This window comes from Nesterenkonia halotolerans, from assembly GCF_014874065.1.
Classification (GTDB): Bacteria; Actinomycetota; Actinomycetes; order Actinomycetales; family Micrococcaceae; genus Nesterenkonia; species Nesterenkonia halotolerans.
This window is the reverse complement of record NZ_JADBEE010000001.1, coordinates 1,660,843-1,776,185: the sequence shown is the minus strand read 5'-3', so window position 1 is coordinate 1,776,185 and position 115,343 is coordinate 1,660,843. Positions and strand designations below refer to the sequence as shown.

At 65.9% G+C, this 115,343-nt stretch carries 102 protein-coding genes and 4 tRNA genes (3 of these 106 cut by a window edge); 76 read left to right on the top strand and 30 right to left on the bottom strand.

Annotated features, from left to right (window positions below; all coding sequences use genetic code 11):
- Positions 1–3, top strand: partial view of a thiol reductant ABC exporter subunit CydD gene (gene cydD, locus H4W26_RS08090; protein ID WP_192591561.1) — the final stretch only. The gene continues 1,719 nt to the left of window position 1, outside the view; only the last 3 of its 1,722 coding nucleotides appear in the window; its start codon lies beyond the left edge, outside the window; its stop codon occupies positions 1–3.
- A protein-coding gene (gene cydC, locus H4W26_RS08085; RefSeq protein WP_192591560.1) for a thiol reductant ABC exporter subunit CydC crosses the window boundary here: on the top strand, positions 1–1,778 show its 3' portion. It extends 1 nt beyond the left edge of the window; the window shows 1,778 of its 1,779 coding nt (coding positions 2–1,779); its start codon straddles the left edge of the window (only 2 of its three bases are visible, at positions 1–2); its stop codon occupies positions 1,776–1,778. The genes cydD and cydC overlap by 4 nt, the downstream gene beginning before the upstream one ends.
- Positions 1,779–2,142: 364 nt before the next feature.
- Here cydC and H4W26_RS08080 read toward each other — a convergent pair whose 3' ends face one another.
- The 4 genes from H4W26_RS08080 to ectA form a co-directional block, all read right to left on the bottom strand.
- A complete protein-coding gene (locus H4W26_RS08080; protein ID WP_192591559.1) occupies positions 2,143–3,291 on the bottom strand; it encodes an ABC transporter ATP-binding protein in 1,149 nt (382 codons plus the stop codon).
- Positions 3,292–3,560: 269 nt separating this feature from the next.
- On the bottom strand, positions 3,561–3,959 hold the full coding sequence (locus H4W26_RS08075; protein WP_192591558.1) for an ectoine synthase: 399 nt from the start codon (positions 3,957–3,959) through the stop codon (positions 3,561–3,563).
- A 56-nt stretch (positions 3,960–4,015) separates the two neighbouring features.
- Positions 4,016–5,302 (bottom strand): diaminobutyrate--2-oxoglutarate transaminase, encoded by a 1,287-nt coding sequence (ectB, locus tag H4W26_RS08070; protein ID WP_192591557.1) that lies wholly within the window; start codon positions 5,300–5,302, stop codon positions 4,016–4,018.
- A gap of 60 nt (positions 5,303–5,362) precedes the next feature.
- Positions 5,363–5,920: a diaminobutyrate acetyltransferase gene (gene ectA, locus H4W26_RS08065; RefSeq protein ID WP_192591556.1), complete on the bottom strand. Its 558-nt coding sequence runs from the start codon at positions 5,918–5,920 to the stop codon at positions 5,363–5,365.
- A 287-nt stretch (positions 5,921–6,207) separates the two neighbouring features.
- Here ectA and H4W26_RS08060 point away from each other — a divergent pair, with 287 nt between their 5' ends.
- Complete coding sequence (locus tag H4W26_RS08060; protein ID WP_192591555.1) at positions 6,208–7,581, top strand: uracil-xanthine permease family protein; 1,374 nt, start codon at positions 6,208–6,210, stop codon at positions 7,579–7,581.
- 113 nt (positions 7,582–7,694) lie between these two features.
- The gene (locus H4W26_RS08055) at positions 7,695–7,889 is read left to right on the top strand and encodes a CsbD family protein (RefSeq protein WP_192591554.1); all 195 of its coding nucleotides are present in this window, start codon (positions 7,695–7,697) and stop codon (positions 7,887–7,889) included.
- A gap of 171 nt (positions 7,890–8,060) precedes the next feature.
- Here the strand turns inward: H4W26_RS08055 and H4W26_RS08050 are convergent, their stop codons facing one another.
- Complete coding sequence (locus tag H4W26_RS08050; RefSeq protein WP_192591553.1) at positions 8,061–9,530, bottom strand: amidase; 1,470 nt, start codon at positions 9,528–9,530, stop codon at positions 8,061–8,063.
- 86 nt (positions 9,531–9,616) lie between these two features.
- Between H4W26_RS08050 and H4W26_RS08045 the strand changes: the two genes are divergently transcribed.
- Both H4W26_RS08045 and pheA read left to right on the top strand, forming a co-directional pair.
- Positions 9,617–9,946: a rhodanese-like domain-containing protein gene (locus H4W26_RS08045; protein WP_192591552.1), complete on the top strand. Its 330-nt coding sequence runs from the start codon at positions 9,617–9,619 to the stop codon at positions 9,944–9,946.
- The gene (gene pheA / locus H4W26_RS08040; RefSeq protein WP_192591551.1) at positions 9,943–10,893 is read left to right on the top strand and encodes a prephenate dehydratase; all 951 of its coding nucleotides are present in this window, start codon (positions 9,943–9,945) and stop codon (positions 10,891–10,893) included. The genes H4W26_RS08045 and pheA overlap by 4 nt, the downstream gene beginning before the upstream one ends.
- Before the next feature lie 19 nt (positions 10,894–10,912).
- Here the strand turns inward: pheA and H4W26_RS08035 are convergent, their stop codons facing one another.
- On the bottom strand, positions 10,913–12,133 hold the full coding sequence (locus H4W26_RS08035) for a diacylglycerol/lipid kinase family protein (RefSeq protein ID WP_192591550.1): 1,221 nt from the start codon (positions 12,131–12,133) through the stop codon (positions 10,913–10,915).
- 53 nt (positions 12,134–12,186) lie between these two features.
- Here H4W26_RS08035 and serS point away from each other — a divergent pair, with 53 nt between their 5' ends.
- From serS to H4W26_RS08020, 3 genes are all read left to right on the top strand, one after another.
- Positions 12,187–13,476, top strand: a complete 1,290-nt coding sequence (gene serS, locus H4W26_RS08030) for a serine--tRNA ligase (protein ID WP_192591549.1) — start codon at positions 12,187–12,189, stop codon at positions 13,474–13,476.
- Between the two features lie 112 nt (positions 13,477–13,588).
- Positions 13,589–14,092, top strand: coding sequence for a Dps family protein (locus H4W26_RS08025; RefSeq protein WP_192591548.1), 504 nt, complete (start codon positions 13,589–13,591; stop codon positions 14,090–14,092).
- A gap of 179 nt (positions 14,093–14,271) precedes the next feature.
- Entirely contained in the window at positions 14,272–14,748 is a 477-nt protein-coding gene (locus H4W26_RS08020; protein ID WP_192591547.1) for a ribose-5-phosphate isomerase, read from the top strand.
- On the opposite strand, the gene H4W26_RS08015 is transcribed toward H4W26_RS08020, so the two are convergent.
- Positions 14,745–15,704 (bottom strand): sugar-binding transcriptional regulator, encoded by a 960-nt coding sequence (locus tag H4W26_RS08015; RefSeq protein ID WP_192591546.1) that lies wholly within the window; start codon positions 15,702–15,704, stop codon positions 14,745–14,747. The genes H4W26_RS08020 and H4W26_RS08015 overlap by 4 nt on opposite strands.
- Before the next feature lie 144 nt (positions 15,705–15,848).
- Between H4W26_RS08015 and H4W26_RS08010 the strand changes: the two genes are divergently transcribed.
- The 10 genes from H4W26_RS08010 to H4W26_RS07965 all read left to right on the top strand — a co-directional run bounded on the left by H4W26_RS08010 (position 15,849) and on the right by H4W26_RS07965 (position 29,321).
- Positions 15,849–17,579 (top strand): dihydroxyacetone kinase family protein, encoded by a 1,731-nt coding sequence (locus tag H4W26_RS08010; RefSeq protein ID WP_192591545.1) that lies wholly within the window; start codon positions 15,849–15,851, stop codon positions 17,577–17,579.
- Entirely contained in the window at positions 17,576–18,361 is a 786-nt protein-coding gene (locus H4W26_RS08005; protein ID WP_192591544.1) for a triose-phosphate isomerase, read from the top strand. The genes H4W26_RS08010 and H4W26_RS08005 overlap by 4 nt, the downstream gene beginning before the upstream one ends.
- A gap of 107 nt (positions 18,362–18,468) precedes the next feature.
- On the top strand, positions 18,469–19,425 hold the full coding sequence (locus H4W26_RS08000) for a sugar phosphate isomerase/epimerase family protein (protein ID WP_192591543.1): 957 nt from the start codon (positions 18,469–18,471) through the stop codon (positions 19,423–19,425).
- 65 nt (positions 19,426–19,490) lie between these two features.
- Positions 19,491–20,459 (top strand): 3-hydroxyacyl-CoA dehydrogenase family protein, encoded by a 969-nt coding sequence (locus H4W26_RS07995; protein WP_192591542.1) that lies wholly within the window; start codon positions 19,491–19,493, stop codon positions 20,457–20,459.
- Positions 20,456–21,859, top strand: a complete 1,404-nt coding sequence (locus tag H4W26_RS07990) for a GntP family permease (RefSeq protein WP_192591541.1) — start codon at positions 20,456–20,458, stop codon at positions 21,857–21,859. Before H4W26_RS07995 ends, H4W26_RS07990 begins: the two co-directional genes overlap by 4 nt.
- A 59-nt stretch (positions 21,860–21,918) precedes the next feature.
- Complete coding sequence (locus tag H4W26_RS07985; protein WP_225939639.1) at positions 21,919–23,229, top strand: extracellular solute-binding protein; 1,311 nt, start codon at positions 21,919–21,921, stop codon at positions 23,227–23,229.
- Positions 23,230–23,598: 369 nt separating this feature from the next.
- Positions 23,599–24,891: an extracellular solute-binding protein gene (locus H4W26_RS07980; protein ID WP_192591540.1), complete on the top strand. Its 1,293-nt coding sequence runs from the start codon at positions 23,599–23,601 to the stop codon at positions 24,889–24,891.
- 87 nt (positions 24,892–24,978) lie between these two features.
- Positions 24,979–25,890 carry a carbohydrate ABC transporter permease gene (locus tag H4W26_RS07975; RefSeq protein ID WP_192591539.1) on the top strand — a complete coding sequence of 304 codons (912 nt, stop codon included), beginning with the start codon at positions 24,979–24,981 and terminating at the stop codon, positions 25,888–25,890.
- Positions 25,890–26,834, top strand: a complete 945-nt coding sequence (locus H4W26_RS07970) for a carbohydrate ABC transporter permease (protein WP_192591538.1) — start codon at positions 25,890–25,892, stop codon at positions 26,832–26,834. Before H4W26_RS07975 ends, H4W26_RS07970 begins: the two co-directional genes overlap by 1 nt.
- Positions 26,835–26,954: 120 nt before the next feature.
- Positions 26,955–29,321, top strand: a complete 2,367-nt coding sequence (locus H4W26_RS07965) for a glycoside hydrolase family 3 N-terminal domain-containing protein (RefSeq protein ID WP_318779809.1) — start codon at positions 26,955–26,957, stop codon at positions 29,319–29,321.
- 250 nt (positions 29,322–29,571) lie between these two features.
- Here the strand turns inward: H4W26_RS07965 and xylB are convergent, their stop codons facing one another.
- Both xylB and xylA read right to left on the bottom strand, forming a co-directional pair.
- Entirely contained in the window at positions 29,572–31,017 is a 1,446-nt protein-coding gene (gene xylB, locus H4W26_RS07960; protein WP_192591537.1) for a xylulokinase, read from the bottom strand.
- A 136-nt stretch (positions 31,018–31,153) separates the two neighbouring features.
- The gene (xylA, locus tag H4W26_RS07955) at positions 31,154–32,335 is read right to left on the bottom strand and encodes a xylose isomerase (protein ID WP_192591536.1); all 1,182 of its coding nucleotides are present in this window, start codon (positions 32,333–32,335) and stop codon (positions 31,154–31,156) included.
- A 108-nt stretch (positions 32,336–32,443) separates the two neighbouring features.
- Between xylA and H4W26_RS07950 the strand changes: the two genes are divergently transcribed.
- Positions 32,444–33,823 carry an ROK family transcriptional regulator gene (locus H4W26_RS07950; protein WP_192591535.1) on the top strand — a complete coding sequence of 460 codons (1,380 nt, stop codon included), beginning with the start codon at positions 32,444–32,446 and terminating at the stop codon, positions 33,821–33,823.
- 32 nt (positions 33,824–33,855) lie between these two features.
- On the opposite strand, the gene H4W26_RS07945 is transcribed toward H4W26_RS07950, so the two are convergent.
- Positions 33,856–34,983, bottom strand: coding sequence for an aldose epimerase family protein (locus tag H4W26_RS07945; protein WP_192591534.1), 1,128 nt, complete (start codon positions 34,981–34,983; stop codon positions 33,856–33,858).
- Positions 34,984–35,228: 245 nt separating this feature from the next.
- On the opposite strand from H4W26_RS07945, the gene H4W26_RS07940 reads away from it, so the two are divergent.
- Entirely contained in the window at positions 35,229–36,089 is an 861-nt protein-coding gene (locus H4W26_RS07940; RefSeq protein WP_225939638.1) for an HAD family hydrolase, read from the top strand.
- A 29-nt stretch (positions 36,090–36,118) separates the two neighbouring features.
- Here the strand turns inward: H4W26_RS07940 and H4W26_RS07935 are convergent, their stop codons facing one another.
- Positions 36,119–36,496, bottom strand: coding sequence for a DUF427 domain-containing protein (locus H4W26_RS07935; RefSeq protein WP_192591533.1), 378 nt, complete (start codon positions 36,494–36,496; stop codon positions 36,119–36,121).
- Positions 36,497–36,558: 62 nt separating this feature from the next.
- Positions 36,559–38,265, bottom strand: coding sequence for a carbon starvation CstA family protein (locus tag H4W26_RS07930; protein ID WP_192592081.1), 1,707 nt, complete (start codon positions 38,263–38,265; stop codon positions 36,559–36,561).
- A 186-nt stretch (positions 38,266–38,451) separates the two neighbouring features.
- On the opposite strand from H4W26_RS07930, the gene H4W26_RS07925 reads away from it, so the two are divergent.
- The 20 genes from H4W26_RS07925 (at position 38,452) to H4W26_RS07830 (ending at position 60,797) form a co-directional block, all read left to right on the top strand.
- On the top strand, positions 38,452–39,642 hold the full coding sequence (locus H4W26_RS07925; protein WP_192591532.1) for a DNA glycosylase AlkZ-like family protein: 1,191 nt from the start codon (positions 38,452–38,454) through the stop codon (positions 39,640–39,642).
- Positions 39,643–39,800: 158 nt separating this feature from the next.
- On the top strand, positions 39,801–40,280 hold the full coding sequence (locus tag H4W26_RS07920) for an inorganic diphosphatase (protein ID WP_192592080.1): 480 nt from the start codon (positions 39,801–39,803) through the stop codon (positions 40,278–40,280).
- A 159-nt stretch (positions 40,281–40,439) separates the two neighbouring features.
- Positions 40,440–41,270, top strand: coding sequence for an oxidoreductase (locus H4W26_RS07915; protein ID WP_192591531.1), 831 nt, complete (start codon positions 40,440–40,442; stop codon positions 41,268–41,270).
- Positions 41,271–41,327: 57 nt separating this feature from the next.
- Entirely contained in the window at positions 41,328–42,398 is a 1,071-nt protein-coding gene (locus H4W26_RS07910; RefSeq protein WP_192591530.1) for a zinc-dependent metalloprotease, read from the top strand.
- Positions 42,395–43,417, top strand: a complete 1,023-nt coding sequence (gene tilS / locus H4W26_RS07905) for a tRNA lysidine(34) synthetase TilS (protein WP_318779808.1) — start codon at positions 42,395–42,397, stop codon at positions 43,415–43,417. The genes H4W26_RS07910 and tilS overlap by 4 nt, the downstream gene beginning before the upstream one ends.
- Before the next feature lie 39 nt (positions 43,418–43,456).
- Positions 43,457–44,008: a hypoxanthine phosphoribosyltransferase gene (gene hpt / locus H4W26_RS07900; protein WP_192591529.1), complete on the top strand. Its 552-nt coding sequence runs from the start codon at positions 43,457–43,459 to the stop codon at positions 44,006–44,008.
- Positions 44,009–44,119: 111 nt separating this feature from the next.
- Positions 44,120–46,081: an ATP-dependent zinc metalloprotease FtsH gene (gene ftsH, locus H4W26_RS07895; protein ID WP_192591528.1), complete on the top strand. Its 1,962-nt coding sequence runs from the start codon at positions 44,120–44,122 to the stop codon at positions 46,079–46,081.
- Positions 46,074–46,661, top strand: a complete 588-nt coding sequence (gene folE / locus H4W26_RS07890) for a GTP cyclohydrolase I FolE (RefSeq protein WP_225939636.1) — start codon at positions 46,074–46,076, stop codon at positions 46,659–46,661. The genes ftsH and folE overlap by 8 nt, the downstream gene beginning before the upstream one ends.
- A 108-nt stretch (positions 46,662–46,769) precedes the next feature.
- Positions 46,770–47,693: a dihydropteroate synthase gene (gene folP, locus H4W26_RS07885; RefSeq protein WP_192591526.1), complete on the top strand. Its 924-nt coding sequence runs from the start codon at positions 46,770–46,772 to the stop codon at positions 47,691–47,693.
- 4 nt (positions 47,694–47,697) lie between these two features.
- Entirely contained in the window at positions 47,698–48,705 is a 1,008-nt protein-coding gene (gene folK, locus H4W26_RS07880) for a 2-amino-4-hydroxy-6-hydroxymethyldihydropteridine diphosphokinase (RefSeq protein WP_192591525.1), read from the top strand.
- The gene (locus H4W26_RS07875; protein WP_192591524.1) at positions 48,702–49,265 is read left to right on the top strand and encodes a DUF3180 domain-containing protein; all 564 of its coding nucleotides are present in this window, start codon (positions 48,702–48,704) and stop codon (positions 49,263–49,265) included. Before folK ends, H4W26_RS07875 begins: the two co-directional genes overlap by 4 nt.
- Positions 49,246–49,758, top strand: a complete 513-nt coding sequence (locus H4W26_RS07870) for a PH domain-containing protein (protein ID WP_192591523.1) — start codon at positions 49,246–49,248, stop codon at positions 49,756–49,758. The genes H4W26_RS07875 and H4W26_RS07870 overlap by 20 nt, the downstream gene beginning before the upstream one ends.
- A gap of 8 nt (positions 49,759–49,766) precedes the next feature.
- Positions 49,767–51,602 carry a PH domain-containing protein gene (locus H4W26_RS07865; protein ID WP_192591522.1) on the top strand — a complete coding sequence of 612 codons (1,836 nt, stop codon included), beginning with the start codon at positions 49,767–49,769 and terminating at the stop codon, positions 51,600–51,602.
- Positions 51,592–52,518: a Rossmann-like and DUF2520 domain-containing protein gene (locus tag H4W26_RS07860; RefSeq protein ID WP_318779807.1), complete on the top strand. Its 927-nt coding sequence runs from the start codon at positions 51,592–51,594 to the stop codon at positions 52,516–52,518. Before H4W26_RS07865 ends, H4W26_RS07860 begins: the two co-directional genes overlap by 11 nt.
- Before the next feature lie 157 nt (positions 52,519–52,675).
- Complete coding sequence (gene panC, locus H4W26_RS07855) at positions 52,676–53,635, top strand: pantoate--beta-alanine ligase (protein ID WP_192591520.1); 960 nt, start codon at positions 52,676–52,678, stop codon at positions 53,633–53,635.
- Positions 53,636–53,665: 30 nt separating this feature from the next.
- Positions 53,666–55,705, top strand: a complete 2,040-nt coding sequence (locus H4W26_RS07850) for a M13 family metallopeptidase (RefSeq protein ID WP_192591519.1) — start codon at positions 53,666–53,668, stop codon at positions 55,703–55,705.
- Between the two features lie 63 nt (positions 55,706–55,768).
- Positions 55,769–57,298 carry a lysine--tRNA ligase gene (gene lysS, locus H4W26_RS07845; protein WP_192591518.1) on the top strand — a complete coding sequence of 510 codons (1,530 nt, stop codon included), beginning with the start codon at positions 55,769–55,771 and terminating at the stop codon, positions 57,296–57,298.
- Positions 57,299–57,376: 78 nt separating this feature from the next.
- The gene (locus H4W26_RS07840; protein WP_192591517.1) at positions 57,377–57,586 is read left to right on the top strand and encodes a hypothetical protein; all 210 of its coding nucleotides are present in this window, start codon (positions 57,377–57,379) and stop codon (positions 57,584–57,586) included.
- A gap of 224 nt (positions 57,587–57,810) precedes the next feature.
- Positions 57,811–58,113: a histone-like nucleoid-structuring protein Lsr2 gene (locus tag H4W26_RS07835; protein ID WP_192591516.1), complete on the top strand. Its 303-nt coding sequence runs from the start codon at positions 57,811–57,813 to the stop codon at positions 58,111–58,113.
- Positions 58,114–58,280: 167 nt separating this feature from the next.
- A complete protein-coding gene (locus H4W26_RS07830; protein ID WP_192591515.1) occupies positions 58,281–60,797 on the top strand; it encodes an ATP-dependent Clp protease ATP-binding subunit in 2,517 nt (838 codons plus the stop codon).
- 106 nt (positions 60,798–60,903) lie between these two features.
- Here the strand turns inward: H4W26_RS07830 and H4W26_RS07825 are convergent, their stop codons facing one another.
- Positions 60,904–61,362: a DUF3817 domain-containing protein gene (locus H4W26_RS07825; protein ID WP_192591514.1), complete on the bottom strand. Its 459-nt coding sequence runs from the start codon at positions 61,360–61,362 to the stop codon at positions 60,904–60,906.
- A gap of 111 nt (positions 61,363–61,473) precedes the next feature.
- Here H4W26_RS07825 and radA point away from each other — a divergent pair, with 111 nt between their 5' ends.
- On the top strand, positions 61,474–62,892 hold the full coding sequence (radA, locus tag H4W26_RS07820) for a DNA repair protein RadA (RefSeq protein WP_192591513.1): 1,419 nt from the start codon (positions 61,474–61,476) through the stop codon (positions 62,890–62,892).
- A gap of 42 nt (positions 62,893–62,934) precedes the next feature.
- Here the strand turns inward: radA and H4W26_RS07815 are convergent, their stop codons facing one another.
- The 3 genes from H4W26_RS07815 to arsB all read right to left on the bottom strand — a co-directional run bounded on the left by H4W26_RS07815 (position 62,935) and on the right by arsB (position 65,628).
- A complete protein-coding gene (locus tag H4W26_RS07815) occupies positions 62,935–63,957 on the bottom strand; it encodes an A/G-specific adenine glycosylase (protein WP_192591512.1) in 1,023 nt (340 codons plus the stop codon).
- A gap of 49 nt (positions 63,958–64,006) precedes the next feature.
- Positions 64,007–64,417, bottom strand: a complete 411-nt coding sequence (locus tag H4W26_RS07810; RefSeq protein ID WP_192591511.1) for an arsenate reductase ArsC — start codon at positions 64,415–64,417, stop codon at positions 64,007–64,009.
- 83 nt (positions 64,418–64,500) lie between these two features.
- Positions 64,501–65,628, bottom strand: coding sequence for an ACR3 family arsenite efflux transporter (gene arsB, locus H4W26_RS07805; protein WP_318779806.1), 1,128 nt, complete (start codon positions 65,626–65,628; stop codon positions 64,501–64,503).
- Positions 65,629–65,740: 112 nt separating this feature from the next.
- On the opposite strand from arsB, the gene H4W26_RS07800 reads away from it, so the two are divergent.
- From H4W26_RS07800 to H4W26_RS07785, 4 genes are all read left to right on the top strand, one after another.
- Positions 65,741–66,079 (top strand): ArsR/SmtB family transcription factor, encoded by a 339-nt coding sequence (locus H4W26_RS07800; protein WP_192591510.1) that lies wholly within the window; start codon positions 65,741–65,743, stop codon positions 66,077–66,079.
- Between the two features lie 86 nt (positions 66,080–66,165).
- The gene (locus H4W26_RS07795; RefSeq protein ID WP_192592077.1) at positions 66,166–66,609 is read left to right on the top strand and encodes an arsenate-mycothiol transferase ArsC; all 444 of its coding nucleotides are present in this window, start codon (positions 66,166–66,168) and stop codon (positions 66,607–66,609) included.
- Positions 66,610–66,644: 35 nt separating this feature from the next.
- Positions 66,645–67,358, top strand: coding sequence for a hypothetical protein (locus tag H4W26_RS07790; RefSeq protein WP_192591509.1), 714 nt, complete (start codon positions 66,645–66,647; stop codon positions 67,356–67,358).
- Between the two features lie 25 nt (positions 67,359–67,383).
- Complete coding sequence (locus tag H4W26_RS07785) at positions 67,384–67,890, top strand: amino-acid N-acetyltransferase (RefSeq protein WP_192591508.1); 507 nt, start codon at positions 67,384–67,386, stop codon at positions 67,888–67,890.
- 24 nt (positions 67,891–67,914) lie between these two features.
- Here the strand turns inward: H4W26_RS07785 and H4W26_RS07780 are convergent, their stop codons facing one another.
- On the bottom strand, positions 67,915–69,060 hold the full coding sequence (locus H4W26_RS07780; protein ID WP_318779805.1) for an FUSC family protein: 1,146 nt from the start codon (positions 69,058–69,060) through the stop codon (positions 67,915–67,917).
- A 239-nt stretch (positions 69,061–69,299) separates the two neighbouring features.
- On the opposite strand from H4W26_RS07780, the gene pstS reads away from it, so the two are divergent.
- From pstS to pstB, 4 genes are all read left to right on the top strand, one after another.
- The gene (gene pstS, locus H4W26_RS07775) at positions 69,300–70,412 is read left to right on the top strand and encodes a phosphate ABC transporter substrate-binding protein PstS (protein WP_378625988.1); all 1,113 of its coding nucleotides are present in this window, start codon (positions 69,300–69,302) and stop codon (positions 70,410–70,412) included.
- 132 nt (positions 70,413–70,544) lie between these two features.
- Positions 70,545–71,480, top strand: a complete 936-nt coding sequence (pstC, locus tag H4W26_RS07770) for a phosphate ABC transporter permease subunit PstC (protein ID WP_192591507.1) — start codon at positions 70,545–70,547, stop codon at positions 71,478–71,480.
- Complete coding sequence (gene pstA / locus H4W26_RS07765) at positions 71,480–72,670, top strand: phosphate ABC transporter permease PstA (RefSeq protein ID WP_192591506.1); 1,191 nt, start codon at positions 71,480–71,482, stop codon at positions 72,668–72,670. Before pstC ends, pstA begins: the two co-directional genes overlap by 1 nt.
- A 55-nt stretch (positions 72,671–72,725) precedes the next feature.
- The gene (gene pstB / locus H4W26_RS07760; protein WP_192591505.1) at positions 72,726–73,505 is read left to right on the top strand and encodes a phosphate ABC transporter ATP-binding protein PstB; all 780 of its coding nucleotides are present in this window, start codon (positions 72,726–72,728) and stop codon (positions 73,503–73,505) included.
- A gap of 64 nt (positions 73,506–73,569) precedes the next feature.
- Here the strand turns inward: pstB and H4W26_RS07755 are convergent, their stop codons facing one another.
- The 3 genes from H4W26_RS07755 to H4W26_RS07745 all read right to left on the bottom strand — a co-directional run bounded on the left by H4W26_RS07755 (position 73,570) and on the right by H4W26_RS07745 (position 75,679).
- A complete protein-coding gene (locus H4W26_RS07755) occupies positions 73,570–74,577 on the bottom strand; it encodes an inorganic phosphate transporter (RefSeq protein ID WP_225939925.1) in 1,008 nt (335 codons plus the stop codon).
- A gap of 18 nt (positions 74,578–74,595) precedes the next feature.
- Complete coding sequence (locus H4W26_RS07750) at positions 74,596–75,213, bottom strand: DUF47 domain-containing protein (protein WP_192591503.1); 618 nt, start codon at positions 75,211–75,213, stop codon at positions 74,596–74,598.
- A gap of 393 nt (positions 75,214–75,606) precedes the next feature.
- Positions 75,607–75,679, bottom strand: a tRNA-Lys gene (locus H4W26_RS07745).
- Between the two features lie 127 nt (positions 75,680–75,806).
- Here H4W26_RS07745 and H4W26_RS07740 point away from each other — a divergent pair.
- From H4W26_RS07740 to H4W26_RS07705, 8 genes are all read left to right on the top strand, one after another.
- Positions 75,807–76,436 carry a hypothetical protein gene (locus H4W26_RS07740; RefSeq protein ID WP_192591502.1) on the top strand — a complete coding sequence of 210 codons (630 nt, stop codon included), beginning with the start codon at positions 75,807–75,809 and terminating at the stop codon, positions 76,434–76,436.
- A 163-nt stretch (positions 76,437–76,599) separates the two neighbouring features.
- Complete coding sequence (locus tag H4W26_RS07735; RefSeq protein ID WP_192591501.1) at positions 76,600–77,805, top strand: hypothetical protein; 1,206 nt, start codon at positions 76,600–76,602, stop codon at positions 77,803–77,805.
- A gap of 31 nt (positions 77,806–77,836) precedes the next feature.
- The gene (locus tag H4W26_RS07730) at positions 77,837–79,204 is read left to right on the top strand and encodes an MFS transporter (protein ID WP_318779804.1); all 1,368 of its coding nucleotides are present in this window, start codon (positions 77,837–77,839) and stop codon (positions 79,202–79,204) included.
- 144 nt (positions 79,205–79,348) lie between these two features.
- Positions 79,349–80,446 carry a BMP family lipoprotein gene (locus H4W26_RS07725; protein ID WP_192591499.1) on the top strand — a complete coding sequence of 366 codons (1,098 nt, stop codon included), beginning with the start codon at positions 79,349–79,351 and terminating at the stop codon, positions 80,444–80,446.
- Positions 80,447–80,478: 32 nt separating this feature from the next.
- Positions 80,479–82,068 (top strand): ABC transporter ATP-binding protein, encoded by a 1,590-nt coding sequence (locus H4W26_RS07720; protein WP_192591498.1) that lies wholly within the window; start codon positions 80,479–80,481, stop codon positions 82,066–82,068.
- The gene (locus H4W26_RS07715; RefSeq protein WP_192591497.1) at positions 82,065–83,423 is read left to right on the top strand and encodes an ABC transporter permease; all 1,359 of its coding nucleotides are present in this window, start codon (positions 82,065–82,067) and stop codon (positions 83,421–83,423) included. The genes H4W26_RS07720 and H4W26_RS07715 overlap by 4 nt, the downstream gene beginning before the upstream one ends.
- Complete coding sequence (locus H4W26_RS07710; protein ID WP_192591496.1) at positions 83,420–84,718, top strand: ABC transporter permease; 1,299 nt, start codon at positions 83,420–83,422, stop codon at positions 84,716–84,718. Before H4W26_RS07715 ends, H4W26_RS07710 begins: the two co-directional genes overlap by 4 nt.
- A gap of 9 nt (positions 84,719–84,727) precedes the next feature.
- Entirely contained in the window at positions 84,728–85,570 is an 843-nt protein-coding gene (locus H4W26_RS07705) for an NAD-dependent epimerase/dehydratase family protein (RefSeq protein ID WP_192591495.1), read from the top strand.
- A gap of 141 nt (positions 85,571–85,711) precedes the next feature.
- Here the strand turns inward: H4W26_RS07705 and H4W26_RS07700 are convergent, their stop codons facing one another.
- Both H4W26_RS07700 and H4W26_RS07695 read right to left on the bottom strand, forming a co-directional pair.
- Positions 85,712–87,385 carry a sodium:solute symporter family protein gene (locus H4W26_RS07700; protein ID WP_192591494.1) on the bottom strand — a complete coding sequence of 558 codons (1,674 nt, stop codon included), beginning with the start codon at positions 87,383–87,385 and terminating at the stop codon, positions 85,712–85,714.
- A complete protein-coding gene (locus H4W26_RS07695; RefSeq protein ID WP_192591493.1) occupies positions 87,382–87,708 on the bottom strand; it encodes a DUF4212 domain-containing protein in 327 nt (108 codons plus the stop codon). The genes H4W26_RS07700 and H4W26_RS07695 overlap by 4 nt, the downstream gene beginning before the upstream one ends.
- Positions 87,709–87,985: 277 nt before the next feature.
- Here H4W26_RS07695 and H4W26_RS07690 point away from each other — a divergent pair, with 277 nt between their 5' ends.
- Genes H4W26_RS07690 through H4W26_RS07670 form a run of 5 tightly spaced genes read left to right on the top strand, consistent with a single transcriptional unit; the run spans position 87,986 to position 92,691 of the window.
- Positions 87,986–88,468, top strand: coding sequence for a hypothetical protein (locus H4W26_RS07690; protein ID WP_192591492.1), 483 nt, complete (start codon positions 87,986–87,988; stop codon positions 88,466–88,468).
- The gene (locus H4W26_RS07685) at positions 88,453–88,839 is read left to right on the top strand and encodes a hypothetical protein (protein ID WP_318779803.1); all 387 of its coding nucleotides are present in this window, start codon (positions 88,453–88,455) and stop codon (positions 88,837–88,839) included. Before H4W26_RS07690 ends, H4W26_RS07685 begins: the two co-directional genes overlap by 16 nt.
- Complete coding sequence (locus tag H4W26_RS07680; protein ID WP_192591491.1) at positions 88,836–90,521, top strand: sodium/solute symporter; 1,686 nt, start codon at positions 88,836–88,838, stop codon at positions 90,519–90,521. Before H4W26_RS07685 ends, H4W26_RS07680 begins: the two co-directional genes overlap by 4 nt.
- The gene (locus H4W26_RS07675) at positions 90,511–91,836 is read left to right on the top strand and encodes a histidine kinase (protein ID WP_192591490.1); all 1,326 of its coding nucleotides are present in this window, start codon (positions 90,511–90,513) and stop codon (positions 91,834–91,836) included. Before H4W26_RS07680 ends, H4W26_RS07675 begins: the two co-directional genes overlap by 11 nt.
- 42 nt (positions 91,837–91,878) lie before the next feature.
- Complete coding sequence (locus tag H4W26_RS07670; protein ID WP_192591489.1) at positions 91,879–92,691, top strand: LytR/AlgR family response regulator transcription factor; 813 nt, start codon at positions 91,879–91,881, stop codon at positions 92,689–92,691.
- Positions 92,692–92,758: 67 nt separating this feature from the next.
- Here the strand turns inward: H4W26_RS07670 and H4W26_RS07665 are convergent, their stop codons facing one another.
- Positions 92,759–93,376, bottom strand: a complete 618-nt coding sequence (locus H4W26_RS07665; RefSeq protein ID WP_192591488.1) for a hypothetical protein — start codon at positions 93,374–93,376, stop codon at positions 92,759–92,761.
- Between the two features lie 223 nt (positions 93,377–93,599).
- Here H4W26_RS07665 and H4W26_RS07660 point away from each other — a divergent pair, with 223 nt between their 5' ends.
- The gene (locus H4W26_RS07660; protein ID WP_192591487.1) at positions 93,600–94,430 is read left to right on the top strand and encodes an aldo/keto reductase; all 831 of its coding nucleotides are present in this window, start codon (positions 93,600–93,602) and stop codon (positions 94,428–94,430) included.
- Positions 94,431–94,573: 143 nt separating this feature from the next.
- Here the strand turns inward: H4W26_RS07660 and H4W26_RS07655 are convergent, their stop codons facing one another.
- Positions 94,574–96,670: a BCCT family transporter gene (locus tag H4W26_RS07655; protein ID WP_192591486.1), complete on the bottom strand. Its 2,097-nt coding sequence runs from the start codon at positions 96,668–96,670 to the stop codon at positions 94,574–94,576.
- Between the two features lie 414 nt (positions 96,671–97,084).
- Here H4W26_RS07655 and H4W26_RS07650 point away from each other — a divergent pair, with 414 nt between their 5' ends.
- The 4 genes from H4W26_RS07650 to H4W26_RS07635 all read left to right on the top strand — a co-directional run bounded on the left by H4W26_RS07650 (position 97,085) and on the right by H4W26_RS07635 (position 101,684).
- On the top strand, positions 97,085–98,386 hold the full coding sequence (locus tag H4W26_RS07650) for an endonuclease/exonuclease/phosphatase family protein (RefSeq protein ID WP_192591485.1): 1,302 nt from the start codon (positions 97,085–97,087) through the stop codon (positions 98,384–98,386).
- A gap of 41 nt (positions 98,387–98,427) precedes the next feature.
- Positions 98,428–99,384, top strand: a complete 957-nt coding sequence (locus H4W26_RS07645; RefSeq protein WP_192591484.1) for a hypothetical protein — start codon at positions 98,428–98,430, stop codon at positions 99,382–99,384.
- Positions 99,385–99,492: 108 nt separating this feature from the next.
- Entirely contained in the window at positions 99,493–100,521 is a 1,029-nt protein-coding gene (locus H4W26_RS07640; RefSeq protein WP_318779802.1) for a glycerophosphodiester phosphodiesterase, read from the top strand.
- A gap of 80 nt (positions 100,522–100,601) precedes the next feature.
- Positions 100,602–101,684, top strand: a complete 1,083-nt coding sequence (locus H4W26_RS07635; RefSeq protein WP_192591482.1) for a universal stress protein — start codon at positions 100,602–100,604, stop codon at positions 101,682–101,684.
- A gap of 180 nt (positions 101,685–101,864) precedes the next feature.
- Here H4W26_RS07635 and H4W26_RS14025 read toward each other — a convergent pair whose 3' ends face one another.
- On the bottom strand, positions 101,865–104,075 hold the full coding sequence (locus H4W26_RS14025; protein WP_318779801.1) for a C40 family peptidase: 2,211 nt from the start codon (positions 104,073–104,075) through the stop codon (positions 101,865–101,867).
- 455 nt (positions 104,076–104,530) lie between these two features.
- Complete coding sequence (locus tag H4W26_RS07625) at positions 104,531–104,896, bottom strand: metallopeptidase family protein (protein ID WP_192591481.1); 366 nt, start codon at positions 104,894–104,896, stop codon at positions 104,531–104,533.
- Positions 104,897–105,004: 108 nt separating this feature from the next.
- Here H4W26_RS07625 and H4W26_RS07620 point away from each other — a divergent pair.
- From H4W26_RS07620 to H4W26_RS07610, 3 genes are all read left to right on the top strand, one after another.
- Positions 105,005–105,077: transfer RNA gene (locus H4W26_RS07620), tRNA-Glu, on the top strand.
- An 81-nt stretch (positions 105,078–105,158) separates the two neighbouring features.
- Positions 105,159–105,232: transfer RNA gene (locus tag H4W26_RS07615), tRNA-Asp, on the top strand.
- Positions 105,233–105,293: 61 nt separating this feature from the next.
- Positions 105,294–105,366: transfer RNA gene (locus tag H4W26_RS07610), tRNA-Phe, on the top strand.
- Positions 105,367–105,477: 111 nt separating this feature from the next.
- Here H4W26_RS07610 and H4W26_RS14145 read toward each other — a convergent pair.
- On the bottom strand, positions 105,478–105,813 hold the full coding sequence (locus H4W26_RS14145) for an alpha/beta hydrolase fold domain-containing protein (protein WP_225939634.1): 336 nt from the start codon (positions 105,811–105,813) through the stop codon (positions 105,478–105,480).
- A gap of 341 nt (positions 105,814–106,154) precedes the next feature.
- On the opposite strand from H4W26_RS14145, the gene H4W26_RS07600 reads away from it, so the two are divergent.
- Positions 106,155–107,126, top strand: coding sequence for a sugar-binding transcriptional regulator (locus H4W26_RS07600; RefSeq protein ID WP_225939633.1), 972 nt, complete (start codon positions 106,155–106,157; stop codon positions 107,124–107,126).
- On the opposite strand, the gene H4W26_RS07595 is transcribed toward H4W26_RS07600, so the two are convergent.
- A complete protein-coding gene (locus H4W26_RS07595; protein ID WP_192591479.1) occupies positions 107,123–107,599 on the bottom strand; it encodes a ribose-5-phosphate isomerase in 477 nt (158 codons plus the stop codon). The two genes, H4W26_RS07600 and H4W26_RS07595, sit on opposite strands and share 4 nt — an antisense overlap.
- 595 nt (positions 107,600–108,194) lie before the next feature.
- Positions 108,195–109,481, bottom strand: a complete 1,287-nt coding sequence (locus tag H4W26_RS07590; protein ID WP_192591478.1) for an ABC transporter substrate-binding protein — start codon at positions 109,479–109,481, stop codon at positions 108,195–108,197.
- Between the two features lie 670 nt (positions 109,482–110,151).
- Here H4W26_RS07590 and H4W26_RS07585 point away from each other — a divergent pair.
- From H4W26_RS07585 to H4W26_RS07575, 3 genes are all read left to right on the top strand, one after another.
- Complete coding sequence (locus H4W26_RS07585) at positions 110,152–111,300, top strand: Gfo/Idh/MocA family protein (protein ID WP_192591477.1); 1,149 nt, start codon at positions 110,152–110,154, stop codon at positions 111,298–111,300.
- Positions 111,293–112,216 carry a DUF6807 domain-containing protein gene (locus tag H4W26_RS07580; RefSeq protein WP_192591476.1) on the top strand — a complete coding sequence of 308 codons (924 nt, stop codon included), beginning with the start codon at positions 111,293–111,295 and terminating at the stop codon, positions 112,214–112,216. Before H4W26_RS07585 ends, H4W26_RS07580 begins: the two co-directional genes overlap by 8 nt.
- A gap of 489 nt (positions 112,217–112,705) precedes the next feature.
- Complete coding sequence (locus tag H4W26_RS07575; RefSeq protein WP_192591475.1) at positions 112,706–113,452, top strand: cupin domain-containing protein; 747 nt, start codon at positions 112,706–112,708, stop codon at positions 113,450–113,452.
- 365 nt (positions 113,453–113,817) lie between these two features.
- On the opposite strand, the gene fdhA is transcribed toward H4W26_RS07575, so the two are convergent.
- Entirely contained in the window at positions 113,818–115,035 is a 1,218-nt protein-coding gene (gene fdhA / locus H4W26_RS07570; protein WP_192591474.1) for a formaldehyde dehydrogenase, glutathione-independent, read from the bottom strand.
- 140 nt (positions 115,036–115,175) lie between these two features.
- Between fdhA and H4W26_RS07565 the strand changes: the two genes are divergently transcribed.
- Positions 115,176–115,343 carry the 5' end (the start) of a helix-turn-helix transcriptional regulator gene (locus H4W26_RS07565; protein WP_192591473.1) on the top strand. The gene runs 1,086 nt beyond the window's last position, so only the first 168 of its 1,254 coding nucleotides appear in the window; its start codon is at positions 115,176–115,178; the stop codon falls past the right edge of the window.

Genomic DNA, 115,343 nt, shown 5'->3' with positions numbered 1-115,343 from the left:
TGAACACCGGAACAGCCGAGCAGAATGCACAGCGCCAGGCACGCAGTCTGCTGGTGGCATCACGACCCTCCTGGCGAGCCATGGCCCCGGGACTGATCTTCGGCATTCTCTCCGGGCTCAGCGCGGTGCTGCTGCTGGGAAGCTCCGCGTACCTGATCACCCGAGCATCCGAACAGCCACCGATCCTCTACCTCGGCCTGCTCGTGGTCGGGGTGCGCGCCTTCGCCCTCTCGCGTGGCTTCTTCCGCTACCTCGAACGGCTGAGCACCCACGACGCCGCCTTTCGGGCGCTGGGCGAGGTCCGGGTGGACGCGTTCTCCCGGCTCGAGCCGCTCGCCCCGGTGAAGCTGGGTCCACGACGGCGCGGAGATCTGCTCACCCGGGTGATCCGTGATGTCGATGGCCTGGTGGATCTTCCCACCCGCGTCATCCAGCCGCTGGTGTCCTCCCTGACCGTGGTCGGACTGACGCTGCTCGCAGTGCTCTGGTTCTCGCCGATCCTCGCGCTGGCGCTCGCGGGACTGCTGCTGCTCACCCTCGTGCTGGGAACCCTGGTGACCGAGACGCTGACCGTGCGTGCCGAGCGGCGCACCGCACAGCTGCGCGGAGACCTCGCCGATGAGGTCGTGGATCTCGTCGGCGAACTCGATGTGCTGATCGCCTACGACGCCGTGGAGGCTCAGCTTCAGAAGGTCGCGGAGCTCGACACCAGGCTGCGTCGGGAGGCGCTGCTCGGTGCGCGCGGTGCCGGACTCCTCGCAGCGGTCTTCGCCGGCGGGACGGGCGCGGCGGTGATGGCCGCGCTGCTGATCGCCGCCCCCTCCCTGCAGGCTGCGGTGCCCCTGGGCCCCGATATGGCACTGGGCTTCGGTGAGGTGGACCCGGCCGTACTGGTGACGCTGGCGCTGATCCCGCTCGCGGTCTTCGAACTCGCCGCCGCGGTGCCGCTGGCCTGGAGCGCGCGCCGGCGTGTGCTCACCCACGCGCGCAGGATCGCGGAGATCGCGCCAGAGCCGGAGCGAGAGTCTCAGGCCCGGACTGCAACGGGGACGCAGCAGGCACAGCTGCTGGCGGGGTCCACGGCGGGGCTCCGAGTTCCGTCATCCTTCGCGGCCGAGTTGGTGCCCGCCCTGGAGCTGCGCGACGTCACCGTGCGGTGGCCCGAGAGTGTAGCGGCCGTGGGGACGCCCATCTCGGCGCGGCTGCTTCCCGGGCAGAACCTGCTCATCACCGGGCCCAGCGGAGTGGGCAAGACCGCGCTGGCCCTCGGGCTCACCGGATTCCTGCCCCACAAGGGCCAGTACCTGGTGGCAGGTGAGGACGTGGCGGACTGGAGTCCCGAAGAGCTCCGCCGAGAGGTCTGTCTGATCGAGCAGCAGGCGCATATCTTTGACTCAAGTCTGCGCGCGAATCTGGCGCTCGCCCATCCCGATGGTCCTCAGGCGGTGCAGGATGAGGAGCTCGAGCAGGCGCTGCGCGCCGTCGGACTCTGGGACTGGGCCCAGACCCGTGGGGGTCTGGAGACCCCGGTGGGCATGTTCGGAGCCTTGATCTCGGGAGGTCAGGCGCAGCGCATCGCAGTCGCCCGTGGACTGCTCTCGGGGGCGCGCATCCTGATCCTGGATGAGCCGACCGCCCATGTGGACCCGGAGACCGCCGTGCAGATGCTCGAGGAGCTGCTGGGCGCCACCGGCCCCGAGCGGAGCGTGGTGCTGTTCTCGCACACCCCCGTGCCGGAACGACTGATCAATGCATCGCTGCAGCTTCGCCCGGCGTGACACCACCGGGCATGGCAACAGCGGGCATAGCAAGAGGGCGTGACCCGAATGCTCGGATCACGCCCTCTTGATGCTGCTGGTGTCTCAGGATCAGGTCACCAGGATGACGATGATCACGATGAGCAGGATTGTAGTCAAGCTGATTGGCAGAACTGACTTATGCATAATTACCCGTTCCTTTCTGTCGTTGACGTCGATGTCGCAAAGGTACTGAGTCCGTCAGTCAATGACAGCCCCGTGAGCGATGTTCTTCACTCTACGGGGGTTTTGCTGGGCACTTCCTGGACGAAAGCGTGCCATTCGAGTTCCGCAGCCGCCTGACAGGCGTTGACCTGCTCCGCCGCTGTCCCCGAGAATGCGGGGTTCAGTCCTCGGAGTCGGCGAGGGCTTCCACATCGGAGAGCGAGGCATGCGGGGTGTGCTCCGGGACGTCACCGTTGAGCCGCAGGCCGTTCTCGATGTCGAACAGGTGCACGTGACTCGGGTTCGGCTTGATGAAGACCCGCTCGCCGCGCATGGGGGGACGGCGCCCGTCCACGCGCACGATGAACGGCTGGAAGGTCTTGATGCCGTCCGGGGTGCCGAAGATGTAGGCGTCAGCGCCGAGCTCCTCGACCAGGTCCACGGTCATCGGCAGCCCTGTGCCGTCGGTGGTGAGCTCCATGTCCTCGGGGCGAACGCCCAGGACGACCTCGTCGCGGGTGCTCTTGGCCAGGTGTCCGCCGTCGACGGGGACGATGTCGTTGCCGAGCACCAGGCCCTCGCCCTGGATCTTGGCGTGGAAGAGGTTCATCGCGGGGGAGCCGATGAAGCCTGCCACGAAGACGTTGGCGGGTGTGTCGTAGAGGTTGCGGGGGGAGTCGACCTGCTGCAGCACGCCGTCCTTGAGCACGCAGACGCGGTCGCCCATCGTCATGGCCTCGACCTGGTCGTGGGTGACGTAGACGGTGGTGGTCTGCAGCTCGCGGGTCAGCGCCGCGATCTGGGTGCGGGTCTGCACACGCAGCTTGGCATCGAGGTTCGAGAGCGGCTCATCCATGAGGAAGACCTTGGGGGAGCGCACGATCGCACGGCCCATGGCCACACGCTGACGCTGACCACCGGAGAGCGCCTTCGGCTTGCGCTCGAGGTAGGGCACGAGGTCAAGGATCTCTGCGGCCTTCTTCACGCGCTCGGCACGCTCCTCTTTGGAGACGCCGGCGATCTTCAGGGCGAAGCCCATGTTCTCGGCAACGGACATGTGCGGGTACAGCGCGTAGTTCTGGAAGACCATGGCGATGTCACGGTCCTTGGGGGAGACGTGGGAGACGTCCTCGCCGCCGATCAGGATGCGGCCTTCGTTGACCTCTTCCAGGCCGGCGAGCATGCGCAGCGCGGTGGACTTGCCGCAGCCGGAGGGTCCCACGAGGACGAGGAACTCGCCGTCGGCGACCTCGAGGTGGAGCTGGTTGATAGCAGGCCGCGCGCCGGGGGTATAGATGCGGCTGGCGGAGTCATACGTCACTGAAGCCATGGTGGCATGTCCCTTTCACGGGCAGGTACGTGCCCGACGATCCGTTGTGAAGGTGATGGTGTGACAGTTCCCCGCGTGCTGTGGGTCACATGTCAGCTAGATCACATCACAGCCGGTCGCAGAAGTCCAAACCGGACCCGGCTTCCAGTTGCCAGCAGAGACGACGACGGCGCCCGCTCACCTCGTCCACGGTGTCTTCCGTGGTGAAGGTGAGCGGGCGCCGTCGGACGCTGCGAATCAGTGCAGCGAGGGCTCAGCTGTTCAACAGATCAGGCGGTCTCGTCCTCGATGATCAGCGGGTACACGCCGTTCTCGTCGTGGACCTCGCGGCCGGTGACCGGGGGATTGAAGACGCAGACCACGCGGATCTCTTCTTCGACCTCGACGCGGTGCTTCTCCTGGCCGTCGAGCATGTAGAGGAAGCCGTCGGTGATGGCGTACTTCTCTCCGGTCTCGAGGTCGGTCAGGGTCCCCTTGCCGCCCACGCAGTAGACGGCCTCCACATGGTTGGCATACCAGAATTCATTGGTGGTGCCGGTGTAGAGGGTGGTCTCATGCAGGGAGAAGCCCACCTTCTCCTTGGCCAGGACCATGCGGCGCGAGCGCCAGTTCTCCTGCTGGATGTCGCGGTCCGTGCCGTTGAGGGTGTCGATGTTCATCGTGTACACGCAGATCTCCGATCAGTGGCTGTCAATAATGTGGGGCGTAGCGCCCGGGAGCAGGTTCAGCGGGGTGCGCGCAGCCGGGAGGGCTCACCGAGATTTCCGGTGGCTGCCAGGACGGACTCCTCGACGATCGCGAGGCCCTTCTGCATGTCCTCGGATTCGATGTTCAGCGCTGGCATGAGCTTGAGGACCTCGTCCTGCGGACCGGAGGTCTCCACCAGCAGGTTGCGCTTATAGGCCTCTGCCGCGGTCTTGCCGGCGGTGTCCGGGTTGGGGAAGTGGATGCCGGTGAGGAAGCCGCGTCCGCGGATCGAGGCGCCGGGGACATGTTCGGCGATCTTCGCCAGGCCGTCGTGGAGTTCGGTGATGCGCTCGGCGAGCTGGTTCTCGAAGCTGTCATCGGCCCAGAAGATCTCCAGTGCGCGGGCTGCGGTCACGAAGGCGAGGTTGTTTCCGCGGAACGTGCCGTTGTGCTCGCCGCCCTCCCAGACGTCCAGCTCGGGCTTGAAGAGGGTCAGCGCCATGGCGAGGCCGTAGCCGGAGATCGACTTGGAGACGCAGACGATGTCCGGGTAGAGCCCGGCCTCTTCGAAGGAGAAGAACTTGCCGGTGCGTCCGCAGCCTGCCTGGACGTCGTCGACGATCAGCAGGATCTTGTGCTTGCGCAGCAGGGACGCCAGGGACTTCAGCCAGTCCATGCGTGCGGCATTGAGGCCGCCCTCGCCCTGGACCGTCTCCACGATCACCGCGGCAGGCTTGTCCACGCCGGAGCCGGAGTCCTCAAGGATCTTCTCCAGCCACAGGAAGTCGGGCATATCGCCGTCGAAGTAGTCGTCATAGGGGATCTTCGAGGAGTTCGTCAGCGGAATGCCGGCACCGCGACGCTTCATCGAGTTGCCCGTGACGGACAGTGCGCCCAGGGTCATGCCGTGGAAGGCGTTGGTGAAGGACAGGATGTGCTGCCGACCGGTGACCTTGCGGGCCAGCTTCAGCGCGGCCTCCACGGTGTTGGTGCCTGTCGGCCCGGGGAACATGACCTTGTAGTCCAGCTTGCGAGGCTCCAGGATGACGCGCTCGAAGGTCTCCAGGAAGTGGCGCTTGGCCGGAGTCTTCATGTCCATTGAGTGCGTGACGCCGTCGTTGGCCACGTAGTCGACGATCAGATCGCGCAGTTCGGGGTGGTTGTGCCCGTAGTTCAGCGCGCCGGCCCCGGAGAAGAAGTCCAGGTAGCGGGTGCCGTCCTCGGTCCACTGGTAGGGACCCGATGCCTTGGCGAAGGTCGCGGGCCAGTTCTTGCAGTAGCTGCGGACCTGGGATTCGCGAGTTTCAAAGATGTCTGTAGCCATGGTGCTTATCGATTCCTTAGATTTCGGGGAAGTCGTGCTGGAAGTTCGCGGGGGTGACGCTCAGTCGGTGCGGGAGCCCAGCGGGGCCACCGTGTAGAGGTCCTCGGGGGCGTGCTCCTCCCCGGATTCCTGAGCTGAGGGGAAGTGCTTCTCGGTGAAGAAGGACGTGGTGGTGATCTCGGCATCCTGATCGCGGGCGAGGCCGGTGAACAGCGCGATCGACGCAGCATTGTCCGCGGTGATCGTGGTCTCCAGGCGCTCTGGTGCGACCGACTCCACGAGTGTGGTGAGCATCCGTGAGGCCAGGCGGCGTCCGCGGAAGCGCGAGTCCACTGCCACCTGCCAGATGAACAGCGTCTCCGGGGCACCGGGGCGGCGGTACCCGGAGATGAATCCCGCGGGCTCTCCGTCGACCTCGGCGATCACCGATGTCTCGGCGAAGTCCCGGGTCCACAGGATGTAGGCATAGGGGGTGTTCACGTCCAGGACGCCCGTGCCGGCGGCGAGTCGCCAGAGCGACGTGCCGTCTTCCACCGTGGGCGTGCGGATCTCAACTCGCTCCGAGGCCGTGGAGGACCCGGTGGAGTTCTGGGCAGGGGTATCTGCGGTATGAGGCATCGGTCTCCACAGTAGTGAGCTGGTTCGTAGATTCAACCGCGGATCGGGTGAATACCCGGTGAAACAGGGGTTCAGGACACGTTCTGGAGTTTAGCCTCAGCGATATGCGCGGCGCCAGAGCCCAGGTGTGCCGGGGGAATGCGCGGATCCTGCCGATCAACTCCGAGAATTGCATCGAATGTAATCATCATGTGATGGCGTTCAAGATAGGGAAAAAGCTGAACGACGATCCTTCGGCTGCCCAGGACCTGGCATGCCGACGCCCAGGTGCCGCTAATGTGTGTGTGATGGAGACGCAGAAGAAGAACCGGTTCCCCGGATTCGGGTGGACGCTGCATGGTGACGGCCGAACTGTCAGACCCGGCGCGGTGGTGACTCCCGGAGAGCGTCTCGGCTGGTTCCAGACCACCGGGGTGGGCATGCAGCACGTGGTCGCGATGTTCGGCGCCACGTTCCTGGTGCCGCTGATCACCGGCTTCCCGCCGTCCACCACGCTGCTGTTCTCCGGCATCGGCACCGTGCTGTTCCTGATCATCACCGCCGGCCGCATCCCCAGCTACCTGGGGTCCTCCTTCGCCTTCCTCGCCCCCGTGGGTGCGGCCACGGCGCAGTACGGCATGTCCGGCGCGCTCGGTGGGATCTTCCTGGCCGGGCTGGGACTGGTGGTGGTCGGCGTCGTCGTCCACTTTGCCGGCAGCCACTGGATCCAGCGCATCATGCCGCCCGTGGTCACCGGCGCGATCGTCGCGCTGATCGGGCTGAACCTCGCGCCTGCGGCGTGGAACAACGTCAATGAGGCGCCGATCACCGCCACCGTGACGATCGCGTCGATCCTGCTGGCCAGCGTGTTGTTCAAGGGACTGCTCGGGCGCCTCTCGATCCTGGTGGGAGTGGTCACCGGCTATGTGGTGGCTGTGCTGCGCGGAGAGGTGGACTTCTCCGCCATCGGGTCCGCGGGCTGGTTCGGCCTGCCGGAGTTCACGGCACCCAGCTTCCACATCGGGGTGCTGGGGCTGTTCATCCCGGTGGTGCTGGTGCTCGTGGCCGAGAACGTCGGACACGTGAAGTCCGTGGCGCTGATGACGAAGCAGGACCTGGACCCGCTGACCGGGCGGGCGCTGATCGCCGACGGCGCGGCGACCATGCTCGCCGGCACCGGCGGCGGCTCGGGGACGACGACCTACGCCGAGAACATCGGGGTCATGGCCTCGTCCCGGGTGTACTCCACCGCTGCCTACTGGGTGGCGGGTCTCTTCGCCATCCTGCTGGCCCTGCTGCCGAAGTTCGGAGCCTTGATCGCCACGGTGCCTGTGGGGGTACTCGGAGGTGCCGGCACGGTGCTCTACGGGATGATCGGCGTGCTGGGCGTGCGCATCTGGGTGCAGAACCGGGTGGACTTCGCCAATCCGATCAACCTGGCGGTCGCGGGCGTGCCGCTGGTGATCGCCATCGCCAACTTCACCATGGTCTTCGGGGAGGTCGTCTTCGAAGGCATCGCCCTGGGCAGCTTTGCCGCACTGGCGATCCACCACGTGCTCAGCGCGATCGCGCGGTTCCGCGGCACCGATGTTGGCTTCGGGACCGACGACGAGGCGCTGGCCACCCCGGTCAACGAGAGTGACCTCTCGCGTCGCGAGGAGGATGACCCGCGCAGGCCTTGAGCCGCCGAGGGAGTTCACTGTGAGTTCGCTGGGAAAAGACGGTTCTGAGTGACAGGCGGCGGCGCGATCTGTAGCGTGACAAGGGACTTGTCCGCCGACGAAAGGGGTCACCTATGGGACTCGATGACAAGACTAACAACAAGACCGAGCAGGCAACCGGCTCCGCCAAGGAAGGCTTCGGCAAGCTGACCGGCGACAAGGAGACCGAGGCTGAAGGCAACAGCCAGAAGACCCAGGCCAAGGCCGCAGACGCAGCGCAGGACGCGAAGGACAGCGTCAAGGGCTTCGTCCAGGGCCTGAAGAAGTAATCTGGCTCAAGCCTTCACGCTCGCCCACCGGGTGAGACATTCCGCCAGGTGAGCGGTTGCATACGACTCAGCGCCGGGTCCGAGAACATCGGGCCCGGCGCTGCTGTGTCCACCCAGGGTTCTCTGAGCTGTGACCCGCGTCGTCAGGTCTCAGGCCTGTCCCATGGTGTCTCAGGCTTCTGTCATGGTGGCGGCGAGCGCCAGCAGCGTCTCTTCCGAGCCGCGGCGGCCGATCAGCTGGAGGGACCAGCTCAACCCGTCGGAGTCGATATGGGTGGGAACGTTGATCGCCGGCAGTCCCATCACATTGATCACCGAACTGTACGGGGTGAAGCGGCACTGCTCTCGGTAGTTCTCCTCGGGCGTCAGCGAGGTGAACCATCCGATGCTCGGCGGGGCGAAGGCGAGCATCGGTGTGACCAGGATGTCCCATGGCCCCATGAAAGCCTCCGCATCGGCGGAAAAGGATTCCAGTGCGGCGATCGCCTCCTGCGTCTGGGCCTCGGGTCGCTGGGCTGCCAGGTCGATGAAGTACCGGGTCAGCGGGGCCAGCTTCGCCCGCTCTTCAGCGGAGAACTCGAGCTGACCCAGCCGGGAGGTCCAGAGTGCCTGGAAGTTGTGGTGATAACCATCCGGCCAGAACGCGTCCACCCCGGTGCAGTGGCTGCTCCCCTGGATGATGTGCCCCAGCCGTTCCAGTGCATTGAGGCCGTCTTCCAGCGCCGTCACGGCGGACTCGGCGAGCACGATGTCCAGATCCGGGGAGAACGGGGACTCTGTGGTCACGCCGATGCGCAGCGGGGGGAGGCCGTCTTGCAGCGCCTGACGGACCGTTCGCATGGCGGGGCCTTCCGCCAGCCCCGAGGCGCTCTCGGAGAAGCGATGCCCGGCCATCACGTCGAAGAGCAGCGCAGCGTCCTCGGCTGTGGTGGCGAGGGGGCCGGAGACCGCGAGGTTGCGCACGCTCGGGTCCTGCTGGTCATCGGGCAGGCGCGCCCGGCCGGGCTTCAACCCGATCAGCCCACAGGCTGCGGCTGGGATGCGGACGGAGCCTCCGCCGTCGTTGCCCGGAGCCATCGGGAGCATGCCGGATGCCACGGCGGCGGCCCCGCCACCGGTCGAGCCTCCCGCCGTGCGGTCCGGGTCCAAGGGGTTGCGCGCCGGGGAGGCGATGTCGTTCTCCGAGTAGCAGGGAAGCCCGAACTCGGGGACCTGGGTCTTGCCGAGACTGATCGCGCCGGCGGCGTGGACACGTCGGGCGAGCGGGTCATCGCGGCCCGGGATGACCGCAGGCATCGCTGCGGTGCCCATTGTGGTGGGCATCCCCGCCACCTGGACGAGATCCTTGAACGCGGCGGGCAGCCCCAGCAGGGGCGCTCGGGCGGAGAGCTCTGCCATGGCTGCCGCACGGGAATCTTCGCTGCGTGAGTCCAGCACGGCACGGCACACCTGGTCGACCTCCTCTGCGCGGCGCAGCGCGTATTCCGCGTCGAGGTGGATGAAGGCGCCCAGCTCAGCCTGAACCGCGGCGGCGGTCAGTGCGGCCGTGGCCAGCTCCACCGCGGAGACCTCGCCGTGGAAGAAGTCGCGGCGCAGCTGGACGGCGGTGGACGGTGCGGCTGGATCGGTGTTCTGCTCCATGGGCTCACTCTATGCGTGGCGTTCTCCGCACGCGCTAGTGTTGAGGGCGCACCAGGCCTGTTCGCCCTGCCCTGAAGGAGGCTGAAATGTCGGACTTCGAGACTGTTCGTGCCGCAGATGTCCCCGCCGATGCCGCGCTGCTCGATGTCCGGGAGGACTATGAGTTCGCCGAGGGCCACGCCCCGGGGGCGCTGCACATTCCTGTGGGCGAGATCCCGGCCCGGTTTGAGGCGGAGCTGGACCCCGACGAGGACTATTACGTGATCTGCCGGACCGGTGGGCGTTCGGTGCAGATCACGACCTGGCTGACCGGCAAAGGGTATGCGGCGATCTTCGTCGCAGACGGCATGGACGGCTGGCTCGTGGCCGGGCGGCCGCTGGAGTCGTCCACCGGTGAGGAGCCCAAGGTCCGATGAGCGCTGGCAGCCGCGATGAGGCAGAGTCTCTGCGCTACTCCTTTCTGGGCCCCGCAGGCACCTTCACCGAGGCGGCACTGCTGCAGGTTCCCGGAGTGGAGCAGGCGGTGCGCGTGCCAGCGGGCTCGGTGCTGACCGCCTTGAACATGGTCGAGGCCGGAGAGGTCGACGCCGCCATGGTGCCCATCGAGAATTCGGTGGAGGGCGGAGTCACCGCGACCCTGGACGCGATCTCTGTGGCGCATCGACTGCACATCGTCCGGGAGGCGCTTGTGCCGATCAGCTTCGTGCTGGCCTCTGCCGCGCCCCTCGCGACCGAGCAGATTCGAACGATCTCCACGCACACTCATGGCTGGGCGCAGGTCCGGCGCTGGGCGGAGTCCACGATTCCGGCAGCGGAGTTCGTTCCTGCCTCCTCCACCGCGGCTGCTGCTCGTGGGCTTCTGGAGGAGGAGCCGAGCGCCGATGCCGCGGTGTGCTCCCCGCTGGTGGCGGCCCAGCTGGGTCTGCACGTGGTGGCCAGCGGCATCGAGGACGTGGCCGGGGCGGTGACGAGGTTCGTGCTCGTGGCGCGGCCAGGTGAGATTCCCTCGATCACCGGGGCGGACAAGACCACGATCATGATCCCGCTTCCACAGGACCGGGCCGGCGCACTGATGGAGCTGCTCGAGCATTTCGCGACCCGAGGGGTCAACCTCTGCCGGATCGAGTCACGGCCGACCGGCAACGGGCTGGGGGAGTACTACTTCTCGATCGACCTCGAAGGTCATATCGCCGAGGCGCGGGTGGCCGATGCGCTCGCGGGAATTCATCGCATCGCACCGGGGATTCGCTTCTTGGGGTCCTATCCGCGCGCCGACGAGAAGCCGCAGCAGACGACCGCCGAAGTCTCCGACGAAGCCTTCACCGCCGCTGCCGCGTGGATCAGCTCGCTGAGACACGCGTAAGAGAGCCCGGAGAACGGGATCAGCTCGTCGGCTCCTTGGTGACCTTGGCCTCGGTGAGCCCGGAGTCGCCGGCGGCTTCCTCTGTCGTGCTGGACTCGATGGAGACTTCGTCCTCAGCCTCGGTGTTCTCGTCGTGGAGCTCCTGGACGCCCCGGACCGTCACTCCATTGACCTTCAGCGCATGGGCGTGGACGGTCCCGGAGACGCTGATCACCTCGCCGACCGCGTCGCCGTCGATCTGGAAGGGCATCGGCTCGGCCATCGTGATCCGTGCCTGCTTGGCCTGACGCACGGTCATCACCGGAATGTCAGCCGCGAAGCGAGTGACGGTCTTGGCCATGATCCGCACCCAGTCCAGCGCGTGGCGCGGAGTGAACAGCACCGCGTCCATGTGCCCGTCGTCGAACTCGGCGGAGGGGACCAGCAGCATGCCGGCCTGGAGTGAGCCGCAGTTCGCCAGCAGGACCGAGCGGACCTTGTGGGTCTGCGCCTCGCCGTCGTCGAGCTGGACGGTGACGCTGGAGCGCGCGCCCATGATGTGGCGCAGTCCGGCCTCGCCATAGGCCAGCCAGCCCGCGCGCTGCTTGAGCGCCTCGCGGGTGTCGCCCATGACTTCAGCGTCCAGCCCGCCGCCGGCGATGACCAGGGAGATCTCTTCTTCGGTGCGACCGCCCACACGCTCGAGCACCAGGTCGAGCGTGTCCACGCGGTGGCTGCGGCCGTGGATGGCCTCATCCACGCAGGCGTGGAGGTCCTGATAGGGCAGGCCGATGTTGCGCGCGAAGAGGTTTCCGGTGCCCAGCGGCACGATCCCCAGGGCGGTCTCGGTTCCGGCGAGTTCCGCTGCCACAGCGCGGACGGTGCCGTCGCCACCAGCCGCGACGACGACGGCGGCGCCCGCCTCGAGCGCCCGGCGGGTCATCACATGGCCTGGATCCTCAGCGCTGGAGGCCATGACCAGCGGTGCCGGCATGCCGGCACGGGAACAGGTGGAGTGGATCTGCCGCACGACGTCGTCGGAGGAGTCCTTGGTCGTGTTGACCACCACCGCCACCAGGCGACCCGGAGCGTGCTCGCTCGGCGAATAGTGAGTGTTGCTGCGCTCGCGCTCCCTCTCGAGCGCGGCGTTGCTCCGGCGAAGTCTGTGGTGCGAGACGCTCAGCCAGATCACCGCAATGAGCAGCAGTGCTGCCGCGGCGAGGGCGAACCAGAGAAGTGTGCTGAGCGCGTCGTTAGTCATCAGAGGCAGTCTACTGGCGGTGCCTGGCGGCAGTGTGGCGATAGGCTGGTGTCGTGATCGACATCAAGGACCTCATCGAGAATCCCGAGACCTACCGGGCCAGCCAGCGCGCACGCCAGGCGGACGAAGCCGCAGTGGATGCGCTGATCTCCGCCCAGGAGTCGCGCAACGCCGCCATCACCCGTTTCGAGACGCTGCGTGCAGAGCAGAAGGCCTTCGGCAAGAAGGTCGCCCAGGCCAGCGGCGAAGAGAAGCAGCAGCTGCTCGCCGAGGTCAAGGAGCTCTCGCACCAGGTGAAGGCCGCCGAGACCGCCTCCGGTGAGGCCGAGGAAATGCTGCGCCGGCTCCAGGGTGCCTTCCCGAACCTCATCCACGAGGGCGTCCCCTCCGGTGGCGAAGAGGACTTCGTCGTGCTGCGCGAAGAAGGCGCGGCGCGGGATTTCCAGGCCGAAGGGTTCACCCCCAAGGATCACCTGGAACTGGCCGAACACCTGGCCGCCGTGGACATGGAGCGTGGGGCCAAGGTCTCCGGCGCGCGGTTCTACTTCCTCAAGGGGATCGGGGCCCGGCTGGAGCTGGCCATGATGCAGATGGGCCTGGACCAGGCCGTGGAGGCCGGCTTCACGCCGATGATCACTCCCACTCTGGTGCGCCCCGAGACCATGGCGGGCACCGGATTCGACGTGGAGCACGACGACGAGATCTACCGCCTCGAGCGTGACGACCTCTATCTGGTCGGCACCTCAGAGGTGGCCATCGCCGGATACCACTCCGATGAGATCCTCGACCTCGACAAGGGACCGGAGCGCATCGCCGGATGGTCCACCTGCTACCGGCGCGAGGCCGGCTCCCACGGTCGTGACACCCGCGGCATCCTGCGCGTGCACCAGTTCAACAAGCTCGAGATGTTCATCTACTGCTCGGCCGAAGACTCCGCTGCGGAGCATGCGAAGCTCCTGGCCTGGGAGGAGAAGATGCTCCAGAAGATGGAGCTGCCCTACCGGGTGGTGGACATCGCCGCCGGTGATCTTGGTCTCTCCGCGGCCCGAAAGTTCGACTGCGAAGCGTGGGTCCCCTCCCAGTCCACCTACCGCGAGCTGACCTCCACCTCGGACTGCACCACCTTCCAGGCGCGCCGGCTCAACATCCGGGAACGCACGGTGAAGGAGGACGGCTCCAAGGGCCCCACACGGCCCGTGGCCACGCTGAACGGAACGCTGGCGACCACTCGCTGGCTGGTCGCGATCCTGGAGAATCACCAGCAGGCCGATGGCACCGTGCGCGTGCCCGAGGCGCTGCGGCCCTACCTCGGTGGCATGGAAGTGATGACCCCGCCGGCCTGAACCGGCGACTGAGGATAGGCTCAACTGCCTAGCGGTCCCTTTTATGAATCACTAGTATCAACAGTGTCCGCGCCGAACAGCGCTCATGCATCAACAGCACGAGGAGTGTGACATGACTGAAAAGTACTCCGACTACACCGCGCCAGGTCTGGCGCAGGAGAACGGCCACGAGATTGCCGGTCTGCTGCAGAGCCGCCTGTACGCCCTGAACGATCTTCACCTGGTCCTCAAGCACGTCCATTGGAACGTGGTGGGCCCGAACTTCATCGCCATCCACGAGATGCTCGACCCGCAGACCGAGGTCGTGCGTGGATTCGCCGATGAGGTCGCCGAGCGCATCGCCACCCTGGGTGGATCACCCTCCGGACTGAGCGGCGAGCTGGTCTCCAAGCGCCACTGGGAGGACTACCCGCTGTTCAAGGCTGACGGGACCACCCATCTGGCCGAGCTCGAAAAGGTCTACGACGGCGTCATCGGCGACCACCGCGATGTGCTGAACAAGGTCGGCGAGCTCGATCCGATCACCGAGGACCTGCTCATCGGGCAGGCCAAGGAGCTCGAGCTCTTCCAGTGGTTCATCCGCTCCCACCTGGACAAGGCTGGAGCCACTTCCTGACCTGCTGAGGCTTGGTTCTTCACAGAGGCCCGACGACGGCGCAAGATGTGCGCGCCGACGTCGGGCCTCTGTGCGGCTGGGGTGCTCGCTCCCAGGCTTCGCTCTGAACAGATGTATTTGACGTTTGTTCTGCGCGACGTAGCATGGAGGAAGACCCTGGTACGAGTGGAGGAGCCATCATGAGCAGTCAGTTTCGCATCGTCATCGGCAGCGATGAAGCCGGTTTCGCCTATAAAGAGGTCCTGAAAGCTGACTTGGAGGCCGATCCTCGGGTGGCCTCGGTCCTCGACGTCGGGGTCGGCGATGACGCCGATAAGACTCCCTATCCGAATGTCGGAGTGTCCGCCGCGGAGAAGATCGTCGCGGGCGAGGCTGACCGAGCCCTGCTGCTCTGCGGCACTGGTCTCGGCGTGGCCATCTCGGCCAACAAGGTCAAGGGCATTCGCGCAGTCACCGCCCACGATGCCTACTCCGTGGAGCGTGGCGTGCTCTCGAACAACGCGCAGGTCCTGTGCATGGGACAGCGCGTGATCGGCCGGGAGCTTGCCCGCAAGCTCGTCGATGAGTGGCTCAAGCATGAGTTCGACCCCTCAAGCGCCTCCGCAGAAAAGGTCGGGGCCATCACCCGCTACGAGGACACCGGTAGCTGCAGCTAGAGCTGGCGGTCCACCGCGCGAGCCGTTGACTCGTCGGTCACCAGGATGTTGAACCACCCTGCGTTGGCCGCGGCAATGATGCTCGGCGCCTTGTGGACCCCGACTGCCACCGCGATGCGCGTGGGAACGGCACGCAGCGTCTCGCCGGGAACCCGCACCATCCGCTCGCTGCCGGGGAACGTGACCTCATGGCCCTGCGGATCGTAGAACGCGAGGCAGACGTCGCCGATCGACTTCGCGAGATTCGGATGATGGCGAGGCACTGACTGAGCGATCGAATTGCGTGACAGCGGTGCCGCGCCTATGCCCACCAGTGCCACCTTTGCGGTGTTCCAATCGGCGACCACCTGGCGATAGCCCGGGTCGTCCTGCAGCGCCGAGAGCAGGGCCGGCGACGGCATCGACGGCGCGAAGAGATAGTGGGGGTATCCCCCGGAGGTGGCGGCGAAGGCTCGCACCACCTCATTGGTCTGGTGCCAGGGATCGGGCTCTGCCTGGCCGCCCACGGTCGGCGCGATGACCACTCCGGAGAAGTCACCCAGGCGCTGCTGGGCCAATGCGTAGGTCGTCTCCCCTGAGGCCAGCAGCAGCACGTCACCGGCGCGCAGATTCGTGCCCGCCAGGGCCTGCCGCGTCACGGGGCCCAGGCCCAGCCCGACGCGCTGAGACTGATCTCCCGGCGCCAGGTGCACTGCCTCCACGCCCAGCTTCTGGGTCAACCGCGCGCTGAGCTCGTCCATGCCGGAGGCCGCGGGGCGGTGGACTCGAATCTCCACGATTCCCTGCGCACGCGCTTCTGCGAGCATGCGGCTGACCGAGGGCCGGGAGACCTTCAGCTGCTCTGCAACCTCCGCCTGAGTCGCTCCCTGCTCGTAGTAGAGCTGGGCAGCGCGATACAGGCGTTCCAGCTCAGATGTGCCCGCGTCGGCGTCCTTCATGACCTCTGTTGCCTCCATCGGGACATCGTATCCGTCCAGCTGACTCCGCGCGGAAAGTGGTGCTGGTCACGCTATCTGCTCTAGGGTGGCCTCAGCACATATGTCAGCGCACATCTGTACCACCCGTCAAGGGTGTACCGATCCGGGACCACGAGGACAGTCATGACCTACCTGCTCAACTCTGCATCTGATTTCTCCCACGAGGCGGTGCTCGGCTTCGCCGCCGCCAACTCGCAGTACGTGACCGCCGTGCACGGGGGAGTGGTTCGCTCCACACAGACCCCTGCCGGCCAGCCTGCACTGGTGATCGGCGGCGGCTCAGGACACTATCCCGCGTTCGCCGGCTGGGTCGGCCCGGGAATGGGTCACGGTGCTCCGTGTGGAAACATCTTCTCCTCACCCTCGGCCTCCCAGGTCTACTCCGTGGCCCGCAACGCCGAGAACGGCGGCGGAGTCCTCATGGGATTCGGAAACTACGCCGGAGACGTCCTGCACTTCGGAGCGGCCGCGGAGAAGCTGCGCGCCGAGGGGATCGATGTGCGGATCATTCGAGTCAGCGACGACATCGCCTCGAACAGCCGCAAGAACCACCGTGATCGTCGCGGCATCGCCGGTGACCTTCCGGTGTTCAAGATCGCCGGGGCCGTGATCGAGGCGGGTGTCGATCTCGATGAGGCCGAGCGCATCGCCTGGAAGGCCAACGACGCAACGCGCTCCTTCGGTCTGGCCTTCGACGGGTGCACCCTGCCGGGCGCCGACGAGCCGCTGTTCCACGTCCCCGAGTCCACCATGGGGGTCGGGCTCGGCATCCACGGCGAACCCGGCATCCGTGACATCCCGATGGGCACGGCCAGCGAAGTCGCCGATCTGCTCTTCGAAGGCATCCTCGAGGAGGTGCCGCAGGAGGCGAGCGGGCGCGTCGCCGTCGTCCTCAACGGCCTGGGCCGGGTCAAGTACGAGGAGCTCTTTGTGGTCTACGGGCGGATCTCTGAGCGCCTCGCAGAGGCCGGTCTCACCGCCGTGCAGCCCGAGGTCGGGGAGTTCGTCACCAGTCTGGACATGGCAGGACTTTCGCTGACCGTGGTGTTCCTGGACGAGGAGCTCGAACGGCACTGGGTCGCCGCCGCCGACACTCCCGCCTATCGTCGAGGCGAGCTGCGCGATCTTCCGTCGATGCAGGACCGCGCTCCCCGCACCGAGTTCTACACTCCCGGTGAGGAGAAGGTTCCCGAGGCCAGCTCGGAGTCCCAAGCCACCGCGGCGTCCGTGCAGGAGGTCATCGAGCTCTTCGCACGGGTCTGCGCCGAGAACGAGGGCGAGCTCGGCCGCCTCGATGCCGTGGCCGGGGACGGCGACCACGGCCAGGGCATGGTGCTGGGCAGCCGCGGCGCGGTCGACGCGGGCCGTGCGGCGCTCGAGAGAGGCGCCGGCGCCAGGACGGTGCTGCTCCACGCGGGAACGGCCTGGGCCGAATCGGCGGGCGGCACCTCCGGAGCCCTCTGGGGTTCGGCGCTCACCGCAGCGGGCGGCGCTCTCTCGGATGAGACCAAGGCTGACCCGGATGCCGCGGTGCAGGCGCTGCTCAGTGGGGTCGAAGCCGTCCGCCGGCTCGGAGGCGCTCAGCCGGGGGACAAGACCATGGTCGACGCAGCAGCTCCCTTCGCCGCGGATCTGCAGAAGCAGTCGCAGGCCGGAGAGGATCTGGGCTCCGCGCTGTCCTCCGCAGCTGCCATTGCCACCGAGGCGGCCGCCGACACCGCAGAGCTCAAGGCGCGGCTGGGCCGCTCGAGGGTGCTCGGGGACAAATCGCTGGGCACCCCCGACCCGGGGGCCACGTCCTTCGCCCTGCTCATGGAGGCTCTGGCGGATCATCTGAAGAAGGATCGCGGATGACACGCTGGATCGGGACCAGCTGGAAGATGAACAAGACCCTGGCAGAGGCGCGCACCTACGCCCGGGGACTCCGCGAGGCGCTCAGCAGCCGACCGGAGCTCACGGAGGGGGTGCAGCCGTTCATCATTCCTCCACACACGGCGTTGGCCGCCGTGGCCGCCGAGATCGGTCCGAGTTCCTCGAGCCCCGGCTCCGCCCCCGGAGTCCTCCTCGGAGCGCAGAACGCGCACTGGGAGGACAGCGGGGCCTGGACGGGGGAGGTCTCGGTTCCGCAGGTCGCCGATGCCGGTGCGTCGCTGGTCGAGATCGGCCACTCCGAGCGCCGTGAACACTTCGGGGAGACCGTCGAGACCACACGCTTCAAGGTCGAGGCAGCGCTTCGACACGGGCTGATCCCGCTGCTGTGCATCGGCGAATCCGCCCAGGTCCGGCAGGAGGGCGGCGCGGCGGGCTTCCTGCTGGATCAGGCGCGCGGTGCACTTCAGGGGCTCACCGAGGAACAGCTGAGCCGGGTCCTCATCGCCTACGAGCCCATCTGGGCGATCGGCGCGCAGGGGCGCCCGGCCGAGGTCGATGAGCTGCTCGAACCCTTCGACGTGCTGCACCGGGAGTACGGAGACCGAGTCGAGGCGCTGCTCTATGGCGGTTCCGTCACGCCCGCCAATGCCCCTGAGCTGCTGGCCATCCCCGGAGTGGAGGGACTGTTCATCGGGCGCGCCGCCTGGTCCCTGCAGGGATATCTGGAACTTCTCCAGCTTGCCGCCCGGCCTTCCGACGCCTAGATTCCGCCGCTTTCGGCTCACCGCGGCGCGCACATGTCACGTGTGACGCTTGACACACGCACCCAAGTACTCAAAGATGAACCCGCATGCACGTTTGAAAGGAACAGATGTTCACAGCAGCCACGTGGCCCATTGCAGGAAATATGCTCGCCTTCGGAGGCAAGACCTCCGAGGGCGTCCCGGTCTGGGAGGCGTCGACGACCTATTGGTCCGACTGCCTCCGCCAGATGCGCGAACTCGGCTTCGATCACATCGATCCCACGGACGCCTGGCTTCCCCTCCAGAAGCTCTCCCCGTCCCGGCTCGAAGAGTTCAAGAAGGTCCTCGCGGATGAGGGGCTCAAGATCTCCTCGATCTCCATGACGCGGAATTCTGTGGTGGACCGCGAGCACGGCGAACGCAACCTCGCCGATGCCCATCGGCTCATCGACATCGCCCCCGAGTTCGGTGCGACCATCGTCAACACCGGATTCATGCAGGCACTGACCCCAGTCCAGCAGCAGGCGCTCTGGTTCTGGCTCGAGGAGGGCCACCATGACGATCCTGCACTGCGCCCGCTGGCGGTGGAGCGAATCCGCGAACTCGGTGACCACGCCCAGGCGAACAGCATCGAGCTGAGCCTGGAGATGTATGAGGACACGTTCCTGGGCACTGCCGATGAGGCCGTGGCGTTCCACGCCGAGGTCGACCACCCCGCCGTGGGCCTGAACCCCGATCTCGGCAACTTCATCCGACTGCACCGGCCGATGCCGGCGTATGAGGAGATGTTCGAGAAGGTGCTCCCGCACGCGAACTTCTGGCACATCAAGAACTACACACGGGATGAAGACCCGGCGACGGGCGGCTACTCCTCGGCGCCGATGCCGCTGAAGTACGGCCAGATCAACTACCGCAAGATCATCCGCCGGGCACTCGAGCTCGGTTATGAGGGGCCGTTCTGCTGCGAGCACTACGGCTCCGACTCCATCGGAGTCTGCGCCGAGAACCGCGAGTACATCGCCCAGATCCTGACCTCGGCAGAGAACAGCCCGCTGCTCGGTGCCGCACGCCCAGCCACCAGCTGAGGCGGCAGCCATCGCGGCATGACCATCCACAGACAGCGCAACATGACGAAAGAGACTTGAGAACCATGGCTAAGACCATCAACACCGTGACAGTCGTCGGCGCCGGATACATGGGCGGTGGCATCGCCCAATCCCTGGCCCTGGCGGACCTGAAAGTCGAGATCGTCGACGTCGACGTCGAGGCGGCCAAGAAGGGACTGGAGCGGCTGCTCCAGGAGGCACAGGAGTTTGAGGACCAGGGGCTCTATGCCGCTGGATCCACCGAGACCATCAAGGCAAACCTGACGGCGGGCCGCACGCTGGAAGCAGCAGTCGCCGAGTCCGATTTCATCGAGGAAGCCGTCTTCGAGTCCCCCGAGGTCAAGCGGGAGGTGCTGGGAAAGATCTCCGAGCATGCTCGCGAAGACGCCATCATCGGCACGAACACCTCCACCATCCCGGTCCACGTGCTCGTCTCGGCGGTGAAGCACCCTGAGCGGTTCCTCACCGTGCACTTCTCCAACCCGGCCCCCTTCATCCCCGGCGTCGAGCTGGTCTCCGGCGTGGCCACCACTCCGGATGTGGTGGACGCCGTCAAAGATCTGCTGGCCCGCGCTGGCCGCGAGGGTGCAGAGGTCGCTGACACTCCCGGCATGGTGCTGAACCGGCTGCAGTATGCGCTGCTCAAAGAGGCTGCCTCGGTGGTGGAGGAGGGCATCGCGACAGCAGAAGACGTCGACACGGTGGTGCGCACCACCTTCGGCTTCCGACTCGGCTTCTTCGGGCCCTTCGCCATCGCGGACCAGGCAGGCCTCGATGTCTACGCCAATGGGTTCAACACGCTCTCCGAGGCCTACGGCGAGCGTCTCGCCCCGCCGAAGCTGCTCGAGGAGAACGTCGCGGCCGGCCGGCACGGCGTCAAGAACGGCAAGGGTTGGACCGGAGACTTCGACGACGAGACCAAGGCTGAGGTCATCGCCTACCGCAACAAGGCCTATGCCCGCATGGGAGACCTGCTGCGTGAGCTCGGCCCAGCACCGAAGGGCAAGAAATGACCGATGATCTGACGCTCGCCTTCGAGCTCCCCACCCCGGCCCTGCTCGGCCTGGCACTGGCCTCCATCATTCTGCTGCTGGTGCTGATCGTGAAGGTGAAGCTCCACGCCTTCTTCTCGCTGATCATCGTCTCGCTGATCACCGCACTGGCCGCCGGCATCGCCGTCGGCGACGTCCTCTCCGTCGTGGTCGACGGGTTCTCCACCACGGTGGGCAATGTTGCGCTGCTCATCGGCTTCGGCGCCGTGCTCGGACGCCTGGTCGAGATCTCCGGCGGCGCGCAGGTGCTGGCGGACAAGATGCTCGCCACCTTCGGGGAGAAGCGAGCGCCCCTGGCCCTCGCCGTGGCCTCGCTGTTCTACGCCTTCCCGATCTTCCTCGACGCGGGCTTCATCGTCATGCTCCCGGTGATCTACACCGTGGCGCGCAGGCTCGGCGGCAGCTTCATGCTCTACGTGCTGCCCTCCATCGGCGCATTCCTGATGATGCATGCGCTCACCCCGCCCCACCCCGGGCCGACGGCGGCCGCCACGGTCATGGGCGCGGACATCGGGCTGGTGCTGATCGTCGCCATGATGGTGGGCATCCCCACCTGGTACCTGGCGGGCTACCGGCTCGGACTGGTGATGGCCAAGGGCTACCCGAACTTCCCGGTCCCGAACCTCTTCGGCGAGTCCCGGGTCACCGAGGAGTATGCGCGGCCCGCCTTCGGCACCGTCATCTTCGTGCTGCTCCTGCCGCTGGCGCTGATCTTCTACAACGCACTGTCCAACACGCTGGAGGCCGATGGCCGCATCAGCGAGGACAGCTTCGGCTACGCGCTCTCCCAGCTCATCGGCCCCACTCCCGTGGCGCTGCTGATCGCGACTCTGGCCGCGATGTACCTGCTGTTCATCAAGCCGCGCAGGGGCTCGGGCGGACTCGGCGAGGCGATGTCTGACCTGATCGACAACGCGCTGGCTCCGGTCTGCTCGATCATTCTGATCACGGGTGCGGGCGGTGCCTTCGGCGCCGTGCTCACGGCCACTGGGATCGGCGGATCCATCGCCGAGGGGCTGGATGCGCTGGGTCTGCCGGTCATCCTCGCGGGATTCCTCGTCGCCGTGGTCATCCGCGTCGCCCAGGGCTCGGCCACCGTGGCCGCGACCACTGCGGGCGGCATCATGGCCCCCGGTGTCATGGAGCTGGGACTCGACGGCTTCGCCCTGGCGTCCCTCGTGGTCGCCATCGTGGCGGGTTCGATCACCTTCTCGCACTTCAATGACTCCGGCTTCTGGCTCGTGGGTCGCTTCTGCGGCTTCGACACGATCACCACCTTGAAGACCTGGTCCGTCATGGCGACCGCCATCGGCTTCATGGCCTTCTTCCTCAGCTGGGGCGTCTACGCCATCGCCGCCTGAGGACCCCAGTACCGCACGACACTCGTACCGCAAGCACATCGCTATTGATGAGGATAGGAATGATTTCTATGTGGGGTAAGAAGACCAAGCTGAGCACCGCGGTCCTCGCGGCAGGCGCAATGTTCGGGCTCTCCGCCTGCGGCGGGGGAGGCGACTCCGAGTCTTCGGGCGAGCCGGACGCCTGGGTGCTCAACGGTGGTGTCTGGAACGTCGTGGAAGAGGACTTCGCGGCCTGGAACGAGGAGAACCCGGACCAGTCCTTCACGGTGGAGAGCTTCGCCAACGACATCTATAAGGACCGCATCCGCACCGCAGTGGGTTCCGGTGAGGCTCCGACGCTGATCGTGGGCTGGACCGGCGGCGGACTGCTGGAGTACGTGGAGGGTGATTACGTCACCGACATCACCGAGGAGACCGAGGAGCTGCGCGAGGGCCTCATCGAGTCAGTGGTGGCCAACGGTGAAGTCGACGGCTCCACCTACGCCGTGCCGATGAACAACGTGCAGCCGGTCATGATGTATTACAACCAGGAGGTCTTCGACGAGGCCGGCATCGAGGTGCCCACCACCTGGGACGAGCTGCTCGAGGCCGTCGAGGTCTTCCAGGAGCAGGGCGTCCACCCCTTCTCGCTGGCTGGCGGTTCACTCTGGCCCATGCTGATGTGGGCCTCGTACCTGACCGATCGCATCGGCGGACCCGAGGCCTTCGAGGCAGTCGTGGCAGGAGAGCCGGACGCCTGGTCGCATCCGGCGATCATCGAAGCGATGGAGCGCTGCCAGGAACTGGTGGAAGCGGGAGCCTTCGACCCCGGCTTCGCCTCGGTCGTGGCGGACAACAACGAGGATGCGCACCTCGTGGCAGATGGCCTCTCCGCCATGGTCCTGCAGGGCTCCTGGGTCTACTCCCGGCTGCTCGAAGAGAGCCCCGAGTTCATGGAGACCGGCAACCTCGGCGTCACCACCTTCCCGGAGATCGAGGGAGGGGAGGGCGACCCGAACAGCATCGTCGGCAACCCGGCGAACTTCTGGTCGGTCTCTGCGAACGCCACCGAGGAGGAGCAGCAGGCCGGCGTGGACTACCTCTCCGAATGGCTCTTCAACGATGACTACGTGGACGGCATGCTCGAGACGGGAAACATCCCGCCGCTGAAGGGCCTTGAGGACAAGATCCAGGACACGGAGGCCCCCGAGTTCCTGAGCTTCGCCTATGACATGGTCCAGGAAGCTCCGAACTTCCAGCTCTCCTGGGACCAGGCCGTCGACCCTAGCCAGGAGCGTCCGCTGCTGGAGAACCTGGGGCAGATCTTCGCAGGGGACATCACTCCCGAGGAGTTCGCGGAGAACATGAACGAGACTCAGCCCAGCGAGTAATCGCTGGCTCTTCACAGACTGTGAGGCCTGGGCACCGGCAGAGGATCGCTGGTGACCAGGCCTTACGTCTGTGGTGCGGACCGGCCCGCGAGGACCCGCGGCGAGTTAAGTTTCACCATAAGACGCAAGTGTGACGTAGGTCATGGGTTGTGTCTTGACACACACTGATCAGACTATTTAGTCTTACGGCAAGACGAAATCCAGATCACAGTCTGTTCTCAGGTCCATTCGGGCTTCAGACCCGGATCTGGTTCGGACTGCGGCTCTGTGCTGCTGAGCATCCCATCCGGCCGATCCGGAGCACTGGGGAGACCTTGGCCATGTACCGGTACAGAGCTGGAGCTCGCACTGATGAGAAAGGACGCAACGATGCGTAAAGCAACTCGCATGGCAGCAGCAGGCCTCGGAGTCACCTCCCTGATGGCGATCTCCGCCTGCGGCGGCGGCGGAGACAACGGCGGCGGCGGAGACGCAGACGCCAACGCATGGATCCTGACCGGCGGCGGCTGGCCCGCCATCGAAGAAGACTTCAACCGTTGGAACGAATCCAACGAAGACGCTCAGATCGACGTCGAGGGCATCGAGAATGACTCGTACAAGGGCCAGATCCGCACCGCGGTCGGCTCCGGCGAGGCCCCCACGCTGATCATGTCCTGGACCGGTGGCGCGCTGCTGGAATACGCCGAGCAGGATGCGGTCGTGGACCTCACCGGCGAGACCGGTGACCTCGAAGAGCGCGTCTTCGACTCGGTCTGGCAGAACGGCCAGGTCGAGGACAGCACCTACGCCGTCCCGCTGAACGATGTGCAGCCAGTGGTCATGTACTACAACCAGGAGGTCTTCGACGAGGCCGGTGTCGAGATCCCTGAGACCTGGGAAGACGTCGAGGCGGCCATCGAGACCTTCAACGAGAACGATGTTGCGCCGTTCTCACTCGCCGGCGGCTCCGTCTGGCCCGCTCTGATGTGGCTGCAGTACCTCACCGACCGCCATGGCGGCGAAGAGGTCTTCCAGGCAGTGGTCGAGGGTGAAGAGGGAGCATGGGACAACGAGTCCATCCTCTTCGCACTGGAGACCATGCAGGACCTGGGCGAGAACGGTGGCTTCATCGACTCCTACAACTCCGTGACCGCGGATCAGAACGAGGATGCCCAGCTGCTGGCTGACGGTCAGGCCGCCATGCTGCTGCAGGGCTCCTGGGTCTATGCCACCATCAACAACGACTTCCCAGAGTTCGCTGATTCGGGCAACTTCGGCTTCACCTCCTTCCCCACACTGGAAGACGGAGCGGGAGACCCCTCGAACATCGTGGGCAACCCAGCCAACTTCTGGTCGGTCTCGGCTGATGCTTCGGAAGAAGAGCAGCAGATCGCCATGGACTACATCAGCGAGAACCTCTACAACGAGGAGACCGTGGATGCGATGCTCGAGGCCGGTTCGCTGCCGCCGCTCAATGACATCGAAGAGGAGATCGCTGCCACCGAGGACGCGGACTTCCTCGAGTTCTCCAGCCAGCTGGTCGGTGACGCCAACAACTTCCAGCTCTCCTGGGACCAGGCTGTTGCTCCTGAGGTGGCTCAGCCGCTGACCGACAACCTGTCCGGAATCCTCCGCGGGGAGATGACTCCGCAGGAGTTCGTCGACGCGATGAACGCGCTCTGACGAATCCCACAATCGGTTCGGGGCGGCCCTGACGGGTCGCCCCGAACCGTTTGCCTTGCACCGACAACAAGAATCTGAATCGAGCTCATGACTGAAACCGCTTCTCGAAGCAAGACGACCGGGCTTGGTCAAAAGGGACCCTCGTTCCTGATGGCGCTGCCCGCTGTCGCGTTCTTCGGAATATTCGCCCTGATCCCGCTCATCGGAGTGGTCGTGATCTCCTTCATGGAGTGGAACGTGCTGGGTTCCCCCGAGTGGGTGGGCCTGACCAACTGGGAGGCGGTGCTCTTCGATCGCCCCTTCACCTGGACGGCCCTCGGTCTGACGGTCACGTTCGTCATCGGCTCGTACCTCTTCCAGGCCCCTGTGGCGCTGCTCCTCGGCGTCTTCATGGCGGGCCAGCAGCGCTACCGCGCCCTGCTTGCGGTCCTGTACTTCCTTCCGCTGCTCTTCTCCTCGGTGGCCGTCGGTCTGACCTTCCAGTCGCTGTTCTCCCCGAACTACGGCCTCTCGGCGGCGCTGCCCTTCGAGTGGCTGCCCAACGACTGGCTGGCGAACTCCGACCTGGTCATGTGGGTCATGATCTTCGTGGTCGGCTGGTGCTTCGTGCCGTTCCACGGTCTGCTCTACCAGGCAGGCGTGCGCCAGATCCCCGCGTCCATGTATGAAGCCGCCACCATCGACGGTGCCGGTCGCCTGCGGCAGTTCTTCTCCATCACGCTGCCCCAGCTGCGCTACACCATCATCACCTCCTCCACGCTGATGCTGGTCGGCTCCCTCACCTACTTCGACCTGATCTACGTGCTCACCGGCGGGCAGCCTGCAGACGCAGTGCGCATCCTTCCGCTGGACATGTACGTGACCGGATTCGCCTCATACAACCTCGGCTACGCCTCGGTCATCGCGGTGATCCTCGTAGCAATCGGACTGACCCTCTCTCTCTTGCTGAACGTCCTTTCGGGCTCCTCCAAGATGGACAGCGACAAGGCAGGCGCATGATGACACACACCACAAGCAGCGAACCGGCGACTCCTGACGCCAAGACGCAGAAGGCGATCACCCCCGAGACTGCCGGCGGGGACCGCGGCAACATCAAGCAGAACAAGGTCCGGCGCACCGGCGCTCCGGGTGAGAAGCTGAACATCCTCGGTGGAATCGGCGGCTGGCTCTGGCTGGCAGTGATCATCCTCCCGATCTACTACATCGTCATCACCTCGTTCCGCACGAGTGAGGACCTCCGGGCGAACAACCAGCTGCTGCCCTCCACGAACCCGACGATCGCGCCGTTCATCAAGGTGCTGGAGAACGACTTCCTGCACTACTTCACCAACTCGCTGATCGTCACGCTCTCCACCGTGGCAGTGGTCCTCTCGGCCTCGGTGATGGCGGCGTACTACATCACGCGTTCGACCACTCTGGGCGGCAAGCGCCTGTTCCAGATCATCCTGCTCGGCATCGCGATTCCGGTGCAGGCGACGATCATCCCGGTGTACTACCTGATCCAGCAGCTGGGCCTCTATGACACCCTCTGGGCGCTGATCCTGCCGCAGATCGCGTTCGCGATACCGCTGAGCGTGCTCATCATCGTGAACTTCGTGCGCGACATCCCGGCCGAGCTCTTCGAATCCATGAAGGTCGACGGCGCAGGGGAGTGGCGGATCCTCACCTCGCTGGTGCTCCCGATGGCGAAGCCGGCGCTGATGACCGTGGGCATCTACCAGGCCCTGCAGGTCTGGAACAGCTTCCTGTTCCCGCTGGTGCTCACGCAGAGCAGCGAAGTGCGCGTGCTGCCGCTCTCGCTCTGGGAGTACAGCGGTCAGTTTGGCATCGACGTGCCGGCCACGCTGGCAGCCGTCGTGCTCTCGGCTCTGCCGCTGCTGATCGCCTATATCTTTGCCCGCCGCCACATCGTGGCGGGTCTGACCGCCGGCTTCGGCAAGTGAGAATCGGCGTCAACGCCTGACCCTCGACGCCGCCGCATCGATGCTGCCCACCAGCATCGATGCGGCGGTTTTGCCATGCCGATGCCTCATCGTCGCTGAAACAAACCAAGGAGTTCATCCGTGAGCAAACAGACCCCCGAACGAATCACCGGCCCCTGGAACGACCCCTCCCTCTCCGCTGAGCAGCGCGCAGATGCGCTGCTGGCAGAGATGACGCTCGAGGAGAAGGTCTCTCAGCTCGGCTCCCACTGGGAGATGCGCGAAGACCCGGACACCCAGGGTGAGGTCGCTCCGATGGAGGACGCCATGTCTGCGGGCAAGCTGCCCTTCGAATCCGAGATCCTCGACGGCGAGGGCCACCTGACCCGCACCTACGGCACGGTGGCCCTGTCAGTGCCCGAAGGTGCCGCGGATCTGCGTCAGCGCCAGGCCGCCGTGGTCGCCGCGAACCGCTTCGGCATCCCCGCGATCGCCCACGAGGAGTGCCTCACCGGCTACACCGCCTACCAGGCCACGGTCTACCCGACCTCGCTCGCCTGGGGCGCCACATTCGATCCGGAGCTCGTCGAGGAGATGGCCGCCGCGATCGGCGCCGACATGGCCGCCACCGGCGTCCAGCAGGGACTCTCCCCGGTGCTCGACGTCGTCCGTGATGCCCGCTGGGGCCGCGTGGAGGAGACCATAGGCGAGGACCCCTACGTGATCGGCACGCTGGCCACCGCCTACGTCAAAGGCCTGCAGTCCAGCGGCATCATCGCCACGCTCAAGCACTTCGCCGGCTATGCCGCCTCCCGTGCCGCGCGGAACCACGCGCCGGTTCACATGGGCAAGCGCGAGCTGATCGACATGATCTTCTACCCCTTCGAGCTCGCAGTCCGTGAGGGCAAGGTTGGCTCGGTGATGAACTCCTACGCCGACATCGACGGCGAGGCCCCGGCCGCCTCGCACTGGCTGCTCACCGAGGTGCTGCGCGAACAGTGGGGCTTCGAGGGCACCGTGGTCGCCGACTACTGGTCCGTGGCCTTCCTGGAGAAGATGCACCACGTGGCCGCCGATCAGGCCGAGGCCGCGCGGCTCGCCATCTCCGCGGGTCTCGACGTGGAGCTGCCCCACACCGGCGGCTACCGCACCCTGGCTCAGCAGGTCCGCGACGGACTGCTCGAGGAGTCCGTGCTGGACGCCTCGGTGCGCCGTGTGCTGCGGCAGAAGGCCGAGCTCGGTCTGCTCGACCGCGGCGACGACGACGCCGACTGGGAGCCCACCATCGATGAGTCGGTGAACCTGGACTCCCCCGAGAACCGCACGCTCGCCCGCACCGTGGCCGCAAAGTCACTGGTGCTGCTGAAGAACGACGGCGTGCTGCCGCTCGCCCCGGACTCCCAGGCCGCCAAGCGCGTCGCCGTGGTGGGCCCCTCGGCCGATGAGCCGCGCACCATGATGGGCTGCTACTCCTTCCCCAACCACGTGCTCGCGAAGTACCCGGCAGGGACCTTCCCGCACAAGGGCATCGGCGTGCCGATGCCGTCGGTCCTGGAGTCGCTGCGCGAGACCTACGCCGACGCCGAGGTCACCTACAGCTATGGCTCCCCGATCGTGACCCACGACGACAGCCAGATCGCTGCCGCAGCCGAGTCTGCCGCGGCCGCCGACATTGCGGTGGTCACCGTGGGTGACCTGGCCGGCATGTTCGGCGCGGGCACCTCCGGTGAGGGCTGCGACGTCGAGGACCTGAGGCTCCCCGGAGCCCAGCATGAGCTTGTGGAGGCCGTCCTGGACACCGGCACGCCCGTGGTGCTCGTGGTCATCTCCGGGCGTCCCTATGCACTGGGAGGCCTGGCTGAGCGCTGTGCCGCCGTGGTGCAGGGCTTCTTCCCCGGCGAAGAGGGCGGGCCCGCCATCGTGGATCTGCTCAGCGGAGCCATCGAGCCCACCGGTCGGCTGCCCATCGGCGTTCCGGCCCTGCCGGGCGGCCAGCCTGTCGGCTATATCGCCGCGCCGCTCGGACAGAACAGCCAGGGCGTCTCCAACCTGGATCCCACGCCGCTGTACCCCTTCGGGCACGGTCTCAGCTACACCACCGTGGAGTACTCCGAGCTCTCGGTCTCTGCGGCGGAGCTTGCCGTGGACGGTACGGCCCACGTGAGCGTGACGGTGACCAACACCGGGGCTCGGCCCACGGAGGAGGTCGTGCAGCTCTACTTCGGTGATCGCGTCGCCTCCGTGGCCCGCCCGGTCCGGCAGCTGCTCGGCTACACCAAGGTGGAGCTGGCCCCGGGCCAGAGCCGCACCGTGACCTTCGAGGTCCACGCCGACCGGTTCTCCTTCACCGGAGTGGACTACCGCCGGATCGTGGAGCCCGGCGCGATCGATCTCTACGCCGGTCCCTCGGTGGGTGAGCTGCCGCTGCAGGCTGAGCTGCACCTCACCGGGGCGGTCCGGGAGATCCAGGGCCACCGCGTGCTGATCACTCCGGCCACCGTGAACTGACTCGCTGCTGGACTGCACCCTGGTCCACCCACGGCCACGAGACCACCAAGCGAGCGAAGCCCCCGACGCAGCAGCGTCGGGGGCTTCGTCAGTCCTGGTCAGTCGTGTTCACGTTCCTCCGAGTGTCGCATCCCTATGCCATGTCCCATCGTTATTTCTGTTCAAAGCCGTGGGACACGGCACAGGGATGCGACCGCGCCGGGAGGTGTCCGGGTGAAGGGGCTTCGCTCGCTTCAGGGCCTGGTGAAGCTCAGTGCTTCTCGGCGATCAGCGACCGTCGGGCGGCATAGGCCTCGCGCACCTCGGGAGTGGGTGTGCCGCTGATGGTCTCAGACTCCACGGTGGTCCAGGACGGCGCCTCGGCGTCGCCGGAGAGCACCCATGCTGCCTGTCGGGCGGCACCATCGGCCACATACTCGCCGGGGGCGGGCACCTGGACTTCGCGGCCGAAGATCGCGGGTGCGATCTGCTGCACGGCTGCGGAGCGGGCAGCCCCACCGATGAGCTTGATGGACTGGACCGGCACGCCCAGCGAGGTCATCGCCTCCAGTCCGTCGGCGAGTCCGCAGAGCAGACCCTCCACGGCGGCACGTGCCACATCCTGCGGGTTCATCGAGGCCAGGGTGAGCCCGATGAAGGAACCGGTGGCATAGGGCAGGTTCGGCGTGCGCTCGCCCTCGAGGTAGGGCACCAGGGTCAGCCCATGGGCGCCGGGCTCGGCCGCCAGTGCCAGCTCGGCCAGTCCGGCGTGATCCACGCCGAGCATCCGGGCGGCGCCGTCCATGACGCGGGAGCCGTTGAGTGTGACCGCCAGCGGCAGGAACTGACCAGTCGCGTCAGCGAAGCCGGTGACCATTCCGGAGGGGTCCTGGATCGGCTCGGGCGAGACCGCGGAGACCACGCCCGAGGTGCCGATGGAGATCGCGACGTCGCCGGTGCTCATGCCCAGGCCCAGCGCGGCAGCGGCGTTGTCGCCCGCCCCCGGTCCGAGGAACAGGTGGCCCCAGCCCTGCGCATCGTCTCCGGTGCCGACCTGCTCGCGCGGGCCGCAGACCCGGGGGAGGATGATCGCCTTCGCCGCTTCCTCGCTGATCCGCAGGGCGCGGGCCAGCAGGTCATAGCGATAGGTGCCGGCGGCGGTGTCGAAGTACCCGGTGCCGGAGGCGTCCGAGCGGTCGGTGGCCAGGTCCTTGAGGTCTGTCGAGCCCGAGAGCTTCCAGGTCAGCCAGTCATGGGGGAGTGCGACGGCGGCCACGCGTCCAGCGTTCTCCGGCTCGGCGTCGGCCAGCCAGCGCAGCTTCGTCACAGTCAGTGAGGCCACCGGCACGGAGCCGGTCATGGAGGTCCACGCGGCCGCGCCCTCGGACCCGCCGCCGAATTCGTTGATCAGTTCTGCCGCGGCATCGGCGGAACGGGTGTCGTTCCACAGCAGCGCGGCGCGGATGACCTCGCCGTGGGCATCCAAGGCGACCATCCCATGCTGCTGACCGCCGACGGATGCGGCAGAGACATCGGCGAGCCCGCCGGCGGACTCGATGGCGCTGAGCAGGGCGTCCCACCAGGCCGCGGGGGCGACCTCGGTGCCCTCCGGATGCTTGGCGGAGCCGGTGCGCACCAGGGCGCCGGTCTCGGCGTCGCGGATGACGACCTTGCAGGACTGGGTGGAGGAATCTATTCCTGCGACGAGTGTGGGCACCGCAGTCTCCTTTCTTGAAGCCGCCGGTCAGGGCCGCTTCGGGGTGGGTGAAGAGCTGTGATCAGGATCTCACAGCGGTGGCCGGCCGCCCCAGAACACTGGGGCGACCGGCCACATCACGAAGCTCAGCTGAGAATCAGCCGATCAGGTGCTTCATCGCCAGCTGGTTCAGGTTCACGAAGCCGTATTCACGCTCGGCCGCCTTGTCCACGTCGAACTTCTCGTAGGTGGAGGTGTCGGCGAGGAAGTCGCTGAGCGACTCGCCGGCGGCGAGGGTGGTCTCGCCCAGCTCGTAGACGCCGGAGGCCTTCAGTGCAGCCTGCACCTCTGGGTCCGCACGGAAGGCCTTGGACTTGTCGGCGAGCATGGTGACCATCTCGACGTTGGCCTTCGCGGAGTCCCAGATGCCCTGGACGTAGTCGGTGCGGGAGGGCTTGTAGTCGAAGTGCAGCCATCCGTCGTACTTCGCTCCGCCACCGGGGAAGCCATTGACCAGCAGGTCGATGGTGAAGAACGCGGAAGCCAGCTCGCCGTGACCGAAGACCAGGTCCTGGTCGTACTTGATCGAGCGCTGACCGTTGAGGTCGATGTGGAAGAGCTTGCCTGCCCACAGCGCCTGGGCGATCCCGTGGGTGAAGTTCAGGCCGGCCATCTGCTCGTGGCCGGTCTCCGGGTTCAGTCCGACGATGTCGCCGTGCTCGAGCTTCGCGATGAAGCCCAGTGCGTGACCGATGGTCGGCAGGAAGATGTCGCCGCGCGGCTCGTTGGGCTTGGGCTCCAGCGCGATGCGCAGGTCGTAGCCCTTGTCCTTGATGTAGCTGGCGATGGTGTCCACGCCTTCGGCGTAGCGCTCGTGGGCTGCGAAGAGGTCCTTGGAGCCGTCGTACTCAGCGCCTTCACGGCCGCCCCACATCACGAAGGTCTCGGCGCCGAACTCAGCGGCGCGGTCGACGTTGCGCAGCAGCTTCCGCAGGCCGAAGCGGCGCACGGAGCGATCGTTGGAGGTGAGGCCGCCGTCCTTGAAGACCGGGTGGGAGAAGGTGTTGGTGGTGACCATCTCGACCTTCAGGCCGACCTCGTCTGCGACCTCCTTGAAGCGGGTGAAGTACTTCTCGCGCTCGGAGTCATCGGTGCCGAAGGGGGCGACGTCGTCGTCGTGGAAGGTGACGCCCGATGCGCCGGCTTCCTTGATCTTGGGCAGGTACTCCCATGGCTCGAACGCGGGGCGCGAGGCCGAACCGAACTGGTCCTGGGCGGTCCAACCGACGGTCCAGAGACCGAAGGAGAGCTTGTAGTCAGATGCTGGCGTCGATGCCATGGGGGCCTCCTGCAAGGGATAGTTCCGGGGTGCACCGGGAAGCTGTGACCCGGCACTCATTTTGTTTCTAGATGAAACCTAAATCGAATTGGGGCTAAGATCAAGTCCGTGACCCAAGACACTTCCAGCAAGACGGCGGGACCGAGACCCAGCACCGGCTTCGGTGTGACCTCTCGCGGCTCTTTGGCACGCCTCGGCCGCAGTTCAGGGGCCGACCATGCGGACTACGCCCGATCTCCGCGCAGCGAGGGATCGGCCTCGGCGCACAGCCCGCGCCCCGGCGCCCGCCAGGAGACGCTGCGCGAGACGAACCTGGTGCTGCTGACCGAAGAGATCTTCTCCGCAGGGGTGGCGCTCTCCCGGGCAGACCTCGCGCTGCGCACCGGCATGACGCGCTCCACCGTCTCCCGTCTGGTCGATGACCTGTTGGCGGCCCGCATCATCCGCGAGGGATCCCCCGCGGTCGGCGGCGGCGCCCGCGGTCGTCCCGCGGTGCCGCTGCATCCTGCGCGCGCGACCCTGGCAGGTCTCGGCGTGGAGATCAGCGTGGACTTCATGGCAGCTCGAGCGCTGGACCTGACCGGGGAGATCCTTGCCGAGGAGATCCTCGATGGAGACTTCCGCGGCTCCGATCCGGAGGCGGTGCTTCCCCAGGCCGGGGCGATGGCCATCCGAGTGGCGCGCACGGCCGCGGCGCGGGGCGCCACGATCGTCGGCACGGTGCTCGCCCTGCCCGGTCTGGTCGGCGCGGACGAGCACTCGCTGGTGCTCGCGCCGAACCTGGGCTGGCGCGGAGTGGACGCGGTCTCGCTGCTGGTCGGCGAGGAGCGAGAGGTCTTCGGCGGCTTCATCCACGCCGCCAATGAGGCCAAGCTCGCCGCGCTCGCCGTGGCCCAGGAGCTGGCCGCCGCAGACCAGCAGGAACAGACCTTCCTCTACGTCTCGGCGCAGATGGGCATCGGCGCCGCGGTGGTGATCGAATCCGTGGTCGACGTCGGACAGCACGGCTGGGCCGGGGAGATCGGACACATCTCAGTGGAGCCGAACGGACCGCAGTGCGGCTGTGGCGCCCTGGGCTGCCTGGAGACCTACGCCGGCAAGCGTTCGCTGCTCGCGGCCGCCGGGATGCCCCGCACCGCCACTGCCCAGGAGCTGGTGGAGCTGAGCCAGCGCGACGACGACGACGGCCGGAAGGCCTGCGCGGCGATCGACCGTGCCGGATGGGCGCTGGGTGTGGCCCTGGCCGGGGCGATGAACCTGCTGGACGTCCACGACATCGTGCTCGGAGGGGTCTACGGACCGCTGGCAGAGATGCTGAGCCCCCGGATCGAGGAGGAGCTCAACTCGCGGGTGCTCTCCGCGCAGTGGAGCACTTTCCGGGTGCGCACCGCCTCAGGGCAGCCCGCACCGGCCGCCACCGGCGGGGCGCTGCGCGCCATGCGCTGCGTGGTCGACGCCCCGCTGCAGTGGGTGCCGCTGCCGCTCTAGAGCCGGACCGTTCGTCCGAGCTGTGACTGCGCTCAGTCGACGCGGATGGCTTCGATGCTGTAGCCCATGCGGAACCATTCGCCGGGGGCCAGATGGACCAGGTCCTCTCCGGAGTTCAGCGCGTCGGGCGGGCAGCTCATCGGCTCGATGGCCACTCCCGCGCGATCAATGCGTTCGCCGGTGTAGACCTGCACCCAGGGCGAGTCGGCGATCATGCGCACCACGAACCCGGACGGGCCGTGCACGAGCTCGGCCGTCCAGCCTTCCGGGGGGAGGTCGGTGAAGGCATGGTCGATGCGTCGCCCGGCCAGCAGCGGTCCGTTGGTCAGATCGAAGTCCCCGGAGACGGTCTCACGTCCGGTCACCGCGCCATCGGGCGAGGTCTTGAGCACCGTGCGAGCGGGCAGTCGAAGGCGGCACTCCGTCAGCGAGGCGCCGCCCGCGGTCAGGTACGGGTGGAAGCCAGCGCCGAAGGGAGCCGTCTGCGGGGCGGCAGCTGCGACGTCGTCGTCCTGTGCCAGATCTGGCTCCGCCTGATCCTGCTCGGCGGCGGGCTCCTCATCGGTCTCCACGGATGCTTCGTCAGCGTCAGCGGCGGTGCCAGCGTCAGTGCCTGAGTCAGCGTCAGGGGAGGTCTCGGGTTCCAGCGGCTCGGACAGCGGGAGGTCCTCCGCCGCAGGGGCGTCGGTGGCTTCAGCCAGCTCGTCGGCGGTGAGCTCGGGCTCCACCTGCGGGCGGTAGCGGGCCATCAGTGTGGCGGAGAGTCCGATGTCGGCGGAGACGCGGTAGATCAGCGCGATGTCGAGTCCGAAGGGATAGCCCTCCGTGGGCTCCAGGAAGCCCTGCAGCTGCACCTCGGTGTCCTTATGGGCCTGCACGTGCAGCGGGAGGTCCACCATCAGACCATGCAGCGCGGCGCCGGTGGCCTCTTCGTTGACCGGGAGCGCGTAGTCCTGACCTGCGTAGGAGTACATGCCGCCCTGCGTGCGGTTGGGCCAGGGTGCCAGGACGGCACCGGGGAAGGCGCCGTCAGTGGAATCGCCTGCCGGAACGACGAGCTCGTCCTCGTGATGCTTGAGGCGCAGCAGCTGACCGCCGAGGAGGCTGATCTGTGCCGAGTATCCGCCGCCGTTGATGGATACCGAGTTCGTCGCGTCCATATATGGTGCCTCCTACGAAGCGTCGCAAAACCGTGCGTCTCCCTGACACTGCCCCGGCCAAGCTGAAGACCAGGCGGACGGTAGCAATGAAACGCAAAGTGACATGTAGGTCAACAGTACCCAAAAGGCTATAGTCCGGCCTATTCCTGGGCATCGGCGGCGCGGTGACGGTGTGAGACTGACCGATAAGGCATAATGGTCCGTTACCCTTTCGAACGAGTGTGATGACAATGAATACATCTGCAATGACAGCCTCTGAAGAATTCTCCATCCCGGCGGCCGGCTCCGGTGGCAGCTTCTCCCACGTCCAGGGCAAGAAGATGGTCTGCCTCGACGTGGACGGCACGATCGTCCACCACGACGGCCGGATGTCCGATGCCGTGAAGGAGATCGGACGTTCCCTCGTGGCTGAGGGGCACACTGTGGTGGTCTCCACGGGCCGCTCCCTGCCTGCCACTCTGCCGGTGGTCGAGACCTTCGGCATCGAGCACGGCTACGCGGTCTGCAGCAACGGCGGTGTCACTGTGCGCGTCGATGCCTCGCTCGAGGACGGCTATGAGGTGCTGGACCGGCGGATCTTCGATCCAGCCCCGGCACTGGACGCACTCATGGAGCGCCTCCCGAACGCGCGCTACGCCATCGAGACCTCGGTGGGAGACTTCCTCTCCACCGAGCGCTTCGAGGACATGTCCTTCGGCCTGGACGCTCGCGGCGTCAGCTTCCAGGAGATGAAGAGCACCGAGGCCGTGCGTCTCGTCGTGAACTCCACCGACTCCACGGCCGAAGACTTCACCGCCGCCGTCGAAGGCATCGGCCTGCACGGCGTCACCTACTCGGTGGGCTGGTCGGCCTGGCTGGACATCGCTGCGGCCGGAGTCACCAAGGGCTCATCGCTGGAGACGCTGCGCGAACGCCTCCAGGTGCCGGTCGAAGACACGGTCGCCGTGGGCGACGGTCGCAACGACATCGAGATGCTGCGCTGGGCCACGCTCGGTGTGGCCATGGGGCAGGCGCCTCAGGAGGTCATCGACGCCGCCGACGAGCTCACCGCCCCGGTGGAAGAAGATGGACTGGTCTCCGTGCTGCGGCGGGTGCTCGAGAGCTGAGGCCAGCTCCCCGTCGACGGCGGGGCTCTTCAGGCTGCCGTCACCTCGACGTCGACCCGGTCGGGATAGAACGCCAGGTGATCCCTGATCTCGGCCACCGCGGCATGCGGGCGCTCGTAGCTCCAGACCACATCGCCGAGCTCCGCGCCCCCGGCAAGCACCGTGAAGTAGCTCGCCTCGCCCTTATAGGGGCAGTAGGTCCCATGCTCGGTGCGCTGAAGCGCCGCCATCTGCACGTCGGCACGCGGGAGATAGTAGGCGGGCGGATACCCATGCTCACGCAGCACCAGCGCGGCGCGGGTGTCTGCAAGAGTGACACCCGCGGCCGTGACGCGCACACGCTCGGCGCTCGCGGTGACGCTGATGGGATGATCCGGACCAGGCTGGAGAACCGTCTTCTCGCTCATGGCGATCAACAACCGCGCCGCGGCGCGCCCCATTCCCTCGGGGCGCGCCGCTCACCTGCGGACTAGCGCAGCGGCAGCTTCTCGTCCTCGGTCAGCGCCACGTCGTCCTCGGGCTCCTTCTCCCCGCGCCAGGCCCGGTTCATCGACATGATGCATTCGGTGAGGACCCACACGGCGGCGAAGATGATGACCACGTTCAGCGAGAACAGCAGCCACTCGCCCTCGTTGAAGAAGCTGAACACCTGGACCACGGCGGCGTAGGAGCTCACCACCAGCACGAAGGCCATCGGGATCAGCACCGGCAGGAACGGGCGGTTCTTCTTCATCAGCATCACCACGATGATGCCCATCGTCAGCGCCGCCAGGAGCTGGTTGGTCGTGCCGAAGAGCGGCCAGATCAGCATGCCGCCTGAACCGTCGGCGCCCTGCGAGAAGGTGAGACCGCCGCCGATCACGATCACGATCAGCGTCGCGGCGATGATCCGGATCCTGATCTTGGCCAGCTCGCCGATCTCCTGCACCACGAAGCGCATCAGGCGCACGCCGGTGTCCATCGTGGTGGCGGCGAAGAGCACCGCCATGGTGGCCAGGATGGTGGCTGAGAGGCCCTCCGGGATCCCCAGGCCGGCGTTGACGATCGTCGCGCCGCCCTCCACGAAGTTCCCGACCGGGTTGTCGTTGAAGGAGGCGTAGACCTCTTCCCACTGGGCCAGCGACTGGAAGCCAGCGGTTGTGGCGATGATCGCGCCCAGCGCGAGCAGCCCCTCACCCACGGCTCCGAAGTAGCCCACGAACCGCGCATCGGACTCGCGGTCCAGCTGCTTGGAGGTGGTCCCGGTGGCGACCGTGCCGTGGAAGCCGGAGATCGCCCCGCAGGCTATGGTCACGAAGAGCAGCGGCACCATCGACGGTGTTCCTTCGGGAAGGTTCGTGTTGATGGCCGGAGCCACGATCGTCGGCGTCGCGATCAGGGTGGCCCCGTAGAGGATGCCCAGACCGATGAACAGCTGCACGCCGTTGATGTAGTCGCGCGGCTGCAGCAGCACCCACACCGGGAGCAGCGAGGCGATGCCGGCGTAGAGGAACAGCACGATGATCCAGACCCCATTGGGGGCCAGGCCGAACGTGCTCTCCGGCAGTTCGATGGGATAGGAGTTGCCCACCACGATCAGCGCATAGAGGGCGACGACGCCGACGATGGTCACCGCCAACAGGTTCATCCGGAACCGGTAGATCGCCTGACCGACCAGCAGCGCCACGATCAGCGCGCCCCAGGTGGGGATGACCGAGCCCGGCTCTGAGACCAGCAGGTTCGAGATCACCACGGCAAAGGCGGCGACCACCATGAGCAGCAGCAGGAAGACCACGACCAGGAACAGGTTGCGGCCGCGGGCGCTGATATAGCGCCCGGACAGCGTGCCGATGGACTGTCCACGGTTGCGCTGAGAGGCCCAGAGAGCGCCCAGGTCATGCATGCCCGCGATGAACACGGTGCCGAAGGTGACCCAGAGGAACGCTGGGAGCCAGCCCCAGATGACGGCGACGGCGGGTCCCACGATGGGCGCGGCTCCTGCCACCGAGGTGAAGTGGTGGCCCCAGAGCACGTAACGATTCGTGGGGACGAAGTCCACGCCGTCGTTGAACTGGTGGGAGGGGGTCTTGAACTCGGCGTTGAGCTTATAGACCTTCCGTGCCAGGAAGCGTGAATACAAGAAATAGCCGGTGAGCATCATGGCCACACCGATGATCGCGATGATCAGAGAGTTGATCCCGTCCATGTTCTCCTCCTCATTGAGGCGCGCCTGCCCGAGAGCGGGCGCGGATTGGGCGCAGTGATGTGATTCCCACCATGGTACGCAGTGTGAGGTGCTCGTCACACTGTCGACATGCGAGTTCCGGTGTCGGGCCACCTCCTCGGCGTCGGGCTCTGCTGTGACCGCCGATAGGATCGCGAGATGGCCGAACTCAGTGCAAAGCCCGTGACCGTGGAGTGGGTGCGCGCCGCGGTCCTCCACGCCCAGCGGATTCCAGACCCCGGAGGCCCCAGCTCCTACGCGACGGCGGCCGAGGTGCTCCGCGGGATCGGACTCATCCAGCTGGATCCGCTCACCCGCGTCTCCACCGCGCAGCGGCTCACCTCGCTGACCAGGCTTCCGCGGAGCGCCCGGGCCGAGGACGTCGATTCCTCGCTCTGGCCAGCTGGGGCGCCGCTGCATGAGCCTCCGGTCTCCTTCGAGGCCTTCACTAAGGTCGCCTGCGTGTTCCCGCTGGAGGACTGGCCGCTGCTGCAGCTGCGTCGCGAGCGGGTGCGTGAGACCTACGGAGATCAGATCGATCCCGGGATGCGTGAGCGGATCCTCGAGGTGGTCGCGCAGCGGCCGCAGGGCGCGCAGATCGGGGTGATCGAATCGGCACTGGGGGAATCTCGGACCACCGGGTGGAACTGGTCTGAGATCAAGAAGACGGCCGAGCTCATGGTGCGCACCGGGGACCTGGTGATCACCGCACGCAATGGCATCATCCGCCTCTTCGACCTGCCGGAGCGGGCGCTGCCGGCGCCGGTCCGTGAAGCCTCACATCTGCCCCCGGAGCAGCTGCGCGCAGGGCTCGCTCGCCGCGCGGCGGGCACGCTGGCAGTCATGACGGTGGGGGACTTCGCCCACCATTACCACCTCTCGGCCGCCGACGCCGCGCTGGGCATCGAGCTCGCCGGGCTGCTCCCGCTGCAGGTCGCCGGCTGGAAGGACCCTGCGTACTGCCTTCCGGAACTCCTCGACGCCATGCCGGCAGAGGAGCCCCAAGGCCCTGGTGCCGGACCGGCAGCCGCAGCCCGGCTCATCGGCCCCTTCGACCCGCTGCTTCGCGACCGAGGCCGTGCCCGGCGGATCTTCGGCTTCGACTACACCTTCGAGGCCTACGTCCCCAGGGACAAGCGGCTCTACGGGCATTACGTCATGGGGGTGCTCTCCGGCACCGAGATGCTCGGCCGCGTCGATCTTCAACGGGTCTCCGGCGTGCTGCAGCTCAACCGGATCTTCACCGAGTCCGGCCATGCCCAGCGATCGGTGAACGCCCGCGCACGGGCCGGAGCCAAGACGCTCGCCGCCCAGCTGGGGGTGCAGCTCTCGGGCGAGGCCGCGCGGTGAACCAGCACGTCTCCGGCGCGACGGACCCCGCGCCTGCCGGCGGGTCGGAATGTGTACGCTTGGCCCAGAGAAGGACGCGCTCGAGCCTGACCCGGAGGTCAGCCAGGCGCGAGACCCAGCACTGCCCTTGACGCACAATCAGAGGAGAACCCATGGCCCTGACTCACGATGTCACCGTCGAAATCCCCGAAGGCTCGCGCGTGAAGTACGAGATCGACCACGAGACCCATCGTCTCCGCCTCGACCGCGTGCTGTTCACCCCCATGCAGTACCCGACGCACTACGGCTACTTCGACGACACCCTCGGTGAGGATGGCGACCCGCTCGACGCGATGGTCTGGATCCCCGGTGTGGACCTGGTCCCCGGCGTCGTCGTCGAGTCACGTCCGGTGGGCGTGCTGAACATGACCGATGACGGGGGAGGGGACGCCAAGCTGCTGTGCGTCCCCAAGGACAAGCGCTTCGACCACATCCAGGAGCTCGTGGACGTCGACGAGTGGACCCGCAAGGAGATCGAGCACTTCTTCACCCGCTATAAGGACCTCGAGCCCGGCAAGTGGGTCAAGATCGAAGGCTGGGCAGGCCGCGCCGAGGCTGAGGCCGAGCTGACCCGCTCCATCGAGCGCTTCAAGGGCTGATCCAGCCCCGCTGAACACCTGCACGGCCATCTGGTGGGCGATCTGCGGGAATCTCTGCGCGTTCTGCGTGAAGATCGTCCCGAACATCGCCCACCAGAGGCATCCCTGCCGGCGCCTGCATCCTGCGCCCGGTCCACGAACTGCTCAGAGGCCCACCGCATGACCTCCACACAGCCCGTCGCCCTGGTCACAGGCGCCTCCTCGGGAATCGGCGCTGCCACTGCGCGCCGGCTCGCCGCCGCGGGGTATCTGGTCTATGGCGCTGCCCGCCGAGCCGATCGCCTGGAAGAGCTCCGCGGCGATGGTGTCCTCCCCCTGGTGGTGGACCTGCTCGAAGAGGCCTCCCTCACCACGGCCGTCGAGCACATCCGCGCAGAGGCTGGTCGACTCGATGTATTGGTCAACAACGCCGGCTACGGCGAATTCGGCGCGGTGGAGGACGTCCCGATCGCGCAGGCGCGCCGCCAGTTCGAGGTCAACCTCTTCGGCCTCGCCCGGCTGGTGCAGCTGAGCCTGCCGCTGATGCGCGCCCAAGGCGGCGGCACCATCATCAACATTTCTTCGGTGGCGGGCAGAGTCGCCGGCCCGCTCGGCGCCTGGTACCACGCCAGCAAGTTCGCGCTCGAGGGGTTCAGCGATTCGCTGCGCCAGGAGCTCGCCCCGTTCGGGGTGCGCGTCGTCGTCGTCCAACCGGGGGCGATCAGGACCGAATGGGGCGCCCACGCCCTGGATTCTGCGCGCGACGCCTCGGGGGCGGGCCGCTACTCCCGCCGCGTGGACGGCCTCGCCCGCGGGATCCTGAATCCGCACGGCACGCAGCGTCGCGCCTCTTCACCGGAGGTCATCGCCGCGGTGATCGAGCGGGCGGCGAAGGCTCGCCGTCCGCGCACGCGCTACGCGCTGGGGCACATGGCCCGGGTGGGGCTCACCGCCCGGCGCCTGCTCAGCGACCGACTCATGGATCAGGCCACCAGCCGCCTCATGGGCTGAGGTTCACCGGGCGACGACTCTGCGCCGGCACCGAGGTTGTTGTGATGTGATGGGGCGATGAACAGCATCTCCGAGGCCCACGCCGGCGACCTGATGATCAACTGGGAGATTGCCAGCACGACGGCGGCCAAGCTGGCCCCCGCCGGCCCCCGGTTCACCCCAGCTCAGGTCACCGAGGAGGTCGACGCTCTTCGCCGTGCCGCCGCGCAGGCCGTGGGCCACGTCCATCGGATCACGGGTCTGGACGTCGCCGAGAATCTGGGCACCGACCCGGCGGAGACCCTGGTCGTGGACCGGGCCACCTGGTCCAAGGCGAACGCGCAGAGCTTTCGTGAGCTGCTGGGGCCCGCACTGAAGGTCGTCCTGGAGCAGAAGCCCGAGCTGGGCAGGGAGGGCTCCAACGCCCAGGTCTTCGGGTCCTCCTTCGCCGGAGCAGAGCTCGGCGCCATGCTCTCCTTCCTCTCGGCCAACGTGCTCGGCCAGTTCGACCCCTTCGGACAGAACCGGCTGATCCTGGTCGCACCGAACATCGTGGAGATCAGCACCGAGCTCAACGTGGTGCGCGAGGACTTCCGGCTCTGGGTCTGCCTGCATGAGCAGACCCACCGCGTGCAGTTCGCCGCCGCGCCCTGGCTGGCGGACCATCTCCGGTCCAAGATCACCGAACTGAGCTCGTCCACCATGGGCATGGCCACCGGTTTCGGCGAACGTCTCGGCGAGATCATCTCCGAGGTGCGCAAGGGGCGAGGGCTCATCGAGGTCATCCAGTCCCCGGCAGACCGCGAGACCATGTCTCATCTGACAGCTGTGATGAGCCTGCTGGAAGGCCATGCCAACGTGATCATGGACTCGGTGGACTCCTCGATCGTGCCCAGCGTGAAGACCATCCGCCGACGCTTCGAGGCGCGCGGCAAGACGCGCACCCCGATGGAGAAGTTCATCCGCCGGCTGCTGCAGCTGGATCTCAAGGCCGCGCAGTACCGGGACGGCCAGAAGTTCGTCGGGCACATCGTCGAGGCTGTGGGCATGGACTCCTTCAACACCATCTGGGAGTCCCCGGAGCATCTGCCCACCGAGCACGAGCTGCACCATCCGCAGGAGTGGATCGAGCGCATGGGGCTGGTGTGAGCCCGCGCTTCCCAGACTCGCTCAATCGCGCCAGACGAGCCGTCGAGGCGGTCGTCGATCCCGCGGGGCTGACCCTGGTGGCCTGTTCAGGGGGCGCCGACTCGCTGGCGCTCGCGGTGGCCGCCGCGTTCCACCATCAGCGCAGCTCGGGGCCGCTGGCGCAGGCACGGGTGGGCGCCGTCGTCGTGGACCACCAGCTGCACCCGGACAGCGAAGCCGTCACCGCGACGGCGCTGCGCCAGCTGGAGAGTCTGGGTCTGGAGCCGCTGATCTCGCTGCCGGCAGCCGTGGACCCCAGCTCCAGGACCGGGCCCGAGGCCGCCGCGCGCACGGCGCGCTACACCGCCTTCAAGCAGGCGCTGGCCCGGACCGGTGCCAGCCGGATGCTGCTCGCCCACACGCAGGACGATCAGGCAGAACAGGTGCTGCTGGGCCTGGCTCGCGGCTCCGGCACCCGAACTCTGGCCGGGATCCCTGCCGAGCGGGGCCCCTTCCGCCGTCCGCTGCTGGGGCTCAGCCGCGCCGAGACCGAGGAGATCTGCGCCCACGCCGGCCTGACCCCCTGGCAGGACCCGGCCAACGCGGATCCGCGGTATCTGCGCTCCCGGGTGCGCACCCGGATCCTTCCGTTTCTGCAGGCCGAGCTCAGCGGCTCGATCCGTGAGTCGCTGGCGCGCACCGCGCAGATCGCGGCCGAGGACGCCGCCTATCTGGAGCAGGAGGCCAAACAGGTCTTCGCCGCCCTGCTGGAGGACCCCGGCGCCGAAGGTCAGCTGCGCATGGACCTTGCGGCGCTGCACCGGGCGCCACCGGCCATCCGCCGCCGGGTGATCGCGCTCGCCGTCGTCGCCGCGGGAGGGTCTGCACCATCCTTCGAACGCCTCGGCGCGGTGGAGAAGCTGCTGGTCACCGAGGGCTCCGCGGGGCCCGTGGAGCTGGAGGGACACCTGAGCGCGCACCGTGGCACACGCGAAAGCCCGGACTATGGGAAACTTGTCATCGTTCCACGCCTGAACTGAGGAACGCGAGACTCACCTACAAGGAGCTGGACACCGCCCATGGACGCTCAGGATGTCAGTGCAGATCTCACCGAGGTGCTCTACACCAAGGACGAGATCGACGCGAAGATCAAGGAACTGGCCGCGCAGATCGATCGCGACTACGCAGACAAGGACGTGCTGCTGGTCGGCGTGCTCAAGGGCGCGGTGATGGTGATGGCCGATCTTGCCCGGGCCATGAAGTCACACGTGACCATGGACTGGATGGCGGTGTCCTCCTACGGCTCCGGCACCAAGTCCTCCGGGGTGGTGCGCATCCTCAAGGACCTCGATGCGGATCTGATGAACCGGCACGTGCTCATCGTCGAGGACATCATCGACTCCGGGCTGACGCTGTCCTGGCTCAAGACCAACCTGGAATCTCGCGGACCTGCCTCGCTGGAGATCTGCACGCTGCTGCGCAAGCCCGAGGCGGTCAAGGTCGAGATCGACGTGAAGTACGTCGGCATGGACATCCCCAACAAGTTCGTGGTCGGCTATGGCCTGGACTTCGCCGAGAAGTACCGCAACCTCGACTGCGTCGGGATCCTGGCTCCGCACGTCTACCAGTGAGCTGGCGGCGAACGTCGCCGGACCGGTTACCCGCGTGCCGCCCTGCCCGAGTACCTTTAGAGGCCCTAGCACCCTAGACAGGCTAGGCACATCTGCGTCTGACGGAGCTGCATGAACTTCAAGAAGATCTTCACCGGACCACTGTTCTGGATCCTCCTGGCAGTGGTGCTGCTGCTGCTCGTCGTGCCCATGATGTTCTCCTCCTCGGCCAATGGCCAGCGGGTGGACACCAATGTGGGCATGGAGCTGCTCGCTGACGGCGAGGTCGAAGAGGCCCAGGTCGAGGACGGGGACCAGCGGGTCACGCTGAACCTCAGCTCGCCCTATGAGCAGGACGGCGAAGAGGTCGGCGACGTCGTCCACTTCTTCTACTCCACTGCCCGCGCCGAGAACGTGGTCAACGCCATCTCCGACGCCGAGCTCGACGGCTACAGCGATGAGCCGGAGCAGTCGAACTGGCTGCTGTCCATGCTCGGCTTCATGATCCCGTTCCTGATCATCGCGCTGCTGTTCATCTGGCTGATCGGGCGGATGTCCGGCGGCAACTCCCGGGTCATGCAGTTCGGCAAGTCCAAGGCCAAGATGTTCGACAAGGACATGCCCCAGGTGGCCTTCGGCGATGTCGCGGGCGCCGAGGAGGCCGTCGAGGAGCTCCACGAGATCAAGGAGTTCCTCTCCGAGCCCGAGAAGTTCCAGCGCCTCGGTGCCAAGATCCCCAAGGGCGTGCTGCTCTACGGCGCGCCCGGCACCGGCAAGACCCTGCTCGCCAAGGCTGTGGCGGGCGAGGCCGGCGGTGCGTTCTACTCGATCTCCGGCTCGGACTTCGTGGAGATGTTCGTCGGTGTGGGCGCCTCCCGCGTCCGTGACCTGTTCAAGCAGGCCAAGGAGAACGCTCCGGCCATCATCTTCGTCGATGAGATCGACGCCGTGGGTCGCCAGCGCGGCGCCGGCGTGGGTGGTGGCAATGACGAGCGCGAGCAGACCCTGAACCAGCTGCTGGTGGAGATGGATGGCTTCGACGCCAACACCAACATCATCGTCATCGCGGCCACCAACCGTCCCGATGTCCTGGACCCGGCGCTGCTGCGTCCCGGACGCTTCGACCGGCAGATCCCCGTAGAGGCCCCCGACTTCGCCGGACGCCGCGCGATCCTCGAGGTCCACGCCAAGGGCAAGCCGATGGTCGATGACGTGGACCTCAAGGCCGTGGCCCGCAAGACCCCCGGCTACACCGGCGCCGACCTGGCGAACGTGCTCAACGAGGCCGCCCTGCTGACCGCCCGGTCCAATGCCGACCTGATCGATGACCGCGCGATCGATGAGGCCATCGACCGTGTCATGGCCGGACCGCAGAAGCGCACCCGGCTGATGAAGGATCACGAGCGTCGGGTCACCGCGTATCACGAGGGCGGGCACGCCCTGGTGGCGGCCGCGCTGAACTATTCGGCGCCGGTCACCAAGATCACGATCCTCCCGCGCGGACGCGCCCTGGGGTACACCATGGTGGTGCCCGAGGAGGACAAGTACTCCACGACCCGCAATGAGCTGCTCGACACGATCGCCTACGCCATGGGCGGGCGCGTGGCCGAGGAGATCGTCTTCCAGGATCCCTCCACCGGTGCGGCGAACGACATCGAGAAGGCCACCGACACGGCGCGCAGGATGGTCACCGAGTACGGCATGAGCGCCAAGATCGGCTCCGTGAAGCTCGGCACCGGGGACACCAGCCCGTTCCTGGGACGCGAGATGGCACAGGGCAAGGAGTACTCCGAGGAGCTCGCCGCCGTGATCGACACCGAGGTCCGCGCCATCATCGACGAGGCGCACGACGAGGCGTACCACGCGCTGCATGAGAATCGGCATGTGCTGGACCGCCTCGCCGAAGAGCTGCTCCGAGTGGAGACGCTCAACGCCCACGAGGTCGCCGCCATCTTCCACGACGTGATCAAGCGTCCGGTGCGCCAGGTCTGGGAGTCCTCTCCCGGGCGTCCGGTCACCATCACCTCCGAAGTGGTCCCCGAGGATGAGCGGGACCCCCAGTACCAGTTCGACGGTGAGCGCAGCGATGGCTGAGCATCCCGCCGTGGACCTGCCCCGCATCGAGGCCGCAGTGCGCGAGATCCTCCTCGCTGTGGGCGAGGATCCCGAGCGCGACGGCCTCAAGGGCACCCCGGCACGCGTGGCGCGGGCCTATGAGGAGGCCTTCCAGGGCCTCCGCGAGGACCCCGCGGAGCTGATGTCGACCACCTTCGACATCGGCCACGAGGAGCTCGTGCTGGTCCGCGATGTGCCCTTCTACTCCATGTGCGAGCACCACCTGGTGCCGTTCTTCGGCCACGCGCACATCGGCTACATCCCCTCCCCGGAGGGCAAGGTCACCGGCCTGAGCAAGCTCGCCCGGCTGGTGGACATCTTCGCCAAGCGCCCACAGGTCCAGGAGCAGCTCACCACCCAGGTGGTCGACGCCCTGGTGGAGCATCTGGCCCCGGGCGGGGCGATCGTCGTCGTCGAGGCGGAGCACCTGTGCATGTCGATGCGGGGAGTCTCCAAGCCCGGTGCGCGCACCATCACCTCGGCAGTGCGTGGCCAGCTGCGTGACGCGGCCACCCGCTCCGAGGCGATGAGCCTGATGCTCCACGGCCGGCCCAGCTGAGCCTCCTCGCCCTCGTACATCGGCGCACCCCAGGGGCATAATGGGAGCCCAGCCATCGAGGCTGCCCTGCCATGCCTGTTGCCCAGTCCCAGCCGAAGCGAGTCTCAGATGCGCACCTCCATCATGGGGATCCTCAACCTCACCCCCGACTCCTTCTCCGACGGCGGCCGGTTCGACGACGGCGCAGGCTCGCCCGACGTCGTGGCCGCGGTGACCGAGGCGATGCGCATGACGCAGGACGGGGCCGAGATCATCGACGTCGGCGGGGAATCCACCCGACCCGGGGCGCAGCCCACTGCGGTGGAGGAGGAGCAGCGCAGGATCCTCCCGGTGCTCAGCGAGCTCTTCGGCTGCGGCATCCGCGTGTCGGTGGACACCCGCCGCGCCGCGACGGCCCTGGCCGCGCTGAAATCCGCCGATCAGGCGGGGGTCGATCCACGCGAACTGATCATCAACGACGTCTCCGGCCTGCTCACCGACCCTGCGATGCCGGACCTGATCGCCGAGACCGGCGCGCAGATCGTGATCACCCACAACCGCGGCGATGCCCAGACCATGGGCTCGCTCACCGGCTACGACTCCCTGCTCGAAGACGTCATCCAGGAGCTCACCGGGCTGCGCGATCGCTATCTGGCGGCGGGGGCCCGTCGGGAACAGATCATCCTGGACCCGGGGATCGGCTTCTCCAAGACCCACGAGCAGAACTGGGAACTCGTCCGCGGCCTGGAGAGCTTCGTCGGGCTCGGACACCGAGTGCTCTTCGGCGCCTCCCGCAAGGGGTTCCTCGGCTCGGTCTCGGCTGCGGGCGCCAGCGCCTCCAGGACAGATGCGTCGGCATCTCGTGAGTCCGGCGCGGCAGGGACCGGTGCGCCAAGGTCCGGTGCGGCGGCGTTCGGAGCCGCCCATCCGCGAGACGCCGCCACGGCGGTGCTCTCCGCAGTCGCGGCGGAGGCCGGAGTCTGGGGCATTCGCGTCCACGACGTGCAGGGAAGCCGAGATGCTGTGCAAGTGATCTCCAAGCTGAGAAGCTAGGGGCATGCCCAGCAGGAGCGATCTCAGCGACACCATCCGGCTCACGGGTCTCACGGCCACCGGCCACCACGGTGTCTTCGACTTCGAGAAGCGCGAGGGTCAGCCCTTCCGGGTCGACGCCGAGCTGACCCTGGACTTCCGGGCAGCGGGCCGCAGCGACGAGCTGCAGGACACCGTCTCCTACGTCGAGATCGCCGAGCTCATCGAAGCAGCGATCACCGGTGAGCCCTTTGACCTGATCGAAGCCCTCGCCGATCATCTTGCGCGGGAAATCCTGCGCAGCGACGCACGCCTCCTCGCCGCCGAGATCACAGTGCACAAGCCCCAGGCGCCGCTGCCCCAGAGCTTCCAGGATGTCTCCGTGACGGCTCGCCGGACACGCGCGGACCTGTCGCCGCGTTCAGTGGGCGAGGATGCTCGGACGTCGGAGGACGCTGAGGCCTCTGCGGGGGTCGGTGCCCCCGAGGGTGCGGCGACCACCGATGCCGAGGTGCGCGCCGTCCTGGCGCTGGGCTCGAATCTCGGCGACTCGACGGCGACCCTCGCCTCGGCAGTGACCTCGCTGCGCAGCCGTGCCGGGCTCCGCGTGCTCGCCGCCTCACCGCTGGCGCGCACCCGCCCGGTCGGCGGGCCCCCGGATCAGCCAGACTTCCTCAACCAGGTGATCGAGGTCGCGACGACCAAGAGCCCGCAGGAACTTCTCGCGCTGACCCAGCAGGTCGAGGCAGAGCACCACCGGGCCCGCGGCGCCGAGAACGGAGAGATCCACTGGGGTCCGCGGACGCTGGACATCGACATCATCACCTACGGCTCCGCGCGCGTCTCCACACCTGCCCTGCAGATCCCTCATCCGCGTGCCGCCCAGCGTGGCTTCGTGCTGGTGCCCTGGACGTGGATGGACCCGCAGGCGACCCTCGGCGGCGTCTTCGTGGCCGAACTCGCCGCGCAGGCCGCAGACTCGGCCACCGTGGAGCTCGCCGAGGAACACCTGAACACTGGGGTGAGACCATGAGCCGGCTGCGTCCACTGTGGCTGCTGATCATCGCCGCCGCCGCCGCGCTCGGCGGCCTCCTCGCCACAGCGCTCATGGCCTCGGCAGGGTTCGGGTCACCGGTGCTTCCCCGCACCTCACTGATCACGCTGCTCGGCATCGCCCTGATCATCCTGACCCTGGGGCTGCTGGTCTACAGGGACCAGCGGCAGATCGCCCGCGCGGCGGAACAGGGACTCCGCGCACCGCGCACTCCGCGCAGGCTGCACCCCCTGCAGGCGGTCCGAGTGGTCGCCGCGGGCCAGGCCGGCGCCTATGCCGGAGCGCTGATCGCTGGCTGGCATGCGGGAGTCCTGATGGATCTGATGCCCTCGGTCTCGCTCACAGCACCTACAGTGATCTCATCCCTTCTGATGATCACGGGGGGAGCGATCTGGGTCATCATAGGATTCGTCGTGGAGCTGCTCTGCCGCATTCCCCCGGATGAGAATCCCCCAGAAGGGGACCGGACCGAGGGCAGGGAGCGTCGCCGCAGCACAGGATCGATACCAGAGGAGGGCTATGCCCGCGGAACCCATTGACCCCACAGGTGTCACCTGGACCCGGGTGGACGATCGGTACATCACCGTCAAGTTCATCACCGGAATCATCGGATGGGTGATCACCCTGGCAGCAGTGGCGACGCCCATAGTCCTGGATGCTCTCGGAGTGATCGGCAACATTCCCGGCTGGATCGAGATCCTCGTCGTCGGCGTGCTGCTGCTCTGGGCCGCGGCTGACCTGGCGCTCGTCCCACGGCGCATCCGCTCGATCGGATACCACGAGCGCGAGGACGATCTCCTGATCCGGCGAGGGATCCTCTTCCAGCGGGTCGTCGCGGTGCCCTACGGGCGGCTGCAGTACGTCGACATCGAGGCGGGTCCGCTCATGCGCCGCTTCGGCCTCTGCACGGTGCAGCTCAAGACCGCCGCCGCGGCCACCGATGCGGTCATCCCCGGCGCCTCGCGCCAGGAGGGCGCCCGGCTGCGTGAGGAGCTCTCCGTCCGTGGCCAGGCACGACTGGCTGGGTTGTGAGCGCACACATGAGCGAAGGAACCACGGACCAGCCCCCGGGCACGCAGTCCGCAGCCACGCAGCCCACGAGCACCGACTCTGGTCCCGAACGCTGGTTCGATCCCAGCTGGACCAAGGTCCACCCGCTGAGCCCGTTCGTGCGCGGCTGGGTCACCGTGATCGCCATTCCGGGCATCGTCTTCGGCTACAACTGGCAGATGTGGGCGGATGCCTGGCAGGCCGTCCAGAGCGGTGAGATCCAGCGCGACGTCTCGGCGAACCCGATGCCCTTCATCCTCGGCGGAGTCGGTGCGCTGCTGATCATCGTGCTGATCTTCGGCAGCTTCGTGCTCACCTGGTGGTTCACCCGATACAAGATCACCGCCGAGCACGTGATGGTGAAGTCGGGTGTGTTCGTGCGCCAGCACCGCCAGGCACGCATCGATCGAGTCCAGGCAGTGGACCTTCGCCAGCCGCTGGCGGCGAGGATCACCGGTCTGGCCGAGCTGAAGTTCGAGGTGGCCGAGGGTGACGGGACAGCCGCCACCCTGGCGTTCCTGAAGAAGGCGCAGGCGGAGGAGCTCCGCGCCGAGATCATGGACCGCGCCGCGGGCAACCCGCCCAGCTCCCCCACCACTGCACAGGACTCGACCGGGCCAGTCCCCGGCGCCGAGCCGGAGGGCACTGCGACCGCCGACGGCGAGTGGCGCGCGCCTGCGGATTCGCACAGCCAGCCGACGGCGCCCCCAGGGAGCCCCGACCGGCTCGTCGCGAAGGTCCCCACCGGGCGGCTGATCGGTTCAGTGCTCAGCGGCTGGGGGACGATCTTCGTGCTGCTGCTGATCCTCGTCGCGGTCGGCGCAGTGATCGCTGGCCTCATCACCGCCTCGCTGGACCCTGCTGAAGGTTTCGGAGCGGTCTGGCCGGTGGTCGCCGCCCTCGGCATTCCCACGTTCCTGCCCATGGCGATCGCCGCGATCACCATCTATTACCAACAGTTCAGCTCGGGCTTCGGGTTCACCTCCACCGCCACCAGTGCGGGGCTGCGGATCCGCTACGGGCTGCTGGAGACCACGAACCAGACCATCCCTCCGGGCAGGGTCCAGGCGCTGCAGGTTCAGCAGCCGGTGCTCTGGCGGCCCTTCAAGTGGTTCCGCATCGTGGTCACCGTGGCCGGCTACGGGATCGGCGAGAAGCGCTCGGTGCTGCTTCCGGTCGGCCGGATCGAGGACGTCATGGCCACCGTCGCCGAGATGTTCCCGGATCTGCAGGTGGAGAACCCGGAGGAGGTCTTCACGGCAGGGCTGTTGAACAGCGGCACCGAGTTGAACTTCACCGAAGTGCCCCGCCGAGCGCGGCTCTTCGACCCGTACGTGCGCCGTCGTCGTGGGTTCCGCACCACCCCGGCTGCGCTGATGTTCCGCGATGGGCGTGCCGCGCGACGGCTGACGATGATCCCGCATGAGCGCATCCAGTCGCTGAGCATGCACCAGGGACCGCTGCAGCGTGGGCGGGCGGTGGCGGACATCTTCGTGCATTCCCCCGCAGGCCCCTTCCAGTCGAGGCTGAAGAACCAGGACCTGGACGCGGTGCAGGAACTCTTCGAGTACGAGTCGGCTCAGGCTGCGACGGCCCGACGCTACAGCGATCGCAACCACTGGATGCGCCCGGAGGAGCTGCAGGAGTTCGAACGCAAGGCGGCAGAGGCGACCGCCCCGGCCGACGGCGACGCCGAGGCCCCGGCCAGCACAGCAGACCAGCCAGAATCCCCAGACCACCAGGCACCTGCAGATCAGCAGGTGCAGGCACGCCATGGGACAGCCGAAGACCACCAGGAAGAGGAGCGGCATCTCCGTGAACGCTGAGCAGCCCGTCGACCCCTATGCGGCGGAGCTGCCGCCTTCGCGGCGGGAGGGCCGCCTCGGCGTCGGCATCATCTCGGCTGGCAAGGTCGGCGCAGTGCTGGGGGCCGCGCTGCGCGGCGCCGGGCACTCGGTCCTCGGTGTCCACGCGGTCTCCGAGGACTCCCGCAATCGCGCGGAATCTCTGCTCGGCGGGGTCCCGGTGCTGGAGATCCCGGAGATCATGCGCCGAGCCGAACTGGTGCTGCTCGCGGTGCCCGATGATGCCCTCGGCGAGCTGGTCTCCGGACTGGCCGAGGCCGGGCACGTCCAGGCCGGACAGCTGATCGTGCACACCTCCGGGCGCTTCGGCACCGAGGTGCTCGCACCGGCGATGGGCCGCGGAGCCATCGGGCTGGCGATCCACCCTGCGATGACCTTCACCGGGCTGAGCATGGACCTGCAGAAGCTGCACACCTGCGCCTTCGGTGTGACCGCGCCGGCACCGGTGCTGCCCATCGCGCAGGCGCTCGTGGTGGAGATGGGCGGGGAGCCCGTGGTGATCCAGGAGGCCGATCGGCTGACCTATCACGCCGCGCTGGCCCACGCCTCGAACCATCTGAACACGATCACCGGCCAGTCCGCTGAGATGCTGCACCGGATCGGGGTCGAGCATGCCGAGACCGTGCTGCGCCCCCTTATGCAGGCCTCTCTGGACAATGCCCTGGCCTCGGGGGAGGGCGCGCTGACCGGACCCGTGGCGCGCGGAGACGTGGGCACGGTCAGCCATCATGTGCAGCTGCTGGCCTCCTCGGACCTGCCCGCCGATATCCGCACCGCATATCTGACCATGGCCCGCGCGACGACCCAGCGCGCGCTGGACCGCGGGCTGATCTCCGCCGGCAAGGCCGCGGAGCTGCTGGACGCCCTCGGGGACTGAATCGCACCGCCATTCCAGCTCTCCTGAGCGTCTGTCGCATGTCTGTGCCATGTCCCATCGCTATATCCGTCCAAAGCCATGGGACATGGCACGGGGATGCGACAGCTCAGGGAGCCCAGCGTGATCGCGGGGTGGTGGACGGACCTAGACTGGATCGGTGACTCAGCCGCAGGTTCCCACCACCATCGCCAGTTTCCGTGCCGCGCTCGCCGAGACCGTCGCCGCACACGTCCGGGACGGCAGGGACGCCCCGGTCGTCGGGCTCGTCCCGACCATGGGTGCGCTGCACTCGGGTCACGCCGCGCTGATCGACGCCGCCCGGCAGCACTCCGACATCGTTCTCGCCTCGATCTTCGTGAATCCGCTGCAGTTCGACGACGACGCCGACTACCTCCACTATCCGCGCACGCCGGAGAAGGACATCGCGCTGCTGGGAGAGCACGGCGTGGACCTGGTCTTCGCGCCGGGGATCGAGCAGATGTACCCGGGCTACCCCGACGCGCCGCTGGTGACGCTCAGCGCCGGCGAGCTGGGACGCCGTTGGGAGGGCGCAGCTCGCCCCGGACACTTCGACGGGGTGCTCACCGTGGTCGCCAAGCTCTTCCACATCATGACCCCACCCGCCCCGGCAGTCTTCGAGGCGTGGTTCGGCGCCAAGGACGCCGAGCAGGTCGCGATCATCTCTCGGATGGTGGCGGACCTGGACCTGGAAGTGAGCATCCGGACCGTGCCGATCGTGCGCGATCAGAACGGATTGGCGCTCTCGAGCCGCAACCAGCGGCTCCAGGAGGAGGACTACGCCTCGGCGCTGGCGCTGCCCTTCGCACTGAGTGCCCTGGCCGAGGATGCGGCCTCCGGCAGACCCCTGGGACTGGCGGACCAGGTCGCGGAGCTCAGCTCCGCCGACGGTGTCGAGCTGGACTACCTGGTGGTCCTGGATCCAGCCTCGCTGCGCGAGATCGAGCCCGGCGGCTCCCTGCAGGACCACGACGGGGTCCTGCGCGGAGAAGCCCTGGCACTCATCGCTGCACGAGTGGGTCCGGTCCGACTGATCGACAACGCGCTGCTCGTCCCCGGAGGCTCTGCTGGGGAGAGCCCGGCAGGTCGCCGGGAGTAGTCAGCGGGTCGCCCGGAGTAGGCTGGGCGAATGACTGAGACCGCCAGCACCACCCCCCGCACAGCCAGCGCCGCGAGCTCGTTTCCCTATATCGATCACAGCGTGCGCCCCCAGGACGATCTGCAGAAGCACGTCAACGGCGAGTGGCTGAAGACCGCCGAGATTCCCGCTGATATGGACGCCTACGGCTCATTCCACGAGCTGCGGGACAAGGCCGAGGCGGATGTGCGCGAGATCCTGGAGCAGGCCGCCGCCTTCAGCGCGGGATCCAGCGCGACCGCGCCGGCCGATGCCGAACGCGCAGACGCCCCGGGTGAGAATCCCGCCATCGCCGCACGCATCGGGTCCTTCTACGCCTCCTTCATGGATGCCGAAGCCGCCGAACGCCGAGGTCTCACGCCGATCGAGCCGATGCTGGCCCAGCTCGAGCAGGTCGGCAGCATCGAGGACCTCATCCGACTTTCCGCGGCCTGGCAGCGTCAGGGCGTCGAGGGGATCTTCGTCGCCGGAGCCATGCGCGACGCAGGAGACCCCACCCGGATGCTCTGGCACATCATGCAGTCCGGGCTCGGTCTTCCTGATGAGTCCTATTACCGCGAGGAGAAGCTGGCCGAGATCCTCAGCGCCTACCAGGACTACCTGGTGCGGATGCTGCAGAACAGCGGGATCGAGGACGCAGAACGCGCGGCTGCCGCCGTCGTCGGCCTGGAGTCCGCGATCGCCGACCAGCACTGGGACAAGGTGACCACCCGTGATGCGCAGAAGCGCTACAACCTGGTCACTGAGTCGGAGGCGCTGGCCCTGATGCCCCTGCTGCGCGAAGCCTTCACCGGGTGGGGCCTGCAGCCGCGGCACACCGAAGAGCTCGTGCTCGCACAGCCGGATGTGCTCCCCGGCATGCAGACCGTGCTCACCGAGCACCCACTCGAGACCTGGAAGCTCTGGCTCCGGGTCCAGCTCGTGCGCTGGGCGGCGCCGCTGCTGCACAGCGACCTCGTGGAGCAGAACTTTGACTTCTACTCCAAGAAGCTCTCCGGGGCTCAGGCGCTCAAGGAGCGCTGGAAGCGCGGGGTGGCGCTGACCAACGCGAACCTCGGCGAAGACGTGGCCCAGATCTATGTAGCCCGGCACTATCCTGAGCAGGCCCGTTCGGCCATGGATGAGCTGATCGCCTCTCTCATTGCGGCCTACCGGCAGTCCATCAGCGGACTGAGCTGGATGGGCGAGGAGACCAAGGCCAAGGCGCTGGAGAAGCTCGATGCCTTCACGCCCATGGTCGGCTTCCCCGAGCGCTGGATCGACTACTCCGGAGTGGAGGTGGACGCCGAGGACGTGGTCGGCAACGTTCGGCGGGCCGCCGAGTTCGAATGGGGCCGCGACATCGCGAAGCTGGACGAGGGGCCGGACCCCGAGGAGTGGCATATGACCCCGCAGACGGTCAACGCCTATTACTCGCCGCTGGAGAACGTGATCTGCTTCCCCGCGGCCATCCTGCAGCCGCCGTTCTTCTCAGCCGAGCGAGACATGGCACAGAACTTCGGAGCGATCGGCGCGGTCATCGGCCATGAGCTTGGTCACGGCTTCGACGACCAGGGCTCGCGCTACGGGGCCGACGGCTCCCTGCAGAACTGGTGGACCGAGGCCGACCGCGAGGCATTCGAGGAGCGCACCACGAAGCTCGTCGATCAGTACAGCGCGCTCTCGCCCTCCCAGGCTCCGGAGCACACGGTCAATGGTGAGCTCACCCTCGGGGAGAACATCGGCGACCTCGGCGGACTGGGGATCGCCCACAAGGCGTATCGGCTCTGGCTTCAGCAGCAGGGGATCGAAGCCCCGGAGCTGGAGGGCTACAGCGCCGATCAGCGCTTCTTCTTCGCCTGGGCGCAGGCATGGCGCAACCTCACCCGTCCGGAGCGGGCGGTCACCTTGATCAGCATCGATCCCCATGCCCCTGCCGAGTTCCGCGCGAGCCAGGTGGTGCGCAATCTCGATGCCTTCCATGCGGCCTTCGAGACTCAGCCAGGTGACGGGATGTACATGCCGCAGCAGGACCGCGTCACGATCTGGTGAACTGAGGTTCCGGTCCCGCAGCTCGAGAGGCCGTCAGGCGCCGGGCACGTAGAATGGCGGACTGTGACTGACCAGACTCCCGCCCCAGCCGGCAAAAAAGACATCGACAACAACGATCAGCGCGCGGTGCGCCTGGACAAGCGTGAGCGTCTGCTCGAATCAGGCGTCCAGGCCTACCCGGTCACGGTCGAGCGCACCGCTTCGCTCACCGAGGTGCGTGAGCGCTTCCCCGACCTGGAGCCCGGTGCCTCCACGGGGGAGACCGTCTCCGTGGCCGGTCGTGTGATGTTCGTGCGCAACACCGGCAAGCTGTGCTTCGCCACCCTTCAAGAGGGTGGTCCGGACGGTACCGGGACTCGCCTGCAGGCTATGCTCTCGCTGGCCGAGATCGGCGAGGAGGCCCTCGCCCAGTGGAAGTCGCTGGTCGATCTGGGTGACCACGTGCAGGTGACGGGAGAGGTCATCGCCTCCCGCCGGGGTGAGCTCTCCATCATGGCCAGCTCCTTCGAGGTCGCCTCCAAGTCGGTGCGTCCGCTGCCGGTGCTGCACGCCGAGCTCAATGAAGAGACTCGCGTGCGCCAGCGGTACGCGGATCTGATCGTCCGCGACGAGGCTCGTCAGATGGTGTACCAGCGCGCGGCGATCACGCGTTCCATTCGTGAGACCCTGCACGGTCGCGGCTATGTGGAGGTGGAGACCCCCATGCTCCAGCTCATCCATGGCGGCGCCCAGGCTCGTCCATTCCAGACCCATCTCAATGCCTTTGATCAGGACATGACGCTGCGCATCGCCACTGAGCTCTACCTTAAGCGTGCGGTGGTCGGCGGGATTGACCGGGTCTTCGAGATCGGCCGGGTCTTCCGCAATGAAGGTGTGGACTCCACTCATTCTCCCGAGTTCACCACGCTTGAATCCTATGAGGCGTGGGCGGACATGTATGTGATGGCCGAGCGCATGCGCGAGATGATTCTGGCCGCCGCGGACGCGGCCGGGGTCAGCCGACAGATCCAGACCGACGCCGGTGTCATCGACCTCGACGCCGAATGGAAGTGGCTCTCGGTCTACCCGGGACTCTCCGAGGCGGTGGGCCAGGAGGTCACGCCCGAGACATCCGTCGCGCAGCTGCGGGAGATCGCTGGGACCCATGAGGTCTCCGTGGACCCGGCGTGGGACGCGCAGAAGCTGGTCATCGAACTCTTCGGTGAGATCGTCGAGCCGAAGCTGATCCAGCCCACCTTCGTCTGCGACTACCCTCCGGCCGCCCAGCCGCTTGCTCGCGCCCACCGTGAGAAGCCGGGTGTCATCGAGGCCTGGGATCTGATCATCGGCGGCATGGAACGTGGAACGGCGTTCTCCGAGCTGGTGGATCCCGTGCTGCAGCGTGAGCGCCTCGTGGAACAGTCGCGACTGGCCGCCGCCGGCGACGACGAGGCGATGCAGCATGACGAGGACTTCCTGCGCGCGCTGGAGTATGGCGCTCCGCCGATGGGCGGCATCGGTCTGGGGATCGATCGTCTGGTGATGCTGTTCACGGGCGCCGGTATTCGGGAGACGATCCTGTTCCCGCTGCTCAAGCCTGAGGCCCAGGCCTGAACCTGCTCTTATACTCGGGTGCAGGTCGAGAAATTCTCACGAATGTCCCGTGAAACCTGAATGTAGGCAAGGAATTTAATGGAAAACTTCTGGACGTACTTTGAGGTTCTTGTCCCGTCCGTCGGGGTGGGCCTGGTGTTCTGGTTCGCCATGCGCGCCATCTTCCGCGCTGACCGCAATGAGCGCGCTGCAGAGGCCCAGGTGCGCGAAGATGCTTCTCAGCGGGCCGAGCGGAGCAGTCATGAGGCGACGGACGGGTCTGCGAATTCTGCGCCGAGCCCACGCTGAAAAACCCAAACGTCAGGACTGTTCTCGTTGAACGACCTGGTTACCGGTGAGAAACTTGTTCTCAGCTGAAAAAAGGCTGAAAGCTTCCAGCTTGACCGCAAATTGTATTTCTTGAAATACTCACTCCTACATAGATCGTTTCTGGTCTGTCGTCGTGTGTTAAGCGTCGGAAGAGATGAGTTCGACTGCCTCCCGGCGTGTGAGTGAGCAGTGAGGTGTTAGAGATGGCTCAGAAGGTAGAAGTGGTTCTCGTCGATGATCTTGACGGCAGCGAAGCAAAGGAGACTGTCACATTCGGCCTGGATTCCAGGTTTTATGAGATAGATCTCAGTGATGACCATGCCAAAGAGCTTCGCGAGACACTGAAGAAGTACATCCGCAAAGGTCGGGCCATCGCCCCGCCTTCGCCACAGAACGAGGCCCGTCAGATTCGTGACTGGGCCGTGAAGAATGGGTATCAGGTCTCCAGCCGAGGTCGCTTGCACCGCGACATCGTCGAGGCCTATCGCAACGCCAAGAAGCGATAAATCACCAAGTTTCTCCCCGTTCCGCGTGGAGCCCGGATGCAGCATGACGCTGCACCGGGCTCCACGCATGTCCGGGGGAACTTTCCCCTATGGCGAACAGCGGCGACGCGGCCGCTGAAGGCCCGTAGCCTTGAGGCAGAGCACCAACGCTAGGAGTGTCTGTGGCTATGTTCGAGAGATTTACTGATCGCGCCCGGCGCGTGGTTGTGCTTGCCCAAGAAGAGGCACGCATGCTGAACCACAACTACATCGGTACCGAGCACATTCTGCTCGGTCTCATCCATGAAGGTGAGGGTGTCGCGGCCAAAGCCCTTGAGTCGCTGGACATCTCACTGACCGGCGTGCGCGAAAAGGTGCAGGAGAAGATCGGTCCCGGCCAGAACGCGCCGAGCGGTCACATCCCCTTCACCCCGCGCGCCAAGAAGGTCCTGGAGCTCTCGCTGCGCGAGGCGCTTCAGCTGGGCCACAACTACATCGGCACCGAGCACATTCTGCTCGGGCTGATCCGCGAGGGCGAGGGTGTCGCCGCCCAGGTCCTGGTGGAGCTCAATGCCGACCTGAACAAGGTCCGCCAGCAGGTCATCCAGCTGCTCTCCGGCTACTCCGGGGGCAACCAGGAGAAGACCGGAGCCGGCGTCGGCCAGTCCAGCTCGAATGAGGGCACCCCCGCAGGTTCGGTGGTGCTGGATCAGTTCGGTCGCAACCTCACCGCAGCAGCCCGAGAGGCGCAGCTGGATCCGGTGGTGGGACGCGACTACGAGCGTGAGCGCGTGATGCAGGTGCTGTCCCGCCGCACCAAGAACAATCCGGTGCTGATCGGTGAGCCCGGTGTCGGCAAGACCGCCGTCGTCGAGGGCCTGGCGCAGGCCATCGTCAACGGCGATGTGCCGGAGCTCCTCAAGGACAAGCAGCTCTACACGCTTGACCTGGGCTCCCTGGTGGCCGGCTCGCGGTACCGCGGTGACTTCGAGGAGCGCCTCAAGAAGGTGCTCAAGGAGATCCGCACCCGCGGCGACATCATCCTGTTCATCGATGAGATCCACACCCTGGTCGGTGCAGGTGCCGCCGAGGGTGCCATCGACGCCGCCAACATCCTGAAGCCGCTGCTGGCCCGCGGTGAGCTGCAGACCATCGGTGCGACCACGCTCGATGAGTACCGCAAGCACATCGAGAAGGATGCCGCGCTGGAGCGTCGCTTCCAGCCGATCCAGGTGGAGGAGCCCTCGGTCGAGGTGACAGTGCAGATCCTCCGCGGTCTGCGCGACCGCTACGAGGCCCACCACAAGGTCTCCATCACCGAAGAGGCCCTCGAAGCGGCCGCCTCGCTGGCGAACCGCTACATCAATGACCGCTTCCTCCCGGACAAGGCCATCGACCTGATCGATGAGGCCGGAGCCCGGCTGCGGATCCAGAAGATGACGGCCCCGCCGGAGCTCAAGGAGTTCGACGCGAAGATCGAGGACGTCCGGCGGGAGAAGGAATCCGCCATCGACGCCCAGGACTTCGAGGGTGCGGCCAGCCTGCGCGACAAGGAACAGAAGCTCGTCGAGGAGCGCCAGGCGAAGGAAGACGCGTGGAAGTCGAGCTCCAACGATGAGATCGCCGAGGTCGACGCGGATCTGATCGCTGAAGTGCTCGCGTTCTCCACCGGCATCCCGGTGTTCAAGCTCACCGAGCAGGAGTCGGACCGCCTCCGCCGCATGGAGGAGGAGCTGCACAAGCGGGTCATCGGTCAGGACGAGGCAGTGAAATCCCTGTCCCGCGCCATCCGCCGCACCCGAGCCGGGCTGAAGGACCCGAACCGGCCCTCGGGCTCGTTCATCTTCGCCGGACCCACGGGCGTCGGCAAGACCGAGCTGGCCAAGTCCCTGGCCGAGTTCCTCTTCGGCGACGAAGAGGCGATGATCACCCTGGACATGTCCGAGTTCTCCGAGAAGCACACGGTCTCGCGGCTCTTCGGTGCCCCTCCAGGCTATGTGGGCTACGAGGAGGGTGGACAGCTCACCGAGAAGGTGCGGCGTCGTCCGTTCTCCGTCGTGCTCTTCGACGAGGTCGAGAAGGCCCACTCGGATCTGTTCAACTCGCTGCTGCAGATCCTCGAGGATGGTCGTCTGACCGACTCGCAGGGTCGCGTGGTGGACTTCAAGAACACCGTGATCATCATGACCACGAACCTGGGTACCCGGGACATCTCCAAGGGCGTGATGACCGGCTTCACCTCCAGCGAAGACACCACGACCAACTACGAGCGGATGAAGGCCACGGTCAGCCAGGAGCTGCGCCAGCACTTCCGGCCCGAGTTCCTCAACCGTGTGGATGACACCATCGTCTTCCCGCAGCTGAAGCAGGAAGAGATCGTCCAGATCGTGGATCTGTTCGTGAACCGTCTGCGCTCCAGGCTCTCCGAGCAGGCGATGACCCTCGAGGTCACCCAGCCGGCTCGGGTGTTCCTCGCGGAGACCGGCTACGATCCGGCGATGGGTGCCCGGCCACTGCGCCGCACCATCCAGACCCTGATCGAGGACGAGCTCTCCGAGCGGATCCTCTACGGCGAGATCCCCCACGGCGCCGGCATCGAGATCGGCGTCACCGGCGAAGGCAAGGAGCGCAAGCTCTCCTTCGAGTGGCACGAGCCGAAGGATCAGATCGAGGCAGCTGAGGAGCCCGCCGCGATCGAGAGCTGATCAGCGCAGCCGGGCCCTTGCGGTCCACGTGAGTGGAGCGCCGTCGGAATCTTCCGGCGGCGCTTCACTCATCTCTGCGGTCCTGCCCCACTGACGTAGGGGCAGCTCAGGAGCCGGGCGGGCCGATCACCAGCAGCGCCACAAAGACCAGGACGACGACGCCGGCCAGCGCCCCGCCTATCAGTGCTGGCTTCTGCAGCAGCACTCGCAGCGCGCGGTCATGCCAGCTGTGATCTCTGGGATCGGCGGTGGCCTCGGTGCGCCATGGGCCGTCGAGCCGACCGCTGCGCGCGAGCCAGAGATCCACCGGGATGGTCGCGTAGGGGATGACAGCGCTGATCAGCGCGATCGTCGTCGGCCCGGGTGACCAGCGCTGATTCTTCGCGACGATCACGGCGGTGGCGCCGTAGGCCAGGAATACGAAGCCGTGGATGCCTCCGCCGATGCTCACGGCGACGTCAAGGTCGTTGGTGGCGCGCAGGATCATCCCGCCGATGAGCAGGGTCCAGGACACCGCCTCGGCGAAGGCCAGCACACGGAAGAAGATCTTGGGGGAGCGGAACACGGATCTCCTGAGAATCGGCGGGGAGGGGGCTCCGAGCATCGTACGGGGTCCGCCTGGGGCGAGCAGGGTGCGCGCCGGAATATGTCAGTGCCCGGCGGTAACGTAGGGTCCATGGCAACTCGCACCGCCTCACGGAGCAGCTCGCGCTCCAAAGGGTCCCCAGCTTTCGAATGCACCGAATGTGGTTGGCAGACCGTGAAATGGGTCGGTCGCTGCCCCGAATGTCAGGCCTGGGGCTCGGTGGAGGAGAAGGGCCAGGTCACATCCAGGACGACCGCGGCCAGCCAGCTCGCCACCCCGGCGCGGGTCATTCATGAGGTGGACGCCTCGGAGGCTGAGTTCCGACCCACCTCGATCGGGGAGCTGGACCGCGTCCTGGGTGGAGGCCTGGTCCCCGGCGCCGTGATCCTGATGGCCGGCGAACCCGGGGTGGGAAAGTCCACTCTGCTGCTGCAGGTGGCTGCGGCGGTGGCGCGGGCACACACCAGCTCGCCGGTGCTCTACATGACTGGAGAGGAATCGGCCGCCCAGGTGAAGAAGCGCGCCGAGCGCATCGACGCCATCTCTGACGGGCTCTATCTCTCCGCCGAATCCGATCTCGGCCAGGCCCTGGGTCAGGTGGAGAAGCTCTCCCCGCAGCTGACCATCATGGACTCGGTGCAGACCTTCTCCTCCGCCGAGGTGGACGGCGCTGCAGGTGGGGTGACGCAGATCCGCGAGGTCACCGCCTCGATGATCGAGGCCGCGAAGCGCAAGAACATGACCACCATCCTGGTCGGACATGTGACCAAGGACGGCAACATCGCTGGACCCCGGATGCTCGAGCACCTGGTGGACGTGGTCTGCCAGTTCGAGGGTGATCGGCACTCCCGGCTGCGCCTGCTCCGCGCGGTGAAGAACCGCTACGGACCCACCGATGACGTGGGCTGCTTCGACCTCAACGAGGACGGGCTGACCTCGCTCGCCGATCCCAGTGGCCTCTTCGTCTCGGCGATGACCGAGCGCGTTCCGGGCACCTGCATCACCATCACCCTGGAGGGTCGGCGCCCGCTCACCGCTGAGGTCCAGGCGCTGGTGGCCGAGTCCCAGGCGGCTCAGCCGCGCCGTGCAGTCTCCGGCCTGGATTCGCCGCGGGTCTCGATGCTGCTGGCAGTGCTCCAGCGCCGGGCGAAGCTGACCGCCCTGATGAAATCTGAGGCTTACGTGGCCACAGTCGGTGGGGTCAAGATCACCGAGCCGGCGGCGGATCTCTCCATAGCCCTGGCGGTGGCCTCCGCCGCGTTGGAGAAGCCGCTGCCGAATCGCTTCGTGGCCTTCGGTGAGGTCGGACTCGCGGGGGAGGTGCGGCCCGTCCCCGGGCTGCGTCAGCGGTTGGAGGAGGCTCAGCGGCTGGGCTTCACCCACGCGATCGTCCCGCGGAAGTCCACCGGGACCGAGAAGGAAGCGGTGCCCGAGGGGATGCGGGTCCGCGAGGTGGGCTCCCTCTCCGAGGCGCTGAGTCTGGTGCTCGACGGAGGACAGTCCGGCTGAACCGAAGGACGTCGGGCCGAGCTGAGGCCAGCCGCCTGTCGCCTAGGCCCCGGGCAGGCTGACGAGGGCCCCGGTCTGCGCGGCGAGCCCGTCACGGATCAGCGAATCCAGGCAGCGTGAGCGCTGCTCGGGTGAGGCCTCGGGAAGCGGGAGCGCCTCAAGCAGCTGATCCCGCTCCACCGGATCTCCGGTGCGCAGCACGGCCATGATGGCTCCCCGCACCTGCCGGTCGGTCCCGGCCCAGCCCTGCCCGCGGGTCTGCTGCTCTTCGGTGGGAGCTGGGGAACCGGCAGCCCTCCAGGCGCAGAGGTCGGCCACCGGGCAGATCTCGCACTGCGGGGCGCGAGCGGTGCAGATCAGCGCCCCGAGCTCCATGGCCGAGGCGTTCCAGGCGCAGGCAGTGGCTCCGGCGTCGGGCGCTGTGTCCGGCATCAGGTCCGCGGCGAGTCTGCGCTGGGCGGAGGTGTAGGTCTTTCCGGGCAGAGCATGCCCCGTGAAGGCGCGGGCGTGAACCCGGCGAATGTTGGTGTCCACCACCACCTCGGGCTGGTTGAAGGCGAAGCAGGCCACCGCCGCGGCGGTGTATTCACCCACGCCGGGCAGTTCCCGCAGCGTCTCGGCGGTGTCGGGCACCTCTCCGGAGTGTCGCTCCACCATGGCCTGGGCTGCGGCCTGCAGGCGCAGGGCCCGGCGCGGATAGCCCAGTCGGTCCCATGCTGTGAGCACCTCGGCCGTCGGAGCCTGGGCGAGATCGATCGGACGGGGCCAGCGCTGCATCCAGTCCTGCCAGCGCGGCAGGACGCGCACCACCGGGGTCTGCTGGAGCATGACCTCGCTGACCATGACGCCCCAGGGAGAACATTCGGGTGCGCGCCAGGGCAGGTCTCTGGCGTGGACCTCGAACCAGTCGATCACGCGCTCATGGACCAGCGTGGGCTCGGGGGTGAATCCGATGTCCGCCCGGGCCGAGGCTGGTGCAGTCGCAGAGTCACCGGCGGGGACAGCTGGGGGGACTGATCCAGGGGCAGCTGGGCCCGGGTCGTCGGTCGTGGCGGGAGATGTCATCGCCCTCGAGTCTAGAGACTCGCGGCATTACCCGTGGCGCGTGAAGGTCCTAGACCTTTACGTTCAGTGAGCCCACCAGCTCTTGGACCCGGCCGCGGATGTCGTCGCGGATGGTGCGGACCGTCTCGAGGTTCTGACCGGCAGGGTCATCGAGCGTCCAGTCCTCGTAGCGCTTGCCCGGGTAGAAGGGGCATTCATCTCCGCAGCCCATGGTGATGACCACATCGGACTCCTGGACAGCCTCATCGGAGAGTTTCTGGGGCAGGCTCTGCGAGATGTCGATGCCGATCTCCGCCATGGCCTCCACGGCGATCGGATTCACCGCATCCTTCGGCTGGGTGCCGCCGGAGCGAACCTCTACGGCTTCCCCCACGATCTCGCGCAGGAATCCGGCGGCCATCTGCGACCTGCCGGCGTTGTGGACGCAGACGAACAGAACGGTGGGCCTATCGGTGCTCATGATGTTCCTCCCGGTACGGGTACGTGTCTCGGCGGCGGATGCCCTCGAGGAGGGGTGGCTGACAGAGGCTGGGCAGCGGGTCGCTAGAGCGTGGTGGGGCGCGTTCCAGCGATGGCGTTCTCCCGCTGGGAACCGACACCTGAACCGGTGAAGAACCGCCGGGTCCACAGTGCGACGTAGACCAGCGCGACGAGCACCGGCACCTCGATCAGCGGACCGACGACGCCGGCGAGAGCCTGGCCGCTGGTGGCGCCGAAGGTCGCGATGGACACTGCGATGGCGAGTTCGAAGTTGTTGCCGGCAGCGGTGAAGGACAGCGTGGTGGTGCGCTCATAGCCCATCCGCAGTAGCCAGCCGATGACCATCGAGGCGCCGAAGATCACCACGAAGTACACCAGCAGCGGCAGAGCGATCCGGACCACGTCCATCGGATTGGTCAACACCTGCTCGCCCTGCAGCGCGAAGAGCACCACGATGGTGAACAGCAGGCCGTAGAGCGCCCAGGGACCGATCTTCGGCAGGACCTTGGACTCGTAGAACTCGCGGCCGCGAGCGCGTTCACCGAGCGTGCGGGTCAGGAATCCAGCGACCAGCGGTATGCCGAGGAAGACCAGCACCGAGACGGTGATCGCGACGATCGAAAATTCTGCGGAGGTGGTCTCCAGGCCCAGCCAGCCGGGCAGCACCTGGAGGTAGAACCAGCCCAGCACTCCGAACATGAAGACCTGGAAGACCGAGTTGATCGCGACCAGCACGGCAGCGGCCTCGCGATCCCCGCAGGCGAGGTCGTTCCAGATCAGCACCATGGCGATGCAGCGGGCGAGTCCCACGATGATCAGGCCGGTCCGGTACTCCGGCAGATCCGGCAGGAAGACCCAGGCCAGCGCGAACATGAACGCGGGCGCCAGCAGCCAGTTGATCAGCAGAGAGGTGACCACGAGCTTCTTGTCCGTCAGGACCCGCCCGGTCTCGTTGTAGCGGACCTTGGCCAGCACGGGATACATCATGACCAGCAGCCCGATCGCGATGGGCAGGGAGACTCCGGCGACTTCCATGGATTCCATCGCCACGCCCACCTGGGGGACGATGGCGCCGAGTGCGAGGCCCAGTCCCATGGCGGCGAGGATCCACACCGGAAGGAACCGGTCCAGGAGCGAGAGCTTGGCCACCACGGCTGTGGTGTCCGGGACGGGTGGGGCAGACTGGCTCACGGTGCTCCTGGAGAGATCGACAAACTTCGATGCCCCGAGTATCGTCAGAAACATCGATGGATGTCAATCCATCCCGTATGACCGCGCTGCGAGCAGGATCGAAGGAGACGTCATGACCACTCAGACCGACTGCCAGGCCACCGCGCCGGCACGCGTCTCCATCGATCCCGAAGAGGCTGCCGAACTGGCGGTGGGCTTCAAGGCGCTCGCCGATCCGAACCGGATCACTCTGCTCACGCTGATCGCCGCGGAGCAGAAGGGGGAGGCCTGTGTGTGCGACCTCACCGAACCGCTGGGCCTGGGTCAGCCCACGGTGTCCCACCATCTCAAGGTTCTGGTCGACGCCGGCTTCCTCTCTCGCGAGAAGCGCGGGACCTGGTCCTATTATTCTCTCGTGCAGGGTGCCCTGCCCGAACTCTTCCATGCCATGACCGAAAGGACCGATCAGTGACTGAGCGAGCAGCTGTGAACAGCCAGGACGCCTCCACCCATCCGGCCGACCAGCCGGTACGCGGAGCAGAGGAAGAGATCGCCCCGGTGGCGGAGCCTGCGGCGCGCACCCAGACCCCCGCGGTGCTCTTCGTCTGCGTGAAGAACGGCGGCAAGTCCCAGATGGCTGCAGGCCTGCTCCGGCATGATCTCGCCGTCGCAGGAAAGGAGGGCGCCGTCCTCGTCTCCTCGGCTGGTACGCAGCCCGGCTCGAAGATCAATGCGCTCTCCGCCGAGGTGCTTCAGGAGATCGGTGCAGACATCGGCGGTGAGACCCCTGCCCAGCTGACTCCCGAAGCCATGCGTGAGGCTGGGCACGTCGTGGTCATCGGTGCCGAAGCCGTTGTTGAGGAGCTTGACGGGGTCACCCTCGAGCGCTGGGAGATCGATGAGCCCAGCGACCGCGGCATCGAAGGACGCGAGCGCATGGAGCTGGTCCGCGACGACATCCACCTGCGAGTGCGCGAGCTGCGCGAACGACTGCTCGGCTGAGAATCACCACCGGGGTCCTCAGCTAACCTGGGGCCATGGATTCGAAGCGAAGGCGGCAGTCTGCCGAGGTCTACAGGCGTCGTCGCATCCTCGTGGGAATCCTCGCCGTATTGCTGATGGCACTCGGCGGTCTGCTCACACTTCTTGTTCTCGGCTGGTTCAGCGCCGACGACCAGTCCGAGCCCGGCTCAGATTCCGCACCTGCCAGCGTCTCTGGCTCTGCGGATGAAGGAGCTTCAGACTCAGAGACCGAAGAGGGTGAACCGACCAGCCCCGACTCTGGAGGCCCTGACTCGGAGGACTCTGGGAACGACTCTTCGGAGCCCCAGGAGTCCGAGGAAGCGGCTCCGGAGGACGGCAGCTGCCGCTCCGGTGACCTGCTGGTGCGTGCTGAGACCGGATCGGAGTCCTATGCGCCCGGATTCGCGCCGATGCTCGTCATGGAGGTGGAGAACACCGCGGACTATGCCTGCACCGCTGACCTCGGAACCGCCGAGCAGGAGTTCGTCGTCGCCCACGCCGGTGCCACCGTCTTCTCCACGGCGGAGTGCTCGCTGTCTCGCGAGAACCTCGAGGTGGAGCTGGAGCCCGGGCAGGTGGAACGCGCGAACTTCACCTGGCCTCGCTCAGACTCCTCGGAGGACTGCTCCCAGCCTGACAGCTCGCTGGGCCCCGGCAGCTACGAGCTCACGGTGAGTCTGCGCGGAGTCCGCTCGGAGCCGCAGGAGTTCATCCTCAGCGAGGGCTGAGTGTTCCGCCGCCTAGACTGAGCAGATGGGTTCCTTCATCACCAGGCCTGCGCGCACAGCCGACGTCTCAGCGATCATGGGGATGGCAGAGCCGCTGGTCGATCAGCGGGTGCTCGTGCCCAAGGAGGCAGTCGCCTACTACGAGGCCATCCAGGAATTTGTGGTGGCCGAGGCGCAGGACGGCACCCTCATCGGATTCGGTGCGCTGCATGTGATGTGGAAGGACCTTGCCGAGGTGCGCACCCTTGCCACAGATTCCCGGTGGCGCGGCCATGGAGTGGGCTCCGCGCTGCTGCAGGACCTGAGGCTTCGCGCCGAACAGCTCGGCGTCAGCCGCGTCTTCTGTCTGACCTTCGAGGTCGACTTCTTCACCCGCCACGGATTCGGCATCATGAACGACCAGGAGACCGTGGACCCCGAGGTCTATACCGAGCTTCTCCGGTCACCCGATGAAGGCGTCGCCGAGTTCCTCGACCTCGCCCGAGTCAAGCCGAACACGCTGGGCAACACCCGCATGATCCTGCAGCTCTGAGGCCCGAGGCGTGCCGGTCCGGGCTCAGAGCTCGGGAAGCTGATCGCGGGCATCCGCATGGGTGGATCCGGCGGCCTGCAGCAGATCCACGACCAGTGTGCGCAGCAGCAGCACCACGGTCTCACCTTCGAGGGTCACAATGCCCAGAGATTTGGGATGCAGGTGCTGAGCCAGTGATGCCAGCGCATCCTGGGCGGTCTCCATCCGCTGCGCGTAGGCGGGCCCCGGCTCCGAGACAGCCTGCGAGAGCAGCAACGAGGCGTCGGCGAACTCATCCAGCACGGCCGAGAGGTTCTCCACGCCCGCATCGGTCAGTGACGCATTGTCCACCGTGCTGATGATCCGCCGCGCCACCACCCGCATGCTGCGCACGGCGAGATCCACCTGGTCGGCCACCTCCGCCATATGCCGGACATAGTGCCGGTGCTTGCGGTAGGCCGGAGAGAAGCTGGTGAGCTCTTTGGCTGAGTTCACGGCAGTGCGCAGCTCATCGATCTGCGGCTGCAGACCGCGGCAGCGGATCAGCGAGTGCCAGGCCTGCCGGGAGTCGGAGCTGCGCACGGCCTCCGCGACGTCGCGCAGCGAGGCGGTCATCGCATCCACCACGCTCTTGAGCTCGGCGATGGGCTCCCGTCTGGGGTCCTTGGGCGTCAGCAGGGTGATCAGCAGAGCCACTGCTCCGCCGACTATGGCATCGGCGCTGCGTGTGAAGGGTCCGAGCAGTCCCACCTCGGGCGGGGGTATGAGCACCACCAGCAGAGCCTGGAGTCCCATCTGCATCGCCAGGACCGGTCCCGGATCGAGGAACCGGGCCAGCATGATGGAGAGGAACAGCACCAGTGCCGCAGTGGCCAGGTTGGAACCCAAGAGCTGGAGCAGCACATCTCCGATGAGGATGCCCAGAGTGCATCCCACACTGACCTCGAGCACCTTGCGCATCCGCGGTTCCTTGGAGAACCCCAGGGCGATCAGCGCCGCGATGGCGGCGAAGAGGGGAGCTTCGTGGCCGAGAAGCTGTTCCGCCACGGTATAGGCGCCCACCCCGGCCACCGTCATCTGCAGGGCGGGAATCACTGAATGCCGCGCCCTGCGGAAACCCACCCGCGCCCGACGTCTGGTGAAACGGCGCGCACGGGCGAGCGAGGAGTCGGTGCTGCGCTCAGATGTCACCCCAAGAGTCTATTGCGCAGGACGTTCCAGGGATACGAGCGCGCTCACATTCGGAGCCGAGGCTTGTTCACCGACCGTTCACCTAACGTGGAGGCGCACGCCACCTGGGGAGGGTCGCGGTGTCACCTGCCCTGCCTAATGTGAATCGAGGTTCGCCGGACGCACCCCCGGAAGAACCGCACAGACTCCTTCAAATGGCGCGATTGACGCCTGATGAAACCTCAGAGAGGCAATTAAACGTGAAGATGAAGAGCTTCGGCCGCACAGCGGCCATCCTGTCCGTGGCATCCCTGGCCCTTGTGGGCTGTGGAGAATCCAACACCCCTGCCGCTGAGGGCGACTCCGAGGGCGAGGGCGCGAGCAGCGAAGTTGCGGGCACCCTGGTCGGCGGCGGCGCTTCCTCCCAGGAGGCTGCGATGACGGCATGGACCGACGGCTTCACCTCGGTTGCTCCCGACGCGCAGGTCAACTACGCCTCCGTGGGCTCCGGCGGCGGCCGCGACGGCTTCCTCGGCGGCGAGTACGACTTCGCTGGATCCGACGCGGCGATGAGCGATGAGGAGTGGGAGTCCTCCAAGGAGATCTGCGGTCCCGAGGGAGCATTCCACGTGCCGTCCTACATCTCCCCCGTGGCAGTCGCGTTCAACGTCGAAGGCATCGACGACACCCTGAACCTCGACGCCGACACCATCGCCTCCATCTTCGCCGGCGAGGTCACGAGCTGGGACGATGAGGCCATCGCCGAGCACAACCCGGACATCGAACTGCCCTCCACCCCGATCACCGTCGTGCACCGCGCAGACGACTCCGGGACCACCGAGAACTTCGTGGACTACCTCGCAACAGCGTCGGACGTCTGGGACTACGAGGTCTCCGGTGAATGGCCGGGCGAGATCGCCGCGGAATCTGCTCAGCAGACTTCCGGCGTCGTCGGCCTGACTTCAGATACCGATGGCGCCATCACCTACGCGGACGCTTCCCAGATCGGTGATCTGGGCACGGTTGCCGTGCAGGTCGGCGAAGAGTACGTCGAGTACTCACCTGAGGCAGCCTCGCAGGCAGTGGCATCGTCCTCCCCGGTGGAGGGACAGGCTTCGAACAACATGGCCTACGAGCTGGATCGCAGGACCGAAGAGTCCGGCGCCTACCCGGTCGTGCTGGTCAGCTACCACATCTTCTGCAACGAGTACCCGGACCAGGAGACAGCTGACCTTGCCGTCGCCTTCGGCGAGTACGTTCTCTCCGAGGACGGTCAGGCCACGGCTGAGGCAGCGGCAGGAAACGCTCCGATCTCCGAGGACCTGCGCAGCGGAGCCATGGAGTCCCTCTCCGCCATCACCGTGGCAGAGTGAGCTTGAACGGCAACTGCAGCGTATGACGTGCGCGGACCTCGGGCGGGGGAGTCTGAATCCAGGCTTCTTCCGCCCGAGGTCCGTCCATGCTGCACCAGCACTTATCGACCACAGATTTGAGAGGCAGACCAGGTGAGCAGCTCACTGACTCAGTCCGATAAACGGGGAGTCGCAGGAGACCGCGTCTTTTCAGCGCTGACGGTCTCCGCCGGCGTCTTGATCCTGCTGACCCTTGCCTTCGTGGTCCTGTTCCTCGCGGCAAACTCCAGGGACGCGGTCTACCAGGAGGACCAGGGCGGATGGATCATCGGCGCATTCCTGGAGTACGCCTACCCGCTGGTGATCGGCACGCTCGTCGCTTCGCTGATCGCCATCGTGCTCGCTGCCCCGGTGGCAGTGGGGGTGGCGCTGTACATCTCGCACTACGCGCCGCCGCGCTGGTCCAAGTCCATCGGATACGTCATCGACCTCCTCGCGGCCATCCCCTCCGTGGTCTATGGCGCGTGGGGCATGAGCTTCCTGGGCCCGGAGCTGATCCCGGTCTACAACTGGCTCCATGAGAATCTCGGGTTCCTGCCGTTCTTCGCCGGTGACCCGTCACAGACCGGCCGAACCATCTTCACCGCAGGAATCGTGCTCGGCGTGATGATCCTTCCGATCATCACCTCGGTATGCCGCGAGATCTTCATCCAGACCCCCAAGCTGCACGAAGAGGCCGCCCTGGCGCTGGGAGCCACGCGCTGGGAGATGATCAAGATGTCTGTCTTCCCGTTCGCCCGGGCGGGCATCATCTCGGGGATCATGCTGGGGCTCGGCCGCGCGCTGGGTGAGACCATGGCAGTGGCCCTCGTGCTCTCCCCGGGCATGCTCACCGCCTCGCTGATCTCCAACGGAAACAGCACCATCCCTGCCGAGATCGCCCTCGGGTTCCCTGAGGCGCCCCCCGGCTCTGAGCGGCAGGCCCAGCTCATCGCCATCGGCCTGGTGCTGTTCATCATCACCCTTCTGGTGAACATGACAGCGCGCTGGATCGTCAGCCGCCACAAGGAATTCTCGGGAGCCAACTGATGACACAGACCCCCACTCCTACCTCCGTGCAGAGCCCCTCCGGCCCGCCCCAGCTGAGCGAAGGCAATCGACGCCGCAGCTCGCTGACGCAGAACACGCTTCCCTCCTGGCTGTGGATGGCTCTGCTCGCCGCCGCCGTGGTGATCGGCGCAGCGCTCTCGGCGCTCCTCGGGTTCAACCTCGCCACCTGGTTCATCTTCACCGCCGTGATCTATGTGGCGAGCAGCTACTTCATCACGCGCACCCGGGTGAATCGCCGCAGGGCCACAGACGCGCTCTGGACAAACCTGATCTACCTGGCCTTCGCTCTCGCGCTCATGCCGCTGGTCTCGGTGATCTGGTCGGTGTCCTCCGTGGGCATCCAGGGATTGACGGAACCAGGATTCTTGAACTCGGAGATGCAGGGCGTCACAGGCCTCGTCGACGAGCAGTCCCAGACCGAGGGCACGCCGGTCCTCGGCGGCATCCGCCACGCCATGATCGGGTCACTGCTGATCACCCTGGCGGCCACCGCGATCTCCGTGCCCATCGGACTGATGACTTCGATCTACCTGGTCGAATACTCCCGCGGGGGCCCGCTCTCCCGCGCCATCACCTTCTTCGTCGATGTGATGACCGGCATCCCGTCCATCGTCGCCGGCCTGTTCGCCGGTGCGGCCATGGCATGGTTCCTCTCGGTCTTCAGCAGTGTGACCGGGCTGCTCTCCACCCAGCGCTCAACACTGGGCATCACGGCGGCGATTGCGCTTTCCGTGCTGATGGTGCCGGTGGTGGTCAGGACCACCGAGGAGATGCTCCGGGTGGTGCCCAATGAGCTGCGTGAAGCCTCCTATGCCCTGGGGGTGCGCAAATGGCGCACCATCCTCAAGGTGGTGCTTCCCACCGCCATCTCCGGCATCGCCTCTGGTGTCACCCTGGCCATCGCACGTGTGATCGGCGAGACCGCTCCGATCCTTGTCACGGCGGGCTTCGTGGTCAACACGAACTGGAATCTCTTCCAGGGCTGGATGACCGCGCTGCCGGTGTACATCTTCCGTCAGTTCCAGAACCCCACCTCGCCGAACTTCTCGGACCCCTCCGAGCAGCGCGCCTGGGCGGCGGCGCTGGTGCTTATCCTGATCGTGATGGGGCTGAACCTCTTCGCTCGGCTCATCGCCACGCTCTTCGCGCCCAAGCAGGCCGGGCGCTGACCGCCGCCACCGCGGTCTACCCTTGATCTCTCCAGAGAAAGTGTGATTACAAGTTATGTCTAAGCGTGTAGATGCCGTCGATCTCAACGTCTACTACGGGGATTTCCTCGCAGTGGAGGGCATCAATATGAGCATCGACGCCCGTGCCGTGACAGCGTTCATCGGCCCATCCGGCTGCGGCAAGACCACCTTCCTGAGGTCGCTGAACCGCATGCACGAGGTGCTTCCCGGCGCTCGGGTCAAAGGCGAGCTGCTCCTTGACGGAGAGGACATCTATGCTCCGGGCGTGGACCCGGTGACCGTGCGGACACAGGTCGGCATGGTGTTCCAGCGGCCGAACCCGTTCCCGACGATGAGCCTGCGGGAGAACGTCCTCGCCGGCTATAAGCTCAACGGCGCTCGGCTGTCCAGGTCCGAGTCCGATGACATCGTGGAGTCTGCCCTGAGCAGCGCCAACCTCTGGACCGAGGTCAAGGACAGGCTCGACAAGCCGGGCTCGGGCCTTTCCGGTGGCCAGCAGCAGCGTCTCTGCATTGCGCGCACGATCGCCGTGAAGCCCGATGTGATCCTCATGGACGAGCCGTGCTCCGCCCTGGACCCGATCTCCACGCTGGCGATCGAAGATCTGATCGGTGAGCTGCAGCGGGACTACACGGTGATCATCGTGACCCACAACATGCAGCAGGCGGCCCGCGTCTCGCAGAAGACCGCGTTCTTCAACATCGCCGGCACCGGAAAGCCCGGCAAGCTGATCGAGTACGACGACACCACCTCGATCTTCAACACCCCCAAGGAGAAGTCCACCGAGGATTACGTCTCCGGCCGCTTCGGCTGATCCAGCTCGACTGATCTCTGTCGGATGGTCGGCCAGCCGATCCAGCTCGGGTGAGTCGGCTCCCTCAGCCCAGGAGTGGGCTCATGGCCAGGGTGAAGATGGCGGTCGCCGTGCCCGCGGCCAGAGGCGTCAGCACCCAGTAGAGGCAGATCCGGCGGAACTGCCGCCAGTGCACGGTGGCGAATCGCTGGTTGGACCCGGCCCCGATGATGGTCGAGGCTGCGGTCAGCGAGGTCGACAGCGGCAGTGCGAAGCCCAGCGACCCGATGAACAGCAGCGCGGAGGTCGTCGTCGTCGCGACCATCCCACGCAGCGGGTCGATATCCACCAGCCGGTGTCCCAACGTGTGTCCGATCCGCCACCCACCGGTCAGACAGCCCGCTCCGATCAACACGGCGAAGCCGACATAGACATAGGGAAGCCATTGCTCGGCGTCCTCCACCTGCGCCGCGACCAGCGCGGTCAGCAGGACGAAGGAGAGCCGCTGTCCCTGCTGCAGCCCGGTGCCCAGCGAGGTCACCCCTACGCTGACCGACTGCGCCATCCGCGAGGTGGTGTTCACCGAATCCGGGTCTTCACCGCGCGCAAAGCGCACGGCGACGAAGACCAGAAGATAAGCCAGCCCGAAGGCCACCAGCGGTGAGAGCAGCAGCGTCATCACCGCGCCCGCCCACGGCATCGCGAGCACCTCTGCGATGTTCAGATCAGCGACGGTGGAGGCCGCCACAGTGCCGCCGAGAAACGCGGCCAGCAGCGCGTGCGTGGTGGATGTGGGCATTCCGCGCATATAGGTGAACAGGTTCCAGCCCAGCAGCGAGACCGAGGCCGACAGGACGACGGCGAGCAGCAGGCTCGGGTCCATGCGGGGGAACTCGAACCAGGTGTAGAGGTAGATGCCCAGCGGAAGCGCCAGCAGGACGCCTAGGGCATTGAACCCCGCCGCCATGCGGGTCGCGGATCGTGCACTGAGGGCTCGCGTGCGCACCGGGATGGCGATCGCGTTGGGGACATCATGCAGTCCGGCGACGAACGCGTTCGGGACCAGCAGCACGCAGATGAGACCCAGCAGCATCGACTCCACGGAGCCGCCTCAGGACTCGCGGACGATGATCGAGCCGGCAGTGACCGCGACCGTCCGCTGGTCCTCGACGGCCGCGAGCAGCGCGTCGGCGACCTGCGCCTGCTGCAGCGCGATGTTCGGCTGGAAGGCGTTGTCGGTGGAGGTCATCCACGCACGGTGGGTTCTGTTCGCCTGCTTGGTCAGGCGCTGCATCTGGATCCAATACTCTTCCAGCAGATCGAAGTCCTCCAGCCGGGACATGGCTGCCACTGTGAGGTCCAGCTGTCGGCTCAGCGTCTCCAGCTGATCGGCGCTCTGTGTCGGGAGGCTCAGGTTCGGACGGGCCAGAATAAGGTCCCCGGCGGCCACGACGTGTTCCATCGTGCGGTTGAGCTGCTGGGAGAGGGCGTAGATGTCCTGCCGCGGCAGCGGAGTGAGGAACACGCTGCGGATGTGGGTCATGAGGTTGAAGTGCAGATCCATCGCGCGACCCTCGAACTCGATCAGCTGCTCCCGCAGGGCTGCTCGGTCGTCCTGGGTGCTCCCCAGGAGTTGGGAGATCAGCTGGACACCGGCGCGCACTTCACGGGCGATGCTCGCGAGAATGTCGGTGGCCTCAGGCTGGCGCTGGCCTCTGCGTACGATCATGCGGTGCGTGTCCCCAGGGTGAACGGTTGTCGACGTGTCGGCCCTGAGTGTATAGCGCGGAGATGAACACCCCTGCGAGGCCGGGGCAGAGAACGCCAGGTCAGCGCCCGAGACGCGCAAGGGAGAGCCCGCACCTGTGCAGGTCCATGAGGAGAGGGGGTGTGCCGGGCTGGGAACGCCTCACGGCGCGTGGCCGCTCGAAGCGGCTCGAGAATGGAGCCCGGGGGTTACCGCAGCCCGGCACATCTCCAGTGTGCTCCTTGTTCGGGGGCAAGGTCAACTGCACCCTGAGCGCCTCTGGGGACCCCGTCATCTCCCGGTGGGAATGAGTGATGCCCAGGTCAACGCCGGAGCGCTGACCCGGGCATCACTGTCTTCCTGGACGGAGGCCGGTGGGCCCTGCGGGACTCGAACCCGCGACCAGCGGATTAAAAGTCCGATGCTCTACCAACTGAGCTAAAGGCCCCTTCAGAAGCCCTGAAGACGTGCCCTATGGTATCGCCGCCGCGGCCTGCGGCATAATGACGGACACCATGCGAGCACGGCGATGATGCCGATGACGGACCGAAGCGAATCTCTTCTAGGAGGACGCGATGAGCAGCCAGCCTCGCCACCGCAGGCCCAGGTATACCGAACCAGCAGCATTCGATCAGCGGGAGGGCGGGGCTGACCCTGCCATCATCTCCCAGGCGGCCCATGACACCGCGCACGCCCTGGTGTTCCACGGTCGGGACTCCGATGACCCCGAGGTGACCGAGCGCTTCATCCGGCTGGCCGAGACCGAAGGCATCGAGGCGATCGCTGAGCTCTGGTCCGATTCACCCGCGCACTCGCTGGCCGGCGGTCTCTGGAGGATCTACGCGATCCGTGCCGCCGTGAACAAGGACCCACAGCGGATGAGCGAGTACTACACCCTGGGAAAGACCGACTCCGCGCCGCACGCCATCGCCGGCGTGGCAGAGCCGCCCACGGCCCAGGAGATGGACCGCCTGGCTGACCTGGTGCTGGCCGGGATGTATCGCGGCGACATCGATTCAGCGTTCGACCGGGCGGGAGCGTTCTGCCGAGTCGTCGCGCGCGGCCAGGCTCTCTGGGCCGGCGGCTCCGAGAGACACAGTCCCGAGGCCGCCCGCCGCCTCACCGAACGGGCGAATCAGCTGCTGCGCACGGCAGAAGAGCTGGAGAGCGCGGCCCGCGGCTCCCGGGCCGGCACCCTCGACTGAATCAATCCCCGTCAATAGGCGGAATCAGGCTGATCTGGCAGTACTGTTTCATCTCAGGGGCGCGTGTCATGCAGACTCGCGCCTCCGCGACCAGGCCACGGGGGGTTTGGCGTGTTGGAGACGGTCATGAGTCAGCTCGTGCTGGCAGCAATGGGGGCATCACATGTCAGATCAGCGACCCGACTACGGTCAGCAGGGGTATGGCCAGCAGGGATATGGCCAGCAGGGCTACGGCCAGCAGGGCCCGGGCGGGCCAGGCGGATATCCCAGCGGAGGCAGCGACCCGATGTACCCGCAGGGCCCGGGCGGTCCCAGCAAAGGTGGTGGGATGAGCAAAGGGGTGCTCTGGGCGCTGATCGGGGTCGGTGTGATCGTGGTGATCGCCGTCGTGTCTCTCATCGTCCTGCTGCTGCGAGGCGACGAGGCCGCGGCAGACGATGACGCCGCATCGTCTGAGGATTCTGCAGCATCCGAGCAGGCGGCCCCGGCTGCCGAAAGCCCTCAGGCTGCGGTGGAGGCCTACTTCACCGCGCTGGCAGACGGCGACGCCGAGGCGGCGCGGACGCTGCTCTACGAGGTCACGGATGACAGCTTCATGACTGACGACGTGCTGGCCGCATCCTTGGAGCTGGCCCCCATCACCGAGCTCGAGGTCACCGAGCCCGGCGCGGCCGAGGAGGCCGCATATTCCCAAGAGGTTCAGGTGAGCTACACCCTCGGCGACGCCGGCGTGACGAAGCGGGTCTACACGTACCAGAACCCGGACACCGACGCATGGGAGGTGGACGCCTCCGCCGAACTGATGGCCCCAGATCTGGGCGACCTCGCGACCACTGTGAACGGACAGCCCCTCGAGTCCCAGGAGGCCACCGTGTTCCTGGGGCTGATGTATGAGCTTGCCATCGACGACGAGAACTTCACGTTCGACGGCGACGGTGTGCTCGAAGTGACTGAGAGCTACACGAGCGCCAGCACCCTCGAGGTTGCGCTCACAGAAGAGGCCACCGAGACGTGGCGCGAGCTCATCCTCGCCGACGTCGAGGAATGCGTGGCCTCCAAGGAGATGGAGGCTGGCTGTGGCTTGGACATGCCCCAGGATGTCTCTGGTGCCACCGTCGTGGAGGGAAGCATCTCTCGTTCCCTCACCACCGAGACCGAGCAGGCGCTGCAGCGGCTCACCCCGGTGCCCAGCTACACGACCCCCACGCTGGTGGAGGCCGAATACTTCAGCGGTCAGGTCGACGTCGAGTATGAAGCCGAGCAGGGAGGAGTGACCAGCCTCTACGAGCTCTACTTCGGTGAGCCCGGCACACTCGGGACCCCGCTGGTCGATATGACGGCGGATGAGCTCGAGGTCATCTGGGAGTAGTGGCCCGGGCCGGGTGGCTTACACTCTCCTCGTGCACCAGAACACCTCGACGCCTCCGACGGCGCTGCCCACGGGAGAATCGGTCCTGCAGAATCTGCCCTGGCGGTGGAACACGCAGGGTCGGATCTTCATCGTCGGCGGGCTCGGGTTCATGTTCGACGCCTGGGACGTCTCGCTTAACGGGATTCTGATCCCGCTGCTCTCCGAGGAGTGGAACCTCACCTCCTCGGATGCAGCCTGGATCGGCACCGCAAACCTCATCGGCATGGCCGTCGGGGCGGTCCTCTGGGGCACCATCGCGGACCGGATCGGTCGCAAGAAGGCGTTCGCATGGACTCTTCTGATCTTCTCGGTGTTCACGCTGGCGGGGGTGCTGACCGGCAGCCTCGAATGGTTCGTGCTGTTCCGCTTCCTGGCGGGCGTCGGACTCGGCGGCTGCATCCCGGTGGACTACGCCCTGGTGGGCGAGTTCACCCCAGCCAGACATCGCGGGCGCGTGCTGACCGCGATGGACGGCTGGTGGCCGCTGGGAGCCGCGCTCGCGGGCTTCGTCTCGGCCTGGCTCATCGGCACCTGGGGAGACTGGCGGCTGCCGCTGCTGGCCATGATCCTGCCCGCGCTTCTGGTCTTCGCCGTGCGGCTCTTCGTCCCCGAGTCCCCGATGTACCTGATGCGGCAGGGCCAGATGGACGAGGCCCGCAAGGTCATCGACTCCATGGTCACCCGCACCGGCGCGCCGGTGCGCCACTACACGCTGGCGCCCACCCAGGCGCCGCCGAAACTGAGCTTCAGCGCCATCGGCGAGCAGCTCAAGCTGGTCTGGGCCCATAGCTGGCGAGTCACCACCGTCTCCTGGGTGCTCTTCCTCGCGATCATGACCGTCTACTACATCGCCATCCAGTGGATGCCCACGCTGCTGATCGAAGCCGGCTATGAGCAGGACCAGGCCTTCATCCGTACAGCGGGGATGGCCGCCGTCGGACTTCTCGGCGTGGTGATCTCCACGGTCCTGGTCGAGCTCACCGGGCGCAGAGCCCTGCTCGCCGTCTCCGCGCCCGTCGCCACAGCGATGCTGGTGGTGCTCGGATTCTCGATGCACCTGCCCACCGCGGTGCTGCTGCTCCTGCTCGGTTTCGGCATGGTGATCCAGATCAGCATCCCGGTCCTCTACACCTACGTGTCAGAGCTCTATCCCACCGAGGTCCGCGGCTCGGGATTCGGCTGGGCCTCGACCGTCTCTCGGATCGGAGCGGGGCTGGGCCCGCTGGTCTTCATCGCCTGGATGGAACCGACCTTCGGACTCGCCGGAGCCTTCGGGATCTGCCTCTTCGGCGTGATCGCAGCGGTGCTGCTGATGCTGAAACTCGCCCCCGACACGACCTCCAAGCAGCTCGACTGAACTGTGAAGCCCGTCATCGCGGCGGTGAACATCCCAGAAACATCGGTGCAATGTTTGGCGTGAGAATCTGTCGTACTATTGCCTGCATCACTCGTTTCACGGCACCCTCCTGGGTGCCGTTCTTGCACCATGAGGAGCATCCCCATGAAGAGGTCCTTCAAGACCAGCGGCGCGTTCGCCGTCACCGCAGCCGCCGCACTCGTTCTGTCGTCCTGCGGCGAAGCACCCGAGGAAGAGTCGGACAACGGCGAGGCCGCGGCCTCCGAGGAGACTGACTACAAGGCCTGTGTGGTCTCCGATGAAGGTGGCTGGGACGATCGTTCCTTCAACCAGTCAGCCTATGAGGGTCTGCAGATGGCCATCGATGAGATGAACATCCAGCACGCCGAGGCTCAGTCCACTGCCGAATCCGAATACGCACCCAACGTCGACACCATGGTCCAGCAGGACTGCGACGTCGTCTTCGGCGTCGGCTTCCTGCTCGAAGAGGGCCTGCGCCTCGCGGCTGAGAGCAACGAGGACACCAACTTCGCGCTGATCGACTCTTACTTCAATGAGGAAGAGCTCGAGGGTGAGCTGGAGAACGGCAAGCCGCTGGTGTTCAACACCGGTGAGGCCGCCTACCTTGCAGGCTACGTCGCCGCCGCCACGACCGAGACCGGAACTGTCGGCACCTGGGGCGGTATCCAGATCCCCTCAGTGACCGTGTTCATGGACGGCTTTGCCGATGGTGTGACTCGATACAACGACGACAACGACGGCGACGTCGAGCTCGTCGGCTGGGACAAGGAAGAGCAGTCGGGCACCTTCTCCGGCGACTTCAGCGATCAGACCCAGGGCGGCGAGGTCACCGAACAGCTGCTCAGCCAGGGCGCGGACATCGTCATGCCCGTGGCCGGCAACGCGGGCGTCGGGGCAGGACCAGTTCTGGAAGACGCCGATGCCAAGATGATCTGGGTCGACTCCGATGGCTACGAGTCCACTGACTTCCCGGACATCATGCTGACCTCGGTGATGAAGGAGATCGGCCAGTCGGTGTACGCCACCATCGAAGAGGGCGTCGCCGGAGAGTTCACCAGCGAGCCCTATGTCGGCACCCTGGAGAACGAGGGCGTCGGCCTGGCACCCTTCCACGATTTCGAGGACGAGGTGCCCTCCGAGGTGCAGGACGCGATCGAGCAGCTCCGCCAGGAGATCATCGATGGCGAGACCGTCATCGAGTCCGAGAACGCCCCTTCCTGACCCACGCTTAGCTGATTGGTGACACCGCAGAGATGAAGCTTGAGCTGAGAGGGGTCACTAAGCGGTTCGGCTCCTTCACCGCCAACGACCGGATATCGCTCACCGTCGAGCCGGGAGAGATCCACGCGCTCCTCGGCGAGAACGGGGCCGGCAAGTCAACCCTGATGAACACCATCTACGGGCTCTACGCCCCGGATGACGGTGAGATTCGGCTGGATGATGAGCCGGTCAGCTTCAACGGACCCGGAGACGCAGTGGCCGCCGGGATCGGCATGGTGCACCAGCACTTCATGCTGATCCCGGTGTTCACCGTCACCGAGTCCGTGGCGCTGGGCTACGAGCCCACCCGCGCCGGCGGCATCATGGATATGAAGCAGGCACGCGAGAAGGTGCTGGAGATCTCCGGGCGCTTCGGCTTCGACGTGGATCCTGATGCTCGCATCGAGGACCTCCCCGTCGGTGCCCAGCAGCGCGTGGAGATCATCAAGGCGCTTTCTCGTGACGCACGGGTGCTCATCCTCGATGAGCCCACCGCCGTGCTGACCCCGCAGGAGACCGACGAACTGATCAGCATCATGGGCCAGCTACGGGACTCCGGCACCTCCATCGTCTTCATCACGCACAAGCTGCGTGAGGTGCGTGCCGTGGCGGATCGCATCACCGTGATTCGACGCGGCGCTGTGGTGGGGGAGACCACCCCCGAGTCCACGGAGACCGAGCTTGCGGGACTGATGGTGGGCCGCGAGGTCAACCTCACGACCGCCAAAGAGCCCGGAGTACCGGGTGAGGTCGGTTTCGCGGTCCAGGGTCTGACCGTGCTCAGCCCGATGGACAAGGTCGTGGTCGACAATGTCGACCTGGAGGTGCGACGCGGGGAGATCCTCGTGATCGCCGGCGTCGACGGCAACGGCCAGAGCGAACTCGCCCAGGCCATCCTCGGCATCCGCGAACCAGTCGCGGGCCGGATCCTGCTCGATGATCAGGACCTGGCGCCGCTCAGCGTCAAGCAGCGCCTGGCCGCAGGACTGGGCTTCGTGCCCGAGGATCGCAGCACCGACGGCGTGATCGGGGCCTTCACCGTCACCGAGAACTATGTGCTGGACACCTATGACACGGCTCCCTACGCCGGAGGCCCAGGCAACGTCGCCCTTCGCCTGCCAGTGATGCGCAAGGCCGCGCAGACCCAGGCGGAACGCTTCGACGTACGCATGGGCAGCGTGGACGACCCGATCTCCACGCTCTCCGGCGGCAACCAGCAGAAGGTCGTTCTGGCCCGGGAGATGAGCCGCGACCTTCGCCTGTTCGTGGCCAGCCAGCCCACCCGAGGGCTCGACGTCGGCTCCATCGAATTCGTGCACCGCACAGTCATCGAGGAGCGGGACAAGGGCACTCCCTGTGTGATCGTCTCCACCGAGCTCGACGAGGCGCTGAACCTCGCCGACCGGATCGCGGTGATGTACCGCGGCCGCATCGTGGGAATCGTCCCGGCGACCACCAGCCGAGACGTGCTGGGCCTGATGATGGCCGGAGTCCCCCTCGAAGAGGCCAAACAGCAGGCCGCCACCCACCACACCACGCTGTCCGAGGCCGATGAGATGGCCGAAGCAGAGGAGAACAAGTGACCGATTCAGGGTCCCAGCCGGGGACTTCCCCTGCCCAGACGTCGAAGCAGGAGGGTCCGTGGGCCGAGGCCGAGGGACGGCTCTCACGTGCCCTTCGTGACCTGGGCCAGACCTCCTGGCTGGTGACGGTGCTCTCCGTCGTCGTTGCCCTGGTGGTCGGAGCCGTGCTGATCCTCGGCGCGAACGAGCAGGTCCAGGGGAGTCTGAGCTACTTCTTCGCTCAGCCCACCGACTTCCTCGAGACCTCCTTCCAGGTGCTTCGTGAGGCGTACTCATCGCTGTTCCGCGGCGCCGTCTTCGACTGGCAGGCACCCTCGGTGGAGCGAGCCTTCCGTCCGCTGACCGAGACGATGGTCTACTCCGTGCCGCTGATCCTGGCGGGCCTGGGCATCGCCATCGGCTTCCGCTCGGGGATGCTGAACATCGGCGGCCAGGGACAGATCATCCTCGGCGCGACCTCCGCCGGCTTCCTCGGCTACGCCCTCTCCCTTCCGGTCGGGCTCCATGTGCTCCTGGCAGTCGCCGGAGGCATCATCGGTGGTGCGATCTGGGGCGGCATCGCAGGCGTGCTCAAGGCGCGCACCGGGGCGAACGAGGTGATCGTGACGATCATGCTCAACAACATCGCCATCTACCTGCTGGCCTGGCTGCTGAAGCAGGAATGGTTCAAGCAGACGGGTTCCAATCAGCCCCTCTCGAGCTCGGTGGACGATTCGGCTCAGCTCTTCTCCCTCCTGGGCCCCGGTTTTCGGCTCCACGCGGGGTTCCTCATCGCGATCCTGGCCACCGTCTTCGTCTGGTGGCTGCTGGAGCGTTCCACCATCGGGTTCGAATTCCGTGCCATCGGGGAGAACCCTGAGGCGGCACGCACGGCCGGCATCAACGTCACCAAGGCCACAGCTCTGGTCCTGATCGTCGCCGGCGGGCTCGCCGGGCTCGGCGGGGCCGCTCATGTGCTGGGCACCGAATACCGAGTGGCCGGCGGAATCGCGGGCACTCTCGGCTTCGATGCGATCACGGTGGCCCTGCTCGGACGCTCCAAGCCGCTGGGGACCTTCCTGGCAGGCCTGCTGCTGGGAGGTCTGCGCGCCGGCGGCGTGCTGATGCAGGCCCAGACCGGCACCCCGATCGACATCGTCCTGGTGCTCCAGGCAGTGATCGTGCTGATGATCGCGGCCCCGCCGCTGGTGCGCACCATCTTCTTCCTGCCCCGCGCTGACGGGCGACCACGGTTGAAGAAGAACCGTCGCCGGGCACAGGGCGCCGACGCCGAGGACTCCGCCCCGCGCGAGTCCGCCCTCGCCACGGCCGATTCCGGCTCAGCTCCGACTACGACACAGGAGGCGGACAAGTGAGCCAGACCGTCGAGACCAACGCCGTCACGGCACAGACGTCCGAGGACGCTTCCACCGGAGTGCGCCCCATCTCCTGGAAGTACCCCATCACCTATGCGGTCCTCGCGGTGCTGGCGCTGATCTTCGCGCTGACCAATCCAGCGGGGGCTCGCACGCACTTCAGGTTCGCCTCAGCCGGGGACTTCTTCGAGATCCCGATCATCGAGCTGCCCTCCCGCCCCGCAGGATGGGTGCTGGCAGTGGTCCTGCTCGCCCTCGCTGCGTTCGCCTTCCGGCAGGCTGCCCGGCGAGCGCGCACCGGGCTCTGGCTGCCGCTTCTCTTCGGAGTCCTCTTCGTGCTCGCCTTCCTGGTCTGGGCAGGTGCGGACCGCGGCGCGGTCATCCCCCTGGTCACCATGCTCACCGGTGCTCTCGCGCTCTCGGTGCCGCTGATCTTCGGGGCCATGTGCGGACTCGTGGGTGAACGCTCCGGCGTCATCAACATCGCCATCGAAGCCCAGCTGCTGGCCGGCGCCTTCCTGGCCGCCGTCGCCGCCTCGGTCTTCACCAATGCCTACATGGGCCTGCTGTTCTCGCCGCTGGCAGGTGCCATGGTCGGTGCAGTGCTGGTCTTCTTCTCGGTGAGATACCAGGTCAACCAGATCATCGTCGGCGTGGTGCTCAACGTCCTCGTCATCGGTCTGACCGGGTTCTTGTTCTCCACTGCGCTCTCCGACAACGCCGCGCTGTGGAACACCCGCCAGCAGCTCCCCGACCTGCCGATTCCGCTGCTCTCGCAGATCCCAGTGATCGGTCCCGTGCTCTTCGACCAGACGATCCTGGTCTACCTGATGTACATCCTGGTCGCGGTGCTCAACGTCTTCCTCTTCCGTTCCCGCTGGGGACTGCGCACGCGCGCGGTGGGCGAGCACCCCAAGGCGGCAGACACGGTGGGCATCAAGGTCAACCGGATGCGCGTCTACAACGTCATCCTCGCCGGTGGCATCGCCGGACTCGGCGGTTCCTTCTTCACCATCGGCCAGGGCCTGGCCTTCGGCAAGGAGATGTCCGCTGGAGCGGGGTTCATCGCCCTCGCGGCCATGATCCTCGGCCGCTGGAATCCCATCGGGGCTGTGCTCGCCGCCCTGCTGTTCGGGTTCTCCACCTCGCTGGGCAATGTGCTGGCAGCCATCGGCACCCCGGTACCCTCCGAGGCGCTGCTGATGCTGCCCTACGTGATCACGATCTTCGCCGTGGCAGGATTCGTGGGACGGATCAGACCTCCAGCCGCGAACGGCACGCCCTATGTGAAGTAACGTGGCGGCATGAGAATTGCAGTCACAGGATCAACAGGCAAGCTCGGCTCTGTCGTCGCCCGAGAACTCCGCGCGGCAGGACACGAGGTTCTCGGTCTCGACGTGGCGGGTGTCCGCGGACCGGGGTTCGTGAAGCTGGACCTGACCGACTACGGACAGGTGATCGATGCCCTCGGGGGAGTCGGTGATCAGCACGACGGCGTGGACGCCGTGGTGCACCTGGCAGCGGTGCCCGCCCCCGGGATCCGTCCGGATGCCGCCACCTTCCACAACAACATGACCGCGAGCTTCAACGTCTTCTGGGCTGCGATTCGGCTGGGCATCGAGCGCATCGTCTACGCCTCCAGCGAGACTGTGCTCGGCCTGCCCTTCGACACTCCCCCTCCCTATATTCCGGTCGACGAGGAGTATCCGGCACGCCCCGAGTCCACCTACTCGCTGGTGAAGCACCTCGAGGAGACCATGGCCATCGAGCTGGTCCGCTGGAACCCGCAGCTCTCGATCACCGCGCTGCGCTTCTCCAACGTCATGAACCCGGAAGACTATGCAGAGTTCCCAGCCTTCGACGCCGATGCGATGGCGCGCAAGTGGAACCTGTGGGGCTACATCGATGCCCGCGATGGTGCCCAGGCCATCGAGCGTGCGCTGCAGGTGGCAGGTCCCGGCTTCGAGCGCTACATCATCGCCGCCGCCGACACCGTCATGTCTCGCCCCAACCCAGAACTCGTCGCGGAGGTCTTCCCGGACGTGCCGCTGAAGGGTGACCTCGGCACGAACGAGACGCTGCTCTCCATCGAGAAGGCCCGGCGGAAACTCGGCTACTCACCGCAGCACTCCTGGCGCGAGGCCTGAGCACCAGCCTTCAGGGCACCTTCTCGGCCCACGCGCAGACACAGGGATAGGCATAGGCGCAGAGACAGGCGGCCCCCGCTCCATCACTGGAGCGCGGGCCGCCTGTCTGTCGGAGAACCGGCTGAGTCAGCCGATCCGGTCTCAGGACCGCACGGCAGCTCGTGTCTGCGGGTAGCGGATCTCTTCGACCATCTCCTGGACCACCTGGCTCGGTGGGGCGGTCAGCTTGGAGACCACCACGGTGACGATGAAGTTCACCGCAGCACCCACAGCGCCGATCCCTTCGGGGGAGACGTTGAGGATGTGATCGTTCGCGCCGGTGCCGAAGACCTCCAGCGTGTAGATCATGTAGGTCGCGGTGAACACCAGACCGCTGAGCATGCCTGCCGTCGCTCCGGGGCCGTTCGCCTTCTTCCAGAAGATGCCCAGTATCAGGATCGGGAAGAAGGTGGATGCGGCGAGTCCGAAGGCGAAAGCGACCACCTGAGCCACGAAGGCCGGCGGGTTGATGCCGGCCCAGATGGCCACCAGGATCGCCACTGCCATGGCGATGCGCCCGACGAGCATCTGCTCCTTGTCGGAGGCCCCGGTCTTCTTGATGACCCGGAAGTACAGGTCATGGGAAGCGGCCGAGGAGATGACCAGCAACAGGCCGGCCGCGGTGGACATGGCTGCCGCCATGCCGCCTGCAGCCATCAGGCCGACGATCGGGGCGGGGAGGCCGCCGATCTCGGGGGAAGCGAGGACCAGGATGTCGTTGTTGACGATCAGGTCTGCACCGGAGGTTGCGATGTTGGAGACCGACTGGATCGTCTCCGCATCCTGGTTGACCGTCACCAGCCCTGTGGCTCCCCAGGTGTTGATCCAGTCCGGAAGGGTGTCGGGGCTCTGCCCCTGGACGCCCTGGAGCAGGTTCAGCTTGGTGAAGGCGCCCACTGCGGGAGCCGTGAGGTAGAGCAGCGAGATGAAGAACAGCGCCCAGAACGCCGAGTAGCGAGCGCCGCGGACCGTCTTGGTCGTGTAGAAGCGGATGATCACGTGCGGTAGGCCGGCCGTGCCGAGCATCAGCGACAGCGTCACCAGGAAGACGTCGACCTGACCGCCGGCGCGCCCTGCGAAGGCCTCCGTGAAGGCGGCCAGTCCGAACTCCGCACTGAGTGCGTCCAGCTCAGCGAGAATCTGCCCGTAGGAGATCTGCGGAATCGGAATGCCGGTGGTCTGGTAGGCCACGGCGAACGCGGGGATCAGGTAGGCGATGATGAGCACGGTGTACTGCGCCACCTGGGTGTAGGTGATGCCCTTCATGCCGCCGAGCACTGCATAGAAGAAGATGACGACGGCGACCAGCACGACGCCCCACTCGATGGACAGGCCCAGGAAGCGGCTGAAGACGATGCCGCCACCGGCCATCTGGCCGACGACGTAGGTGAAGGAGACGACGATCGCGCAGATCGCGGCGACCAGGCGCACCGACTCCGAATAGCGATCCCCGACGAACTCGGGCACCGTGAACTTGCCCCATTTGCGCAGGTAGGGGGCCAGCAGCAGTGCAAGCAGAACGTAGCCGCCGGTCCAGCCCATGAGGTAGACCGAGCCGTCCGATCCGAGGAACGCGATCAGCCCGGCCATGCCGATGAAGCTCGCAGCACTCATCCAGTCGGCGGCGATGGCCGCGCCGTTGGCGAGCGTGGGCACGCCCTGAGAGGCGACGTAGAACTCCTTGGTCTCCTTCACCCGGGAGCGCCACGCGATGATGATGTAGATCCCGAAGGTCAGGATGATGAAGAAGAAGGTCCAGAACTGGGTCTCAGTCACTTGTAGCCTCCCTCGTCATTGCGCTCGGCCACGCCGAACTCATCATCGATCTTGTCCATCCACAGCGCGTAGACGAGGATCAGGATCAGGAACGTGTAGACGGACCCCTGCTGCGCGAACCAGAGCCCGAGCGGGAAGCCGAGGATCACGATGTTGTTCAGCGGCTCGATCAGCAGGATGCCGAAACCGAACGAGACCGTGAACCAGACGGCCAGGAGCACGAGCATCAGCCGCAGGTTCTTCTTCCAATAGCGCTGCCGCCAGCTGATGTCCTCCGCTTCAGGCGGTACGCCGGAGTTTCCCTCATGTGCCACATCGGACATGGGAGGCTCCCTTCTTATCTGTGCGAGGCGATTCACCCGCACGGGATGCGCGGGGCCGTGTCTAAGCCACTCAAAATGTGAAGCAGATCACAAGAGCGACGCCTCTCAGTGGTGCATCTGTGTTTGCCAACGGCGGGTATTCGTCGACGAACGGAGAGTCCACTCCAAGAGGCCGCTCGCCGGACGATAGGTGCTGCTCAGCGCCCCAAACCCGCCGCTGGCTGGAATCTCGGTCGAAGATTGCTGCTGTGGCGTCGATCACACCTAGGATGGCCGCATGACCACGACTGCTGACAAGGGCATCTACGGCGGCCTCTCTGCCCGCCTCAAGGCTGGACGCGCCACCGGCTGGGGAGTGTTCCACCCCGGCAGTCGTGCCATGATCCTCGGCGGACTGATGCTGATCGTCTCGGCCTTCCTGCCGTGGGTCTACCTGCCCTTCATGGAGCAGGTCACCGGTGAGACCTATGCCCTGCGCGGCACCGACGGTCCCGGTGTCATCACGCTGGCGGTGGGCTTCCTCGCCTTCGCCGGAGCGTTCGTCCCGCGGCGTCGGCTCGCCATCGCCCACGCGATCATCCCTGGACTGCTCGTGGCGGCGATCGTTCTGCTCCAGGCCTGGAACATCCTCGCGTTCTCGGCCCAGGCAGATGCCTGGGGCGGGCTGCTGCCGGGGATGGGGCTCGTGCTCGCCGGCGGTGGAGCCGTCGTGCTGATCAAGTCCGCCTGGAACATGTACCGGACGTGGATGCCCGCCTGAGCCGAGGCGAGACCGAGGTGGCGCTGCCTGATATCGGCGCATCTTCCGACCGGGAGGTGCGCGACACCCCCGCCGAGGTCGATGCCGCCTTCCGCGCTCAGCGCGCGATCGCGCTGGCCTACTTCTTCCTGTTCCTGATCCTCGTCGCCGCGTTTCCGGTGCTGACCATCACCCTTCAGTGGTGGACCGGTGCGCGCGTGCTCGGTGGTCTCAGTCCTGGTTTCGTGGCGGCGGCCGGAGGGCTCTATCTGGTCTTCGCGGTGATCGGCATCGCCGCCGCTCGGCTCAGCGCCTCGGTGGAATCGCGCATGCTCGGCGGGCAGAAGGAGCTCGATGACCCGGAGATCTCCGCTGAGGAGGCCCCCCGGTGACCTCCACAGCAGTGGTGACCTTGGCTGCTGTCCTGGTGATCGTGCTCGGGGTCTCCTTCCTCAGTCGCCCGCGCGGCCCGTCCACGGTGGACTTCTACCTCGCCGGGCAGCGTGTGGGGGTGATGACGAACTCCTGGGCGATCTGCGGCGACTATCTCTCCGCGGCCTCGTTCCTCGGCGTCGCCGCCGCCGTCTATGTCTCAGGTCTGGATGGCGCCTGGTATGCGGTGGGGTTCGCCGCCGGATTTGTTCCGGTGCTGCTGCTGATCGCCGCCCCGCTGCGCCGGTTCGGGGAGTTCTCGCTGGCGGACTTCCTGGGCCGTCGGATGGACTCTGATCCGGTGCGTCTGGCCTCGGTGGGGGTCGTGCAGCTGGTCATCCTCTGCTATCTCGTCCCGCAGTCCGTGGGCGGGGGGATCACCTGGGAGCTGCTCGTCGGACAGGGGCTGCTCGGGCTCTCGCCCTATGCGACCGGAGTGCTGCTCTCCACGGCGGTGGTCGCCGTCGTCGTCGCCTTCGGCGGCATGCGCGGGACCACCTGGAATCAGGCGGTCCAGTTCCTGCTGCTCTTCGCCGCGCTGGTCTGGCTGGCCGTGGTGGTGACCGCAGACGGCTTCCGCTATGGCGATGCCGTGCACAGTCTCAGCCAGGCGCCGCTGGCCAACCCCACGCTCGGCGGGCCCGAGGGCCAGGACTGGGTGCTCACCGAGGAGACCAATCAGATGCACCCCGGAGAGCCCGCGCTCTTCGGGGAGCCGGGGGCGCGCTACGGCCCCCTGGGTCAGGTGGCGCTGGTGGTGACCCTGGGTCTCGGCACCGCAGGACTGCCGCATGTGATGAATCGATACTTCACCTCGCCCACCGGCAAGGCTGCCCGCACCACCACGGTCTGGGTGCTGATGCTTATCGGTGCCTTCTACGCCATGGCGATCATGCTCGGCACCGCCGCGCGGGACATCATCCCCGACGCCGTCGCCGGCCGGCCCTGGCTCGAGGAGCTCACCGTCAACGGCGTGCTGCACACACCAGAACATGCGCTGCCGGTGCTGGGACGCATCTACGGGGAGCAGTCCGGACTCGGCCTGATCGCCGCCGCCGCGCTGATCGCCGCCATGTCCACCGTCGCGGGGCTGCTGCTCGCCTCGGCGGCGACCTGGGGCCACGACGTCTATGAGCGCCACATCAATCCCAAGGCCACTCAGCGCCAGGCCGTCTGGGCAGGGCGGATCACCACGCTGCTCGGCGCCGCCCTCGCGGCGGGCCTGGCCATCGCGCTGCGTCCCGAGGCCTTCGCCCCGGCCATGCCCTCGCTGGTCGCCACCATGGTGACCTGGGCCTTCGCCGTCGCAGGGTCCGCTCTGACGCCGGTGCTGGTGCTGGCGATCTGGTGGCACAGGACGACGGCGGCCGGGGCGCTCGCCGGTCTGCTCACGGGCGCGGGGCTTTCGGTGAGCATGTTCCTCACTGCGGGCCTGATTGACACCACCTGGCTGCGCGAGCTGCTTGCCGCGCCCACCTTGGTGGTGGCCCCGATCACCGTGGCGGTCGTGGTGCTGGTCTCGCGGCGCACCAGCGCGCCGGCGGGTGTGCAGGCACACTGGGTGCAGATGCACGGGACCGCCGCGGATCGCCGCGCGGAACGCATGGCCCGACTGACGCGAGGGGGAATGGATGCGCGGTAGCGCGATACTGGCGGCGGCGGTGACGCTGATCTGGGTGCTGGTCTACGTCGGCACCCAGGTCCTCGCCGATCCGGCGCTGCCCATGGTCCCCACCCTGGGGCTCGGGCTCTTCCTGACCATCGGAGCGGTGCTGGGATATCCCTCGGCGCTGCGCGGGGCCACCGGGCGGCGTCGGCAGCGTCCGGTCTCTCCTCGTGAGGTCGAGGTGAGCCGCGGGGTGCGAGATCTCGCCGCGGCAGGGCGTTCCATGCCGCTGCGTGCAGGCCTGACCCCGGAGGCCGCGCGGCGCACCTGCGAGCTGCTGCGTCCGATGCTCTCCGGCGACGCGGTCTCGATCACGGACCGCGAGCAGATCCTCGCCTATGTCGGCCCCGGTGCGGACCACCACCGCGAGGGCGCGCAGATGCAGACTTCTGCGGCGCCTCGCACGATCGCCAGGGGCAAGACCCAGGTGGTCCGTGACCGGGCGTCCGTGGGCTGCCGCACCACAGATTGTGAGGTGACCTCAGCGGTGATCGTTCCGCTGCGCGTGGGCAGTCGCGTGATCGGAACGCTGGGGGTCTACCAGGCCGAGACTGAGATCCCGCCGCGCCGGCTCGTGGAGGATATGGCCGCGATGCTGTCGCTGCACCTGGAGCTGGCGGAGCTGGACCGGGAGAAGCAGCTCGCCACGGACGCTCGTCTGAACGCGCTGCGGGCCCAGATCAACCCACACTTCCTGTTCAACATTCTCAACACCATCGCTTCGAAGGCGCGCACTCGCCCGGACGAGGCGCGCGAGCTGCTGCTGAGACTCTCCGAGTTCTTCCGTTATGCGGTGCGGCAGGAGGGCCACTACGCGGAGTTCGCGCAGGAGTACTACTTCGTGCGCACCTATGTCTCTCTGGAGCAGGCTCGCTTCGGGGACCGGCTCAAGGTCCGCTATGACATCGACCCACAGGTGCTCACCACCCGGGTGCCGGTGCTGATGATCCAGCCGCTGGTGGAGAATGCGGTCAAGCATGGGATCGCGGGCAAGCCCGCAGGGGGCACCGTGCATCTGCGTGCCCGGGTGGATCCTCTGGCCCGCACCACCAGCATCAGGGTCAGCGACGACGGCGTCGGCATGGCCCCCGAGGTGCTGGCCAAGATGGCCGACAGTGCCCGGGAGCTTCGCGGCCTGGATTCGATCCAGGAGGATCCCAGCCACGCCGGTGTGGGGCTGCAGAACATCACGGAGCGGCTCAACTCGTTGTTCGGGGACCGTTACGACCTCTCCATCTCCACTCCGCGGTCCGGTGGCACCGTGGTGGAACTGACCATTCCGCTCCGGTGATGCGAATCACATAAACCTGAACATCAGCTCTATACTGGGCGGATGCACCCCCGGGCCCTGATCGTCGACGATGAGGCGCCGGCCCGTGAGGAATTGCGATTTCTGCTGGAGGAGATCGGCGGTGTCCAGGTGGTCGGCGAGGCCACCAATGGCGAAGAGGCGTTGCTGCTGCTGAACTCGCTGGCCTATGACCTGGTCTTTCTGGATATACGGATGCCTGGGCTGACCGGACTCCAGGTTGCCGAGCGGCTGCGCGGATCGGCGGGCGCTCAGGGAGCTCGGCGCCCCCAGGTCATCTTCACCACGGCCTACCCCGATCACGCCGTGGAGGCCTTCGATCTGGCGGCGGCCGACTATCTGGTCAAGCCCTTTTCTGCGGAGCGGCTGCAGCGTTCGGTGGAACGAGCCCTGGCCGGTGCTGAGACCTCAGCGACCCCGGCCTCTGCGGACTCAGCAGCTCGGTCGGCGCCAGTCGCTGCAGCCTCAGGCGAGACGGCTCCCGCGGAACGCTCAGCGCAGCATCAGCTGGTGCGGATCCCCGTGCAGAAGGACGGGCGCACCGTGTTGGTGGAGGGCGACGCGATCGCCTACGCCGTGGCGGCGCGCGGGTATGCCTCGCTGAAGCTGGCGGATGACCGTGTGCTGGTTTCCTTCTCGCTCAACGAGCTCGAGCGCAGGCTGCAGGGTCACTTCTTCCGTGTTCACCGCTCATATCTGGTGAACCTGCGCTACGTCCGCGAACTCGTGCCGGACTTCCGAGGCACCCTGGTGCTGGTGCTCAACGATCGCCAGCGCAGTCGGGTCGAGGTGTCCCGCCGGCATGCGCCCGAGCTGCGCCGACGCCTCGGCCTGTGAACCGCTCTCGCGGCGATCGGGCCGGTGGTCGGCTCGGCTGCGAGTGCGAGCCAGGCCAGCGCCCCGCTCAACTGCGCGGGCGGTCCTCCGGCAGGCTCTGCGGCATCGGCTTGGTGGGCTGAGCCTGCCCTGCCGGGGCGGATTCCTGCCGCGGCGCCGAGGCCGGCGCGGAGGCTGGTGCCGGCGAAGCAGGATCTCGGTCCAGTCCCTTGCGCTGCTCGGCCTCTCCCACGGGCTTCTTCCCGGAGTCCTTCGCAGCGTTGTGATTCTTGCTCGTGTCCTTCCGGGGGGCTGGTGCACTCTGGCGGCCCCAGGCCTTGATGCATCCGAGCATCACGTAGGCGATCAGCAGCGCCAGTGTCAGCAGCCCATGCAGGACCATGTTCGCGGTGGAGCCGGCGGCGTCCTGATTGCTGAAGGCCAGCACGAACATGCCGGCGCTGTGCAGGATGGTCAGCTCCATCAGTCCTGGGTAGGCCCGTGGGCGCCACGCGACCAGCGCGAAGAGGCCCGCGAAGACGACCAGGCCGAAGGCATGCCAGGCTTCCGCGAGGAACGTCTCGGGGCCGGACTGCTGGAGCTGGGCCATGGACCAGCCGGCGAAACCAGCGGTGCCCAGGGCTGAGACGATCAGCAGGGTCCGCCCGGTGGCGCGGCGTCGTGACGTGGTGACCTCTGCTGGCATGGTGTTTCCTCTGCGATCGGCGTGGGGCGGATGTGTCCGGTGCTGATCTCAGCCTAAGCCCGCGGGCAACCGCTGACCAGTGAGGACAGGCTCGTATGATGCGTGGAGGGCATCCAGGAGTGTCTGTGGTTCACCACATGGAATGAACCTGTCCATGTGGTGGTTCGCAGTTTATGAGAGCAAGGATGCTCCCGAACATGCACGGAGTACTAGAAAGGTTTCCATGGCTACTGTTCCCACCATCACACTCAACGACGGCGCTGAGATCCCTCAGCTCGGCTTCGGCGTCTGGCAGGTCCCTGCGGATGATGCCGAGAAGGTCGTCACCGAAGCACTGAAGGTCGGCTACCGACACATCGACAACGCTGCCGTCTACGGCAACGAAGAAGGTGTCGGCCGGGCGATCGCCGCCTCGGACGTGCCTCGCGAAGACCTGTTCATCACCACGAAGGTCTGGGTCAACGACTTCAAGGCGGGCAAGACCCGACAGGCCCTGGAGACTTCGCTGCAGAAGCTGGGCCTGGACTACGTGGATCTGTTCCTGATCCACTGGCCTTCACCGGAGGACGAGGCATACCTCGACGCCTGGAAGACCATGGAGGAGCTGCAGTCGGAGGGACTGACGCGCAGCATCGGTGTCTCCAACTTCCTCCCGGAGCACCTGGACCGGGTCCTCGAGGCCGGCACCATCGTGCCTGCGATCAACCAGGTGGAGATCCACCCGGCGCTGCAGCAGCGCGACATCCAGGAGGCCAACGAAAAGCACGGCATCAAGACGCAGGCCTGGAGCCCCTTGGCTCAGGGCGCGGTCTTCGAAGATGAGCCGGTCAAAGCCGCAGCCGAGGCGCACAACGTCTCACCCGCACAGGTGGTCATCCGTTGGCACCTGCAGCGTGGTCGCATCCTCTTCCCCAAGTCCGTCACCCCGGAGCGCATCGCCTCGAACTTCGATGTCTTCGGCTTCGAGCTCAGCGAGGACGAGCTCACCGCCATTGATTCGCTGGAGCGCGACGGCAGGAGCGGGCCCAACCCGGGAGAGTTCAACCCCTCCTGAGGCGACGCTCGGGGAGCTTCGGTCGATGAGCTGAAGCATCATCAGAGCGAGGCAGCACCAGAAAGAGCCGCAAGAAGAGCAGGGCCCCATTTCGATGAGAACTGGGGCCCTGCTCTTCTTATGCGACCGAGTCGCTCAGCGGGTCAGCGCTGAGTCTTGTCCTCGGTCGTCTTGGGGTCAGTCGGCTCGACGTCGCCGTTGCTGACTGCCTCGTCATAGATCTGCTCGGACTCCCACTGCTGACCGGTGGCCGATTCAGCGAACTCGGGAGTCTCGAAGACCTGATCCGCGATCGGATCGTTGAACGCCACGTCTTCGTCCCAGCCGATGGTGCCCGTCTCCGGGTTGACCGTGGTGGAATGCGATGGCACGTCCTGGATGGCGAAGACCATGTCATCGGCGGCGAACTCCGGCGGGATCTCTGCGCCCTTCGCGGTGGGCTTGTCCAGACCGGACAGAGTTGCTGAGGTGCTGCCGAAGAAGCCTCTCAGCGCGGCGCGCTGTCCGGTGACCATCGTGCGAAGGTTGCGGTGAACGCCGGGAGTGGAGTTCTCGCCGCCGGCGGCGCTGCGTGCAGTGTCCACGAGTGCCGCCTTGCTCGCCGTCGGACGGATCCGCACATAGCGAGGCATGGTGGCGGTTTCATAGTTGAACATCCGCACCTGCGCGATCACTGCCAACACCATCACGATGGACAGCGGGGCTGCCGCGGCGATGGAGGTGACCTGAAGCACGCGCAATGCTGCATCGGCAGCCTCGCCGCCCGCTGCCAGCAGCACGATCGCCGTGATGGCGATGAAGATGGTCCAGAAGACTCGGGTCAGTTTCGGAGTGTCGGTGCGCCCGCCGTAGGCGAGCACATCGGTGACCAGCGAACCCGAGTCGCCCGAGGTGATGAAGAAGATCGCGATCACCAGGATCGCCACCACGGCTGTGATGGAGGCCAGAGGCAGCTGCTCGAGCAGCGTGAAGGTGGCCCCCACGGTGTCGATGTTGCCGTCGTCGACCATGACGCCTTCGGTCATCTGGTAGTAGATGCCCGAGGAGCCGAAGATGGTGAACCAGAGAAGGCTCACCAGGGTCGGTGCCAGCAGCACGCCCATGACGAACTGTCGGATGGTGCGACCGCGGGAGATGCGCGCGATGAACATGCCCACGAACGGCGACCAGCTCATCCACCAGCCCCAGTAGTAGATGGTCCAGTCAGCGGACCAGCCGGCCTCGTCGCCACCGACGTAGTTGGCCCCGGTTTCGAACATGAGCTCGGGGAAGGCCATGAAGTACTCGCCCAGGTTCCCGACGAAGGACTGCAGCAGGAACAGAGTCGGCCCGGCGATCAGCACGAACAGTGCGAGGATCGCGGCCATCACCATGTTGAAGTTGGAGAGCCACTTCAGACCCTTGTTCACGCCGGTGATCACCGAGAAGGTGGCGATCGCCATGATGACCACGATGATCGCCGTCAGCAGCACGGTGTTGGACGGATCTTCGATCCAGCCCATGAAGCCCAGCCCGGACGCGATCTGCTGCGTGCCGATGCCAAGGGAGGTGACGATGCCGAAGACGGTGCCCACGATGGCGACCACGTCGATGACGTGGCCCACCCAGGACTCGATGAGCTTGCGCCCGAAGATCGGTTCCAGCAGCCAGCGGATGGACAGCGGACGCCCACGGCGGAAGGTCATATACGCCAGACCTAGTCCGACGACCACGTAGATGGCCCAGGCGTGCAGGCCCCAGTGGAATGCTGCCTGACCCATGGCAGTTCCGGAGAGCGCAGTCTCCGACGCGTTCACCACGTCACCGTTGGCATCCACGCCCGTTGCACCCGTGACATCCGGGGGAGCGATGAAGTGCCACAGCGGTTCAGCGACGCCCCAGAAGACGAGGCCGATGCCCATGCCGGCGGCGAAGAGCATGGTGAACCATGAGCCCAGCGAGAATTCGGGCTTCTCGTCGTCGCGTCCCAGCCGGATGTTGCCGGCCTTGGACAGACCTGCCCACAGTGCAAAGACCACGAAGCCGGTGGCGATCAGGACGTACCACCAGCCGATGGTGTCCACGATGGTGGAGTTCAGCGTCTCGAACGCATCGGCGCCGTTCGCCGATCCCCAGATGGTGGCGAAGATCAGGCCGACGACGATGATGAGCACCGCCGGAATGAAGACGGGCTTGTTCAGGCCGCGCCAGGCATCAGCCGGCGACCAGTCCCGCAGTTGAGCTTCGGGTTCCGAAGCCATGAAGTCCTCCTCAGTCAGGTGAGAGTGTTCTCTAGTTATGTGCAAGGTGATTCACCTCTTGCGCACTCGATTCAGGCCAGACACAGAAAAACGACGCCGACTCTGATGCCTCACCAGGTGGGTGTGATCCCAGCCCGGTGTGACAGGCGGCAGAGATCCTGCGTCGTCGTCAGAAGGGTCTTGACACCTGCGTTCCTGCGCGGGTGAATCGGTAGCGTCCACCTACTATTTACACACTCAATGCGCTTATAATGCAACTGCCGTCCGCCGTATGGGACCTCCCGAGGGGCGCTTCAGAGCGGCCCCGCCCAGGCCAGAGGCCCCCTGGATCCCGACTGTCACGCCTTCATAACTGTTTCCCCAAGACCGCTTCTGGGGTTGGCAGGGCGAGGCCACGGGGTTACGGTGTAACCCATGCCCACTGGCCAGATGCACCCTGCGCTCCGTACCAGGGGAGTCTTCAAAGGCGCCACGTCTGCCTGCCTGGTGGCCTCACTGATGGTGGCAGGCTCCGCTGCAGCGCGGGCCTCTACCCCGGAGCCCGCCGTCACCGCGCAGCTCCCCGGCTACCCGACTCCCGGCCAGCCGGTGTCCCCTTCTGCTGACGAGCAGCCCTCCACGACCGTCGAGAAGGACGCCAGCGATCTCCGAGTGGCCACGCTACACGCGGGTCTGCGCTCCGGGTCCTCCGCTGAACTCCTGGACGATCTTCAGGGGGGAATGCATCCTGCGGCGCGGGTGCTCGCGGAGACCGTGCAGGCCAACGCCCCGGACGTCCTGGTGCTCACCGGCATCAGCTACGACGAGAACCAGGAGATCGCGGAGACCCTGAACAGTCAGTACCTTGCCCGCGGCCAGAACGGGCAGACGGGCATGCAGTACTCCTACACCTACACGGCTCCCACAAACTCGGGGATCGATTCCGGTGCCGACCTCGACGGTGATGGGCGCGTGGGCGGACCTGCTGACGCGATCGGCTATGGGAGTCATCCCGGGGAGCGCGGCATGGCAGTGTTCTCGGCTCACCCCATCGCTGAGGATGAGGTCCGCACCTTCCAGGAGTTCCTCTGGGAGGACATGCCCGACAACTCGATGCCGGAGGGGCAGTTCTCTGACCTCGAGAAGTCAGTGCTGCGACTTCCCAGCACCAGCATGTGGGACATCCCGGTAGAGGTCCCGGGTGAGCCCGGACATGTTCACGTGGTAGCCACCGACCTCAACAGCTCACCACGGTCCGCGCGCCCCGGCGAGGCGCGCAACGAGGACCAGCGTCGCATGGTCGCCGACTTCGTCTCCGGCTCAGCCTGGTATCTCTACGACGACGACGGCGCCCGCGGTGGTCTCGGGGCAGAGGATTCCTTTGTGGTCGCCGGCAGCCTGGCCGACGAGGATGAACTGGCGACGTCGCCCGCCGACAAGGTTCCAGAGCTCTCCAGTCTGCTCAAGAGTGAGGTGTTGCAGGACCCAGCTCCGGAAGCCGTGACCGATGAGCCGCTTCCCGAGCGTGACGAGGCGGCGGACCCGCAGGCTACTCAGGGGCTGAGCAACGGTGAAGCGGTGCGCTCCTCCTATGTGCTTCCCGCAACCGCCCTCGAGGTGGATGGGGCGGGCGTCTTCTGGCCGGCCGAGGGCGAGTTCGGCTTCAACCTGGTGGACCCGGCGGAGTCGGCCTCGCCCTCAGGCCGGCTGGTCTGGCTCGACATCGCCACCAGCTGAGCGCTCACCTCGCAGTCAGGGTGAAGCTCTAGACTGAAGCCATGGCACCGACGAAACGGACGCTCATGCGCACAGCAGCCACCGGGTTCTTCGTCCAGCGGACGGTCTCCGCGGTCAAGGATCACGCCTTCGACGATCGCGGGAGTCTGACGCCCCGCGCCGAGTCCATGTTGACTCGGGCGGTCACCGTCCAGCGTCCCATCGTGCTGGCCAATCTGCGCAGGCTGCGCAAGGCCCATCCAGACTTCTCCAACCGACAGCTCGCAGCTCAGCTGGAGCGAGAGTTCGTGCGCGGACTGACCGGTGGCGGCGCGCTCATCGGAGCCACGGCAGCGGTTCCCGCGGTGGGCACGCTCACTTCGCTGGGCCTCTCCGCCGCAGCCACAGGCACCTTCCTCGAGGGTTGCGCCCTCTACGCCCAGTCCATGGCAGAGCTTTCCGGGATCAGCACCGAGGACCCGGAACGGGCGAAGCTGCTCGTGATGGGCGTGATGCTGGGAGAACAGGGCCGCAAGCTGCTCAGCGAACTCTCACAGCAGGCCGGAGGCAAGGGATCAGGACCCTTCGCCTCACTCGTGCCCATGAACTCATCCTCCAGCTCCGCAGGGATGACGGGCGTGCTGGTCAACCAGATCAAGCGACAGTTCGTCCGCCGATTCTTCATCCGTCAGGGCACCTCCATGGTGGGCCGGGCGATACCCTTCGGCATCGGCGCCGTCGTCGGCGGGGCCGCCAATCACAGCCTCGCTCGTCAGATCGTGAAATCGGCGCACATGACCTTCGGCGATCTCCCCGAGCACACACCGGAGTCCCTGCTGCACGACCTGAAGCGCGCCAAGGAACGTGAGCGTCAGCGCGCCGAACGCCGGCAGCGGCGGGGGCGCAAGCGCGAGATCCTCGCGCAGCGCGGGGCGACTGGACGGGACAGCGGGAGCGCCACGCCTGAACTTGCGGCGGAGAACAGCTCCGAGACGCCGGCCAAGACCACCAGACGCTGACGCACTGTCCAGCGAGGGATCCTAGGTCACGCCATGTTCATCTCCTCTTCCCCCGAGACGCCGCACAATGGACGTGTCCCGTTGTCCTTCGCGGCGCAGCATGAGCCTGTGACCACTGACCTAGTGCAGACCCACGATCTTCCCAACACCGTGCCGGTGGCGCCCCCAGTCAGTCGGAGCCCGCGAGACCACGGCCTGTTCTCCCCGGCAGAGGCACCGGATGGGCGAGCTCGTGCCGCGTCGCGCCAGGCGATCATCTTCGCCCACCGCGGAGCATCGGGACTCTTTCCCGAGCACAGCCGAGCCGCCTATCAGCGCGCGATCGAAGAAGGCGCCGACGGTTTGGAGATCGATCTGCACCTGACCGCCGACGGTGAGCCGGTCTGCTTCCATGACGCGACCGTGGACCGCACCAGCAATGGCACGGGGGCCGTGGCCGAGCTGAGCCTGGCCGAGCTGAGGTCCCTGGACGTGACCAGCTGGAAGACCCCGCGACTGCCCGCAGAGTACGGAGTCCGCCACCAGCAGCTGATGACGCTCTCCGATGTGTTGGAGATGCTCCTCGACGCCGGGCGCGATATCAGCCTCGCCATCGAGTTCAAGCATCCGTCCCCCTATGGTGACCGGCTCGAGACCAAAGTGCTGCGGACCCTGCTGAGCTTCGGGTGGGACCCCGAGACCTCCGTGATTCCTGCGGGAGATGCCTCTGAGTACTCGGTGACGGTCTCCTTCATGAGCTTCTACCCGGGTTCTCTACTCTACCTCACGGAGATGGTGGCTCCGGACAAGCTGTGCGCCCTGATGAGCAACGTCACCGAGGCGCAGGTGCGGAAGCGGCTGCGTGGGGTTCCGATGGCCTTCGCCGCCCGGCCCGTGGTGGCCGCAGTGATGCGCGGGACTCTGCGAGATTCAGAGGCCCTGGTGTGGAAGGGACGCGCCGGCATCGCCGGTCCGGGTCTCGCCTACCTGAAGAAGCATCGGGCCGAGGTGAAGGCGTGGCTCGCGCGGGGCACGCGTCTGCGGGTCTGGACCGTGGATGATCCGCAGGACGCCCGATTCCTGCTGGATCTCGGCGTCCAGGAGATGACCACGAACTATCCCGCACGGCTGCTGGAGGCCGTGACGCCGGCTCGCTGAAACACCCGCGGATGTCTCAGCCCGCATGTGAGCGATATCATGGGCGCAAGCTGACCGCCTACGGCCTTCAGGAGCTCGCCATGACTGACCCACGAACCCACGATTCCCATGAGGCTGACTCGACGATGAAGCCGCGCGGCGTCGTCGTCGGGGTCGACGGCTCCGAGCAGTCCCTGCGCGCCGCGCACTGGGCGGCCGCCGAGGCGCATCGCCGTATGCTTCCGCTGACGGTGGTCACCGCCTATTCGATCCCCGCCTTCGCGGCCTCGTCCATGGACGGCGGGTATGCCCTGATGGATGACTCAGCGCTGCGGCAGGGGTCCGAGAAGGTCATCGAACAAGCGGCCGAGTTCCTGCGGGACTACCCCGGTGAGATCCACTACGAGGTGGAATCGGGCGATCCCTCAGGAGTCCTGCTGGACTACTCGCACGAGGCCGTCGTACTGGTGGTCGGCAGCAGGGGTCGGGGAGGGTTCCTCGGACGTCTGCTCGGTTCGGTCTCCTCGGCGCTGCCGGCCCACGCCAAGTGTCCGACCGTGCTGGTGCCGCTGAAGTTCTCCGCCAAAGAGTCCAACGCGGTGACCACGTCCACCGGCGCCATCCCGATCGTCTCGGCGTCGCAGCGCCCGGGGACGGCTGCGCCGGAGTCCGTCATCGCAGAGGGTGCCCACCCCATCCGGCCCAAGGACGCCCGTCCGGTCACGGCAGGGGTGGACGGTTCAGACTTTGGTCGCGTCGCGGCATTGGTAGCGGCGCGGGAGGCCAGTGAACGGGGGACCAGCCTGCGCATCGTCTGCGCGCTGCCCCCGGTGGGCGCCACACTGGTGTGGATCCCGACCAACATCGACAATGATTCGGCGCTCAAGGAGCTTCGCGAGAAGCTCGAGGCGGGGAAGCGGTGGCTGCACAGCCACTACCCGGAGCTGCAGATCGACGCCGAGGTCATCGACGGCACCGCAGTGGATGTCCTGGTGCAGGAGACCCGCGGCGCGCAGCTCACGGTGATCGGTACGCGGGGCCGTGGCGGATTCGCAGGGATGCTGCTGGGATCTACCTCCCAGGGCGTCCTGCACCACGCAGAGGGGCCCCTGATGGTGGTTCCCGATCACGAAGACACCCGACTCGGCAACCGCAGCGAGTTCGGACCCGTGCTGGGCGGGTGAGTCTGCGGAGCCGCCACTCCCACGACGCCAGGACCGACCACGGCTGAACAACTCCAGAGACGAAAAGAAGAGGGCTCCCGGTGTCCGACGCCGGGAGCCCTCTTCTGTTCAGATCATCTCAGCGCCCTACCGCGAGCGAGAGAATCCAGTGAGAGGTTATTCAGTTGTGAGTCTTCTCGATCAGACCACTCGGCGGACTGCCGAGGGTGTCTGATACACCGAGCGGACGGTGAGTCCGCGTGAGGGATTCGAGGCGTCGACCATCTGCCCATTGCCCAGGTAGATGCCCACATGCCCCGGCGCGCTGGCGCTGCCGAAGAAGAGCAGGTCGCCGCGGCGCATGTCACCACGGGAGACTCCCTGACCCTCGTAGACCTGTGTGTAGGTGGTCCGGCTGAGGCTGACCCCGGCCTGAGCGAAGGCCTGCTGCACGAGCGAGGAGCAGTCGAAGGCGTTCGGCCCGTTGGCGCCCAGCACGTAGCGGACATCGCTGCGATTGGCCTGTGACACGGCCCAGTTGATCGCGATCTCGGCAGCGTTCGAGTTGCTGCTGGCCGGGACCACATTCGAGGACTGCGACTGGCTCTGCGACTGAGTCGGGGCAGGCTCCTCGCGACGCTCGGGTTCTGGCTCCGGCTCGGGCTCTGGCTCTGGCTCGGGTTCCGGCTCGACCTGGTCGCGCAGGTAGTCGATGTGCCAGCGCATCTGGGTCCAGGAGGCGTTGCCGTCGGCGTTGGTCAGCGAACCGTTGCTCAGCACGGCCCGGTAGTAGTCCTGGGCTCCGCCGCTGAAGCCGGACTCCAGGTCGGCGCCCTGACGCATCAGGGTCTGCATGCTGGTGCTGAGATCACCGAAGGACGCGATGACGGGTTCCGGCTCAGGCTCTGGTTCCGGCTCTGGTTCTGGCTCCGGGGCTGGCTCAGGCTCAGGCTCAGGTTCTGGTTCCGGCTCTGCCTGGTCGCGCAGGTAGTCCACGTGTCCACGGAGCTGCGTCCAGGAGGCGTTGCCGTCGGCGTTGGTCAGCGACTCGTTGCTGAGCACCGTCCGGTAGTAGTCCTCGGCGCTTCCGCTGGACTCAAGCTCGGCACCCTGGCGCAGCAGCGTCTGCATGCTGGTGCTGAGATCACCGAAGGAGGCGATGGCCGGCTCAGGTGCGGATTGTGGTTCCTCGGAAGGTGCGGCTTCCCCATCCGCACCTTCCGAGGAAGTCTCTTCGGCCTCGGCAGCGGCGGCCTCTTCGGCAGCCTCTGCCTCGGCGGCAGCGGCGTCTGCTTCAGCCTGCTCTGCCTCGGCGGCGTCTGCCTCTGCGGCAGCGGCGTCTGCTTCAGCCTGCTCTGCCTCGGCGGCGTCTGCCTCTGCGGCCTCGGCTTCAGCAGCCTCTTCAGCTGCGGCTGCCTCCTCGGCGGCTTCGGCTTCAGCGGCCTCAACTTCTTCGGCAGCCTCTGCCTCGGCGGCTTCAGCGGCCGCGGTCTCTTCAGCTTCAGCGGCCTCGTCCTCGTCGGTGGCCTCAGCCCCTTCGTCCTCGACGGGAGCCTCTTCGGCGTCCTCGTCCGTGACCTGGGCCTGCTCGGCATCGGCGCGAAGGGCGGTGATGCGGTAGGTCAGCTCCTCGTTGTCGACCTGGCCGTCCTCGTCGATGAAGTCCGTGTTGCCGAGGACATGCTCGAAGAAGCTCTGCAGATCGCCATCCCAGCCCTCGAGCTCCATGAGAGTCCGCAGCAGATCCTGGAGGGTCTCGCCCACCTGCTCCACGTCGGTACGTGTGGTCTCGGTGGCGCGATCAGCGTTCTCGTTGGCCTCGGCGGCGCTGGTGGAGTTCTGTCGAGCCTGCTCGGCGAGGCTCTCTGCCTCCTGGGCGGCCTGCTCGGCAGCGACGGCATCCTGTTCAGCCTGGTCTTCCAGCTGAGTGTCGGTCGCGGCGTCGGCCAGGCTGTCCTCTTCGGTGAGCAGGACTTCTGCGGCGGAGGTGTCGCGCTCCTGGTATTCCTCGGCGGCAGCGGCCTGGGACTCTTCAGCTGCGGCGCGGGCCTCCTCGGCGGCGGCTGCGGCTTCATCGGCCTCGACCTGGGACTGCACAGCGGCCTGGTGCTGCTCCTGCATGGCCGTTTCCAGTTCCAACGCTCGCTGGCTGGCCTGAGAGATGCGATCGGCGATCTCGTCGATCATCTGCTCGGTGGCCTGCGAGGAGTCCCGGGCGGTAGAGATCTCTTTGGCGGAGGGAACGGCAGGGAGCTCGGTCAGGGCGACGGAGTCGGAGACGTTGTTGTCATTTTGTTCGACAGAATTGGCGGCACGGTCTGCCACCAGATCGGGGAGAGTTGTCCCGACCAATGCTGTCGTCACGACGGCGGCAGTAACTGCGGCCACCGCAAGATTGCGACGGTATTTCACGGTAGATCCTCACTTAGTCCTCACTGGGGCAGCGCCGCAGCCCTTCTCAGGGGGCCGGTCGAAACGCGGGTGCCTCAGCTCCTGAGCTCACATGGCCAGGCGGGACTTGGGAAGAAGTCTGGGAAACGCTCATCCATCAAATGATCGCCGTGCGGTGCTAGCCATGTGATTCAGAGGCCGAAGCGGAACTATGGGAACCGCGGTTCGAGCCTTTTGGCGCTACGCCGGCAACGATAGTTGTGGATTTGTCATGTTGGCAACAGGTCGTGTCGTTCCTGTGATCAAGCTGTGAACGCTACTTCCGCGTCATTCCGGGGATGTAGAGGCGAAATCTGCTTGTCTCAACCTTCAAGTAGGTTGAAGGTTGAAGCTTCCGAGACTTTGGAATCACTCTGTGCTACGGAGATTTGATATACAAATTTGATAGCGCAATTGGCTCAGCACTCTTTGAACACTCAGCCCCAACCGAGGCGATGCAGCGTCTGATCATCGATGCCGAAGAAGTGCGCCACCTCGTGGATCACGGTGACCGTGACCTGGGTGATGACCTCTTCCCTGGTCTGGCACATCTGCAGGATTGGTTCCTTATATAGGGTGATGCGATCCGGCATGGACCAGCCTTCGCCGCCGCGTTCGGTCAGCGGGATTCCTTCGTAGAGCCCCAGCAGCACGGTGGAGGGGTTCTCCCAGGACTGGGGCTCGTACGTGTCCTCCACGAAGATGGCGACGTTGTCCAGCTGGTCGGCCAGATCTGGGGGAATCAGATCCAGCGCCTCAGTGGTGGCGGAGTCGAACTCCTCGTCGCTCATCTGGAAAGCCATGTGGTCAGTCTAAGGATCTCGGTCATCCAGGCAGTGTTGCGTGATCCCCGGATTTGCTCTGCGGGAGCTGTTCGACCTAAACTTTTACAGTTCCCTTGCAGGGATCGGGCCCCCATCGTCTAGCGGCCTAGGACACCGCCCTTTCACGGCGGCGGCACGGGTTCGAATCCCGTTGGGGGTACGCTTCAGCAATGAAGAGCAGTGATTTGGACAGCAAGGGTGAGACTGGTAAAGTTTCTCTCCGTGCCAAGGCACAAAGTAAGGCCCTGTAGCGCAGTTGGTTAGCGCGCCGCCCTGTCACGGCGGAGGTCGCGGGTTCAAGTCCCGTCAGGGTCGCTTCACTCTCTGTACAGAGGATCTGGCCGGAGAGCGAGTCGCCGCTTGAGATGGCGTCGATGGCTCTGTAGCTCAGTTGGTAGAGCGTTCGACTGAAAATCGAAAGGTCACCGGATCGACGCCGGTCGGAGCCACCTTTAACCCATATAGGGTATGAAAACCCCCGGAAATCCGGGGGTTTTCTTGTGTCTGGCCTCAGAAGTAGAAGTGCTTTCAGTCAGGTGTTCCGCATAAATTCCGTAAATTCAAATCAGTCCAACCAGCTGCTTCTCCATGACCCTGGCTGCTTCTGTCGCAGGCCCTGGGCGCGGGGTCTCTGGCGCCAGTCGATAATCCACCGACAACACAACCACCCCGAGAGCCTGAGCCCAATCTAGAATTTCAGCAAGCCGGTCCGATCGTGGCCCGTCACCATGCACCCGCCGTGTCCGTGATAGACGGCCGCTACTTTTCCGCTCGCGGCTGTCGGTCGGCAAATCAACACCGGCTACTTCGGGAGACCGTTCCAAGCCAGGCACGACGCGCTCATACACTTCGAACGTACCTCTTCGGGCCAACTCCTGATTGGATGGCGCTTCCATTCCACTCCGGACTCGCAGAGGTATCGGGAGCGCATCAAGGGCGACGGAGACCGGGGGTGAGGCGCCTTGTCTCAACACCAATGCAATAGCGACATCTGGACCAAATCGTGGTGGTGTGCTCAACTGCATTGTGCCGTCGAGCGGTTCCGGTGATTGGGTCTCCCCCTCACAGTGGCGTGCTGGCAACTGAGATGTTGCATTGCTAGCTCACCTCGGCCCTAGGAACATCCGCACCTCTCGCACGGGCCGCCACTGACGTCCCCGTTGTTCCACCAGGGCATGGTGATAGGACCAGACCTTGTCAATCGGGGGGGGGGCAGGAGGGCCGATACGATGGCCAGATGGACGCAAGTGAGGTCACCAAGGGCGCCCCGACAGACACGTCTCAGCTCGCACGCCTATACAGGGCCGCGCAGCTTTACTACGAGCAGGGCGCCACCCAGGCCGAAGTCGCAGAACAGCTTGACGTGTCTCGACCCTCGGCCAGCCGCATGCTCGCAGAAGCTAGAGCGCAGGGGATCGTGGAGATTCGCGTCCATCGGCCCGCGTCCACAGGTCTGGACGAACTCAGCGAGCGATTGCAACGAAAGCTGGGCATCGAAGCTGTGTATTTGGCGCCGGGCGATCAGTCCCAGCGCGTCGGTCTGGGTCTGGGGCCGCTTACGCGCCGAGCATTGGCGGCCACGAATCTGCGCGCCGGCGATGTGCTGCTCTTGGCCTCCGGGGAAACGACGTACGCTCTCGCCCAGCAAAAGCTGGGGGACTTCTCTGGAGTGGTCGTCGCCCCGACGGTGGGCGGTCAGGCCGAACCGGACCCGTGGCACCAGACCAATGAGGTGGTGCGGGCGTTCGCAGCCACCTCTCGGGGGTACCCACATTATCTCTTCGCACCATCGATGCCTTCCCCTGCCTTACTCGCCGCACTTCAGGATGATCCCGGCTACCGTCAGGTCGTGGCCGACTGGGGTTCTGCCAAGGTGGCGCTGGTGGGCATCGGTGCCGCCCCGCTCTCGCGCAGCTCGATCGCACAGTCGGTTCCCCGCCATCATCCGAATCTCGCGACGTCGATCGGCGATGTCTGCCTAGCCTTCTACGACGCCCAGGGTAACGAGGTGACATTCCCGGGAAGTGAACGCATGGTCCGTGTACCGGGCCAGACACTTCGTGCAGTCCCGGCGCGCATCGCAGCGGCCGTCGGAACACACAAGGCGCCGAGTATTCTCGCCGCCGCCACCGCCGGGTGGTTCAACATATTGGTCACCGATGAGTTCACGGCAAGAGCCGTGGACCGGCAGATTCCGAGAGAGTTCTAGTCACAGCTGTCGGTGTCCTCATAGCTGGTGATCGCGCCGACCTTGGCGACAGAGGCGCTCGATGGGTCGAACTCATGCTTAAGCCACTCATCGGTGAGTTTGCGGGTAAGCTCCCGGCCGATCACACGCTGTCCCATGCAGAGAACCTGGGCGTTGTTCGAAAGCACGCCGCGCTCCACGGAGTAGGCATCATGGGCAGTGACGGCGCGAATACCCTTGACCTTGTTCGCTGAGATGGCGACGCCGAGCCCAGTGCCGCAGAGCAACAGCCCTCGGTCGGCCTCGCCGGCCACGACCTTCTCGGCCGCCGCGACGCCAATACTGGGATACGCGGTCTTGTCGGCGTCGTCGCCGACTGCGACGTCAATGACTGACGAGACCCGAGGATCGGCCTCCAAGTCAGCCTTGAGGACCTTTTTATAGGCGAAACCGGCTTCATCGCTGCCGATGACGACTCGAAACTGACTTTTCATGATGGCTCCTCGAGAAACTTCGGAGTTCATACGCTGCGATTTGGCATTTTTTCTGTGCCCCGCCTATGACGCTTTGACCGCGTAGGCGGGGGCAGGTGGTCAAGAGCACGGAACGCTCAGTAGCGATTTGAAGACCGGCTGGCCTCCCGGTGATTTTGCCCGCTCAGCTCCAGTGTTGGGTTGTATGACCTCAGCGGTAGAGACAGCCAACGCCAGAAAGGGGACCCAGTCAACACAATCGCGAACGTCAAGAAGGACCCAAGCAGAGCGATCTGCCACGCGAAGCAACGGGGCCCTCCCCAGTCTCTCAATGGATTGTCTAAGGCCACCAGGGGGATGGGAATACTTCTGAGGTGTTGGCTAGAGCCAACGGCATTAAACCCTGGCGCCGTCCGAGCTGACAACGTCAAAGCCGTGAACTGTCCCCAAGTTCGACAGAAGCGCGTCCCGCGCTAGGTCGTGAGTCCGTAGTCTGCGGGCATCGTCTCGCCCGCGGGCACTGGACTCACGACCACGCCACTGAAGAAATCGAGCAGCATCAGTTACGTATCCCTGACCTGTGCCACCCAACTGTCTACGGTGTCCGCCCCACGCGCTAACTGATGGCTGATTCGATCTCAGAGAACATGCCTTCGGCTGCTTCCTCTGGGGACATTCGGTCGAAAATGACCTCTTCCTCGAATCGGAAGATGATGTCCTGGACGGCCCCGTAGCCAACAGGCGGGACTGGTGGGATGGGAGAGATATCGGGCTCCAATTCTTCCTGGTAGTCCACGATCACCTGTGCGCCGCCAGCAAGGTCGGGCAGGATCGCTTCGCGGACCGTCTCGTTGCCAGGCAGACCGCGGTCTATACCGGTCAGGCTTCCGGCTTCCTCGCTATTGACCAGATAGTCGATGAAGAGTTGAGCCTCTTCCGGGTGCTCCGAACTCGCAGAGGCCGAGTAGAACATCGCAGGCTTGAAGAACTGTTCCGAGTCGGAGGCGCTGCCCGTAACTGTGGGGAACCTCAAGGGCACGAGGTTCTCGTTTTCCCCACCAGCGATTGACATGATTGTGGTATCCCACTCGACATACATCGCCGCTTCCCCCGATACCACTAGAGTTTGCTCCAAAGCTGCGCCCCTGTCCTCAGACGCGGCAGAGGCAGAAGCCATTGAGCCGGATTCGGTCATGTCCTGGAGCATCTGGAAATAGGGGACGCTGTCCTCAGGGGTATAACCGAGTTGTCCATCCTCGGTGACGATATCGGTCCCCGCGTGCTGGCGTAGCCAGACCTCAAATCCAAAGTCGCCCAGTGGGCGGGCGAGACCGGCCGCGTCAGAGTTGTCGCTGACTTCTTGTGCGATTTCCTCAAAGTCTTCCCATGTCCACGTCTCATCATCCGGGAATTCGACACCGGCTTCTTCGAACACCTCCCGGTTTGCAACGAACGAGGGGACAGTGCTTCCGCTGGGTATTCCGTATTGCTCACCGTCGATGACACCCCCTTCAAGGACTGCTGGAGAGATATCGTCCACGTTGACGGCTTCGAGGGGAAGGAACTGCCCACTGCTGATGTACTCGCGCATGTAGCGCAACTCCATTTGGATAACGTCGGGCAGGTCACGTCCAGCCGCTTGCGTCGCAAGCTTGTCCCAGTACCCGCCCCAGTCGCTATATTCGGCAGAGATGCTGATATTTGGGTTTTCTTTCTCGAAATTGTCGATAATTTCTTGAGTATATTCCTGGCGGCTGTCCCCACCCCACCACGTGAAGCGCAGCTCGATGTCGCCTTCTCCGCCAGCCGCGGCATCATCTCCTCCGCTACCGCATGACGATAGGAGAACTGATGCCATGACGGCAGTCGCTACAGCTGAGGAAAGTCTGGTTGCACGAGCCATTTAGATCTCCTTGTATGAGAGTAGAAACCCTCTAGAACGGGGTGTGAGGCAAGTCATATTTACGATAGATGCGATCCCAATCATATGTCAAGGCACATCTGTTCAACCTGCCATCTGCTGATAGACGCGCCCTGAGGGTTGCTGAGTGAAGCGCCCAGAGCTCCCCGGAATTGGGTGTCTGAGTTGTGCCCACCCGCGCCTCAATCCCGCGCGATACAGGGATGGTCGCCCCTCATGTCGCAGATTAAGGAGAAACGCCGGTCGTCTCATGCTTGACTTTGTAATGTGGCTTACACGAAGATGTTTAGAGACGCACACTCGAAGGGAACAGATGTTCACAGCGCGAGCTGATCTGAACTATCGCCTCTAAAATCCGGCAAATATGTCGCCGAGGTCGCCTCCCTTGGGCTTCCCCAGCCATCTGAACGTCACAGGAAATAGGCGAACTAAATCTTTCAATTAACACAATTATTTTGTCTGTCGCGATGTAAATGTGTCCGGAATATTCAGGTTAACGACCGATTGTTTATATCGGCAGTTCGTGTTTATATCCGTCCATCCTCATGCACGTTGTGGCAACCCGGTGCGCGGATGAGTGAGCGAGTTGCTTCGCGATCCCGCCATGGGGCTGACGGAAGCACCCAACCAAGACCGATAGAGATGGAGAACCGTGTCTAATACCGAAAAACCTGTCCGCGCTGCGCTCGTTGGAGCTGGGGGGATCGCCGTGTATAAACACCTTCCTGCCCTTTACGCGCACAGAGATCGCATCGAGATTGTTGGCGTAGCCGAGCCAAACGCTGAGCGTCTCGGTACGGTCGCAGACGAATGGGGGATCCCGGGACGATACTCGACTACCGAGGAGCTCCTTGAAGCAGAGAAACCCGACCTCCTGGTGGTGTGTACCCCACCAGTGGCACACAGGGATGCCGTCATCGCGGGACTTCAGGCTGGCGCCTGGGTCTGGTGCGAGAAACCACCGATGCTCTCATTGTCCGAGTACGACGAGGTTGCCATCTATGAAGGACATGAAGGGCCGTTCGCCTCATATGTCTTCCAGCACCGTTTCGGCTCCGCCGCGCAACGCCTACGTCGGCACCTAGCTGAGAAGACCTTGGGGCGCCCACTGGTTTCTGTGTGCCATACGTTGTGGTTCCGCACTCACGAGTACTACGAGGTGCCGTGGCGAGGAAAGTGGGAGACAGAAGGAGGCGGCCCCACGATGGGGCACGGAATCCACCAGATGGACCTGCTGTTAGAGATTCTCGGAGACTGGACTGAAGTCACCGCCCGAGCGGATGTTCAAGACCGTGATCTCGAAACGGAGGACGTTTCCATGGCCATGGTGAAATTTTCCTCTGGCGCCTTAGCATCCGTGGTGAACAGTGTGGTCTCCCCCCGCGAGACATCGTACTTGCGCTTTGACTTCCAAGACGCGACGGTCGAGGTGGAGCACGTCTACGGATACGACAACACATCTTGGCGGTGGACGCCCGCCCCTCACCTAGCAAGCGAATCCGCAGAACCCTCCGAGTCCTGGCTGCCAGAAGAGAACGTTCCCAGCTCCCATATCCAGCAACTCGACGAACTGCTCGATGCGATGGAAAAGAACTCGCGCCCGCGAGCCTCCGGCGATGATGGACGGCGAGTTCTCGAATTCATCGCCGCCCTCTACGAATCTGCCGAGACTGGCCGCACCGTACGACGAAGCGACCTCAAGCAGAGCGGTCCCTACTACACCGGAATGCACGACCCTTCACACACCTACTCCCTGAGCCCCGACAACGCTGCAACGAATCGAAAGCGCAAGAATGTCTAACCAATTCGAGATCGAGTCTTCAGACACTGAAATCGTAGTTCGCGCGGGTGAGGTTGAGATCGCAACTTATGCGTTCCGGCCCGAAACCCCAGCACGAGAAGCACCGAAACCGTACCTGTACCCTCTCCGGTTCCTCGATGGCGGCCCGGCAGCCGTGCGTCGGCCCTGGGACCATCGGTGGCATGTCGGGCTGCAGTTCACTTGGTCTCATGTGGATACTCAGAACTTCTGGGGCGGGCCCACGTTCTCTCGTGAACACGGGTACCAGTACCTTGACAACAAGGGCTCGATGCGACACGTCGAGTTCAGGAACAAGCCGACGGGCGGAAGCGAAGTGCTGCTCGACGAGTCTTTGGAGTGGATCACTAGCACAGGAGAGCATTGGTTCGATGAGCATCGCCTTCATCGGTTCCACTCATTGGATACTGAACGCGGTGTTTGGGCCGTGGATCTGACGACGGTGCTCACGAACGTTCGTGGCTCGACTATCCCTCTTGGTAGTCCAACCACCGCGGGACGGCCCGACGCTGGGTATACCGGTTGGTTTTGGCGAGGACCGCGGTCTTGGACAGGGTGTGAACTCATGTCGTCTGACGCTCTCGTGGACCAGAATGAAATCATGGGGACCGCTGCTTCGCGGTGGGTCGCTTTCCAAAATCAGCACGACGAGCAAGATGGTGGCGGTACCGTGATCGCTTACCGCGGTACAGCAAGCAGCGCCGACGCCGACGTGCCGCCAGTCAAATGGTTTACCCGAACGACTCCGTTTGCCGTAGCAAGCCAGTCTCCAGCTTTTGACCAAGAGATTTTGCTTCCCAATCATGGTGTACTCCGACTCAACCACCGCTTTGTATTCGCAGCTGGCATCCGGGACTCGGAGCAAGTCATGCGGCTCGCAGAAGACCTTGCTCTGTAGGCCATACGAAGGGACCTCATGCGACCCGATGAGGACTGATCTGCAGGACTTCGGACCTGCAAACAGCGACGCCGAAACACCGGAGCCTCTAGAACGCAGGCTCGCGCCAGTCTTTACCCCGTCTCTTGGACGTGGGAGATTGTCTTCCGTGCTGCAAAGGAGAGACTCCTCGATGTCCCTTACCCCGAGAGGGCCCAGCATGGTGAATTCTGCACCTACCCGCTACGATTCCTCGGCAGCTATGCATCCGCGGTGTGCCGTCCCTAGAATCACAGCCGGCGCACCGGTCGGCAATTCTCCTGGTGTCGTACTGCGGGCCGACTGGTTCACCAGCACCTTGAGCTCGACCGGTGCGCGGCAGGTTCTGGCCGTCGAGGGAGAACTCCAGCTGCAGGATCGTAATACGCCGTGGTGGGGGCTCCGTCCGCCGATTATCGCCGGAGTCCTGGATGCAAGCGAGCGAGATGAACTCGGCGAGGTCGCATCACCATGAGCAATCATTCTCCAAACCTTCGCTCGCTACCTCGGTTCCCCGGCGGAACCTCGCTGAGCCACCTGTGCGTCTACGACTGGGAAGCCGCCGACGGATTGCACGGAGGGACCCCTCATTTACATACTGTCTCCACCGAGGCGTATGTAGTCACCAGCGGCCGCGGCGCGGTCCACACCATCAGTTCGGCCGGTCCAGCCCAGGACTCACTTTCAGCGGGCTCGTTGCTCTGGTTCACTCCTGGTACCGTTCATCGGTTGATCAACCACGACCAGCTTGAACTGCAGGTAATCATGTCCAATGCGGGCCTTCCCGAAGCGGGTGACGCAGTGCTGACTTTTCCAGAAGAGATCGTGGCCGACCCACAGAAGTATCGAGCGGCAGTGGCTTTACCCGTGGGCGAGGGCGAAATAGCGCGCGCCCAGGCGGCGCGCGCCCGTCGGGACCTAGCCATCGAGGGTTATGGGCAGTTGCTCGAAGGGATTGTGGAGCACGGTCGCCCCGCCTTGGAACGGTTTTATACTCATGCTGTAGATCTCGTCCGGCCCCTCATCGGGGACTGGCAGCACATCTGGGAGCACAACGTCCAGATGGAAGCCGAACAGACCCGAGCCCAGCTTGACGCCCTAGCATCCGGCGACCGCAGGCATCTATCCACCGCGACCGTCATCCGCGGTGAGCCACGTCCGGGGCCCAGACTCTGGGGCATGTGCGGGCGGCTCCAGACCTGGTCCGGTGAGGTTTAGAGTCGGAGGAAAGGGCGGACACGCAAGAGGTCGACTCGGAGACGGAGCTCTGAGGGCCCTGTGGATGACCGGACTCCCGCTGGAGCACTAGTTCAAGAGGCTGGCCAGCACTCGGATCAGAAGGACGAGGACGGACTCGCGTTCCGGATCTGTTCCGGAGAAACCCTTGATAGAAGCTGACTCTTGATCGAAAGGTCACCGGATCGACGCCGGTCGGAGCCACTGTTACAAGAAAGCCCCTGGATTCCCAGGGGCTTTCTTGCGTCTGAGGTCGCGTGGAGACCTCACTGATCTACACCGAGACGACCAGGAAACACTCAGGCCGGGCGCAGAATGTAGCGCTGGACGGTGCAGGGAGGCCCGCCTCAGCTCTTGATGTAGCCGTTCGGGTTGAGGACGAACTTCTTGGCCGCGCCCTTATCGAACTCCGCATACGCTGCCGGGGCCTCGTCGAGCGGTATTGCAGTGGCTTTGACTGCTTTGGCGATCTCCACCTTGTCCTGAAGGATCGCCTGCATGAGGTGTCGGTGATACAACATCACCGGGCATTGACCGGTGGCGAAGGACAGCGATTTTGCCCAGCCCAGACCGAGACGGATGGAGAGCGAGCCAACCTGGGCCGCTTCGTCGACTCCGCCCGGGTCACCGGTGACGTAGAGGCCGGGAATGCCGAGTGCTCCACCGGCCTGCGTCAGGTCCATCAGGGAGTTGAGGACCGTTGCTGGCGCTTCCTGTGCCGAATCGGCTCCATGTCCCCGAGCCTCGAAGCCGACGGCGTCAACGCCGCACTCGACCTCCGGCACGCCGAGGATCTGTTCTATCTGCTCGCGTGGATCCCCTTGGGAGACATCCACGGTTTCACATCCAAAGGACCTGGCCTGCGCTAGTCGGTCCGCATTGAGGTCACCGACTATCACGGCGCTCGCGCCCAGCAGCTGTGCGCCGACGGCAGCGGCAAGTCCGACCGGGCCGGCCCCGGCGATGTAGACGGTGGATCCAGGTCCGACGCCCGCGGTGTAAGCCCCGTGGAATCCGGTCGGAAAGATGTCGGAGAGCATGGTCAGATCGAGTATCTTCTCCAGGGCCTGTTCCCGGTCGGGGAACTTGAGCAGGTTCCAGTCGGCGTAGGGCGTCAGCACGTATTCCGCCTGTCCTCCGACCCAGCCACCCATGTCCACATATCCGTAAGCACTTCCGGGGCGATCCGGGTTCACGTTGAGGCAGATGCCGGTCTTGCGCTCCTTGCAGTTGCGACACCGGCCACATGAGATGTTGAAGGGCACGGAGACGATGTCTCCGACCTTGGTGAATTCAACGTCAGGGCCGACTTCAATGACTTCGCCGGTGATCTCATGCCCGAGGACCAGCCCGGCCGGCGCCGTGGTCCGTCCTCGCACCATGTGTTGATCGGAGCCACAGATGTTCGTGGCGACTGTCCGAAGGATCGCGCCATGCGGAACCTTGCGTCCAATGTTCGCGGGGTTCACCCCAGGGCCATCCTTGAGCTCAAACTCGGGGTATGGAGTATCCACAACTTCCACCACACCGGGACTCTTGTATGCGATCGCTCTGTTCTCAGACATTGCTAGCCTCATTTCTCGACGGTGATCAGCGGGCTGCATCACACGACTTGAGTCTCCATCCGGGTCAGAAGCGCCTCAATGACCCATCAGGCGGGCCGGAGCCCTACCTTTGGGTAGGTCTCTTCCCTAGGATCTGAACCATGGATCGCGCCGCGCTGTCCGATGCTCTGCTCCACCAGCTTTACGAGGTGCTCGCCTCTCCGCTGGGGTCGATCGGTCGTGGCCTCTCTGAGCTTCTGACTCCCTTCGTGGCGCATTCGGCGCTGGTCCTGCTGACTGCCGATGTCAGCGGTGGTCGCCTCCAGTGG

Coding starts and splice junctions, on each gene's coding strand:
- H4W26_RS07875 (WP_192591524.1), top strand. CDS start 48,702: ATGAGCCGGCTGCGTCCACTGTGGCTGCTGATCATCGCCGCCGCCGCC.
- ectB (WP_192591557.1), bottom strand. CDS start 5,302: ATGGCTACAGACATCTTTGAAACTCGCGAATCCCAGGTCCGCAGCTAC.
- H4W26_RS07675 (WP_192591490.1), top strand. CDS start 90,511: ATGCGCGGTAGCGCGATACTGGCGGCGGCGGTGACGCTGATCTGGGTG.
- H4W26_RS07590 (WP_192591478.1), bottom strand. CDS start 109,481: ATGGCTCGTGCAACCAGACTTTCCTCAGCTGTAGCGACTGCCGTCATG.
- radA (WP_192591513.1), top strand. CDS start 61,474: ATGGCAACTCGCACCGCCTCACGGAGCAGCTCGCGCTCCAAAGGGTCC.
- H4W26_RS07725 (WP_192591499.1), top strand. CDS start 79,349: ATGAAGAGGTCCTTCAAGACCAGCGGCGCGTTCGCCGTCACCGCAGCC.
- H4W26_RS07690 (WP_192591492.1), top strand. CDS start 87,986: ATGACCACGACTGCTGACAAGGGCATCTACGGCGGCCTCTCTGCCCGC.
- H4W26_RS07840 (WP_192591517.1), top strand. CDS start 57,377: ATGGAAAACTTCTGGACGTACTTTGAGGTTCTTGTCCCGTCCGTCGGG.
- folP (WP_192591526.1), top strand. CDS start 46,770: ATGCGCACCTCCATCATGGGGATCCTCAACCTCACCCCCGACTCCTTC.
- H4W26_RS07635 (WP_192591482.1), top strand. CDS start 100,602: ATGACTGACCCACGAACCCACGATTCCCATGAGGCTGACTCGACGATG.
- H4W26_RS07595 (WP_192591479.1), bottom strand. CDS start 107,599: ATGAAAAGTCAGTTTCGAGTCGTCATCGGCAGCGATGAAGCCGGTTTC.
- H4W26_RS07660 (WP_192591487.1), top strand. CDS start 93,600: ATGGCTACTGTTCCCACCATCACACTCAACGACGGCGCTGAGATCCCT.
- H4W26_RS07945 (WP_192591534.1), bottom strand. CDS start 34,983: ATGGACGCGACGAACTCGGTATCCATCAACGGCGGCGGATACTCGGCA.
- H4W26_RS07830 (WP_192591515.1), top strand. CDS start 58,281: ATGTTCGAGAGATTTACTGATCGCGCCCGGCGCGTGGTTGTGCTTGCC.
- H4W26_RS08035 (WP_192591550.1), bottom strand. CDS start 12,133: ATGACTAACGACGCGCTCAGCACACTTCTCTGGTTCGCCCTCGCCGCG.
- H4W26_RS07980 (WP_192591540.1), top strand. CDS start 23,599: ATGCGTAAAGCAACTCGCATGGCAGCAGCAGGCCTCGGAGTCACCTCC.
- H4W26_RS07785 (WP_192591508.1), top strand. CDS start 67,384: ATGGGTTCCTTCATCACCAGGCCTGCGCGCACAGCCGACGTCTCAGCG.
- H4W26_RS07995 (WP_192591542.1), top strand. CDS start 19,491: ATGGCTAAGACCATCAACACCGTGACAGTCGTCGGCGCCGGATACATG.
- H4W26_RS08020 (WP_192591547.1), top strand. CDS start 14,272: ATGAGCAGTCAGTTTCGCATCGTCATCGGCAGCGATGAAGCCGGTTTC.
- H4W26_RS08015 (WP_192591546.1), bottom strand. CDS start 15,704: ATGGAGGCAACAGAGGTCATGAAGGACGCCGACGCGGGCACATCTGAG.
- fdhA (WP_192591474.1), bottom strand. CDS start 115,035: ATGTCTGAGAACAGAGCGATCGCATACAAGAGTCCCGGTGTGGTGGAA.
- H4W26_RS07740 (WP_192591502.1), top strand. CDS start 75,807: ATGAGCAGCCAGCCTCGCCACCGCAGGCCCAGGTATACCGAACCAGCA.
- H4W26_RS08080 (WP_192591559.1), bottom strand. CDS start 3,291: ATGGCTTCAGTGACGTATGACTCCGCCAGCCGCATCTATACCCCCGGC.
- H4W26_RS07815 (WP_192591512.1), bottom strand. CDS start 63,957: ATGACATCTCCCGCCACGACCGACGACCCGGGCCCAGCTGCCCCTGGA.
- H4W26_RS07755 (WP_225939925.1), bottom strand. CDS start 74,577: ATGCTGCTGGGTCTCATCTGCGTGCTGCTGGTCCCGAACGCGTTCGTC.
- H4W26_RS07850 (WP_192591519.1), top strand. CDS start 53,666: ATGACTGAGACCGCCAGCACCACCCCCCGCACAGCCAGCGCCGCGAGC.
- ectA (WP_192591556.1), bottom strand. CDS start 5,920: ATGCCTCATACCGCAGATACCCCTGCCCAGAACTCCACCGGGTCCTCC.
- xylA (WP_192591536.1), bottom strand. CDS start 32,335: ATGGCATCGACGCCAGCATCTGACTACAAGCTCTCCTTCGGTCTCTGG.
- H4W26_RS07735 (WP_192591501.1), top strand. CDS start 76,600: ATGTCAGATCAGCGACCCGACTACGGTCAGCAGGGGTATGGCCAGCAG.
- H4W26_RS07670 (WP_192591489.1), top strand. CDS start 91,879: ATGCACCCCCGGGCCCTGATCGTCGACGATGAGGCGCCGGCCCGTGAG.
- H4W26_RS08000 (WP_192591543.1), top strand. CDS start 18,469: ATGTTCACAGCAGCCACGTGGCCCATTGCAGGAAATATGCTCGCCTTC.
- pheA (WP_192591551.1), top strand. CDS start 9,943: ATGAGCGCTGGCAGCCGCGATGAGGCAGAGTCTCTGCGCTACTCCTTT.
- H4W26_RS07575 (WP_192591475.1), top strand. CDS start 112,706: ATGAGCAATCATTCTCCAAACCTTCGCTCGCTACCTCGGTTCCCCGGC.
- H4W26_RS07975 (WP_192591539.1), top strand. CDS start 24,979: ATGACTGAAACCGCTTCTCGAAGCAAGACGACCGGGCTTGGTCAAAAG.
- H4W26_RS07915 (WP_192591531.1), top strand. CDS start 40,440: ATGACCTCCACACAGCCCGTCGCCCTGGTCACAGGCGCCTCCTCGGGA.
- H4W26_RS07990 (WP_192591541.1), top strand. CDS start 20,456: ATGACCGATGATCTGACGCTCGCCTTCGAGCTCCCCACCCCGGCCCTG.
- H4W26_RS07695 (WP_192591493.1), bottom strand. CDS start 87,708: ATGTCCGATGTGGCACATGAGGGAAACTCCGGCGTACCGCCTGAAGCG.
- pstA (WP_192591506.1), top strand. CDS start 71,480: ATGACACAGACCCCCACTCCTACCTCCGTGCAGAGCCCCTCCGGCCCG.
- H4W26_RS08005 (WP_192591544.1), top strand. CDS start 17,576: ATGACACGCTGGATCGGGACCAGCTGGAAGATGAACAAGACCCTGGCA.
- H4W26_RS07650 (WP_192591485.1), top strand. CDS start 97,085: ATGCCCACTGGCCAGATGCACCCTGCGCTCCGTACCAGGGGAGTCTTC.
- H4W26_RS08060 (WP_192591555.1), top strand. CDS start 6,208: ATGGAGACGCAGAAGAAGAACCGGTTCCCCGGATTCGGGTGGACGCTG.
- H4W26_RS07800 (WP_192591510.1), top strand. CDS start 65,741: ATGACCACTCAGACCGACTGCCAGGCCACCGCGCCGGCACGCGTCTCC.
- H4W26_RS07750 (WP_192591503.1), bottom strand. CDS start 75,213: ATGATCGTACGCAGAGGCCAGCGCCAGCCTGAGGCCACCGACATTCTC.
- H4W26_RS07865 (WP_192591522.1), top strand. CDS start 49,767: ATGAGCGAAGGAACCACGGACCAGCCCCCGGGCACGCAGTCCGCAGCC.
- H4W26_RS07580 (WP_192591476.1), top strand. CDS start 111,293: ATGTCTAACCAATTCGAGATCGAGTCTTCAGACACTGAAATCGTAGTT.
- pstB (WP_192591505.1), top strand. CDS start 72,726: ATGTCTAAGCGTGTAGATGCCGTCGATCTCAACGTCTACTACGGGGAT.
- H4W26_RS07665 (WP_192591488.1), bottom strand. CDS start 93,376: ATGCCAGCAGAGGTCACCACGTCACGACGCCGCGCCACCGGGCGGACC.
- H4W26_RS07925 (WP_192591532.1), top strand. CDS start 38,452: ATGGCCGAACTCAGTGCAAAGCCCGTGACCGTGGAGTGGGTGCGCGCC.
- hpt (WP_192591529.1), top strand. CDS start 43,457: ATGGACGCTCAGGATGTCAGTGCAGATCTCACCGAGGTGCTCTACACC.
- folE (WP_225939636.1), top strand. CDS start 46,074: ATGGCTGAGCATCCCGCCGTGGACCTGCCCCGCATCGAGGCCGCAGTG.
- H4W26_RS07645 (WP_192591484.1), top strand. CDS start 98,428: ATGGCACCGACGAAACGGACGCTCATGCGCACAGCAGCCACCGGGTTC.
- H4W26_RS07870 (WP_192591523.1), top strand. CDS start 49,246: ATGCCCGCGGAACCCATTGACCCCACAGGTGTCACCTGGACCCGGGTG.
- H4W26_RS07985 (WP_225939639.1), top strand. CDS start 21,919: ATGATTTCTATGTGGGGTAAGAAGACCAAGCTGAGCACCGCGGTCCTC.
- H4W26_RS08055 (WP_192591554.1), top strand. CDS start 7,695: ATGGGACTCGATGACAAGACTAACAACAAGACCGAGCAGGCAACCGGC.
- H4W26_RS14145 (WP_225939634.1), bottom strand. CDS start 105,813: ATGGAAGCGCCATCCAATCAGGAGTTGGCCCGAAGAGGTACGTTCGAA.
- folK (WP_192591525.1), top strand. CDS start 47,698: ATGCCCAGCAGGAGCGATCTCAGCGACACCATCCGGCTCACGGGTCTC.
- H4W26_RS08010 (WP_192591545.1), top strand. CDS start 15,849: ATGACCTACCTGCTCAACTCTGCATCTGATTTCTCCCACGAGGCGGTG.
- H4W26_RS08050 (WP_192591553.1), bottom strand. CDS start 9,530: ATGGAGCAGAACACCGATCCAGCCGCACCGTCCACCGCCGTCCAGCTG.
- H4W26_RS07625 (WP_192591481.1), bottom strand. CDS start 104,896: ATGGCTTTCCAGATGAGCGACGAGGAGTTCGACTCCGCCACCACTGAG.
- H4W26_RS08025 (WP_192591548.1), top strand. CDS start 13,589: ATGACTGAAAAGTACTCCGACTACACCGCGCCAGGTCTGGCGCAGGAG.
- H4W26_RS07935 (WP_192591533.1), bottom strand. CDS start 36,496: ATGAGCGAGAAGACGGTTCTCCAGCCTGGTCCGGATCATCCCATCAGC.
- H4W26_RS07940 (WP_225939638.1), top strand. CDS start 35,229: ATGACAGCCTCTGAAGAATTCTCCATCCCGGCGGCCGGCTCCGGTGGC.
- H4W26_RS07705 (WP_192591495.1), top strand. CDS start 84,728: ATGAGAATTGCAGTCACAGGATCAACAGGCAAGCTCGGCTCTGTCGTC.
- H4W26_RS07910 (WP_192591530.1), top strand. CDS start 41,328: ATGAACAGCATCTCCGAGGCCCACGCCGGCGACCTGATGATCAACTGG.
- H4W26_RS07810 (WP_192591511.1), bottom strand. CDS start 64,417: ATGAGCACCGATAGGCCCACCGTTCTGTTCGTCTGCGTCCACAACGCC.
- ftsH (WP_192591528.1), top strand. CDS start 44,120: ATGAACTTCAAGAAGATCTTCACCGGACCACTGTTCTGGATCCTCCTG.
- H4W26_RS07600 (WP_225939633.1), top strand. CDS start 106,155: ATGGACGCAAGTGAGGTCACCAAGGGCGCCCCGACAGACACGTCTCAG.
- H4W26_RS08045 (WP_192591552.1), top strand. CDS start 9,617: ATGTCGGACTTCGAGACTGTTCGTGCCGCAGATGTCCCCGCCGATGCC.
- H4W26_RS07970 (WP_192591538.1), top strand. CDS start 25,890: ATGACACACACCACAAGCAGCGAACCGGCGACTCCTGACGCCAAGACG.
- H4W26_RS07790 (WP_192591509.1), top strand. CDS start 66,645: ATGGATTCGAAGCGAAGGCGGCAGTCTGCCGAGGTCTACAGGCGTCGT.
- H4W26_RS07720 (WP_192591498.1), top strand. CDS start 80,479: ATGAAGCTTGAGCTGAGAGGGGTCACTAAGCGGTTCGGCTCCTTCACC.
- H4W26_RS07655 (WP_192591486.1), bottom strand. CDS start 96,670: ATGGCTTCGGAACCCGAAGCTCAACTGCGGGACTGGTCGCCGGCTGAT.
- H4W26_RS07835 (WP_192591516.1), top strand. CDS start 57,811: ATGGCTCAGAAGGTAGAAGTGGTTCTCGTCGATGATCTTGACGGCAGC.